This window comes from Pseudomonas sp. JUb42 (assembly GCF_024807945.1).
Classification (GTDB): Bacteria; Pseudomonadota; Gammaproteobacteria; order Pseudomonadales; family Pseudomonadaceae; genus Aquipseudomonas.
Map to the genome: position 1 here is coordinate 1 of NZ_JANUFD010000006.1, position 114,348 is coordinate 114,348.

Here is a 114,348-nt window from a genome sequence, read left to right on the forward strand (position 1 = left end):
AACTTTCTTCGAGACCTTTTGCGATGATCCGCATCGACGCCATCTGGCTCGCCACCGAACCTATGGACATGCGCGCCGGTACCGAGACGGCACTGGCCAGGGTGATCGCTGTGTTCGGTGCGGCGCAGCCGCACTGTGCTTATCTGTTCGCCAATCGCCGTGCCAATCGCATGAAAGTGCTGGTGCATGACGGCTTCGGAATATGGCTGGCGGCGCGCCGATTGAACCAAGGTAAATTTCACTGGCCTGGCATTCGTCGCGGCTCTGAAATGAAACTGGATACTGAGCAACTTCAGGCCTTCATACTTGGTCTGCCGTGGCAGCGCGTGGGCGCTGGCGAAGTTCGCTGATCATTTGCCGCTGTATAGGCAGGAAAAAATCTTCGGCCGCGCCGGTTTAGCGATGGCGCTCCACACTGGCTCAATGGGTTGGGCAAACCGGTGTACAGCTTCAGCCGCTGGTTGATGCCTTGCGAGAAGCCGTTCTGGCGCAGCAAGTTGTCCACGCCGATGAGATGCCGGTGCAGATGCTTGCGCCTGGACAGAAGAAAACGCACCGCGCTTATGTCCGGGCTTACTGCACCACACCGTTTTCGGCGCTCAAGGCTGTGGTCTATGACTTCAGTCCGAGCCGCGCCGGTGAGCATGCGCGTAACTTCCTCGGCTCGTGGAACGGCAAGCTGGTGTGCGATGACTTTGCTGGCTACAAAGCTGGTTTCGAAAAAGGCATGACCGAAATCGGCTGCATGGCTCACGCCCGCCGCAAGTTTTTCGATCTGCACGTGGCAAATAAAAGCGTGTTGGCTGAACAGGCGCTGCACTCAATTGGCGGGTTGTACGAAGTCGAGCGGCAAGCACGGGAGATGACTGACGAAGATCGCTGGCGAATACGACAAGAAAAAGCAGCACCATTGGCGAAAGCACTGCACGAGTGGATGTTGACCCAGCGCGATCTTGTGCCCAACGGATCAGCGACGGCCAAAGCCTTGGATTACAGCCTGAAACGGTGGGTAGCGCTGACGCGCTACCTGGAAGACGGGGCTGTACCCATAGATAACAACCCTGTCGAGAATCAGATTCGACCTTGGGCACTTGGACGTTCCAGCTGGTTATTTGCCGGGCGCTTCGCAGTGGGAAACGGGCTGCGGCAATCATGAGTGTGATCCAGTCAGCCCGCATGAATGGGCATGATCCGTATGCGTATCTCAAACATGTGCTGACGCGCCTGCCGACGCAACAGGCGAGCGAGATTGAGCTACTGCTGCCGCATCAGTGGGTATCGGGCTGAGTCATGTGAGGTAAGTGGAATACTCGTCCAGCGAATCCTAATGAGAGAAGAAAGCATGCATAACTACCAACTCCGGCTTAGTGGCATAGATGATCTGGCGGATTTATGCCGTATCTCGGCTCAAGCTCGTCTGCGTTACAAGGCCATTCCAAAACTCGCCCATATTGCTGAAACACCTGCACTGGCCCCAGCGAGATTTGAAGCCTGTCGTGTCGTAGTTGCGCTCGATAGCGAAAGCCAGAAAATAATGGGCTTTGCGGCAATGCGACCACTGGACGGGCTTTTGTATTTAGACAATATTTCCGTCGACCCAGATGCTTCAGGGAGTGGGATCGGAGCATAGCTTCTCACAGCAGTCATAGAGCATGCTGAAAGCCGTGGGGTTCAAGCAGTGAGCTTGACAACTTTTCATGAGCCTCCTTGGAATGGCCCCTGGTTCCGCAAACACGGCTTCCGTACGATGCCCAGTGAACACATAGCTGAGGGCTTGAAACAGGTCATGGATCGTCAATGGCTGACATTGGACGCCACAACTCGTGAAACATTGTGGCGTGTCCTATGATTGCTTGATCAACAAGAAAATTGGGCATTACCACCTAACCTAGGGTGTCTTTGCCATTCGCTTACACTGATCGGCCGCCCCGATTACCTCATCTCGCGCTGGTACAGGATACCGGTCTACACAAGGGTAGCAGCATGGCCATCAACATGTATTTTGAGCACGTTAAAGAAGCGAAAGTGTGATGTGAGGCATTGATGTCGGATGGGGTGGTGGGAGTCCTCGAAGTTGCGTAGGTACCTTCGAGGACTTGACTGGGACGTCGTTGTTGCCCAGTTGGAAGAGGTCGGCAACTGCTGCCGCATCGAAATCAATCATCGGGCAGGAAGACAGCCCCTTAGGGCTCGCTGTTCAGTAGCTGGAGCGTAGTCCTTAATCCCTTGTTGGATGGTTGAACCTCAAACTGCGGACCATAAGCTTTGCCTCCACCAAACAGCACCACATGCTGCAATTTCGCGCCGATGGTCAACAACGCATCCAAGGCATTTGCCAGCATGGCTACATTGGGCTCGATTGCTGCAGCATTGCTGCCTTTTTTGACATATGCGCAATAAACCACGTCAGTCAGGTCGGTGAGAGTGGCAAAGGCGTCAGTGATTGAAGCTTTGTTCAGCAGGTCGACACTGACGTGCTGTGGGCCAATCGACCGTCGAGCAAGTGCGTAGGCGCTGCTCTGCGGCTGGATGTGACCACAAATCTCGAAAACTTCTCTTCCGAAGGTTTATCGGAGGCAACGCGCTTGATCTGGGCTGGCATATTAATCATGGTGCGTGAACGAGCCTAACTGCTTTTTGAAAAGTCTCTTTGCTCTCTATTGTTGACATTAAGATCAACATGTCAAAATCCTACAGCATGTTTCGTCGCGTATAATCAGCTCGTACAAATTTTCATAACGTTTAACAGTCGCATTTTTTAATTCGAAAACTATTTGATTTACACAGGGCTGATCAAAAAAATGGAGAAATGCAGATAGCGCATTTGTTATGTGGATTTTCTCGAGCAATGAAATCACAGTGAAGTCACGATGTCCGAAAACATCGGATTTACGTCCTTGAGGAGGCTTGAGCTTTACTTGTATGGTAACAATGTTAAGAGTTATCTTCGTCGTACCATTAAGATTCACGGTATCACGCCCTGCATTACTCGATGATAAAAATAAGTCAGTTATGGTTTTAGGGATCCACTTATGATATCTCAGTCGAAAAAAACTCAGTTGGTTGGTGCTGAGCGCCTTGGCAGTATCGCAATAGTCACTGCTGCTGAAATGCCAAAACCAGATATGGAGATCCTGCAGGTCCATGCTGCGCTTTTGGGTGAAGGTTTTAAAGTCGATATTGTTCCATGGGACAGTTGCGTTGACTGGAGATCATTCGATCTGGTCTTTGTTAAAAGTACATGGGATTACTTTTCGCGATTGCCCGAATTTTTAGCATGGGTTGAAGAGACTCAAGCCATAACTAGTCTGCAGAATCCTAGTAACGTAATAGCATGGAATTGCGATAAGCGATATCTAATCGATCTTGAAAATGCCAAAATCCCAGTCATTCCGACATCCTATGTTACGCAGTATTCAAGCGATTTCTTAATTGAAGACCTTCTGAGCATTTATGGTTCCGAAGAGATTGTAATAAAGCCATCCGTCTCAATTGGGGCTTTTGGAGCCTTGCGTGCTGGTGCCTCTTCTACCGAGGCCTTTACTCACCTCAAGGATTTAATAGCGGTCGGGCACGCATTAGTACAGCCTTTTGTGGGATCGATCCTAGACGAAGGTGAGGTGTCACTACTGTACTTTAATGGTGTCTTTTCGCACGCTGTCCGCAAGCGACCTCAATTGGGTGACTATCGAGTTCAAGATCATCACGGGGGATCGGTGGAGCCTTACGATCCGGAAGTGGAAGAGTTTGATGTGGCTCAACTGGCTTTGAATATCGCTCCAGGCAAGACAATGATTGCGCGTGTAGATTTGGTATGGATTACAGGAAGGCCACATATTATTGAGCTCGAGCTTATCGAGCCTGGGCTTTTTCTGTCCTCTCATGAATCTGCGGGAGAAAATCTGACGCAGGCTATCAAGTCGTGCATGTTGCGGCTACGCGGCGCCTATTAACTTAATACATATACTAGAGGCTGTTATGCTTTCAATTTTTGATTTGGCAGGTAAAGTAGCTGTAATTACGGGTTCTACTCAGGGCATGGGCCTTTCGATTGCGCTTGCACTCGGCCAGGCTGGCGCAAGTGTGGTCATCTCTGGTAGAACGGAAGAAAGTTCAAAAAAGGGGCGGTCGATATTAGAGGCTCATGGTATTTCGGCTCGTGCTTTTCCTCTTGATGTTTCAGACAGTGCTAGCGTAGAGAACTTCGCGAGAGTTGCTCAGTCTGCCTTTGGAAAAGTCGATATACTTATTCTCAACGCTGCTGGCGAGGCACCGACGGGGTCGATCTTGTCTCATACAGGTGATCAGTTTGACAAAGTAATGACTGGCAATGTTAAGGCCAACTTCACTCTCGTTAACCATATGGCGCCTGCGATGGTTCAGCGTGGAGAGGGGTCGATTACCTTTATTTCAAGTCGTGCGGCAAAACGCGGATCGGCTATGCTCGGGCTTTACGCGATGTCCAAGGCTGCAATCGACCAGTATGTTAGAAATCTTGCACTTGAATTAGGTCCGTCTTCTATCAACGTTAACTCGATTTGCCCTGGACCAGTACGCACTGAGTTTTCTAAGGTGCTTTGGCAGGATCCCGTTAACGAAGCGAAAATGGCAGCTGCAACGCCAATGCGCCGTATTGGTGAAGCAGATGATGTCGCTGGGCTCGCGCTGCTACTGTCATCTGCTGCTGGTCATTTCATACATGGGCAGAACATTAGTGTAGATGGTGGGGTTACAGCTTGACCAATTGTTACTGATAGGTCGAAACCCATTAAGTTTGAATCGAGAACTACGCCCCATACATTGCGGCGTATTCTCGATTAGCGCAATCAGCTTCAGACTCTATTGGTAGGGCCGTCTGGACTCAGTCTGCATTCAGGCTGAGTTTCTCCAACAACGCTTGACCAACCGGCCATACGCCAAGGTTACTTTTTCCATTGATGTGACCAGCATTCCCAATGCGATGTAGCTCCGCGCCCCAGACCCGCGCTCTTTCCTCCGCGAAACTCATAGATGCATAGGGGTCGTTAGCGCTGGCAACCATCAGAGAGGGAAAACGCAAAGTGGCCTGCGGTAGCCTCGTGAATGAAGATGCCTGAGGAGGATAGGCATGAGCATTCGGGTCGGGCACAGCTACGAGAAAAGCACCCGAAACGGGCTGGTTCGTCGTCTCTTGCCAAATGGCGACGAGCAGACACCCCAGACTGTGAGCAATTAAGACAGGTGGCGTTTTCGCCGCCGCCACTGACTCATCCAGTGCCCGAAGCCAATCATCGAGCATAGGTTCATCCCAGCTCGACGGACGAAATCTGCTCACCGATGGCAATTTCTGTTCCCACATTGACTGCCAGTGCGTCGAATCTGAACCGCCAATGCCAGGGACCACAATGAACTCAGTCACATCACTCTCCCACCTTGATAGTCAGCTCCAGCGCATTCGCTATTGTTTAACTATATGCCATACACCGCCTCGACCATCACCCGTGACATCTCCCCGCTGGTGATCGTCTTTCCAGGTGTAAAGCGGCTTGCCGTCGTAAGACCATTGCATGCTTCCATCATGTCGCTTGATGGCTTCCCATTTCGTAGCGGCCTGGCCAGGAAGTGCAATAAACGGCGGCCAGTTGACTGCGCAGCTACCGTCGCAATTGGACATATTTGTAGCGTCCTTGTCAAAGCTATAAAGCGTCATTCCCTGTGGGTCGACGAGTATGCCATCTTTGAAATCGGCTGGATTTGCTGACAACGCCAAGCCTGACAAAGTCATGCCAGCCGTCATCAGCACGGAAGTGCATATGATTTTTAAGGTGCTCATCGGTGAGGTCCGTAGTAAAGAATGCATGTATAGCTACCCGGTATGGTGCTTGGAAACCTCTGGGCTATTTGCCCTGAGCGGCTTTTTCAATGACCGCAGCAACCGCTTTCGGCTGAGACGCAAACACGGCGTGGCTTGCCTTGACTTCTGTCACGGTCGCGCCTGAGCGTTTATACATAGATCTTTCGAGATCGGGATTGATCACCCGATCCTGGGTCGCAACAACTGCGAAGCTAGGCTTTGCCTTCCATGCAGGGGACTGGATGTCAGTCGTGAATGCCTTTACTGAAGCCGGTACCTGGGAGATCGACATGAATCGCGCTTGTTTTGCAGGCAAGTCGGCCGCGAAGTCCGATGCGAAAACTTTCGGATCCATAAAAAGATAACCGTCAGCTGAAGGCGCTACGCCCTTGGAGGCCCCGGGGTTACTGTTGATCAGCTTCAAGACGCTCTCACCTTGATCCGGTTGAAATGCGGCAATGTAAACCAGGCTTTGTACTTTGGGGTTGTTTCCCGCCTCGGTGATTACCGCCCCACCGTAACTATGTCCTACCAAAACAGCTGGGCCGTCCAGCCGATCAATAGCGCGATTGGTAGCGGCTACGTCGTCTTCTAGGGAGGTCTCGGGCTCTTGAACAATACTTACAGTGAAACCATCTTTTTGCAGGATTTCGGTAACAGATTTCCAACCTGAGCCATCGGCAAAAGCACCATGGACCAGCACTATATTTTTGGTTGGAACAGCTGCCGAAGCGTAAGCAGAGGTAGTCATAGCAAACGCAGCAGCGATGGCTACACGCAGAAGCACAGTGGTAGGTTTCATGTGTATTCCTGGGGAGAGAGGTTCATCGGTCAGCGGTGAACGGCCAAGTGCCGAACCGCTAACGAGATATTGATCGATTGTCAGATGTTGTCTGGGTTGCAGTAACGCGCCCCAGGTTTCGACTGCTGGAACTTTGTGGATAGCTCGCGTCGCGCGGCTTCGAAAAGTGTCCAGTCACCACCGTCTTGCAGAGGAGGGATGGTTATCAGCTCGCCCATGTCGTAACCGGCGAGCGCGGCATCGACAAGATCTTCTGCTTTCATGACCCAGCTCGCCGGCATATCGGAGTGAGAGAATCCAGCTGCATCCCAGAACTCAGTAGCCGTCGCACCAGGCAATACCGTTTGGATACGGACTCCTTTTCCCGCCAGCTCTTTATGTAGGGAATACGCCAACGCCAGAACGTAAGCTTTGGTCGCTCCATAGACCCCGTTCAGAACCTCTGGCGCGATACCGACTATGGAGCTGATATTGATGATTGCACCGTCCCCACGCGCCACAAAGCCTGGTACGGCCGCGTAGGTTAAGCGGGTCAGTGCGGTGACATTCAGGCTGATCATGTCTTCCATCTTGTCGATGTCTGCATCCAGCAGGGAGGCGACTGACCCAAAACCAGCGTTGTTTACCAACATAGTGATGCTTTGGTTGGTGCGAAGCAGTGTTTCCACTTTCCGAAGATCGGCTCTATCGTTGAGGTCCGCGCGTAGCACCGTCAGAGTGCGCCCGGTGATTTCTCCAATGCGCCCGGCAACTTTATTGAGGCGAGCTTCATCTCGTGCGATCAGGATGACGTCGTAGCCGCGTCGGGCCAAACGATCGACATACAACGCGCCTATGCCCGCAGATGCGCCAGTGACAACGGCCGTACCCATTGACTTCACTTCATTCATATTGCTCTCCGAAACGCTGCTGATTGGTCAGAACGATTATCGGAGAAAAACAAAAGTCTCAAATGCCGTAAAAAAAGGTTTTTAGGACATATTTCGCATCGGCCATGATGCAGGTGCTCGACCCATGCTGAATTAATGACCAGGAACCCATCCTCCCCTCAAAAGCATTGAGCGATACCTATGAGGCCCGAAGTTCACGTACCCCGCGCCCTAGTCGACGTCTCAGCAGGCTTCGCAAGGTCGCCCCATCTGCGTAGCCAACCTGAGTAGCGATGGCCTCAATGTCCAAAGCGCTTGTGCGAACCAGGTGCTGCGCCCGCTCGACCCGCAAATCCTGAAAGTAGGAAAGCGGCGACTTCCCAAGCACCGCCTCGATGCGACGTTGTAGTGTACGTTTGCTGGTGGACAATGCTTCCGATGCAGCCTGGAGTGAGAAACCTTCTGCGAGCCGCTCACGGGCCCAACGTTCGAAGCGCTCCACGAGCGGGTCGGCCCGAGCCAGATGGTCCGGAATCATATAGGGCGCCTGTGAGGGGCGTTCATCGATGATCATGTAGCGAGCTACCAATGCCGCGACTTCCGGGCTAATTTGATTCATCAACCAAAGGGCCAGATCGAGATGCCCCATTGCCGCTCCGGCCGTCACAAAACAACCCGACGGGACCAACATACGGGACTCATCCAAGCGGACTTTCGGGTAGCGTTGTCGAAAAAATGGGCCTAGCCACCACGTGGTGGTTGCCTCTTGGCCGTCCAGCAGGCCAGCCTCAGCCAGAAGAAAAGTACCAATGCATGCGGCGGCGATTCGTGTGCCTCCCTCATTCCATTTGCGCAACTGAATGAGGGCGTCTTGGACATCTCGCCGGGATAACGCGGGTAGCAGTTGGTCAGGCATTTTCGCACTTAGAGCGGGGAGGATAACCCAGTCGAATGCCTCAAGGTCGGCTGCTGCTGCGAGAGGTACGCGCATGCCCTGAGCGGTCAGAACTTTACGTCGAACCCCGATTATCGAAACCTCAAATGGCGAATACTGCTCCAAAAGAAGTCCACCTAACTCATTTGCGGTACTGAAGGCATCCAGCACGGCGGTGAGACCCGTGTCAAAAACGCCCTCCAACACAAGGACTGCTATTCTCATGGCGTAAATGATACCAAAGTTGTCATTTGCGGCAATGGCGCCGGACGAACCATGATCATAAGATTTGTTCTTCGATTTGGTCAACACAAGAGAAGAAATCATGTCATCGGAATTGGTGGTTTTGAGCTGGGTGCTCTTCCTCGGTATCGCGCATTTATTCGTCAGTATCTCTGCTGCTGCATTACAGCAAGGGTTGTCATACACGTTCGGTGCGCGAGATCGGCTGCGCAGTCTTTCTGGTAGAACCGCGCGTTTGCAGCGCTCATTGAGTAATTTTCTTGAAACTCTGCCCTTTTTTATTGGCGCGGTAGTTGTAGCTGGGGCAACGGGTCAACACGGAGGCCTGGTTCTTTTGGGTAGTCAGGTTTATCTTTTGGCTCGAATAGTTTACGTGCCGATTTATATGGCGGGTATTCCTGTACTCAGGACGCTTGCTTGGTTAGCTGGAACTATTGGAATCGTACTGGTATTGGTAGGTGCGAGCTAATTCAGGTTCAGAGCACGTTTTTTTGGTCCGTCTATCAAGAGTTGAGAACGGGTAACATGTCAGATAACTCGCAGTTTTTTGCCTTGGAGGAACACCTCTGCTTCGCTCTATATGGAGCAAGTATGGCTATAACCCGAGCCTACAAGCCCATTCTCAGCAGACTCGGAATTACTTATCCTCAATACTTGGTTCTCATGGTGCTGTGGGGGCGAAATAGTAATTCCCCGCAGGCAGCGGGAGCAATTTCCGAACAGCTTTCCCTTGACCCCGGCACTGTCTCGCCTCTCTTGAAACGGCTTGACCTAACGGGTCTCCTGACCCGCCAAAGAAACCCGCACGATGAACGACAGGTCCTCATCCAGCTTACTGATAAGGGAATCGCGTTGCGTGCGCAGGCGGCTTGTTTAAGTTCGGCATTATTAGCCGCTTCAGGCATGACAGCGAGCCGAGTGGGCGCGATCAATTTAGAGGTGAAAGCCTTTCGGGATGCGGTTTCGACCGGGGTTTACGAGCATGTTGAGCCGGACCCTAATTAGCTGTTCTATCAACATGATAATTAGATTATTTCGTCACTTTGCGATAGCCGTTGAATAGTCTGCGGTGACTTTCCGAAAGCTCGCAGGAATGACTGCCTCATCCGGTCTCTGTCACCAAAACCGGTTTCTCTCGCAATAATATCAATAGGGTGACGCGTCGTTTCCATCATCAGGCGAGCCGCCTCGACCCTCAAGCGCTCCACCGCTTTTGCAGGAGACTGCCCTGTTTCGGCACGAAATACTCTGCTGAACTGCCTAGCGCTGAGACGAGCCTCGTTGGCCAGTACCTCTATCGATAAATCGGACCCTAAATTATTCCTAGCATAGCTTAAAGCAGATTGAACGCGATCGGATTTGGCGTCGAACTCAAGCAATGCAGAGAATTGAGACTGCCCCCCTGCACGACGATGATAAAGTACAAGCTTCCTGGAAATCATTTTTGCCAGTTCGGAGCCAAAATCTTTTTCAACCAGCGCTAATGCAAGATCAATACCGGCGCTCATGCCTGCGGATGTCCATATTTGCCCGTCAATAACGAAAATACGATCCCCGTCAACATTAAGCGTTGGATATTCACGTCCTAAGTCGTCGGTGTATTGCCAGTGCGTTGTTGCTCGCTTGCCGTCAAGTAATCCGGCTGCCGCAAGAATGAAGGCCCCGGTACAAACTGCAGCAATCCGCCGACAGTGATTGGGCGCCGCGCTCAAGTAGGTCAGTAATTCGGGGGATGCTGGTGCCCGATGATTGTCTCCAATGAGAATTAGGGTGTCGAATGATCTACCAACAAAGGAAGTGGTATTTATTTCGGCACCAGCAGAAGACTTAATAGGCCCTCCGCCGACAGACACCATTTCGAAAGAGTATTTCTCATGGCCCGATAGAATATTTGCATACTCAAATACGGTCAACAGACCCAACCCTAAAGTCTGGAATTCTGGATATACAACCAATCCAACCGTGATCATAGATGATCCGTCCTAAAAACCTGCATTTACGACATTGAGGACATCTTCGCAGTTCATTACCCTCATGTCTATGGTGGTGCTTCGATCAGGCTTAGGCACGATTGTGGGCGGGTCTCTGGCGCTTTTACGGCCCTTTGGTCGGCTAGCCTTGCATTTTCAATTTAACGCTTAGTTGAGCGTTCCAACCTATGCGGAGCGAATAATGTCCAATGTTACTGTTTTAGGCTTAGGGGCCATGGGCTCGCGGATGGCAGCCAACCTAATCGCATCAGGTCATCTGGTCACCGTGTGGAATAAGTCTCCAGGGAAAGCGCGGTCACTGATTGATAAAGGCGCTTTGCTTGCGGCCACACCTCGCGACGCCGTGGTGCATGCAGACTTTGTGATCTCAGTCATCTCTGACGACGCGGCATCTCGCTCCGTCTGGCTGGATTCCGAAACTGGAGCGCTGGCAGGTGCTAAGCGCGCAGCGATACTGATTGAAAGCTCGACGCTGTCTGGAGCTTGGATCCGCGAGCTTGGGGAAATTATTTCCGATAAAGGCTTTAGCTTTTTGGACGCATGTGTGTCCGGTTCCAGACCTCAAGTCGAGTCTCATCAATTGGTCTACTTTGTGGGTGGTTCTGTTACTGATCTTCAAGCAGCCACTCCAGTCCTGACAGCGGCAGGGGGCGCACATATACACCATGTCGGAGAGGTTGGATCCGGCACTGCTGTCAAACTTGCTACCAACGTTCTTCTAGGCGTCCAAACTGCTGCGATGGCAGAAGCGTTGACCCTACTAAAACGCGTGAACGTGGATGCGTTACAAGCCCTTGAGGCAATTGGCTCAACTTTCGTATGCAGCCCGTTTGCTAAAGGAGTTGGTACGTTAATGGCGAAGCAGTCTTTCTCACCCTTATTCACCAGCAAGTTGGTAGCCAAAGATATGCGCTACGCTCTCGCTGCGGCTGAGGGCGACTTTATGCCATTGATCTCCGCTACCCATGAAGTCTTCCAAGCCGCCGTTGAGCGTGGTTGGGCCGAGGAAAATCTCAGTAGTGTCATCAAGCTTTACGAATGATTGATCTACTTCAGTAATCCAATAGAAAAACTAAAAGCTAGAGCTTACTATGACTCATACATCTACTAACACAGCTGTCAGCGAACAACATCTAGACGAAGGACGCCAACACTTTGAGGAGGTCTTCGGATACACATCTCAAGCCTTCGAACAGCGTTTTAATGAGCTTGCCCCTAATTATGGCCGAGACATAATCGCTTGGGAGTTCTCGGACGCTTATCGGCGGCCTGGGTTGGATCTGCGCACGAGAGAGCTGGCCATAATTGCCGCTTGCGCTGCCTTAGGTGCTATTGGCCATCCGACTATAAAGATGCACGTACCGGCCGCGTTGAGAGCAGGGGCAACTCGGGAAGAGATTTGCGAGGTGCTCGTACAAGTCGGTTTCGCTGCGGGTCTTCCTGCTTCTCTAGGAGCACTGGCTGTTGCCAGAGAGGCGATTCTTGATTTTATTGGTGCACAATCCTAAGCAATTACATATACATGTGGATCAATAGTTTCCTTCCATTCAGATGTTGCAACGATGAAAGGAAACTAATGGTGCGGCACTCCTCCTTCGAGGTGTTTGTTATTGAATAAGCAGGCCGAGTGGGCTCAAAGGTCCAATCGGCATCAGTTCGAAGGACAGCAGTTTGGCCTTTCCAAGTGGGAGTGCTTCCAAAATATCACTCGCTTCTTGCAGGGACTCGACTTCCATCAGAAATATCGGGCCTTTCATTTCGTCACGCAGCCAGAATTGTTCGATCTTGCCGTCCAGGTAAACCTGGAGCGTTGCCGGTACCTCGCGAGGCATGAAGCTCTGCTGCTGTTCAAGAGAGAGGGATTCGAGCGTGCCGATAGCCATGACTTTCATGAGTGTCTCCGTTGCTGATTGCGTCGCGAATTCGACGAAGACATTTATAGGCTTGTGCGGCGTTACGAGCCATTGTCACAAATGACATTTTTAGACCCATTTGCGCCAAGCTTGGGTGCATGCATCGCAAGCTCGCTTACCTACCTTCACTAACGCGGAGAATGAGATATGCCCACATACGTTTGTACCACGACTGCGGGTCGCTTGAATAAGGAGCAACGTGCGCAGGTGGTGAGTTTGATTACAGCGATTCATGCCGAAGAGGCTTTAGCGCCAAGGTACCTCGTGCAGGTTCTTTTTCAGGAGCTCAATGATGGCTGCCATTTTATCGCTGGGGAGCTCGCGCCCCCTGGGCAGATGTGGATTCGCGGAGACATCCGAAGCGGCAGAACCGCCGCCCAAAAGCATAAAATCTTGATGCGGCTGTTGCAGAGCGTTAGCAAGGTCATCAACGTAGCTGAAGAGGAGGTATGGGTATATCTGTCTGATATTCCGGCCTCCAATATCGCAGAATTTGGAAAAGTTCTTCCCGAACCAGGGGAAGAGGAGGCATGGGTGAATGCATTACCACAGCCTTTAAGGGATCGTCTCATTGCCTTAGGTAAGGCCAGATAAGGCGCAGATATTTTACTCTATGCTTCACTCCGTTATTGGGTATCGGAGTTGGTGCTTGTCTAGACATCACGCTACCGCCCGCATTACCCGAAGGGTAATGCGGTACCTCGTACCAAGTGATGAAAGGTGTTCAAATCAGCGTGATTAGCTGGCTTTTTTTGGCATGATGGAGCGTATTTTACTGGCTCCGTATTTCGCTATTTTGGACTTTAAAGAGCTACGCTTTTACCCATTGTTAACGGTAACTCATGCTCATCTCCGTAATGGACCAATAAACACGACCTCGCCGCATTAACATAGATCTTATTCAGCGCGTGCTGCTTTTAAGCTATCAAGTTAAATCAGCACTAGTGTACCGATTCCGCCACTCTTTTAGCTGTTAGGAAGTCTGATGCGCCTTAGAAATATTAATGTGGCCCCAAGGGCCGCTCTGTTTTTTTCGTTGATTATTGCGCTAGTTTGCCTTCTGGGTTTTGTCTCGGTGCTGCAAATGGACCATTTACGAGATGCAGAAAATGAGGTAGAGACGAATTGGATGCCGAGCGTCCGACAGACGGCGTTAATGAGCAACGAGGTGATTCAGCTAAGTCTAGAAATTCAGCGGAGCATCAACGGAAACGAAGACATCAAGAAGCTCATCGAAGACTTCCCGGCTCATCGAAATGCTTTCATGGAGGCGGTACGCAACTATGAGCCGCTTATTTCAGGTTATGAAGACCGCATGCTTTATTCGGCAGTTAAAGATTCTGCTGATGCTTATTCCCGCCAGTTGGATGTGCTCGAGGCGATAATGAGGCGTGCGGACTTGCCATCAATAGCTGACCTGAATATTAAGGGTATTAGGCCGATCACGGTGAAGATGAAAGAGCAGATCACAGCGCTAACTGACTTTAACAACGAAGGCGCCATACGCGTAGGCGAAACAGCAAGTAATCTCTACTCAGTTGGGCTGTGGCTTGTAGTAGGAATCATTACTGGCGTAGTCCTTCTGACGGTGGGGTTGGCAATCATTCTGACCAGAAGTATAACGATACCAATAGGCGAAGCGTTATCCGTTGCTGAGCGCATTGCTAATAGCGATCTTTCAAAGGAAGTAATGGTGAGCGGTTCAGATGAAGCCGGCAGACTGTTACAAGCGCTTGCGCAGATGCAACTAAACCTACGATACACGATCGTTCAGATTTCTGATTCTTCTACGCAATTGGCTTCGGCCGCTGAGGAGATGACTGCTGTCGCCGAGGAATCTAGCCGAGGTTTAATCTCTCAGAATGATGAGGTCAACCAAGCGGCTACCGCCGTGACCGAAATGAGTGCTGCGATCGATGAGGTTGCTCGTAACGCTGAGTCAGCATCTGAAGACTCACACCGTACAAAAGAGTTTACTGAGTTTGGTCTGGGACGGGTGGCCCAGACGCTGAAATCGATTCAAAAACTGACTGGAAATGTGGAATACACAAGTAATCAAATACAAGGCCTTTCAAGCCGGGCCATGGGTATCAGTAAAGCTGTCGAAGTCATTCGTGCGGTCGCGGAGCAGACGAATCTGCTCGCGTTGAACGCTGCAATTGAAGCCGCAAGAGCTGGTGAGCAGGGAAGGGGTTTTGCGGTGGTCGCTGACGAAGTTCGAGCTTTAGCTCATCGAACAAAGGAGTCGACTCAAGACATCGAGAGAATGATCTACGCCGTGCAGACTGACTCTGAACAAGCTGTTGAAGCGATGAGTACCAGCGGAGAGCTCGCTATCGAATCACTAGGTTTGGCTAAGGAGGCCAGTAGCTCACTGGATGAGATAGCCCGCGCTATAAGCCGTATAAATGAGCGCAACCTTTTGATAGCTACCGGTGCGGAAGAGCAAGCCCACGTTGCAAGGGAAGTGGATTTTAACCTGGTTAGCATAAGGGAGCTTGCAGCTCAGAGTTCGGCTGGAGCGAGTCAAACCGCTAGTGCATCCGGTGAAATGTCAATATTAGCCGTGAATTTAAACAAGCTAGTAAATCGCTTCGTGGTGTAGCAATGCATCAACGATGCTATTTCAATAGTTTTTTTGTCAATAACAGAGGTGTGGACCACACCAGCGACAGCTGCATCAGATCCGAAACGTGTGCTTTTGGCCGATGGCAATCTGTCCTGAACGGTCTGTATTGGCCGAGAGTCTCCTTGAGAGCCGGCTGGCTTCTAAAGAAAATCAGATCTCGACCTGGAAGGTGGCTATACCCGCCGACTCGACGAACCGCCCCACAGCGGTCAGGCTGGCCCAGGTGCGCAGTTCTTCACGGCGCGAGCGCACCGGCAACCAGCGACTTCCAGTCCCGCCCAGGCGCAGGGCCAGGGTCCATTTTTCTTCATTACGGCTGACCGGCACCTCCCGCACGGCACCGCCCTCGATCATGGCGCGTAGTGCTTCTTCCTGGATGCATTGGGGCATGTTAGTAGATCTTCCTGATGCGGTCGGTAAAGTCAGTGACCTGTGTCGACGACAGACAGTTGAAGTGGCCAAAGGTCTCCAGGTGCTGAATCAACGCCTCAGGACCGCCAGGTTGATCGGCGGCGATGCGTCGGCAGGTGTTCTGCAGGATGATCCGGGCCAGCTGCGGGTTGTCGATCTGCGACGCATCGAAGGCCAGGGCGATCGAGGCGGCCAGTTCGCCCAGGTCGGGGTCAGCCTGTTGCACCGCCCGCAGTGATGTCAGTTGGCGGGCGGTGATGGGAAGGGACACGCGGTCCTCCTATTCTCCTGATAGTCGGTGTTGCTCATACCACGAGCACCCTTAATGGTAGACCAGGCGTAGGGGGGCCGATTGAACATAAACGGCGTTATAGGTACATCGAATTCGGAATCCAGTTCGGGTTAATGGCCTACATTATGGTTCGGTTGACACACGTGTCATCTTTCGGCATATTTATTGGTACTACTCAGCCCCGTACGCAGCGATTCAGTTCACCGGCCGCTGGGGTGAAAAAACCGGCCCCTAGCCGGTTTTTTTGTTTCTAAGGACAGGAAATCTTGCGTACAGCGTGTTTTGTAGATGGCTACAACCTTTTTATGGCCTTCCCGCTGACACCCCGCCCACATGGCTAAATTTGCCATAGCTTTTAACCCAAACAAAGCAGGTTGACACAAGCGTCACCTTGCTTATGATTGTACTTAACGCATGAGAGCTTGTTTTCGTGCCTACCTTCCGAGACCCGCCTAGCGAAAGCTGCGGGTTTTCGTGTTTCTGCGGAAAGGATGTATCGCGTCATGGGCAAGAGCAAACCTGACTTGGTCATGCCTGCTCCGCCGCAAACCTGGCGTCCGACATGAACTGTTCCAGACGCTTGCGCAGCCAGCGCTCAGCCGGATCAGTATCCAACATGCTCAGCCAGACCATCGACAACTCCAGATCAGGCGTGATGAAGGGTAGGGGCTCGGCATGCAGTAGCCCCGCAGTTGCAAAGGCCAAGGCCAGTGGGTCGGGCAGGTTGCAGATCAGATTGGTGCCGGCCATCAGGGCGGGCAATGTGCTGTATTGCGGCACAGACAGCACCGCATGACGCTTGCGTCCTACGGCGTCGAGCCACTCATCGGCGAAGCTCGAGATATTGGCAACGTGGGATACCACTACATGCGGCCGCGAACAATATTCGTCCAGGGTGATAGGTTGCGAAGCGTCATCCGCGCGCACCACCATGGGTTTCATCGTGCGTAACAGCTTGCGTTTGGCATTGGCAGGCAGGTCTCGGGTCAGGCAGACGCCTGCGGTGATTTCGCCGGATACCAATAATTCGGAGACGTTCCAGTAGTTGACCTGCTTGACCACTATCACGATATGCGGCGCTTCCTCGCGCAGCGCTCTGAGCAGGGTTGGCAGCAGGCTGTACTCGACGTCATCAGACAGGCCGATGCGGAAAGTCATTGTGCTGCTGGCCGGGTCGAACTCCCGGGTCAGGCTCAAGGCCATGGACATTGCATCGAGCGCCGGCGAAAGGTGCCGGATAATTTCGTTGGCCCTGGCTGTGGGCTCCATGCGATGGCCGACACGAATGAACAAGGGGTCGTTGAACAGGCCGCGCAGCCTATTCAGTGCGGCACTGATCGTCGGCTGGCCCAGGAACAGTTTCTCCGCGGCACGGCTGACATTGCGCTCTTGCATAAGGGTTTCGAACACCACCATGAGGTTGATGTCGGCCTTGCGCAGTTCGTTGCGATTCATCTGAAGGTCCTTTGCGTCATGGAAACCACCAGTGCGACGACTGCTACGGTGATGACCATCCAGAAGTACTCCATGCTGGCGACCAAGGTCGACTGTTGTTGCAGGGATTGGGCGAGTGTCGCCATCGATATCTGACCGGCGTGGCTGGCACCTATCTGGGGTGTCAGGGCCTGGGCCAGATGGTGGGTCTGCTGCTGGTAGAGCGGATCGCCAGCGGCAAAATGGATATTCAGGTTGTTGTATTGGGTGGTGGTACGCCATTGCAGAAAAAGCGTGGCAAGGGTAGTGCCCATGGCCATGGCGATCTGGCCGAGCATGCTTTTGATTTGGTAGGCATGGGCGAACAGGGTGTCGTGATGAGTTACGTCGCGGAAGGTCTGCATGGCGGCGGTGGCCAGAACCAGCATCACGAAGCAGCCATTGAGGATCAGCGCAGGCAGGATGTTGGACCACATATTGGCGCTTGGCGTCAGTGAAGACAGCAACCAGCCAAAGCCACACAGCGCGATGAACCCTGCCACGAAGAATTTCTTCGGTGCAGGGAATTTCGGGATCAGTACTGCCATGACGATCCAGGTTATCAGCGCCCCCGCCAGGCCGAAGGCCTGGAAAGTGCCGATGGTGTCCCAGGAGTAGCCCAGTCCCGTCTGCAAAAAATACGGCAGGATGTAGTTGTTACTGCCCAGCAGGATATAGGTGAAGCAGAACAGCGCGACCCCCAACACATAGCGGGACTGCATCAAGTCCCTGACCATGAGGAAGGGCTGCTGCTTGCCATGCTCAGCGTGGAAAAAGGTATAGATGCCCAATGCTGCCAGTAGGGCAAAGACCACCAGGATGAAGGTCTCGTTGTAGAAGTCGTAATAGGAGCGCTGCAGAACGTAGAGCAAGAAGAAACTGCTGACGGCGAGCAACAGGATATTGATCGGGCTGGACGGGGTGCGATCATCATCCGGTACCGCTTCGGTCGGCAGGAAACGCATGCACAGCGCACCGGCGATGACGGCGATGGCGATCAATACCCAGAATATGGCGTGCCAGGTGTCTTCGACCACTACCAGCGACGAGATGAACGGCGCCGAGGCGGTGCCGGTGGCCAGCCCGGTGGCGAAGACCTTGACCCCGATGAACCTGCCGGGACCAGGCGGTAGCAGGTTGACCATCAGCCGTGCCGAGGTCATGAACGAGGCGCCGCCCAGGGCCATGACCACGCGACCGATGGTAAAACCCGTCAGGTCACTGCTGACGCCGCAGACCATCGCGCCCAGCACGTAGATGCTGACGGATCCCAGCATGTAGTTGCGCCAGCCCAGCCGCTCCGTCAGCCAGCGATGTTTGGAGATCACCACCACTGCGATGCAGGCATACAAGGCAGCGACCAGGGTGAACTCTTCAGGGCTGGCATCGATCTCACCGCGAATCGGCGCCGAGGCAAAGGCAATCATGCCCGCCTGCAAGTACTCAAGGGCGCAGAGCAAGGCAACGGTAATCAACAGAGCCGCATTTTTCCGGTACATGGCACGGCCCTTCAGAAGTTCATGCTGATGGGGTTGCGGCCGGTTCCTTCATTGGCGCCGATGACTTGCTCGACGACGGCGTTGGCATCCTTGAGTTCGTTCTCGAAGATATCGGTACGGTACGCAGCTTGTTGCGGGGTTTTGCTGTTGAGCACCGGTCCGCTTTTATCGGTGGTATCCACCGAAACGCGCATCGACAGGCCGAGGCGCAACGGGTTTTGGCGGATTTCCTGCGATTGCAACGCGATACGTACCGGTACCCGTTGAGTCACCTTGATCCAGTTGCCGGTGGCGTTCTGCGCGGGCATCAGAGAGAACGCGCTACCGGTGCCGGCATCGAGGCCGACAATCGTGCCGTGGAACGTCAGGTCGCGGCCATAGGCATCGGCGCGCAACCTGACGGCCTGGCCAATGCGCAGGTCCTCGATCTGGGATTCCTTGAAGTTGGCATTGACCCAGACCTGATCGATGGGCACAACCGACATCAGGGCAACGCCGGGGCTGATGCGCTGGCCAACCTGGACGCTGCGTTTGGTGATCAAGCCGGCGACTGGGGAGAAGATCTGTGTGCGGTGCAGGGCAATGAATGCATCGCGCAGATTGCTCGCGGCCACCAGTACATCTGGATGAGTGCGCAGCGTCGTGTTGTCGACCATGGCCAGGCGCACGGCCAGGGCATGCTGGCTGCCATCGAGCCCGGCGAGGGCGTTCTTCAACACCTCTTCGGCGTGGCTGATCTCTTCTCGGGACACGGCGCCGCTGGCAGCCAGTTGGCTGCGCCGACGCACGTCGTCCCGAGCCTTGCGCACATCGTTCTGGCGCTGATTGACCTCGGCTTCCAGCTGCTGCACCTGATAGTACTGGGTGCGGGCCAGGCGCACCGCTCGGGCCAGGTTGGATTTAGCCCGCTCATACTGGATTTGCGCATCCACGGCGTTAAGGGTTACCAGGGGCGTATTGGCGTCTACATGGTCAGTGTCATCGCCACCGATCACCGTCACTGTACCGCCGACCTGAGAGGTCACCTGGACGACGTTACCATCGACATAGGCATCGTCGGTGGACTCGGTCCCGATGCCCGACAGATACCAGCCCCCCAAGGCTACGACGAGCAATGCGATAGCCAGGGCCAGCAATATTTTCGGTTGTCGGGATTCTTTTGCGGGAGCAGTCGCTGCGGGAGAGGGGGTTTGTGTGGTCATGTCGTTCAGTTACCGGCGAGGGAAGGTGTGACGTTTTCGGGCGTGCCTGGCTGTGGGCGATAACCGCCGCCCAGGGCTCTGCTCAGGCTGGCCTGCAAGGACAAGGCCCTGGATTGCAGCTCTACCAGCTGGCGTTGCTGTACCAGGGTCGCGTTCTGAGTGGCCAGCACTTGCAGGTAAGTGGCCAGACCAGCGGCATAACGCTGGTTGACCAGGTTGGAGGCAGCCTGGGCTGTTGCCACTGCATCGTTCTGCTCGGCCAGGCGTTCCTTGAGCCACCGTAGGGAGGACAACTGGTCGGCGATGTCGTGAAGGGCATCAATGACGGTCTGGTTGTAGTTCTCGACCGCCAAGTCGTATGCAGCGTCTTGCGCATCGAGATTGCCGCGCAGACGGCCGCCTTCGAAAATCGGCAGGCTCAGCGCCGGGGAGATCCCCAGGATGCGACTGCTGTGATCGTTGAAGGTGTCGAACGCCAGGCTCTGCAGGCCAATAAAGGCAGTGAGGTTAACGTTCGGATAGAAGCGCGCCTTGGCCACTTCGATCTCGTGGCCGCTGGCCTCTACGCGCCAGCGCTGCGCCACGACGTCGGGGCGATGGCCGATCAGGTCGGCCGGTATGTTGGTTGGCAGGGCGATGACAGTGTCGGCCTGCAGATGTGGTCGGGTAATGCTGCGCCCACGGTCGGGGCCCTTGCCGATCAAGGACGCGAGTTTGTTCTGGTTTAGCTCGATACTTTCCTTGAGCGCGGCGATATTGGCCCGGCTCGCCGGCAGCGACGCCTGGGATTGCTTGATATCGATCTGAGTACCCAGCTCGGCGGTGAAACGCAACTGAGTGAGCTTTTCGATCTGCTCCTGCTGCGCCAGCAGTGCCTGGGCGACGTCGAGTTGTTCGTAGGTATTCTGCAGGGCGATGTAGGCCTGGACGATGGAGGCGCAGAGCATCAGCGCGGCAGCATGCTCGTCGACCTCCAATGCATGACGACGGCCGACGGCTGCTTCGACCGCCGAGCGATTTTTGCCCCAGAAGTCCAGTTCGTATCCGACATTCAACGTGGCCTGATCGATGTTCTGCCATGTGCCTTTTACCGGCGCAGGCGTGGTGCCATTAGCACTGAAACGCTCCCGGGTCGTGCTCATGGCCCCATCGAGATGAGGCAGCAACTGGGCGCCTTCAATGGCCTCCAGCGCGCTGGCTTGATGCACGCGGGCTGCGGCTGATCTCAGTGTCGGGCTGCCAGTCAGGGCTTCGTCGATGATCGTGTCGAGCTGCGGGTCTTTGAAGCCACTCCACCAGCGAGTATCCGGCCACTGGGCTGGTGACAGCGCCATACCGCTATTGGTAAGGGTCTCGCTGACGTCTGCCGCAGGTAAGACGCGTGACTGAGGTTTGAGGTCGCTGAACGAGCAGCCGGCAAGCAGCGCCAGGGAAATGCCCAGTGAAGCTAAATGACTGAAGCGAGGGTTGGGACTTTTCATCAGCGATGTTCTCTGACGCAATAAGGTGTAAATTAATAAACACTGCCAGTGTCGTTATGCTCGAAAAAAAACGCTGCACATCATCTGGCAGCGCTTAACGGCTTCTCAGTCCATGGACGATAATGGCAACAGACTTATCTATAACATCAAGGTCCTGCAGGTTCGCAGTGACCAGATGCAGCCAGGAGATACCCATCAGCATTGAAACCGCTACGTCGATCTGAGCGCTCTCACTGATTTCCCCCGAGCTGACTGCCCGGGCAAAGATTTTGCGCAGAGTGAGTTGGCGGCGGGGGAGAAACTCATCGCGGAATTCAGCGATGGCCACGGGATCGAGCTGAATCTCGGTAATAAGGCTGCGTAGGGTTTCGCCTGCACTGGATGAATGCCACCAGCTCCACAACGAGCGCATGTGTACTACCAGGTCTTTCTCAAGATCACCGGTATCCGGGGACGTCACGAAGGTCAGCGCGGTACGTTCGTAGACATCACGAAGCAGGGCGCCTTTGCTGCGCCACCAGCGGTAGATGGTGGGTTTACTGGACCCGGCGCGCTCGACCAGGGCATCCATGGTGAATGCCTTGTACCCACGCTCCTCTAGAATCGCGGCTGCAGCTTCGAGGATCGCCTCGGTACTTTGCGGGCTGCGCACGGCGCCGATGGATGAGCGACTGCGGGCCTTGGCGGGTTTTGGCGATTCTTTTGGCATGGTCATGAGGTTCGGTGCGAATTTCTGAGGCCGGGATTGCTTAATAGAAACTGACAGTGTTTATACGCCCGAATCGTTTCCGGGTCAACGTCGCAGCTGGTTTGGAGCCGGGCAACTGTTGGCCTTGGAATTACAATCCTGACCTCATGATATCGCAGCCTAAAAAGGCTTTGATCTTTAAGAAACAAAGGTACAAAAGCATTCGCCTGCACAAATGGCAGGCGAACGGGTACATCAGAAGACACCAGGTGCTTCGGCTATCAGTGTTCGGGTGTATTCAGAATATTACTTGGCTTGCACGCCATTGAGTTTGGCAACTTGCGCAGCCAATGCGTCCATTAATGCCGGAGACAGGCAGTCGTAGGGTTCCAGGCCGATTTCACGGATCCGCCCGCGGATAGCGTCCATTTCAGCTGGCGGGGTACCTGTTTCGATGATCGAGGAAACGAATGCCGCGAAGCCTGGGGCTGCCCAGCCGCTCTGTGGCGAGAGTTCAGTGTGAACGAAGTCCAGGCCAAAGAAGGCGTGATCCTTGTTCTCGATGCGGCCATACAAATGAGCGCCGCAGTCTTTACAGGCGTGGCGTTGAATGGTGGCGCTTGCATCAACGATGGCGAGTTTTTCGCCGTTGGCGATCACACTGACGTTGTCCCGTGGAACAACTGCGATTACCGCAAATTTAGCACCTTCGGGTTTCCAGCATTTGCTGCAGCCGCATGCGTGGTTATGCAGCGTCTGGGCACCGATAGCGACCTCTACTTTGTTTGTAGAGCACAGGCATTGCAACGATCCACCGGCAAAGTCTGCCGCAGAAGGTTTAATACCGTTATCCAGTGACGGGTGAAGTTTTACTTCGCTCACTTTGTATCTCCAGCTTTATGGGATGAATCGGACTGAACGCTGGGGCTTGCGCCCCAGAATCTGCATCAGTATTTGATGACGGTGCGGATCGACTTGCCTTCGTGCATCAGCTCGAAGGCCTCATTGATACGCTCTAGAGGCATGGTGTGAGTTACGAAGGGCGCCAGTTCGATCTCACCCTTCATGGCGTCTTCGACCATTTTCGGCAACTGGCTGCGTCCTTTGACACCGCCGAACGCCGAACCTTTCCAGGTGCGCCCGGTGACCAGTTGGAACGGGCGGGTCGAGATTTCCTGACCGGCGCCTGCGACGCCAATCACGATGGATTGACCCCAGCCACGGTGTGCGCACTCAAGCGCTGCGCGCATCACATGGACGTTACCGATGCACTCGAAGGAGTGGTCAACGCCCCAGCCGGTCATCTCGATGATCACCTGCTGAATCGGCTGCTCGTGGTCTTTCGGGTTCACGCAGTCAGTGGCACCAAATTGGCGGGCAAGCTCGAATTTGGCAGGGTTGGTGTCAATGGCAATGATGCGTCCGGCCTTGGCCTGGCGAGCGCCCTGGATGGCTGCGAGACCAATCCCACCCAGGCCAAATACGGCAACCGTATCACCGGGCTGAACCTTGGCGGTGTTGTGCACTGCACCAATGCCGGTGGTGACACCGCAGCCAAGCAGGCAGACGTGTTCATGGTTGGCATCAGGGTTGATCTTGGCCACCGAGACTTCGGCGACGACGGTGTACTCGCTGAAGGTTGAGCAGCCCATGTAGTGATACAGCGGCTGGCCGTTGTACGAAAAGCGGCTTGTGCCGTCGGGCATCACGCCCTTGCCCTGGGTCGCACGTACCGCGACGCACAGGTTGGTCTTGCCTGATTTACAGAACAGACATTCGCCGCATTCGGCGGTGTACAACGGGATGACGTGGTCGCCGGGCTTGAGGCTGGTCACGCCTTCGCCAACTTCCACTACCACGCCGGCGCCTTCATGGCCCAATACGACAGGAAAGAGGCCTTCCGGATCATCGCCTGACAGGGTGAATGCGTCGGTATGGCAAACCCCTGTATCGGTAATCTTGATCAGTACTTCGCCAGCGCGAGGCGGCTCGACATCGATCTCGACGATCTGGAGTGGTTTACCTGCCTCGAATGCGACTGCGGCACGAGATTTCATGTGATGTGTCTCCATTGAATCATTGAATGTGATCTAAGACCGCGACCGCATCGACATGGAGACAAGGTGCTACTTCAGGTACGTGCGCACCAGGGAAATCACCTCGTCAATCGACGATCGCTGAGCCTCGGTTGTTTCTACTAAACCTGTGAACTCCTCCCGCAGATGGCTCTCCAGAACCCCGGCCATAAGGCCGTTCACGGCGCCGCGCATGGCAGCGATCTGCTGCAGAACCGGGCCACATTCGGCGCCTTCCTCAAGCGCCGTCTCCAGTGCGTCCAACTGTCCTCTCACGCGGCGGACTCTTGCCAGAACGCGTTTTTTCTCTTCAGGGCTGTGTGGCATTGCAATGCTCCTCCAGTGCTTGGAGTGCGCAGTCTACCGTGATACTGGTAGGGGGTATACTCAGGTACTGGTGGGGAGTATATGCATATACTGGTAGGGAGTATATTTATTTCTCCGTGGCTTTGCGTCGCAGGTGGTATCTGCAGTGCAAGTTTCAGGCTTGGATTCAACGATCTGGAGTTGTTGCATTGGCTGAACAGGCTCTGGGAGGAGCTCTTACGGCTTTATAGAGGGGTGTTGGCCAGACGACTCCGCTGGTTGAAAGAAGCTTAGGCAGCAACAGTGGTTCTCAACAATGAGCGTTTCGTTTGAAGACTCGGCTCATTCTGTTTCTAATCGCTGGCGAAATGGTCCATCTGTTGCGGCCAAAACGCGTCGTCACGCTGATCATGCCTCGCGAATCCGGGGACTGCACCAAGTGGTTGTTACAAGGGACAGCATTTGATTGCCATGGCATAAAAGGGCGGTTGCAGCATTTTGAAATATATTGCAATAAGGCCACCCGCCGCTTGGGGCCAGGCACCAGATGCCACTCCAGCACGTTAGAGTCGTAATTCTGTGGCCAGCGATGCCTTGAATAGCAGAATGGTTTCTTCATTTCTTCGCAGGAAATGGACGGTGCCTGCCTTGTTCAGTTCTATCAGTCTGGCGCGCCTCAGCAATGCCAGGTGGCTGGACACGGTGGATGGCGACTTCTCGCATTGGCAGACGATCTGCCCAATGCAGACTCCCAGTTCCTGACCGTATTCCTGGTCAGGAAAATGCAGGTGAGGGGCCTTCAGCCATTCCAGAATTTTGCGCCTGAGTGGGTGGGCTACCGCCCGCATTGCAGCATTGAAATCGACGCTCGGCATGCTCGAGTCGTGAGTGAATGGCATGGGCTATGAACTCTGCGCGGATGAAAGGAGGGGAAGGAGATACGCAGGGCCTTGAGGAGCCCTGCGATGTGCAATGGCCTTATCGATCAAGGATTTCCGCGATGGATTCTGCGGCGATCTGGTACGAGCGGCAGCGTGCAACAGGATCATGGATGCGGGCGTCGATGATTACTTCATCCGCTTGCGTGGTTGCGATGAACTCCCGCAGCCAGCTGCCAACGTCATCCTTGTCGCCTACCACTGTGCATGCCATGGCTTCGGCCAGGTTGTATTGACCCTGCGGGGAAAGCTCTTGCATGAAACCCTCCTGCGGCTCGGGCAGCGGACCGGGTTCTCCCGAGTAAAGGTTGCTGACCCAATTGCGATGGGAGCTGGCGATATATTCAGCTTCGGCGCGGGTCGGTGCGGCAAATACATTGGCGCCGGCGATGACGTAGGGCTTTTGCAGCACTGGCGAGGGGCGAAAGTTAGCTCGGTAATGCTTGACGGCGTCCATCAGAAAGCGCGGGGCGAAGTGTGACGCAAATGCGTAGGGAAGCCCCAGCTTCGCCGCCAGATCTGCACTGTTGGGACTGGAACCAAGCAACCAGATCGGCAGGCTGTGATTGCCGGGGATCGCCCGAACGGGTTGCTTGCCATTGTCGGCCAGGTAATCGCTCAGTTGCTGGATGTCCCGTGAGAAGTCGCGTTCGGAGGCATCCCCGCGCAGCGCCCGAATGGCAGGCCCTGCCGAGCCGGGCGCGCGGCCGATCCCCAGGTCGATTCGACCAGGAAACATGGTGTCCAATGTGCCGAACTGTTCTGCGACGACCAGTGGCGAATGGTTAGGCATCATGACGCCGCCGGCGCCCACGCGCAGGCTGCTTGTCTCAGCCGCCAAGTGTTGAATCAGCAATGCTGTTGCCGACGAGGCGATACCCGGCAGATCGTGGTGTTCGGCGACCCAATAACGTTTGTAGCCATGTTTCTCTACATGGCTGGCCAGTAAAGCAGCGTCGGCCAGGGTATTGGCGAACGTCTTGCCTGCGCCGATCATCATGAGGTCGAGGACAGAGAGCGCTGTCATGAAGTATTCCTGTTTAAGATTTTGAAAGTAGAGGCAAGGCGCTATTTGAGGGGGAAATTGGCCCAGGCCGGGTGCCGCTCCAGCCGCCGGTCGATGTCACGTAGCGTCGTCAGGCAGCGCTCCAGCTTGAGATAGATATCCCCGCCGTAATCCCAGCCGAGGACGCCGATACTTCCGCTGTAACCGACTCTGTCGAGGGCTGCGATCAGCGCAAAGTTATCGATTTCGCCACGGTCAACAGGCTCCATGGTGGCCACGCCGCCCCAGCCCAACTGCGAAAGCGCGCTGCCGGACGTGACGACTTGCATCAGCCATGGTTTCATCGCATCGAGCCGTGCTTCGAGTTGTCCTTCCTGGCTGGCGTACCAGTGGTAAGCATTGAACGAGGCACCCAGCGCTGAGTGACTGAAGTGCTCGCACATCTGCACAACCTGGGTGGTGGTTTGCGTGACATGGTGCAAATGTGGGTACAGCGCGATCCTCAGGCCTCGGCGTTCGGCAATCGGCAGGAGTGATTCGATGACGCTGAGGATTGCCGGCGTGCCATTCACGGAGGTCTGGATTGCCAGCTCAATCAGTTCTACTCCCTCCACGGTCTCGATGATTCGCCGCACCAGCGCATCATTGCGCCCCTCATGGAGGACCAGATAGAGGCCTTCGACCTTCAATCCATGGGTATCCCTGACGCTTGGTAGCAGCGTCAGGTCGGTCAGTGGTGTGCCTCCCCATGCGGCGACGGTGATTCCGTCGTAGCCAAGTTCGGCGAGCATTTCGCACTGAGTCTGAAACGCGTAGACCCCCATCGACGAATAGAAGAAGGAGTCCAGCGCATGAATAGGATGTGCCATGTCTTGCCTTCCGCTTTTAATAGGGCAACTCATTGAGAACAGCCCATTGAGGGTGAGCCGCGAGTCGCTGCTCCATCGAGCGAAAGGCAGTCATTGAGCGGCGCAGATTGCCGTAGACATCCCCGCCCATGCTTTCCCAGCCCAGCACGCCGATACGACCGTCGAAGCCTCGCCTGTCCAGCGCCCCCAGCAGCACAAAATTATCCATTTCGCCTTCATCCAGCGGCTCGATCGTCGCCAGGCCACCCCAGCCTAGTGGGGAGCGTCTGGTGCCCGCGATGTTCACCTGCTTCAACCAAGGCCAAACAGCGTCCAGGCGCTGCTCAAGTTCGTTCTCCTGGTTGGCGTACCAGTGGTAGCCGTTGAATACGATGTTGAGCCGCGGATGGTTGAATTCCTCGCACAGCGCTACCGCTTCAGAGGTCGTCTGCATGCCATAGCGGGCATGTGGGTATAACGCGATATCGAGCCCGCGCCGCTCACAGATGGGCAGCAGGCGTTCGAGCATTCTTCTGTCCAGGTCCGTGACCTTTTCGCCGGAGTGAAGCGCCAGTTCGATAGTGGTACAGCCCTCGATCGACTCAAAGATATGGGTCACAAAGGATTCCAGGCCCTGGCGGTAGATGAGATAGATTGCCCCCACATCCAGTCCCCACTTGGGCTTGATGAGTGGGATCGACTTCAGGTCTTTGCTCCAGGCCGACATGGTAAGGCCCTGATATCCGTTCTCTAGCAACATTTCGCACTGGGCCGCCAGGGGGTAGGTGCCCATGACAGTCTGAAAAATGAAGTCCATGTGATGTAAAGAGCGCTTCATGCTGGGATCTCCGCAGAGGGTAATGCCAGGCTCGGAAAGTGCGGCAGTACGTACTCGCCCAATTCATCGATGACTTCCGAGGCATGTCGGCGTTGCGGTTTGAAGTGCAGGGCGACATGGCCGACGCCTTCATCCTGTTGGCGTTTCCAGAGGTTGATCAACGCCTTGCGCCCGGCGCGAAGAACCCGGCCTGGTTGCAGCGGGGCGTCCGGATCACGTTCAAGTTCAAACAGCGTGCCGTAGCCATAGGGCTTGTATCCGCTGCTACCGCAAGCAGTGCGCCAGCGAACGATGACCTGCGGGATCATCGCCGGATTAGCGGTATAAGAAAGAATGCCGTCGGTGTTAGCGGCAATCCATTCCAGGGATTGCCCGGCGTGGCCCACTACCAGCGTCGGCAGGCGTGCTCCGACAGGTTTTGGCACCAGATCGAGTCCGCCATCGAGCTGACCGTAAAAAACCGACGAATGCTTCGCCCAATGCTGCTCCGTGGCGGAACGAATGATCGCCAGCGCATCCTGGAATCTGGCGGCGCGATTATTGAAGTCGACGCCGAATGCAGGGTATTCGACGGGCCGGTCGCCAGTGGCCAGGCCGAGGATAAAGCGCCCGCCCAGCAACTGATCAATAGTCGCTGCCTGCTTGGCAACGATCAGCGGATCACGAAGAGGGAGCACGATCCCGGCCGTGCCGATAGTCACGTGCCTGGTCACGGCTGCGAGATAACCGGCATAGACCAATGGATCGAGAATTTGCCCCACATCCCCGAAGTTCGGGTCGTAGAACGGCACGTCGCGCAGCCAGATTGCGCTGAAACCGGCCTGATCGACCTTGAGTGCCATTTCCAGATGGTCCTCAAGGGTTGGCCCAGGGCTGATCGGATAGCTTTCCAGGGGAGCAATGAAACCGAAGGTCAAATGGCCTGGCCGGAACAAACGTGCGTAGCCTGGGTGGTTTTGCAACTCCGGCGAAAGAGCGGGAAGTGACGGCATAGAGGTCATGCGGCTGATTCTCGATGGGCTGGATGTTGTGAATCACACCCAGGCTTAACGGAAAGATCTTGATGCCGACGACTATAGGCTGGATCGATTAAATGAAAAATAAGATAGAATTCCGAACATTCCGGAATTTAAAGCTCAAATTGTCAGGGTGTATATGGATCATTTCGGCGCACTGGGTGCATTCGTTCGTGCAGCGGAAACTCGCAGTTTCACCGAGGCCGGGCGCAGGCTCGGAGTTTCATCGTCTGCGGTCGGCAAGGCGGTTGCACGTCTGGAACAGGAATTGGGTGTCAGATTGTTCCATCGCTCTACCCGGGCCATTACCCTCACGCATGAGGGAGAGTCCTTCCTGGAGCGATGCAATCGGATTTTCTCTGAGTTCGAGGTCGCCAAAAGTGAGCTGACCCAAGCCTCGGGCAAGCCCCAGGGCAAGCTCAGGCTGGGCTTGCCGCAGTTAGGCATGCGCCTGATGCCGCATCTGATCGCATTCCAGCAGGCCTACCCCGAGGTGGAGTTGGAACTTGAATTCAGCGACAGATTGGTCAACGTCATAGAGGAGGGCTTCGACGCAGTCATGCGCATCGGCGAAGTAGAGGATTCACGCCTGGTGATGCGTAAACTCAGTGGCTACAGCCACCGCCTGGTGGCTTCGCCGACCTATCTGGCTGAACGTGGCATTCCTTCTCGCCCGGCCGATTTGAGCGACCATGCTTGCCTGCGGTATCGATTCCCCACCAGTGGCAAGCTTGACCCCTGGCCGCTGGTGTCGCGGGGCCGACCACTGAGTGTCGAACTTCCGCATTCAGCCACCGCCAACGCCATTGAACCGTTGCTGGCCATGGCGGAGGCTGGGCGGGGTATTGCGTGTCTTCCGGACTTTTTTGTCGAGGATCTGATTGCCCAGGGGACGCTGGTACCGATACTTGAACGCTATACAAAAGACCATCGTACTTTTAGCATTCTCTGGCCTTCGAGCCGCCAGCCACTGCCCAAGATCAAGGCGTTCGTGGAGTTCATGACGGCTCGCCTGGCTTAACCTGTCACTCCTTCTGTGGATCGAACTGTTTGTCCTTGATCATCAGGGCTGGTATCAACCCGCAAACAAAATAGGCGACGCCCATGACCAGGAAGCCCATGCCGATCGAAATTTCCGTGGCCAGGAAGCCAATGGCTGCGGGAGCTACAGCCGCGCCAATGCGGCCGATATTGTAGGCCCCACCGACGGCGCTGCCGCGAAACCTGGATTCGAAGCTTTCGGTCATGTAGGTCGCGTTTACGCCGTAAGGAATGCCGTACAGGAAGCCGAATACGACGAGCATCCACAGAATCTGGTCAGGGCTGTGGAAGAACACGATGACCGGAAGAAACACCGCAGTGCCCAGGGCGCCGAATGAAAACACGACGCGTCGCCCCAGCCAGTCCGCCGCGACGCCGGCCAGTACTTTGCCAAGAATCATCGCCGCATAGGTGCCTACCAGATAGGCCGTCATGGACTTGAAGTTGAGTCCCATTTCCGTTTCCAGGTAGGAGGGCAGCCAGTTATTGACGCCGTAGTAGCCAAATTGCAGAAATCCCGCAGTCAGCGCCCAGAGCACAAACATATTCCTGGCCTTGGCATCGCCGAAGATCGCCTTGAACACGCCGCTGGATGGTTTGCTGCTGTCGTTGCCCGTTGCTACCTCACCCGCCGAAGCTCGATTGGCTTTTGCCGCGACCCAGGCTGGCGGTTCGGGTACCAGGCGCTGCATCAGGATCGCCAAGACCACCGGAATGATTGCGACGTAGAACAGATAGCGCCAGCCGTATTCTGGAAGCAGCCAGCCGGCAAGCAATGTCGCGACGATGTAGCCCACCGACCAACCCGCCTGCAGCGTGCCCAATACGGTCGTGCGGAACCGCGTAGGGACGTACTCGGCCATCAGCGTGTTGCAGGCCACATATAGCGCGCCCAGGCCAAGGGAGGCGACGAAGCGGGCAGCAGCAAATTGTACATAGCTTTGCGTCATCCCCAGCAGCGCAGTGCCGATGGAAAACAGGACTATTGTCCACACCACGGTTTTTACCCGGCCGAACTTGTCACAGGCCCAGCCGCCATAAATACCACCCAGGGCCATGCCGGCCAGTGTCACGCTACCCAGGCTTCCTGCCTGAAAGTTACTCAGCCCGAATTCCGCTTTAAGGCTGGTCAGACTGTAGGAAAGGAGCATGAGATCTGCCCCGTCTATCAGCAGACCGAGGAAGCAGAACAGGAATACGATGATCCAGGTCTTGCTGTGCACACGCGCAGCCGCGCGCGATTCGAATGCTGTGGTGTCCATTCGATTTCACCTTGTATTGTTATTGGGCGGTGTGCTCGTCCGTATAGGAGGAACACATCTTGTCAGGCGTATCCAGCAGTGTTTGTTTCAGGCTGGTTTTGACTTATGAAGCTTCGCGAATCATGTTCCGTGCGATGACGATCTGCTGGATTTGAGTGGTGCCTTCATAGATGCGAAACAACCGGACATCGCGGTAGAAACGTTCGATGGCGTACTCGCTCACATAACCGGCGCCGCCATGGATCTGCACGCAGCGATCGGCTACACGGCCACACATTTCCGTCGCGAACATTTTTGCGCAGGAGGCCTCAGTACTGACATTCAGGCCGTCGTCACGTTTACGCGCCGCGTCGATCACCATGCATTTCGATGCGTATATTTCCGCTTTACTGTCGGCCAACATTGCCTGGATCAGTTGAAACTCAGCGATGGGTTGGCCGAATTGCTTGCGCTCCATGGCGTACGTCAATGCGTCGGCGAGCATGCGCTCTGCCGCGCCAACACTCAGGGCGGCGATATGCAGGCGCCCCTTGTCGAGGACTTTCATCGCTGTCTTGAAACCGACGCCAGGTACACCACCGATCAACTGGCGCGCAGGAACCCGCACGCTGTCAAAAATGACGTCACAGGTGTGGGCGCCTTTCTGACCCATCTTGTGATCGCGCTTGCCAAGAACCACGCCAGGCGTATCGCGCTCGACGATAAAGGCGCTGATACCGCCGGAGCCCTTGATCTCGGGGTTGGTTCGGGCCATGACGGTATAGATCCCGGCGTGGGGGGCATTGGTAATAAAACGCTTGGTTCCGCTGATGACGTAGTCATCACCGTCACGCACAGCCACAGTCTTGAGCGAGGCTGCGTCGGAACCGGCGTCAGGCTCGGTCAGGCAAAAGGAACTCAGCAACTCGCCACTTGCCAGCCTTGGCAGGTAGTCAAGTTTTTGCTCATCAGTGCCATCCAGCAGGATCCCGATGGAGCCAATGCCATTGTTGGTACCGATGTAGGAACGGAAAGCAGGGGAAGTACGGCCCAACTCGAACGCAATGCAAACCTCCTCTTCCATGGTCACGCCCAACCCACCGAACTCCTCCGGGATGGTCAGGCCGAAAAGCCCCATTTCACGCATTTGCGTCACGATATCCGGCGCAATGGAGTCGGTTTCTTCGACCTCATGCTCTCGGGGAATCAGGGCTTCGTTGACAAACTGACGGATTGAATCCAGCAGGATCTGGAGGGTTTCGGTATCGCGGATCATGTGAACTCCTGGGCGCCTGAGTGCGCTCGGTGGATAGCTGTTGTTGTTATTGGCAAGCGGCGGGGCACAGCGAGGTCGCCCCGGCCATTGAGCGCAGGTTAAGGGGAACCCGCCAAAAAAATCAAATAAATAAAATCAAATACCGCACAGCGGAATTTGTATATTCAGGCCCTTTGATTCATTGGAGGTCCAATAACACGATAATTTGTTTACAGCTTCGACAGATGGGAGATATTATTTTTATAAATCAGTATTTAATTCCGCTCTGCGAAATAAAGACAAGAGGTAGCAGGCATGCATGCATCAGAAGAGTTGAGCGTCCAGTTGGAGCGCCCACAAGGCGGCGTTGCGCTGGTCCGCATTCATCGTCCGGAATTCAGGAACGCGCTCAACAGCGTTGTTCGTCAGCAACTTGCCGACCTGTTCACTGAGTTGGGTCGGGACTCCACCGTGCGGGCTATCGTACTGACGGGTGGGGACAGCTGCTTCGTCGCAGGAGCCGACATCCGCGAGTTCGCCTCTGCCGATCCCATCGAGATGTATCAACGACACACCGAGCTGCTGTGGGACGCTATTGGCAGTTGCCCAAAACCAGTGATTGCTGCCGTGAACGGATTCGCCCTCGGGGGTGGGTGCGAGCTCGCGATGCATTGCGACGTCATTGTGGCAGGCGAGTCGGCCTGTTTTGGCCAGCCCGAAGTCAAACTGGGGTTGATGCCGGGCGCTGGCGGGACCCAGCGTCTGGTGCGTGCCGTGGGTAAATTCCAGGCCATGCGCATCGCCTTGACCGGTTGCATGGTAAAGGCGCCTGAGGCACTGGCGATCGGTTTGATCAGCGAGTTGGTCAGCGATGATCAAACCATCGCCCGCGCCATGGAACTGGCGACTCAGATTGCCGCCTTGCCGCCTCTGGCGGTTGCGCAGATCAAGGAAGTGATGCTCGCCGGCGCGGACCTGCCCCTGCAAGGCGCCCTGGCACTGGAGCGCAAGGCCTTCCAGTTGCTGTTTGCCTCCAAGGACCAAAAGGAAGGCGCTGCGGCGTTTCTCGATAAACGCAAAGCCCAATTCAGCGGAGAGTGACCATGACCCAGACCATTCAAACCATGGCGATCGTGGGCACTGGCGTGATGGGTGTAGGGATTGCGCAGATTGCGCTTCAGGCCGGGCTGCGCGTGTCTCTCTTCGATGCCAGAGAGGGCGCCGGTGACACGGCAAGGTTGAAGTTGAGCGAAACCTTCGACAAGCTGGTTGCTAAAGGCAAGATCAGCACTGCCGACGCCTCTGATGCAATGTCGCGCGTGCATGTGGAGACATCACTCCAAGCGCTGGCTGACTGTGAACTGGTTGTCGAGGCGATCATCGAGAAGCTGGAGGCCAAGCAGAGTCTGCTCTGCGATCTGGAAAATATCGTCTCAGCGACCTGTGTTCTGGCAACCAACACTTCATCCCTCTCGGTGACCAGCATCGCCTGTGTCTGTCGGCATCCTGAGCGCGTGGCGGGCTTCCACTTCTTCAACCCCGTGCCGTTGATGAAGGTCGTCGAAGTGATCGACGGCCTGGCAACGGATTCAACAGTCGGCGATGCATTGCAGGCCCTCGCCACGCGCTTGGGGCACAGAGGCATTCGAGCCAAAGACACCCCCGGGTTCATCATCAACCATGCCGGTCGGGCCTATAGCACCGAAGCCCTGCAGATGCTCAAAGAAGGGATTGCTACTCCTCTGGATATCGACCGGATCCTGCGCGAAGGCATGGGTTTTCGCATGGGCCCGTTCGAGCTGTTTGATCTGACCGCTCTGGACGTTTCCCATCCGGTCATTGAGTCGATTTACAGTCAGTTCTATCAGGATCCTCGTTATCGTCCTTCATCCCATACCCAACGCATGCTTGAGGCCGGGTTTGTCGGACGTAAAGTGGGGCGCGGCTTTTACTCTTACCAGAACGGACAGACGCCTGACCCGGCTTCAGCGCAGAACGTGCCGGATGTACAGCTGATGCCGCCTGTCTGGATTGGAGCCGAGACCGACGCAGACAGGGCATCCCTCATCACCTTGCTGGATCGACTTGGGGCTCAGATCGAGACAGGGGATCGCCCATCGGCAAATGCCCTATGCCTGCTCGCTCCCTACGGCGTGGACGCCGCTCAAGCGTCGCTGGATTTCGATACCGATCCTTGCCGTACCTTGTGTATCGATCTGCTGCCTGACTTGGCTCGGCACCGGACCCTGATGCCGACCACGGCGACCTCACCGGCCATGCTTGCTGCGGGACATGCGTTGCTGGCCCGTGATGGCGTCGGGGTAACGGTCATTCAAGACAGTGTCGGGTTTGTCGCTCAGCGTGTCATGGCAATGGTCATCAATCTGGCCGGGGAGATTGTTCAACAGAAAATAACCTCTATCGATGATCTGGATGAGGGGGTGCGCCGTGGATTGGGTTATCCGCTGGGGCCGTTGGCCTGGGGGGATGAGTTGGGCGCCCGGCGCATCCTGCATATCCTCAAGCGTATGGCTGATCTCACCGCAGATCCTCGCTATCGCCCTGGGCTCTGGTTGCGCCGCCGGGCCGACCTTGGCCTGTCATTGCGAGTCGCGGAACCCGCGGTTGGCTGACGCCTGGCAGGCTCGGCGTGCAGGCTGAAAGCGGCTGAAACTCGAATTCAATAACAATTAGAAGGTAGGTGAAATGGGTGCTCTGAGCGGATATCGGGTGCTGGATCTTAGCCGGGTACTGGCTGGCCCCTGGTGTGGCCAAGTCCTGGCTGACCTGGGTGCCGAGGTCATAAAAATCGAACGGCCTCAGGTGGGTGATGACACCCGCGGTTGGGGGCCGCCCTGGATGAAGGACGAGGAGGGTGAACCGACCCAGGAATCCTCTTACTACCAGTCGACCAATCGAGGCAAACTCTCGGTGGCCCTTGATCTGGCTTCACCGGAGGGGCAGGAGCTGGTGCGTGCCCTGGCCACAGACTGCGATGTACTGATCGAAAACTACAAGGCCGGCTCCCTGGCCAAGTACGGCCTGGACTACCAGACCTTATCGCAGATCAATCCGCGCTTGGTCTATTGTTCGGTGACTGGGTTCGGTCAGACCGGCCCACGGGCCAGCGAACCTGGCTATGACTTCATCATCCAAGGCATTGGCGGATTGATGAGCATCACCGGTGAGCGCGATGACTTGCCGGGGGGCGGGGCGCAGAAGGTCGGTGTGGCTTTTTCGGACTTGATGACCGGGCTTTATTCCACCGTGGCTATCCAGGCGGCGTTGCTGAGTCGGCATCAGACGGGACTGGGGCAGCATATCGACATGGCGCTGCTCGATGTACAGGTCGCGACCCTGTGTAACCAAAGCCAGAACTACCTGGCGTCAGGCAAGCCGCCCGGGCGCTATGGCAATGCCCACGCCAACATCGTGCCGTATCAGGTATTCAAGGCCAATGACGGCGACTTCATCATTGCCTGTGGCAACGATAGCCAGTTCAGGGAGCTGTGCGATGCCATCGGCCTGGCTGACCTGCCGAAGGATCCGCGATTTGCGCGCAATACGGATCGGGTGAATAACCGCCAGGCGATCGTTGAGATCCTGTCCAGCCATTTTCTCACGGATGGCGCACAGAGCTGGGTCAGCAAGATTCATCCCCGTGGTGTTCCGGTTGGCGCCATCAACGATATCGCCACTGCTCTTGCCGAACCACAGGTCAAGGCTCGCGATATGGTCGTGACCATCCCCCATCCCAAGAAAGCTGATTTCGTCACCGTCGGCAGCCCCATCAAGCTGTCCCGCACGCCGGTCGAATATCTGCGTCCTGCGCCCATGCTCGGCGAGCATACGGATTGCGTGCTCCGTCAGCGACTTGGTTTGAGTGACGAACGCCTTGAGGAGCTCAAGGCCCGTGGCGTCATCGAACAGTCGGACTTCAGCGCGCCCTGAAGCGCTACTACTTTCAGTACCAAAAACCTGCCAGGAATACCTATGAAAATCCTCGTATCCATCAAGCGAGTGGTCGACTACAACGTCAAGGTTCGCGTCAAAGCGGACAACTCCGGCGTTGATCTGGCCAACGTCAAAATGTCGATGAACCCTTTCTGCGAAATCGCCGTGGAAGAGGCCGTCCGCCTGAAAGAGAAAGGCGTAGCGACCGAGATCGTCGTCGTTTCCGTCGGCCCGACCACTGCTCAGGAGCAACTGCGTACCGCACTGGCACTGGGCGCTGACCGTGCCATCCTCGTTGAGTCTGCTGACGAACTGAACTCCCTGGCCGTGGCCAAGCTGCTCAAGGCCGTGGTCGACAAAGAGCAGCCGCAACTGGTGATCCTTGGCAAACAAGCCATCGACAGTGACAATAACCAGACTGGTCAGATGCTGGCCGCCCTGAGTGGCTACCCGCAAGGCACTTTCGCGTCGAAAGTCGAAGTGGCCGGTGACAAGGTTGCCGTGACCCGCGAAATCGACGGCGGCCTGCAGACCGTTTCCCTGAGCCTGCCAGCGATCGTGACTACAGACCTGCGTCTGAACGAGCCACGCTACGCCTCGCTGCCGAACATCATGAAAGCCAAGAAGAAGCCTCTCGAAGTGCTGACCCCGGACGCCCTGGGTGTCTCCACGGCCTCCACCACCAAGACCCTGAAAGTCGAAGCGCCGGCTGCACGCAGCGCTGGCATCAAGGTCAAGTCGGTGGCTGAACTGGTCGAGAAACTGAAAAACGAAGCGAAGGTAATCTAAACATGACTATCTTGGTAATCGCCGAACACGACGGTAAGACCCTGGCCCCGGCCACTCTGAACACCGTAGCTGCTGCCGTTAAGATCGGTGGCGACATCAATGTACTGGTCGCAGGCGCCGGTGTGGCTGCTGTGGCTGACGCAGCGGCGAAAATCGCCGGTGTGGCCAAGGTGCTGCTGGCGGACAACGCTGCCTACGGCCATCAACTGCCGGAAAACGTTGCGCCGCTCGTTGCCGAGTTGGGCAAAGGCTACAGCCATATCCTGGCTGCCGCGACTTCCAACGGCAAAAACATCCTGCCGCGGGTTGCCGCGCAACTGGACGTTGACCAGATCTCCGAGATCATCTCGGTAGAAAGCGCCGACACCTTCAAGCGCCCGATCTATGCCGGTAACGCCATCGCCACCGTTCAGTCTTCGGCTGCGGTCAAGGTCATCACCGTACGTGCCACCGGTTTCGACCCGGTAGCCGCTGAAGGTGGTTCGGCTGCGGTTGAAGCGGTTGCGGCTGCTCACGACGCAGGCAAATCGTCCTTCGTTGGTGAAGAACTGGCCAAGTCCGATCGTCCGGAACTGACCGCTGCCAAGATCGTCGTTTCCGGCGGCCGCGGCATGCAGAACGGCGACAACTTCAAGCACCTGTACGCCCTGGCGGACAAGCTGGGTGCAGCGGTCGGCGCTTCCCGCGCTGCGGTCGATGCCGGTTTCGTACCGAACGACATGCAGGTCGGCCAGACCGGCAAGATCGTCGCGCCTCAGTTGTACATCGCCGTCGGTATCTCCGGCGCGATCCAGCACTTGGCCGGTATGAAGGACTCCAAGGTGATCGTTGCGATCAACAAGGACGAAGAAGCACCGATCTTCCAGGTGGCTGATTACGGCCTGGTGGCTGATCTGTTTGACGCTATTCCTGAGCTGGAGCGCTTGGTTTAAGCCTGTACCGCAGCCGCTTAGAAAAAATGAAAAACGCCGAAGTCTGGATAGCCAGGCTTCGGCGTTTTTTCAGTTGCTCACTCAAGCTTTGCTTGAAGGTTTCACGGCGAACATGCCATCACCTAACAAGGCTACCACCAGCGCAGTGACGCAAAGGTAGATAGGGTATTCCCAACCGCCATTGGCGTTGGTGAAGCTCCAGCCGTTGTGAAAGTGTACGGTCGAAGCGACGAACAGTTGAACCACCGCAAGGGCGGCGATCCAGCGTGAGTAGACGCCCAGGACCAGCAGCAAGCCGCCAAGGACTTCAAAAGCCATGACCGGGTAAGCGAGGAAACCGGGGAACCCGATCGACTCAAAAAAGCCGGCAGTGCCTGCGGGGGTGAACACAAACACTTTGGTCAGGCCATGAGCCAGGAACATGATACCCAGGGCCAGACGCATGATAAATGCTGCATAGGGAGCGGTACGTGTATCAATCATGGAGACGTTTCCTTTTTGTTCAGTTAGAAAGTGACAGCGTGTTGGTTAGCCAGCGCGAGAAGTCGGCCAGTTCTTCAGCGCCGATCTCGTGGGCCATGTCGTAGAAATGTGTTTCGTGAGCAACGCCAATCCGCTCCAGCCAGGCGTCCGCCTCTTTTGCCCAATCGACGGGGAGGACGTTGTCCTGCAGGCCGTGAGCAATAAACGCTGAAACTGACTTCAGGCGTTCCGGTACTGCGATCTGTGAGTCAATCTCACGCAGCATCCGGCCACTGAGCAGAGCAAACCCTTTGACCAGCTCAGGCTCGGTCACGCCGACGCTCGAACTCATGATGCCGCCCTGGCTGAAGCCAGCGATTACCGTCGGGAGCGGAGGAAGGGCCTCAATGAAACGCAACAGCAGTTGCCTGCTCGACTCGGCTTGCTCTTGATTGAACGAAGGGCCATTGCTGGTGAAGTTCACCTGATACCAAGCGAACCCCTGCGGGCCAACCTGCAACGGACCCCGCAGGAGCAACACTTCCAGCCCCTCAGGCAGCGAGGCGGCCAGCGGCGCCAGATTCGCTTCGTTCGAGCCAACGCCATGGAGTAGCAACAGGCGAGCTTTGGGGCTGGCGGTGCTGCCGGCTTTCCTGAAGAAAATACCCGACTGCGGTTCACGGACGGGTTCGAAAAAATTGTTCTGATTCGACATATTAGGCAACGCCTTGAATGGGTTGAGCGATTTCGCGTCCACGACTGTCAGCCGAGGTAAACAGGTAGCTGTCCATGGCCAGCACCCCATAGGTCACCCCGCCTTCCAACACGCGGGTTTCATAACCTTCCCCGGCTGCGCCCAAGGCAATGAACAACGGCAAGAAGTGCTCGTTGGTCGGATGGGCCCGCTCGGCGGATGGCGCGTAATTTTGATAATCGAGCAATTGCTCGGTGTTTCGCGTCTGCAGGGCGTTGGCCGTCCAGGCAGCGAAGCTTTTTACGTAATCGGCCCCGTGAATGGCGTTGCCGCGGAATTCGTAAAGGTTATGGGTAAGGCTGCCTGACGCGACGATGAGAATGTTCATCTCACGCAATGGCTTGAGCGCTTCACCGAGCTTCCACGCCTGGCGGGTATCCAGCGTCGAGGGCATCGACACCTGGACAACCGGGATGTCTGCCTCAGGCGCCAGGTACAGCAACGGCACCCAGGCGCCATGATCCAGGCCCCGAGCCGGGTCCAGGCGGGCCTTCCAGCCCGACGTCTGCAGCAGCCCCACGATATGTTCCGCCAGCGCCGGTGCGCCTGGAGCCGGGTATTGCAACTGGTAGAGCGCGTCGGGGAAGCCGCCGAAGTCATGAATGGTTTTAGGGGCGGTGCTCGCGGTAACGCTGACTTCGCCGCGGGTCATCCAGTGCGGAGACAGGATGACAATGGCGTCAGGTTTCGGCAGTTCGCGGCTGAGCTCGGCCAGCCGTTGACCAGCAAGACCGGGCTCGATTGCGAACAGCGGAGCACCATGGGACACGAATAGCAGTGGGAACGATGTGGTCATGGTGAATGCTCCAATGCAGTTACTTGTGCAGCCAGACGGGGGCGATGGAGGTCCCCATGCCAGCGCCATAACCAAGGTAGATATTCAGACCTGCCAGGGGTTCGAGATAGCGCGCATTTACCAGCCCGCCTGCGTCTACAGTGTTCCAGCCCAGGCTTTGCGCGAGTGCGATGGCGGTCTGTTTGGCGCGTTCATTGTCGGCGGCGACAAATACGCTGCCGCGTTGGTCATTGGCGAATTTCGGGCCGTCTGCGAGGACTTGGGCGAACAAGGTGTTGAAGGCCTTGACCACGTGGGCCTGGGGCACAGACTTGGCGATCTCTTCTGCGGCACTGGTGACATGGCCGATGGTCAGCGACATGTAGTCAGCGCTCAGAGGGTTGGTGATATCGATGACGACCTTACCGGTCAGATCACCCAGGCTCTGCAGTGCGGACGCTGCGTCGGCATACGCCGTGGCAACTACGACCACCTCGCTGTCACCCAGCGCTTGGGCTGGGGCGTAGGCGCTGACGTTTGCGTACTGATCGGCCAAGGCCTGGGCTTTGGTGATATCGCGGCCGGTGACGCGCACGCTGTGACCCGCTGCCGACAATTGTTTGGCAAAACCCGAACCCATGTTGCCGGTACCGATTACTGTGATTTTCATAGTTACCTCAAGTGTGTTGAGTTGCGTTGAATCGATTTGATGGGTTCATTCTATAGGTTGCGAATTTGAGATAAATAAGGCCTTATGGGACTAATAGTTCCTCTTGGTGAGACAGTCATGGATCGAGCACTTGAGATGCAGGTTTTCTGCACCGTGGTAGATAAGGGGAGCTTTATCGGCGCGGCAGACCCGCTGGGCATGTCGAAAGCAGCTATTTCGCGCTATGTGAGTGGCCTGGAAGACCGCTTGGGCGTGCGCCTGATGCACCGCACCACCCGGCGCCTGTCGTTGACCGATGAAGGGCGGCAGTTCTATCACCAGGCGCGGGAAGTGCTGGCGATGATGGACGCGGCAGAAGAATCGGTTTCTTCCGCCGCGCCAGAGCCCAGTGGCGTGCTGCGAATCAACGCTCCGGTGAGTTTTGGCGTGCTGCACCTTGCGCCTGTCTGGGCTGATTTCATGCAGGCCTATCCCAAGGTGGAGCTGGACATCAGCTTGAACGACCGCATCGTGGATCTTGTCGAGGAGGGTTTTGATGCCGCCGTGCGGATTGCGCGGCTAGAGAGCTCTTCCCTGGTGGGGAGGCGTCTGGCGAGTACCCGCATGTGCCTGTGTGCGGCACCGTCCTACCTGGCCCGGCACGAGCCGTTAAAGGCCCTTGAGGATCTGAGCGCGCATGGGGTGATTGCCTATACCAACTTTGCCAGCGGCAACGAATGGCAATTCAAAGGGCCGAATGGCAATGAAAGCGTCGTTACACGCTCGGTCTTGCGCTGCAACAACGGTGATACCTGCCGCAGCATTGCCTTGGCCGGGGGCGGGATATCACTGCAGCCAAGCTTCATGGTGGCTGAAGACCTTCGTCGCGGCGACCTGGTGGAAATCCTGCCGGAGTATCAGTCTGTGGAGTTGGGCATCTATGCGGTGTACCCGACCCGCAAGCACCTGGCGCCCAAGGTGCGGGTGTTGATCAACTTCCTGGTCGAGCGTTTTGCCGAGCCGCAATGGGAGCAATAAGGCTCATGGGGAAAAGAGCCGGCTGACCTGAGAGTGATGGAACATCAGCCGGCAAGGGGAAACACATCCCCAAAGGAGTCGCGGGGCTTTAAATGCTTTCCAGAAAGAGGCTCAGGTCAGCCGCAAACTTCTGCGGGTTCTTGAACGCGAGAAAATGATCGCCCTGTTCGCATTTGGAGTAGACGTGCAGTACCGACCCCTTGATGGCCGCGTTCATCCAGAGCTGACTCTGCTGCCAGTCGCTGTACTTCCCGGTAAAAATAGCGGTTGGTACGTCAATTTTTGCCTGGATCACGTCTCGCCAGTCATTGGTTGTGTGATCAAAAAGCACCTGCCCCGTGAACGTCATGTCGTCCTGAACCACTGCCTGGGCCAGGCTGATCACGTTATGGAAATAGGGAGAGTCCATTTCCATTGCGCGCTCTACGACCCTGCTCGCAGAGATCAGTGTGTTGGTGGGTGACATGTTGACGTACGACGCAATCATGCGCTCCGGCGAGGTCGTGAACGCGCCCGCGTCGAGCCGCTCCTGCTCCGACCAGTCGGCATGACAATAGATCGATGGCGCCTGGTCAATGATTGAGAGTGTACGAATCCCCTGGGTGCCAAACAGATCGATGAATGCCCACATCACCGACGCTCCCATCGACCAGCCGCAGTAATCCGCTTCAGCCAATCCAAGATGCGCGGCAAACTCTTTTACGTCCTGGGCATAGCGGGAAATACGGTTGCCGAACCTGACTCGCTGGGACAGCCCTTGATTGCGCACATCCAGGACGTAGACGCGGTAGCGCTTGCTCAAAATGTACAGCAGATGGAAGTACATGGCGCCATTGGCCGACCAGCCGGGAATGAAAATCAGCGGTCTGCCCGTACCGGCTTCCCAATAGCAAAGGTTGGTGTTGTCGCTGGTGGCGAAACTACTGATCTTCAGCTCCGGGAAATCCGAAATCTTGAAGGCCTGATCGATGATTTCATGGGGAAAGTAAAAATCCTCGCCGAGCAAGGACCAGAGCGTCTTGTCTTTCAGTGGGTAGTCCAAGTGAAGCGCCTGCAGTTCCAGAATTTATTTTGGCAACAATAAGACTTGAACCGTAATGAGATAAATATCCAAAATGGCGCAACATTCGAAACGGAATATTGCTAATGGATCGTCTGAGTAGCATGGCGGCGTTCGTTAAAGCTGTCGAAACCGGATCGTTCAGCGCTGCAGGTGAAGCCCTGCAGATGTCAGCGCAGCTGATTGGCAAACATGTCCAACATTTGGAACAGCGTCTGGGTGTGCGGCTGCTGAACAGAACGACGAGACGCCAGAGCCTCACCGACTTCGGCCGCACGTTTTACGAACGTGCCAAAAACATTCTGGCAGAGGTGGAGACGGCTGAAAATCTGGCGGCCGAGACCCAGGCCTCGCCGAGTGGGCGGCTGAGGGTCAATGCTCCAGTGAGTTTTGGCATGCAGTCGCTTGCACCCCGGCTTCCGGAGTTCATGCAGGCCAATCCGATGATCAGCGTTGAACTCACCCTGGCAAATCGCGCGGTGGATCTGATCGACGAGGGTTTCGACGTGGTCTTCAGGGTAGGCCAGTTGTCCGACAGCGGTTTGATTGCCCGACCTTTGGCCCCCTACAGGTTGATCCTCTGCGCCGCGCCGGCCTACCTCAAGGGCAAACCGTCTATCAGGACGCCATGGGATCTTCAGGAGCACGAGTGCCTGGGTTTTTCCCATACCGAGTTGCGCACCCATTGGACCTTCGACGGACCTGAGGGTCGTGTCATCGTTCCGGTCAGCGGCCGGTACATGGCCGATCACGGCGAGCCGCTGCTATGCGCCGCGCTGGCGGGGCTGGGCATCATGCTTCAGCCGTTGGAGTTGGTGACCAGATCGCTGCAGCAAGGGGCGTTGGTGCCGCTGCTGCCGGACTACCCGGTGCCCAGCCGGGCGCTGCATGTTTTGTACGCGCCTGATCGGCGGATTACGCCAAAATTGCGGACCTTTCTCGACTTCGCAACAACGACATTTGGAGCGGCAGCATGAAGCCCTGAGGCTTTTGAAACGTTCTGTTGTAGATCTCCATTCAATACTGGCATTTATCAGGAAAACCCGGTCCGTTACAGTGTTCGTTTGTGTCCGCATAGCCTGCGGCTTTTTGATTGGGGGCAACTGCTGCCGGCCAGTCTTGATGGAGAGATGATGAACATTCAGCTGAATACCAAGCGTGCCCTTGTCACCGCATCCACGGGAGGGATCGGTTTCGCGATTGCGAAGGGGCTCGCCGAGGCAGGAGCGGCGGTCATTATCAACGGTCGCAGCGAGGGCTCGGTCAGTGCCGCTATCGCACGATTGGTCGTGGCCGTTCCTGGCGCCAACGTCACTGGCGTAGCGGCAGACTTGAGCACGTCTGAAGGCGTGGCGATCGTACTCGGCGAAGTGAGCGGGGTGGATATCCTGGTCAACAACGCAGGCATCTACGGCCCACAAGACTTCTTCGAAACCAGTGATGAGGTATGGGATAACTACTGGCAGACCAACGTGATGTCGGGCGTTCGACTAAGCCGCGCGTTGCTTCCGTCTATGGTCGAAAAAGGCTGGGGCCGGGTCGTTTTCGTTGCATCCGAATCCGCACGTAACATTCCTGCGGACATGATTCACTATGGCGTGTCCAAAACCGCGCAACTGGCACTGGCCCGTGGCTTGGCCAAGCGAGTTGCTGGCAGCGGCGTGACCGTCAACAGTGTGCTGCCAGGACCGACCTTGTCAGACGGTGTTGCGGACATGATGCAGGACGAAGTCGCTCGCACTGGAAAATCCCTTGAGTCGGTCGCCAAGGACTTCATCCTGGAGCATCGTCCAAGCTCCATCATTCAGCGTGCGGCGACGGTCGAAGAAGTGGCAAACATGATCGTTTATGTCTGCTCTCAGCAGGCATCGGCAACCACCGGCGCGGCGTTGAGGGTGGACGGCGGCGTGGTGGATGACATCGTCTAAGACGGCTGACGATGGATGGAGCGGTACCACCGCTCCATTCACCGCATGATCTTGCGTTACTAAGCGTTCACGACCGCCGCAGCCCGGCGGCTGGCAACGAATATCACAGCTATGCATCCAACAAGCACGGCTGCCGACAACAGCATTGCGCTGGACATTCCGTGGGAGAAGGTTGCTGCATCAGACGTAGCGATCATGGAGCCGAAAACTGCGACACCAATTACGCCCCCCAATTGCCTGGCTGAAGCCATCAGCCCGGACGCCATGCCTGCGTCATGCTGCGTGACGGACGAGAGCATCGAGTTGGTAATGGACGGAACCGAACTGGCGCTGCCGATCCCGACGGTCATCAATGCCAGGTTCAGATACCACAAGGACGTTTGCTCGGTGACCTGCGCCAGCGCAACGAAACCGATGATCTGAATCGTGAAGCCGATAATGATGATGCGCGTGGCGCTGACCTTTCTGGCGATGCGTGAGGAGAGCATTGTCGAGAGTGTCAGTACTGCGGTCAGCGGTACGAAGGATAATCCTGTCTTGAACGCGTCGTAATGCAGGAAGGTCTGGAAATAGATACTGAAGACAAACACCGTACCGTAGAACGTCAGGTTAATGGCCGCGCCCGCCAGTGACATCGTTGCCAGGGTGATGTTCTTGGCCAGGCGCGCAGGCAGCATCGGATGGGCGACCCTCTGTTCGATCAGGATAAAGGCGATTGCACAGATCCCTGCAACGCTCATCATCGAAATGGTTTCAGTTACCCAGCCTTTGGCGCTGGACTCCGTCAGAGCGTAGGTCAGCGCAGCCAGGCACGCGGCAATGCTGATCTGCCCGAGGATGTCCACGCGCTTATCGAGACGTGGTGACGCTGGTGCGAAGCGCCATATGAGACCTATCGCCAATAGCCCCAACGGCACATTGAGCAGAAAGACACTTCGCCAGCCCAGGTACTCAATCATCAGCCCGCCGATGACAGGACCTGCTGCCAGGGCAACGCCTCCACAAGCACCCCACATGGCCACTGCGGTTCGGCGTTCGTTCGGATCATGGAACGCCAGTCGAATGAGCGTCAGGGACGTAGGTACCAGTAGGGCGGCCCCGCAGCCCTGGACGATCCGCATGCCGATGAGCATGGGCATGCTCTGGGCAAGCCCGCAGCCAATAGAGGCCAGGGTGAACAGAGCAAAGCCTGCGGCAAAGATGTTTTTCGCACCAAACTTGTCGCCCCACGCCCCACCCAGTATGAGCAGGGCGGAAAAGGCCAGGGCATAGCTGTTAATGACCCATTGCAGGCCGGTGAGATCCGTTGCAAAGGCGTCTTTGAGGGCCGCAAGGCCGACATTGACCACACTGACGTCGAGTTGTACGACCAGAAAGCCAAGGCAGGCGGCTATTTGAATGGCAATGAGGGAGGGGGCTTTGCTGGGCATTCGAGCTTCCCGGTAGTAGCGTCAACGCGCCTGGTCACGCCGGGGTAGGGACCTGGGCCGGACATCTCATAATCCGGGCAGGTCCCCTGTGTCTATGTTCGCGAATGCCTGTAAACCGACGGAAGAATCCAGGCAGCCGGGTTCATGACTTACACGAACTCAAGTACGTCCTGGACCGCCTTGCGAGGCTTTTGCGGCCAGTTGGTCGTACCTGGATAGCCGACGGTTACCAGCATCACCGGAATGTCGGTCGCTGGCAGGTTGAAGGCTTCAATGACCGCAGCTTGATCGAAGCCGATCATGGGCGTGGACACCAGGCCTTGGCCTTTTGCGGCGAGCATCAAGGTCATGGCGGCCAGGGAGCCGGAGCGAATGGCCTCGTCACGTTGCAGCTGAGGGTTTTCCTGGTACATGCCTTGCGCGGCGCCGACCCACATGTTGTAGATGGACTCATCGATGATACCGGCGTCCAGGGTCGGCTTCAGTGCCGCTGGCAGGGTTTCATGGGGATGCAATGTGCCGCAAACGATGAATGTGACGGCAGCGTCCACGACTTTCTGCTGGCCATAGGCCAAGGGCAGCAAGCGTGCTTTGGCTTGTTCGCTGCGCACGGCCAGAAACTTCCAGTTTTGCAGGTTGAAAGCGGAGGGTGCGTGGGTGGCCAGATCAATGAGATCGGTCATCTCCTGATCCGTCAATTTGCGCTCAGTGTCGTAGCTGTTGGCAGAAATTCTGGATTTAATAACTTCAGCGATACCTGACATCGTGGTCTCCGTGCAGGGTAAAAATATTGGGCACGAGCCAGCTTTGCGGTGTTCTGATCGCAGCTGTACGGCGTGCCGATTGAATCAGCGGCCGAAACCATCGAAGGGCGTCATGTACACAGCGCCGAAGGGGTCGAGACGTTTACGTATCTCGGCATCCGGGGTGCCGTACACGGTGAGGCCGGTGATCGTGCAGAGTTCGAGGAAGCGTTTGCCGAACGGTGCGAAGGTGGTGTCGACATGACTGACCACTGCATCGGCGTTGTAGCGCTCAAGAATATGCGCAGTGCTGTTGTCTTCATTGACGCTGTATTCGTATACCAGCGTACCTGGCTCTTCTTTTGTCGCTGTGACGATCTGCGCGATCAGTGCTTTGAATTCGGCGAATTCCGAAGGTTTGACCGCGAGGGTGAACAGGCAGGAAATGTAGGGATGCATGGGCAGCTCCTTCTCGACTGGGAGGTAGATGCATCGCTGAGTCAGCCGATGCATTTGACGCGGTTTCAGGTCAGGCCTTGTCGGGAGCTTCCCCGAACAGCTTGCCGGAACCCGCCCAATCAGAAGGCGCGATGTCTTCAAAAATGACATAGATGTATTCAGCAGGGGTGCCGGTGTTTTTCACGATGCTTTCGGTGATTTCTGCAGCCACGGTTGCTTTCTGACCGTGCTCTTTACCTTCGAACCAGCTGACTCGTACTACGGGCATGATGAAATCCTCTTGCGGCGTTTACATAAATGGGAGGGCGGTACATGAAGCAGCGCACCGATGAGTCCATGCTAATGTAGAAGGCGCTGGCGATAAACGAACTAAAACTATAATCTGGGTAGACATTAATTCTACTCAATGGCATTCCATATGATCCCCGCCGATTCATTCCAAGGTGTCATCACCTTTGTCATGGCGGCCCGCTCTACCAGTTTCACCGAGGCCGCCGAGCGCCTGGGCGTTTCCAAATCGGCAGTGGGTAAAGCCATTGCCCGGCTTGAAGAGCGCCTGGGAACGCAGCTTTTCCATCGCACGACACGGCGCATTTCCCTCACTGCAGACGGTGACGCCTATTTCGCGGCGTGCACTTCCGCGCTCGAAGAAATTGGCTCCGCAGAAAGTGGCTTGGGTCCTGGTGGTCGTGAGCCCTCCGGGCGCCTGCGGGTGGATATGCCGGTCGCGTTCGGTCGCCGAGTGGTGGCGCCACTGCTTTTCGAGATTGCCAATAAATATCCTGCGCTTCAGCTCAACGTGACGTTCTCCGATCATCTGGTCGATCCCATAGAGGAGGGCATCGACCTGCTGGTGCGCTTTGGAGAGATCAAGGACACCAGCGGTCTGGTGGCCCGTCGGCTGGCGCGACAACGCTGGGCGATTTGTGCGGCGCCAGACTACCTGGCCCGATTTGGTACGCCACATAGCCTTGAGGATCTGCAGAGCCATCACTGTGTGGTCGGCTACCGGCGAGGACAGCCCTTATCCTGGCGGGTCGGAAATGGTGCGCAAAGCGTGCGCTACACACCGCCTGTCAGCCATCAGATTGGTGATGGAGAGGCGATGATTCTGGCAACTGTGGCAGGGGTAGGGCTATGCCAGATGCCGCGCTGCCTGTTCCGCGACGATATTGAAGCGGGACGGCTGGTCGAGGTGCTCGCAGACTTTGAGCCCGAACCAGTGGAAGTGCATGCGGTGTGGCCGAAGGTGTCTCATCTGCGGCCAAAGGTCAGGTACGTGGTCGATGAGTTGGTCAAGGTCTGTGAGCACTGGCAATAACCGTGCAGATTCAGGGAATATCTGCACGGCCCCTCGGATTACTCAACTCAGGTGATCGTAGGATCCTTTGCCGGGCATATTGATGCCGTGCTGTTTCACCTTGCGGTACAGCGTGGCCCTTGAGATGCCCATTTCACGCGCTGCCAGTACGGGCTTCCAGCGGTTGCGTACCAGCGCATCGATGAGTACCTGACGCTCCGGAGGCCCCGACGGGAGTTCGAATAATTTGCTGGCTTCTGCGTTTTGCAACGCGTTGGGCAAGTCTTCAATGCGTAAAATACCATCGTGGCTGACGGCACTGGCATAGCGCAACGTGTGATGAAGCTGGCGTATGTTTCCGGGCCATGAGTAGGTGAGCAGTCTTTCCAACGCGTCCTCGCTGACCTGAAGCGAAACCTGCACCCGCTGCGACTCGTTTTCCAGAAAGCCGTTTATGAGGTTAAGTTTATCGCTGCGGTCACGCAGCGGTGGCAAGTCGAATCGGGCGCCACTGAGCCTGAAGTACAGGTCCTCACGAAACAGGCCTTCTTTGACCAGGGTTTCAATGTCCTTGTGCGATGCACAAATCACCTGGACGTCGATTTTCTCGGCCCGCGTCGCACCCAATGGTGCAACCTCGCCTTCGCTGAGCACTCGCAGCAATCGGGTCTGCAAACTGAGTGGCATGTCGCCGATCTCATCGAGAAACAAGGTGCCGCCATTAGCTTGCTTGATCAGGCCCTGTTTGCCTTTGCTGGACGCTCCTGTAAACGCACCTGGCGCATAGCCAAAGAGTTCGCTCTCGATCAGGGAATCAGGTATCGCTGCGCAGTTGACGGCGATAAAGGGTTGCTCGCTACGGGCGCTGGCACGATGAAGCGTCTGGGCGAAATGCTCTTTACCTGAGCCGGTTTCCCCATGAATCAGCACCGGCAAATCGCGATTCTTGACCAGTACTGCTTTTTGCAGCGCATTGCCCAACTGCGCATCAACCTCTGCCACTGGCCTGGCTGCTTGTACATAAGCCCTTTTAAGTGGTGAGTCGAGGCGTACGTATAGCTGATGGTCGGGGAGGAAATGATGGCTGTAGTCGGTGTTCGTGCGTAACGAATCCGCGTTGAAGGCTTCACGGAAGTGCTGAGGTATGTGGCCCAGCCGTTTGATGAGATAGCGCCTTCCCGCCGGGTTGATCGCCGTCAACACTCCATCATTATTCCAGGCGAACAGCAGTTCAGGCTGGCTGTCGACATAGCCCTGCATGGGATGGGCGCGCAGCCTCCAGCAGTCCTGGGTGTTATGCATGAAATAGGCGTTCTCGATGTCTCGGGCACTCTGGATCACCATATGCCGTATCAACTGCTGGCTTCTACGGTCATCCGGCGACTTCACGGCGGACACATCAAGCACTGCTATCAATTGTCCATCAGGGGCGAAGACCGGGGCAGCGGAGCAGGTGAGATCAATGAACGCGGCCCGAAAGTGATCGCGTTTATGCACGGTCACGGGGACCTGATGAAGGAGGACCTCGGAGACGCCGCAGGTGCCTTCCTGGCCTTCCGACCAGCAAGTTCCCAGGTCAACACCGGCGCGCCGATAGTCCCGGCGAATCAGGTCGTCGACCCGGTAATCGATGGTGCACCCCTGGATATCGGTGAGCATGACGCAATAGTCGGCATCACGTACCTTGGTATGCAGTCTGGATATCTCATCGGAAGCGATGCTCAGAAAACTCTCGACCCGTTGCCGATGCTCTTTGAGGTGATGGGCATCCATGATCCTCGGGCCGTGCAGCGCCCCAGGATCAAGATTGTAGTGTTCGATTGCACGTCGCCAGGATTCCAGAATCATCCCGGGCACGGGCAGGCTTGCCGAGTTTGAAGCAGTTCGAAGAACGCGGCTGACATGATCCTCATGGACTTTTGAATAGCCAGAGAGCATTAGGCCTCCGTGAAGCATTATCTAATTGTTGTGCAGCCATTAAAAACGCCATGAGGTGCTGACACAAGCCATTTCAATCCTGTGTCTCAGCGTGAGACATAACATCTCAAATTCTCGGGTGATGCAGCAGTTATCAGAGACATTATGTCTTGAATGAAACCGGGTCGAGAAAGTACCAGGCTACAACCTGAGCGCTCTATTTCGGCCCTTTCAGGGAATTATGCAAACTGTGGCATCGGCCTTGCTCTCGTTGTATCGACGACCTTTACGGTTGTACTTCAATAACAACAAAAGCGAGGCAACATATGAGCACTACCCACACGTTGGACTTTTCCCTGGCCGGCAAAGTGGCACTGGTCACAGGATCAGGGCGCGGGATCGGCCTGGGCATTGCGCTCAGCCTGGCCAAGGCAGGCGCTGACGTTGCATTGGCTGACTTCGACATTTCTATCGCTCAAGAAGCGGTCGCGAAAATTCGCGCCCTGGGTCGAAACGCTGCGGCATTTCAGGTAGATGTCAGCCAGCATGAAAGCGTCAATCGCATGATTGACCAAGTCGCCAAGCATTTTGGCGGCCTGGATATCGCCGTCAACAACGCCGGTGTGGTCAGTCTCGGCAAAGTCGAGGAACTCGCGGTCAGCGAGTGGGACAGAATCATGAACATCAATGCCAAAGGCGTGTTCCTGTGCTGCCAGGCAGAGTTGCGGATCATGCGTCAGCGCCAATTCGGTCGCATCATCAATATCGCGTCCATTGCCGGCAAAGTGGGCTTCCCCGATCTTTCCCACTACAGCGCTTCCAAATTTGCCGTCATTGGTTTCACCAACGCTTTCGCCAAGGAAGTCGCCCGTGAGGGGATCACGGTCAATGCGCTGTGCCCGGGTATCGTCGGCACGGGGATGTGGCGTGGTGACGAAGGACTGTCGGGTCGCTGGAGCCTGCCGGGTGAAACCGAGGCCCAGTCCTGGGAGCGCCATCAGTCCAGTCTATTGCCCCAAGGCGAGGCGCAGACGGTCGAGGATATGGGACAACTCGCTGTCTATCTGGCCTCGGCACCTCATATGACCGGGCAGGCTGTGGCCTGTGACGGAGGCTTCTCGCTTTAACCGAAATCAGTGCGCGCCACCTGCCATTCGTTAGTGGGTCGGTGGTGTTCATGGCTATTGAACCAAGCCCGCTTGCAATCAGAACAGCCATTGAATTGTTCAGTGGCCTGCGGGAGCGGTGTGCCCATTTCCACAGCATGAAACAGGTTTGTTAGACAAAAATAATCAGGAGTTCGACAAATGAACCAATCCGTAATTGCCAAGCGCTCGCTCGGTGGCGAGATTCACTATGACGCAATCATCATTGGCGCAGGTTTCGGGGGGCTTTACATGCTCAAGAAGCTGCGTGATGAACTTGGTCTCAATGTGCGTGCGTTCGACAAGGCCGGAGGCGTCGGAGGGACCTGGTACTGGAATCGATATCCAGGTGCGCTGTCTGACAGCGAGTCCCACGTGTATTGCTACTCGTGGGACAAAGAGTTGCTGCAGGACTGGACGTTCTCACAACGCTATGTGGCGCAGCCTGAAATCCTGCGCTACTTGAATCATGTGGTTGAGCGCCACGACCTCGGCAAAGATATTCAGCTCAATACCAGTATCGAATCAGCGATCTACGACGAAGAAGAAAAACGCTGGATGCTGAGTGACGATGATGGCCGCCACTACAGCGCTAAATACCTAGTCACCGCCCTGGGTTTACTGGCAGCGACCAACGTGCCGAAGTTCAAAGGCGCCGATCAGTTCAAGGGCCAGACTTATCACACGGCGAACTGGCCCGCTGACGCAGACCTCAAGGGCAAGCGCGTCGGCGTCATTGGCACGGGCTCGACAGGTTGCCAGGTCATTACCGCGATCGCGCCCATTGTGCAAAATCTTACGGTGTTTCAGCGCTCGCCCCAGTACACAGTCCCGGTGGGTAACGGCCCTCTCGCAGGCGAGACCGTAGATGAAATCAAGCGCAGTTATGACGAGATCTGGAAAGAGGTGAGGTCGTCGCGCCTCGCATTCGGTTTCCAGGAAAGCCAGATTCCCACGATGAGCGTCTCCGACACTGAGCGTAAAGCCATTTTTCAGCGCGCCTGGGATGCGGGCGGCGGCTTCCGTTTCATGTTTGAAACCTTCAATGATATTGCCGTGGACGAAGCGGCCAATGGCGCGGCCCAGGACTTCGTGCGCAGCAAGATCACCGAAATTGTGCAGGATCCGGAAACAGCGAGAAAGCTGTCCCCTCGTGAGTTCTATGCCAAACGCCCGCTGTGCGACAGCGGCTATTACGCCACCTTCAACCGCGACAACGTTGCCCTGGTCGACGTCAAGGCCAATCCGATCGTCGAGATGACCCCGGCCGGTGTCCGGACAGAAGATGGCGTGGAACACGTCCTCGACGTGCTGATTTTCGCCACCGGCTTTGATGCTGTGGATGGCAATTACAAGCGCATGAATATTCGTGGCCGTGGAGATATGGCCATCGGCGAGCACTGGCAAGATGGCCCGTCCAGCTACCTCTCGGTGGCGACGGCGAACTTCCCGAACATGTTCATGATCCTGGGGCCAAATGGCCCGTTCACCAATCTCCCGCCTACGATCGAAACCGAAGTCGAATGGGTCGCGGATCTGATCGGCTATATGGAGGACCACGAACTGGCTTGCGTAGAGGCCACTGCCCAGGCAGAACAGAAATGGGGTGACACCTGTGCCGAAATTGCCAACCAGACACTTTTCGCCAAGACGGACTCGTGGATTTTCGGTGCCAATATACCGGGCAAGAAAAACTCCGTTTATTTCTATATGGGTGGACTTGGCGCGTTTAGCGACACACTCAAGGACGTGCGCAATGCGGATTATAAAGGGTTCAAGTTTCAGGCGATGAGTGTTCGCCAAAAGCGCGTGCCGCATAAGCTGGCTTGATAGCTGAAGCCTTATCTATACGTTGGCAAAGTTTAGTGATTATTGGAGTGTCGTACTGCCCATGGCAACTTGGGTGGTAGGCGCCCGTTCGTTCACGGTATTTACCGCAAGGGCATATGTATGCAGCTCGAAAGTCAGGATTTGTTTCGTCAAAGTGCTTATATCGATGGTGACTGGATCGAAGCGGGCAATGGCGACGTCATCGAGGTATTCAACCCCGCAACCGGTGAAAAGATTGGTCATGTGCCGAAACTGGGTGCCGCAGAGACTCGGCGCGCTATTGCCGCCGCCGACCGTGCGCTCCCCGAATGGCGAGCGCTGGCCGCCAAGACCCGTGCCGCCAAGCTGCGCCGCTGGTACGAGCTGATCATTGAAAACCAGAAGGATCTAGCGGCAATCATGACCCTGGAGCAGGGCAAGCCATTGGCTGAGGCTCAAGGAGAAATCGTCTTCGGCGCGTCCTATATCGAATGGTACGCAGAAGAGGCCAAGCGGATTTACGGCGATGTAATTCCAGGAGTGCATGACAAGCGTCTGCTCGTCATCAAACAGCCTGTCGGCGTATGTGCAGCCATCACGCCCTGGAACTTCCCTTCGGCGATGATTACCCGCAAAGCCGGTCCGGCCCTTGCTGCCGGCTGCACCATGGTAATCAAGCCTGCTTCGCAAACGCCGTTCTCGGCGTTGGCCCTGGTGCGGCTGGCTGAGCTGGCCGGGATCCCGCCCGGCGTGCTCTCCGTTGTCACTGGCTCGGCTGCTGCGATTGCGGATGAAATGACCTCCAATCCGATCGTGCGCAAGCTGTCGTTCACCGGCTCGACCGAGATCGGACGCCAGATCATGAGCAAGTGCGCCCATGACATCAAAAAGATCTCCCTGGAGCTCGGCGGCAATGCACCCTTCATCGTTTTTGAAGACGCTGATCTGGATGCTGCGGTAGAAGGGGCCATCGCCTCGAAGTTTCGCAATGCCGGGCAAACCTGTGTGTGTGCCAATCGTCTGTATGTGCACACCGCGGTCTACGATGCGTTTGTCGACAAACTCGATGCTGCCGTGGCGCAGTTGAAGATGGGCGATGGCTTCGACACGGGGACGCTGATCGGCCCGATGATCGACGAGAAGGCCGTGTTCAAGGTCAGGGAGCACATCGAAGACGCCGTGGCCAAAGGGGCGCACGTAGTGCGCGGTGGCAAGCGCCATTCGTTGGGCGGCAATTTCTTCGAGCCAACCATTCTGGTCAACGTTCCTGATAGCGCGAGAGTGTCCAAGGAAGAAACCTTCGGCCCTCTGGCGCCGGTTTTCCGCTTCTCGGATGACGCGGAAGTCATTCGTAAAGCAAACGACACCGAGTTCGGCCTCGCTGCTTATTTCTATACCGCAAATGTCTCCCGCATGTTCCATGTTGCCGAAGCACTGGAGTACGGCATCGTTGGAATGAACACCGGGATTATCAGCTCCGAAGCGGCGCCCTTTGGTGGGGTCAAGGCGTCGGGAGTGGGTCGAGAAGGCTCCAAGTACGGCATCGAGGATTACCTGGAGATCAAATATCTCTGCCTCGCTGTGTGAGTCGACTTGCAGCGGTTGCTTATCTGACTTTTAGAGCCTGTTGAAAGTGCGGTGGGGATGATCCCTCCGCCTGCGTGAGTGCGCGTCGTTTGACTATAAAAATAAGGAATGATCGACATGAAATGCCATTGGTCTATGCCGTTAAGCTTACTTGCATTAGGTATGAGCCTTGCACAAGCGGATGAGTTGCTGAGTCCGCAGTCACGTTGGGGGTTGGGAGATTGGGGTGGTGTTCGCAAAGAGCTGTCAAACAAAGGCTATGACTTTCAACTCGACTATGTCGGGGAGGCCGCGAGCAATATTGCCGGTGGTTATAACCATGACCGAACCGCTCGTTACACCAGCCAGTGGGCCATCGGTACGCATCTGGATTTGCAGAAAATCCTCGGGTTGGCAAATGCCGAGTTTAAATTCACGGTAACTGAGCGCGATGGCAATAATCTTTCAAACGATCGCCTCGCGGACCCGCGAACCGGGCAACTGAGCTCCGTTCAAGAGGTGTGGGGCAGGGGGCAGACCTGGCGCTTGACCCAGCTGTGGTATCGGCAGAAGTTCATGGATGGGGCCTTGGATCTTAAAGCAGGTCGCTTTGGCGAAAACGAGGACTTCAACAGCTTTCCTTGTGACTTTCAGAGCCTGGCATTTTGCAGCGCGCCGGTCGGCAACTATGCCGGCGATATCTGGTACAGCTGGCCTGTCAGTCAATGGGCGGGCAGAGTGCGTTACAACTTCAATGCCCAGTGGTATGCGCAAATCGGGGTGTTCGAACAGAATCCTTCGTTGCTGGAGCGCAACAACGGATTCAAACTCAATGCCAGCGGAACAAAAGGCGCGTTGATACCGGTAGAGGTGGTTTGGCAGCCCAATCTCGGTGCGCAGCGCTTACCGGGTGAGTACCGACTTGGTTACTACTACAGCACCGCCTCTGCCGATGATGTCTACGAGGATGCCTTCGGTCAGTCCCAGGCACAGACCGGGCTTGCCTTCAAAACGCATGGCAGCAAGCACGGCTGGTGGTTCAATGCCCAGCAGCAAATTACCTCGCACGATGGTGAAGTTTCTCGTGGCCTCAGCGTTTTTGCCAACGCGACAATGCATGATCAGCGCACCAGCCTTATAGATAGCTATCAGTCGGTAGGACTGGTGTACAAGGGGCCATTCGACCAGCGTCCGCAGGACGATATCGGCTTGGGCCTGGCGCGAATTCATGTGAATGACGATGTCAGCAAATATCAACGCGAGACTAACGCCGGCAACGGCATTACAGACTTCGATAATTCACTCTATCTGCCGGTACAACACACTGAATACAGCGCCGAGCTGTACTACGGCTATCACCTGACGAACTGGATCACGGTGCGCCCCAATGTCCAATACGTGCGCGATCCTGGTGGGGTGAGTCAGGTGGATGATGCCTGGGTTGCCGGTTTGAAGTTCCAGGCCAGCTTCTGACTGCATAGACTGAGGACAAATCGTGCGCGGATGGCTATGTCATGCATCCGCGTTGGTCCGTTATTCCCATGGTCATTCAGTCATCAGTCACTGAACAGATCGAACATCAACTGTCGAAACCATTTGTTGGCGGGGTCACGGTTATAGCGTGCGTGCCAGAAAAGGTTAATGGCGATTTCCGGCAACGGTATCGGCGCAGGCAGGATGGTTAACCCGAAGGGCTCTGTACAACTGGCGGCAAAGCGTTCCGGTACCGTGGCCAGAAGATCGGTGTTTTGCAATATATGGCCCACCGCAACGAAGTGAGGCACTTCCAGCCGAATGTCCCGATTCAGCCCGCCACGCTGCATATGCGCCTCTATTTCACCATGCCCCGTATGGGCTGCGGCGATGCGTACATGTCCGAAATCGCAGAATCGATCCTCACTCATCGGTTCGCGTGTCAGGGGGTGATCTTTTCGGCAAAGGCAAACGTAGCGATGGTGAAACAGGCGCCGTTGATAGAAGCCTGCTTGCAGATCAGGATGCAAGCCTATAGCCAGATCCACCTCCCCATTGGCCAACTCCTCAGCGAGCCCTGAGTGGCTGCGTACGGTCACCAGAGATATGCCTGGTGCGCGCTGCAGCAGCGCGTTGATCAACTGCGGCATGAAATAGATCTCACCAATGTCCGTCATCGCCACGACGAAACGTCTCTTGGCGTTTTCAGGGTCGAATTCGTCACTTCGATTCAATGCACCGACCAAGGTACCTATGGCATGAGATACCGGTTCTGCAAGTTGTTCGGCGTAAGGCGTTGGCTCCATACCCTGGCTCGTTCGCACGAACAGATCGTCCTTGAGTGTCGTACGCAGTCGCTTCAACGCATTGCTCACCGCAGGCTGGGTCAGATCCAGTTTTTCTGCGGCCTGAGAGACGCTGCGATCGATCAGCAACTGATGAAAAATGACCAACAGATTCAAGTCGATCTCACGCAAATGCATGGCTTTTTCTCATCATGACCAAAGGAACCAGTATTCAGGTTGGTGATAGCGTCTATGGACTTTACGCCATTTATCAATAGTGAGGGGGTGTTCATTATCGGGGCACATAAAAACAACACGAGGTTTTGCCCCCATGAACAGCCTGAACGCTGGGTTGCAAATCGGTATCGTCGGTGGAGGTATCGCCGGAGTCGCGCTGGCCCTGGATCTTTGTCGGCACGATCACCTGGAGGTACTGCTGTTTGAGTCCGCTCCGGCTTTTGGCGAGGTCGGTGCAGGGGTGTCATTCGGTGCCAACGCGGTGCGCGCCATCGAAGGGTTGGGGATCGGTATCCCTTACCGTGAAATTGCCGATCGCACCCAGGCACCCTGGCAAGATATCTGGTTCGAATGGCGTCGTGGCAAAGACGCTAGCTACCTCGGATCGAGCATTGCAGAAGGTGTCGGCCAGTCTTCAGTTCACCGCGCTGACTTTCTCGATGTCCTGGCCAGGCAACTGCCGGATGGCGTCGCACAGTTCGATAAGCGCGCAGTCAGTGTCGAGCAGTCAGATAAGCGGGCGAGGGTGACGTTCGCCGATGGCACCCAGCATGAGTGTGATCTGCTGATCGCTGCCGATGGCATCAAGTCATCCATCCGCGACCACGTGCTGCAAGGGCTGGGTGTGCCGCCTGCCGCACCGCGTTTCAGTGGAACCAGCGCCTACCGCGGCATGATCGACCGCCAGCAGTTACGCGCGGCCTACCGTGCTCAGGGGATCGATGAGCACTTGGTCAACGTACCGCAGATGTACCTCGGGCTCGATGCCCACATCCTCACTTTCCCGGTCAAGCAGGGCAAGCTCATTAACGTCGTGGCGTTCATCTCGGATCGCGGCCAGGCCAACCCCGAGTGGCCGGCAGATAAACCCTGGGTCAAGCCAGCGACGCAGGCAGAAATGCTCGAAGCATTCACCGATTGGGGCGACGCCGTAAGGGTTCTTCTTGAGTGCATCCCGGCGCCGACGTTGTGGGCGCTGCATGAGCTGGCTGAATTGCCCGGGTATGTCCATGGCCGCGTTGCCCTGATCGGCGACGCCGCCCACGCAATGCTTCCTCATCAGGGCGCCGGTGCGGGGCAGGGCCTTGAAGATGCCTGGTTGCTCGCACGACTGCTTGGCGATCCCCGGGCGTGCCAATCCAGCGCGCGGGCGGTGATTGAAACCTATGACGCCATTCGCAGGCCGCGTGCCTGTCGCGTGCAGCGTACGTCGTGGGAGGCCGGCGAGTTGTATGAGCTGCGTGACCCTCAGGTCGGTTCTGATGAAGCACGGCTGTCGAGCACGCTGGCAAGCCGTTTTGACTGGCTCTGGAACCATGATTTGCAGGCTGATCTGGATACCGCGCATCAGCAGCTCGGTTGGACGGATGGCACCTGCAGAAAGGTCAGCTGAACAAAGTGCCGAATTTATCCTGAATATCTGAAGTTCGTTTGAAGAGGAGACAAACATGTCCCAAAGCGACGTTAAATCCATCGATGTAACGGTAGCGGTTTTGCGCGAGTCAGGCGCCGAGCTGAAAATTGAAAAGGCCCTGCTGACGGCGCCGAGGCCCACTGAAGTCCGCGTGCGGGTCGTCGCATCCGGTGTCTGTCATACCGATATGGTGGTGCGCGATCAGTTGTTCCCTACGCCGCTGCCAATGGTCCTCGGCCATGAGGGTTCGGGCGTTGTCGAGGCCGTAGGCTACGCAGTAACGACGGTCGCTCCGGGGGATCATGTAGTCATGACCTATATGTCGTGTGGCCTGTGCCTGCCTTGCGAGACCGGCCATCCGGCGCACTGCTCTCATATGCATCCGCTGAACTTCGGCGGTGGCCGCATTGATGGCAGCACTTCGACCTGCAGCTGTGTGGATGACTCTCCCATTCACGACCACTTTTTTGGTCAGTCATCGTTTTCCACTTACGCGATCGCCAACGAGCGCAATGTGGTGAAGGTTTCCAAGGAGGCACCGCTTGAGCTGCTGGGGCCTTTGGGTTGCGGCATACAGACGGGCGCCGGTTCGGTATTGAAAGCCTTGAAGGTTGAAGCAGGATCCAGCTTCGCCGCGTTTGGCGCCGGGGCTGTGGGCCTGGCGGCGGTGATGGCGGCGAAGGTCGCCGGAGCCACGACCATCATTGCGGTGGATGTGACGCCCAGTCGCCTTGAGCTGGCGCTGGAGCTGGGAGCTACCCATGTGATCAATAGCCGTGAGGAGGACCCGGTCAAGCGCATCCAGGCGATCACCGGTGGTGGTGTCAACTACAGCCTCGAATGTTCGGGGCGCGCCGAGGTTCTGCGGCAAGCCATTGACTCCGTCACCACCCTGGGCACCTGCGGCATCGTTGGAGCGACTCGAATGGGTACCGAGGTCGCCTTCAACATCAACGATGTAATGATTCCCGGCAAGCGGATCATGGGCATCGTCCAGGGCGACGTGGTCGCCAATGCGTTTATCCCGACGCTCGTCGACCTTTATCTGCAGGGCCGCTTTCCTTTCGACAAATTGTGCCGTTTCTACGCCTTCGACCAGGTCAATGAAGCCATGGCAGACAGCGAACGCGGCGTGACGATCAAACCGATCCTGCGGATGCCGGTTTCGGCAGAGCAGGCGTGATACCTATTTCGATCAAATCAAGGTGCAACAGATGAATGTTCAACTGGTAATTGACAACATCAAACAAGATGCTGTCGGCGGCAAGACCTATAACCGCATCGATCCGCTCAGCTCACGCGTCATTGCAGTTGGCGCGGCCTGTTCCGTGGAAGACGCGGTGCGTGCCGCCGAGTCGTCTCAGCAGGCCTTCAAATCCTGGTCCAGGGTTGGCCCGACAGAGCGTCGTCGTCTTTTATCGGCAGCGGCAGACGTGCTGATGAGCAAGATGGAGCAGTTCTGCAGCGTTATGGCCGAGGAGATCGGCGCGTCGCAACTCTGGGCCCAGTTCAACGTCGGGGCCTCGGCCAACCTGCTGCGTGAAGCCGCAGCGCTGACCACTCAGATCAAGGGTGAAACGATCCCGACCGACAAGCCCAAAACATTGTCGATGACACTGCGACAACCGATCGGCACGGTGTTGAGCATCGTGCCCTGGAACGGGCCGGTCATACTTGGTACCCGCGCGCTCGCCTATCCTCTGGCGTGTGGCAATACGGTCATTTTCAAAGGTTCCGAGAATAGCCCGCGCACCCATCAACTTCTCGCCGAAGTCTTTCATGAGGCCGGTTTTCCACCTGGTGTGCTCAACTTCATTATCTCGGCGCCAGAGGATGCCGCTGCCGTTACCGATGCGTTGATTGCCCACGACACTGTTCGCCGGGTCAATTTCACCGGTTCTACCAAGGTCGGGCGGATGATCGCGCAGACCAGTGCCAAACACTTGAAGCGCTGCCTGCTGGAGTTGGGTGGCAAGGCGCCATTTGTGGTGCTGGACGATGCGGATATTGACGGCGCGGTCAATGCAGCGGTCTTCGGTGCTTTCCTCTATCAGGGGCAGATTTGCATGTCCACCGAACGCTTCGTCGTCGATGAAGCCGTGGCGGATGAGTTTGTGGCGAAGTTTGCCAAACGGGTGAGTGGCCTGGAAACGGGAGATCCGTCGGCATCACCGTCGTGCGTCATCGGGCCGATGATTTCCCAGGGATCGCTGCAGCGCATCAACCAAATGCTCGACGATGCCGTCGGCAAAGGCGCACAGATCGTGGCCGGCGGGATGGGCAGCAGCGCGCTGATGAGCGCCACGCTGGTCGACAAGGTGACGTCGTCTATGGAGATCTACGACGAAGAGACGTTCGGACCCGTAACGACCGTGGTTCGTGTCAATGGGGCGGAGCACGCGCTAAAGGTTGCCAATGACACCGCTTACGGTTTGTCTTCCGCGATTTTCAGTCGTGATGTCAGCCGCGCCCTTGAGCTGGCCGGGCGACTGGATGCCGGTTGCGTGCACATCAATGGCGCAACGGTGCAGAACGAACCGCAAGCGCCTTACGGCGGTATGAAAAACAGCGGTTATGGCCGGTTCGATGGCAGTGCCGTGATCGATGAATTCACTGAAGTGAAATGGGTCACCGTAGAGCCATCTGATCAGCCGTATCCGTTCTAAGGCATCAGATTGGAGAGCTACCGACGAAGCGTGCGGGCATGATCGTCGGTAGCCCCTTGATCTCTTTTGCATTTACCCGCTACAGCGTACTTCCTCTGACGACGATGTCATATCCGACATCGATTACCTTGCGTTCCTCCGAGGCACCATTACATCTGGCCATGATCAGTTGGGCAGCCTGCTGACCGATGAGATCGCCAGGGGTATGTACTGTCGTCAGCCCCGGGGACAGCTCTGCGGCAATTTCGTAGTCCCCGTATCCGACAACTGAGAGTCGCTCTGGAACATTCCATCCTCTTCGCATGCATTCGAACATTACGCCTGCTGCAAGCACGTCGGTGAAGCAGAACACGCCTTCGAGCTGAGGTTCGATTTCAAGAAGTTTCTCCAGAGCGAGCTTGCCGCCCCCAAAGCCAGACCAGCCGGGTACTGTAGCCACCAGGTCTGTACGTAGTCCGGCGTTCGACAACGCCTGGAGAAAGCCGTCAAGGCGTTCCTGAAATCGCTTTTCACCCTGGGTTTCGTAACCGGCGACGCCAATTCTGGTCAGCCCTTTGTCGACAAGGATCTGCGTAGCTTCGCGTGCGGCATCCTGGGTCGAGAAGCCGACCCCGATATCAATGAACGGGCCGGACAGATTCCATGTCTCGACGATCGGAATATCGCATTGCTGCAAGAGTTCGCGAGTCTGCTGGTCGCGATCAACCCCGGTCAGGACTATGCCATCCACACGTCGACCGATCAGTGCTCGTACCGCCTCGTACTCGCGCGCGACCGATTCCACTACGGTGACGATCAGATGGTATCCGTGTTTTTCCAGTTCATGCTCAAGGCCCATGATCATGCCGGCAAAGTTGGAGTTTCGGATTGAAGGGGTAATGGCGGCAATAATCTTGGTACGGCCGGAAGACAAATTCACTGCCAGCAGGTTGGGTACATAGTTCAGGGCCTGCGCGACCTCTAGTACCCGCTGCCTGGTGGTGGCTATGACTTTCTCCGGATATTTGAACGTGTTGGAGACTGTCATCGGGGACACACCCGCTTCCCGGGCAACATCCCTGATGCCAATAGTCGGAGCTTTGGCCCGGGTAGGTTTTTTGATCATATGCCTCACTCAGTACCGTTACGCTGAAGGTTTTATTATGTTCCCGAGGCTGTCGATGCCGAGTAGCACCTAGCGGATCCGGGGTCTTGATTTGTGAGATTTTACCGGTACAAAACTAATAATCAATGAGTGGTAAAGAAAAGACCTGGTCTTGGGGCAGCGCAGCGGGATGAGTGGATCAGGTATTGAAATTGCAGCCTGTCATCCATTGATTGCAGCAGCATGCCGATGCGGTTGTCGCTGAATTGCCGACATGCGCCGGGATATTGTGTCGAATCGTGAGAGCCCTCGGGCGAAAAAAATGCAGTTGACGAACAAAATTTTTAAGCTATTGTACCGGTACAACTCGCCTGATTGCTGGAGAAATGTCCTGCCGTGTCAGTGCGACGTTGTGCGTTTGAAGGCTGATTTAATCAGCTTGGGGTGGCGCTTGTGTTTGATGTCCGCAGCAAGGGGAGAGCGAGTGTCGCGATGCGAGCTTGTGCACTCAGTTATGGCTCACTGCACCGCGCCGCACCTGTTCAGACCGGCTTCGTAGTCGGTGTAAAACAATCGGTAATTGTACCGGTACAATTGATTTTTGATGGAGAAGAAAGGAATGACATTTTCGATAGCGGCTCGTGACCCAGCTACTGGCATGTTCGGCATTGCAATCGCTACCTCTGCCGTTGCAGTCGGTAATCGCTGCCCCTGGGTCAAAGCTGGTGTTGGCGCGGTAACCACGCAGCATCGCACCGACACAAGGTCCGGCCCGGTAGGCATCGATTTGCTGACCCTGGGGCTGTCAGCCCAGGAGGTGGTCAACGTTCTGGCCGCCAGCAATGACTTTCCTCAAGAGCGTCAATTTGCTGCTGTTGACCGCGAAGGCAGGACGGCGTTTTACAACGGCCCGGAAATCGAATGCATCAACTCGGGCTTTAGCGGTTATCAGTGTGTATCCACCGGCAACTTCATCGCTAATACAGAAGTGCCCTATCACATGGTGAAAGCCTACGAGGCTAATCTGGATATGCCTTTTGCAGAACGTCTGCTCAGCGCTGTAGATGCCGGCCTGGCCGCTGGCGGTGAAACCAAACCTATCATGTCGGCCGCCCTGCTTATCACCGATCGTAACTCCTGGCCTTTGGTTGATCTACGCATCGACTGGAAAGAAAACCCGCTTGATGAGCTTCGTGCGTTGTGGAATTTCTACATGCCGCACCAAGAGCGCTTCATTAAACAAGTATTGACTCCCGCCGCACTTACATTGCTCAGTGACTCTCCTATGAATGTCTGATCTGCTGTAATTCTTCGTTTGCCAAAGTAAAGCCAGTATCGCCAAAGAAAGTGGGCGTGTGAAAGCTCGCCCGCTGTTCCCTCATCCCCCGAAGAAGGTAATTGATTATGCGATTTACTACTCTCGCGTCGGTGCTTGCCACTGGCATGGTAGCCTTTATGCCAATCGCCCATGCGCAGGAAACTTTGGTCATCAATTCATGGGGTGGCACCTATGAAAAACTTCAAAAAGAGTTAGTCTTCGAACCTTTCGAAAAAGCCAACAATGTAAAAATTCAAGTAGCCACTGTTTATTCAGCCGACATGCTGGCGCAACTTCGCGCACAAAAGAACAGCCCTCAATACGATGTTGTGCAGTTCTCGGGCGGGCAAGAGGTTGTCGCTGCAAAGGAAGGCTTGTTAGCCCCGATTCACCTGCAGGACTTGCCAAACGCCAAAAACCTTTATCCATTTGCCGTTAAAGGCCTGGAGCGAGGCGAGGGGCCTGTTGATCTGGTCACCACCATTGGGCTTCTGTACAACGAAAAAACGGCACCCAAGGTGCCGACCTCTTGGAAAGATCTCTGGGACAAGTCCTACGGCGATCACCTGGTGCTGACTGACCTTTCCAATTCCTACGGCCTGCTCTCATTGTTGATGATGAATAAGGTATGGGGTGGAACGCTGGAAAACACAAAACCGGGACTGGATAAAGCCGGGGAACTGCTGAGTCGCTCGGTGATTATCAATTCATCTCCTGAAGTGCAACAGAACTTCGCACAAAACGATGCGTGGCTCGCACCGTTCTCGCAAGATTATGCCTATGTGATTCGCAAAAGTGGTCAGCCGGTAAAGTTTGTCGTTCCTGAAGAGGGCGCCCCTGCAGTGTTCTTCACCGCGAACCTTGTTGCCGGGCGGCCAAACCAGGCACTCGCCAAAAAGCTGATCGACTACCTGCTGTCTCCCGAGGTGCAAGCCGCGTTCGCCCGAGAAATGCGTTACTCGCCTACCAACAATAAAGCAGTACTCGACGCAGACGTCTCCAAAGAAGTCGTTTATGGAGAGGCGGTCAATTCGCTGGTTCGTTTTGATCCTGCAACGGTGGATGCCATTCGCAACCCGCTGATTGAAAGCTGGAAGAAATTGATCGCACGCTGATCGTGTCAAATTAAAGGGGGATACTGATGAACTTGCTCCGCCACGATCTGAGCATTGCCGCACCTGGAATGGTATTGATTGTTATCGGGTTTCTAATTCCTGTGACGGGAATATTATTGCTCGGTATATGCGATAACGATGATCATTTAACCACCCTGTATATCGCAAGGTTCTTTGCGGACCCATTTTATCTGGGGATCGCCTGGCGAACAGTAAAGCTGTCATTTGTTATAACAGCGATTTGTATCGCCGCCGGTTTTCCTCTTGCCTACATCATGGCTCGCAGTACGGCGAAGCTGAGACTGTGGCTACTGATCAGCATTACCTTGCCGCTGATGACCAGCGTAGTCGTGCGCACCTTCAGTTGGATGGTTGTTCTTGGACGTGGCGGGCTGGTTCCGGAATTGATGCATATGCTCGGGCTGGTAAACCGCAATTACAGCTTGATGCAAACGGAAGCAGCGATCGTCATCGGCATGGTGCAGGTTCTGTTTCCGTTCATGGTGTTATCGATCCTCGGCGTTGTCGTAAAAATTGATCTCCGCCTGGAAGAGGCCGCGCGGGTAATGGGCTGCAGCTATATGCAGACGTTACGCAAAGTGGTTTTGCCCCTGGCCATGCCAGGCGTTATTGCCGGGTCGTTGTTGGTGTTCACCCTATCTGCCAGCTATTTCATCACGCCCAGTCTGCTAGGCGGTGCGCGGCTCCCCGTGCTGGCGAGCTCTATTTATGAAGCGGCAAGCAAAACACTCGAATGGAATTTCGCGGCAGCGCAATCGATCGTTCTGTTGTTGGGGGTGTTGGTGCTGCTCATCCCTTACGCTCGTCTGGCGAGGAAAACCAATGGTTAGGGGTGTGCCGTTGTCGGCCAAATACATCGCAATACTCTACATCGTCGCGGTATTACTTTTTGTGCTTGGTCCTTTGGTCATAGTCGCAGGCGTGTCGTTTACCGGTGGAGACTACATCACGTTTCCGCCTCAAGGCCTGAGTCTGCGCTGGTACGAAACCGTGGTGGCGTCGCCCATTTATCTGGACGCCGCCCTGACGAGCTTGAAACTCGCGGTGCTTGTAACCGTAGCCGCCACCGTACTCGGGACAGCCATAGCGATAGTGTTACATCGCGGCAACATTCCCGGGACGGGCGTAGTTGCTGCGTTATTCATGGCGCCTCTGGTATTGCCCACCATCATCTTTGCCCTTGGCCTGCTGATTTTCTGGAGCGCCCATATCGGGCGAACTTCGCTGACCACCCTGTGGTTGGGGCACACCATTGTCGCGATTCCTTACGTGATCCGCACGACGCTCGCGGTACTGGCGACGTCTGATAAATACCTGGAAGAGGCTGGGCGCACCCTCGGCGCAGGTCCCTGGAAAACCGTGTTTTACGTGATTCTGCCGCAGGCCGCTTCAGGCATTGCCGCAGGGGCGTTCTTCGCTTTCAACATCTCATTTGATGAGGCAATCCTCTCACTTTTCCTTCGGTCCCCAGACATCATGACGCTTCCAATTCAAATTTATACCCAGCTTGAGTTCAGCCCCGATCCTTCTATTGCAGCCGCCTCGACTCTGATGATTGCGCTGACGATTTTGCTCATTGCGGTGATTGATCGACTGCTTGGTATTCAACGAGTGGCGGGGTAATAAAATGGCAGCTGTGATTCTCGATAATGTATCCAAATCCTTTAACAGCGTAGAGGTCATAAAGGGAATTTCCTTGTCGATTGAGAAAGGGGAGTTCGTCAGCCTGCTTGGCCCAAGTGGGTGTGGCAAGACCACTCTGTTGCGCATGATTGCGGGGCTTGAATCGGCCTCATCCGGGTCTATTCATATAGGCGGCAAAGACTCAACTGCGTTGCCACCTGAGCAGCGCGATATTGCCATGGTGTTTCAATCCTACGCGCTATTCCCCCACCTGACAGTGCTGGATAACGTGCTGTTCCCGTTGCGTATGCGCAAGCTTGGGAGCGCCAGTGAGCAGTTGGATCGTGCTCATTCAGTGCTGCAACTCGTGCAGTTGTCACACTTGGCCAAACGCCGCCCCAAGGAGCTTTCCGGTGGGCAGCAGCAGCGAGTGGCCATCGCCCGGGCGGTGGTGTCTGCCCCGCAAGTACTACTGTTGGACGAACCCCTCTCGAATCTGGATGCGCGCTTGCGCGAAAGCATGCAAGAGGAATTGATTCAGCTTCACCGTGCAACGGGTCTGACAACTGTATTCGTCACCCATGACCAGGAGGAAGCGCTGAGTCTCTCCGATAGGGTCATCCTGCTTAATAGCGGCAAGATTGAGCAAGCCGGGCCACCGGCTGAGTTGTACTCACAGCCCGGAACCCGATTCACCGCTTCATTCATGGGTTCAACGAACCTATTGGATGTTCGGCTTGAAGGCAGAAGTAGTGGTACGCGCGCGTACTTGGGAGGAGGGCAGTCTCTGCTATTGGATGAAACATTACTGTCGGCGGATCAGGCCACCGTGATGTGCCGTCAGGAGGACATCCAGTTACACCCGTTTACGGCAAACAGCCCATTGGCAGGCTCTGTTGTAACGCGAATTTTTCTAGGTGCTCGCGTGCGTTACATCGTCGACATAGATGGGCAAAACATTCGATGCCTTGCACCAGCAGATCAGCTTTTTGCAGTTGGCGACAAGGTCGCCGTATCAATCCCGAACGACAAGGCTCGGGTGCTCGTGGATTAACTTCACTCTCGAAAAAAGGAAACTGACATGATTGGTCGCGTTTGGCGTGGATGGGCTAAAGCTGAAACTGCAGATGCTTATGAGCAACTGCTTACACAGCATACTCTGCCGACTCTGCACAGAATAGAAGGATACAAAGGTTCTTATTTCATGAGACGCACGCTCGACACTGCAGAAGTGGAGTTCGTCGAGATCACTTTCTGGGACTCGATGGAAACCATTATTGCGTTCGCCGGGGAGGACTGTACAAAAGCTGTGGTGCCGTTAGACACTCAGGCATTCTTGACTCGGTTCGATGATCGCTCTGCCCATTTCGAAGCTACTTGGTGCCCCTGATCCCTATTAATGGGTCGGCGCCTAGAGAGCTTAAGGCCTTGATGCCGGAAAGATCTTCTCCATGCGCCAGTCATGTGACGTTGCTTGTTTTCGCAGTGCGGAATATATTTCCGCATTGTGATTTTTGAGCACGGCAAATGAAAAAAAAAGCAAAGCACCCGGATAACCAGCCCGGAGATCTTCCTATCCTCACAACACCTGTCGATTTGAACGTGTTGATGGACGACGAGGACAAGGATCGTAATTTCATCACTGCCCTGGCCAGGGGTATCGAAGTATTGCGCTGCTTCGGCCCTGGTTCAAATGTGCTCGGCAATCAGGAGCTGGCTGCCCGGACGGGGCTGCCCAAGCCGACCATCTCGCGGCTGACATATACCCTGAGCAAACTTGGCTGCTTGAAGGCCGTCCCACACTCATCCAAATATCAGCTCGACGTGGGTGTATTGGCCCTTGGCTATGGTCTGTTGTCCAATCTCTCCATTCGAGCGGTTGCCCATCCCCTGATGGAAGGGCTGGCCAATTACGCCGGTGCCGCCGTGGCAATGGCTGCACGGGATCGTATGCAAATGGTCTATCTGGATGTCGTACAGGGTGAGGCGAACCTGACGATGCGTCGCCAGATCGGTACTTACCTGCCGTTGCATTTGAGTTCAGTGGGGAGGGCGTGCCTGGCGGCAATGCCGGACAGCGAGCGCGACTTTATCCTGGACCATATCCGCGAGCGTAATACCTCGGACTGGCTCGGCATACGTCGTGGTCTTGAGCAATCATTCAAGGATTATGCGGACTACGGCTACTGCCTTTCGATCGGTGACTGGACCAAGGACGTGAACTCTGTTGCGGTGCCTCTGGTTCACAGTGAGTACGGCATCCTGGCGTTCAACTGCGGCGGCCCCAGTTTCATTCTCCCCAGGGAGAAGCTTGAGGAGGACATCGGGCCGCGGCTCAAGCACATGGTCAATAATATCGAGAGCGTCACTCGCTAAGACGCGAGCGGCGCTTTCGCAACAGGGCAATCGATCCGGATTGCTCGCGGTGGGCCCGGCCTGCTCAGTATCCCTACTGGCAGGCCTATACCCTGGTTCAGTGCTTGGTCACTTGGCCAAGGTCGTCGCCAGATGTGTTTTTCATGTCGCTGCTGCGCACATCCGACACCTCTTTGGCCGTCACCGCGCCGCCCTGGTTACCCCAGCTCGTACGAATGAAGCTCACCACGGCGGCGACTTGCTGATCGTTCAAGCGCCAGCTGAAGGCCGGCATCGTGAAGTTCGACGGAGCGGTCTGGGTTGCCGGTACGGTGGCGCCAGCCAAGACAACATGGATCAGCGATGTCGGGTCGGTCGTTTGCAGTACCGGGTTACCGGCGAGCGCAGGGAAGACCTTCGCATAGCCATGGCCATCGGTGCGGTGACACGCGGCACAGTTGTCTATGTAGACAGAAGCGCCCGTCTTGCTGTCATCGCCTTTCCACAGGGCTTCTGCAACCTGCTTATCGTAGACATGAGGTTTGTCGTTGGGATCACTGGGGGCAAGTGTCTTGAGATAGCGGGCGATGGCTACCAGATCCGCGTCGCTCATGTACTGCATGCTGTGCTCCACGACATCACTCATACCACCGAACACTGCGCTACGGTCGCTGCGGCCGGTCTTGAGGAACTGTACAAGATCCGCCTCGCTCCAACTGCCCAGGCCATCCTTGTGGTCGCCTCTGAGATTCTTGGCGATCCAGCCTTCCAGTGGCGCACTGCCCGACAGGAATTGACTCCCTTCAGCCGGATTCAGAGCTTTCTCTTGCATCGTTATGGCGCGAGGCGTGTGGCAAGCGCCACAGTGGCCCAGCCCCTCGACGAGGTAGGCGCCGCGATTGACCACTGCGTCGTTATTGACCGGCGCTTCCCAGGCTTTCACCTGCGGAGCAAACAGACCTCGCCAGATGGACAGCGGCCAGCGCATGCTGAGTGGCCACGGAATATCAGTGGGTTTGTTCGGTTCAGCTTCAGGCGCAACGCCCTTCATGAAATACGCATAGAGCGCACGCATGTCGTCGTCACTGACCCGTGCATAAGATGGGTAGGGCATGGCGGGGTACAAGGTGCTGCCGTCTTTGCCGACGCCATGACGCACGGCCTGGTCGAAGTCTTCGAAGCTGTACTTGCCGATACCGTTGACATCCGGCGTGATGTTGGTGGAGTACACGGTTCCGATAGGCGTCTCCATCGGTAGTCCTCCTGCAAAAGGTTTACCGCCCTTGGCCGTATGGCAGGCGACGCAGTCACCGGCCCGCGCCAGGTACTCGCCTTTTTTTAACAGCGCGTCATCGGCGTCGGCAGCCAATACCGACAGGCTGGTACCGAACAAGAGTGTGGCGATCAACAGGGTCTTCATGCTCATCGCTCCTTATGCCTGAACCAGTGGGCCAGGGTTTTTCAGGTACTGCTCGCGAATTGCCCGGGCAGACCAATACGTGAGTGCGGCTACCAAGCCTGTGGGGTTGTATCCCAATCCCTGTGGGAACGCCGAGGCGCCCGGAACAAAGACGTTGTGCACGTCCCAGGATTGCAGGTAGCGATTCAAGGCGCTGGTTTTAGGATCGGTGCCCATGATGGCGCCGCCATTGAGGTGGGTGGTCTGGTAGTTGGCGGTGTTGAAATGCTCTTTGACCTTCTTACCCATAACCGCAATGGCTTTGGGGTCCATGGCCTGGGCCACCTTGGTGAGCTTGTCGACCATGAACTGGTTCATCTTGATGTCGTTCTCCTGCCAGTCGAACGTCATGCGCAGCAAAGGCTGGCCATACGCGTCGCGGTAGGTCGGATCAAGATCCAGGTAGTTGCCACGGTAGGATTGATGCGCGCCATGGGCGTCCATTGATAGTTGGTGGGTATAGTAATCAATGGTCGCCTTTTTCCAGGCACTGCCCCAGGCCGGGGTGCCAGGAGGGTTGGCCACCCCGGCGATCGGTCGGCTGCCAGCCTGGTTCACCCACATCGGTGAACCGCCGACAAAACCGTGGGGGCCATGGTCGAAATTATCCGCGTTGAAATCGTCAATGGCGATGCCATTGCCGCCCGCGCCGATGAAGTTGTTGGTGTAGGTATCCTTGTCGAAGAACGCCTTGACCGTCCCCATATTCTGGTACGCAAAGTTGCGACCGATCACGCCTTCGTTGGTGATCGGATCGTAGGGTTTGCCAATGCCGGAGAGCAACATCAGACGGACGTTGTTGAACTGGAACGCGGCGATGATCACCAGCTCGGCAGGCTGCTCGATCTCCCGGCCCTGGGCATCGATATAGGTCACGCCCGTGGCTTTGCGCTTACTGTCGTCCAGATTGACGCGCAGCACGTGAGCGTTGGTGCGCAACTCGAAATTTGGCACAGGGCGCAACGCCGGCAGGATATTCACGTTGGGCGATGCTTTCGAATACATGTAGCAGACGTAGCCGCTGCAGAACCCGCAGAAGTTACATGGGCCCATCTGTGCGCCATAGGGGTTGGTGTATGGCCCCGAGGTGTTTGCTGACGGCAGGTTGTACGGCTTATAACCCAGCTCGGTCGTTGCCTTTTGGAACAGCTGCGCCGACACGACGTTTTTTTGCGAGGGCAGGGGGAACGGATTGGAGCGATCGGGAGCATAGGGGTTGCCGCCTTTGCCCTCGCCGACGACCTGGCCGTTGACTGTCCATGCCTGACCGGAGGTGCCGAACACCTTTTCGGCGAAATCAAAATAAGGTTCAAGCTCTTCGTAGCTGACGCCGAAGTCCTGGATGGTCATGCCTTCTGGGATGAATTTCTTGCCGTAGCGCTCTTCGTAATGGCTGCGCATCCGCAGTTCGATAGGGTCGACGCGAAAGTGCACCCCCGACCAATGCAGGCCAGCGCCGCCTACGCCTTTGCCGGGCAGGAACGCGCCTAGTTGGCGGTTGGGCAGTGCGACGTCATTCACGCTGTGGCGGATGGTGACGGTCTCTTTCGACACGTCGACAAACAGCTTCTTGCGCACGCTGTAGGTCAGCTCATCGATCACCTGGGGGTAATTGCCATCCGGATAGGTATCTTGCATGGGGCCGCGCTCAAGGGCGACCACGTGCAGACCTGCCTCGGTCAACTCCTTGGCCATGATCGCGCCAGCCCAACCGAAACCGACAATGACGGCATCTACTTTTTTCATTTGATTGGCCACGACTCAAGCCCTCTCGCCACGAATGGATACAGGAGGGATGGGGTATGGCTCGTTGCGCTCTACCCAGTCCATGAAGTCCGCACGGGCGCCGGGAAACCCGATCTGCTTCCAGCCGACCAGCTCTTTGTTGCCACCGTGTATCGGGTCACAGAAGAAGCCTTCACGTGTGTTCTGTAGGAGCAGGCTGAAGAAAGCCTTGGCAGGGACATCATCGAAATGGAGCTCGCCAGCCTCGATTTTCCCTAGAATGCTGTCTCGGGTAGCGCTATCTTGCGCAGCGAAATTTTTTTTCGTCTGTTTCATGCACCAGGTGTCGACTGCTTCAATCCCCAGGCGATAGATCTGCTGCGGGTTCAATTGCAACTGGTAGCCCATTTCTGCTGGCGCATCGGTGACGAAAGGGCCTTGCATGTACCACTGAGCACCCGTGGCATAAGGTGTGTTCATCTGCCGGTCAATGTACTCGGCAGCGCCTGCTTCGAGCGCACCAGGTCCATGGTCGTCAGCGGGGATAAGCCTGGAGACGGCGGCCTGTACGAAGACCCATTCCTCGGCGGTGAAGAAGGTTGGGTGGTAGTCGCTGGCCTTGGGCGTCGCGGGTACCTGTGGCTCTGGCCGAGGAGTCGATTCAGGTGCTGCCATCAATTGCTGGGTGGTCACGCCAAGACCGGTGCCCGCAAGGGTTACAACCGGGATCAAGGTCAGGCCTTTACGTAAAAAATCCCGGCGTGTGCCGTCAGGAGCATTTTGGTTATCGTCCATAGAATCCTCATAGGTAACGGTCGATCTAATATTTTTCGCATTCATTTGGCTGCTGTGGTGATCCTGCGGTGCTCCGGCACTAAAAGGATCAGCAACGGATCTGCTGCGGCTGTTAAACGGTCTTGGTGGGGCACGCTTTGGGCATTGACGGCTCAGGCTTGGTCGGGGGTATGCTGAGAGGATCAATAGAAACTGGCAGTATTTATAACCAGAATAGTTTCGTTGGTCAATCAACGCGTCGCGAGCCCTTGGGCGCCGTCGACACGTCCGAGCCAGGCCGACAGTCGATGGCGCGTGCGATATCAAAATATAAGGTAAATATCAAACCTTGGATCAGGGCTGTTCGACACTGCAGGTAATTAAGTCAGAGTACCCGTCTAGCGCGCCGTGCTGTTTTGTCTCCTGATTATTTGAATTATCAATAGCCGGTATCGTCAGGGGTCATGATCATCGTTCAGTGTAGCTGTTAAGGTTTGCCACTACCTCGTGGTGAGGTCTCGGAAAGCATAATGCCACCTACCTGTCATAGCCGTTTTACTTTGTTTGTCATTCGTTAATTTCTTTTGCGCTCTGCTTGTCTCGGTGCTTCAAGCCCTGTGAGGATGTTGGACATGTTCAGCAATATTTTGGTGTCGGTAATAGGCTCCGCTCAATGTGAAAGGGTGTTGAACCTTGCGGTAAATATCTGCAAGCCTTCAAGCATCATAAATATAGTGTGCGTACTAGACTCCAGTCATTCTGATTGTGGTGACTTTGAATGTGGAGAGGATACAACGGTGACCGATCTACAGTCGGCAAATTCGCTGATTTCAAATTTTTGCACCTGGGTGACTTGCAAGGGCTTTCAGAGCGTAGGAAAGGTTCTCAACGGTGACATTGTCAGTGAGTTGAGCAAGCACGCCACATCTCTGGGAAGCGAGATCATTGTGATGGGACATCAACATATGACGCTGCTGGAGAGGTGGTTTGGTGTATCCCTGACAGCCGATATGCTGGAGGCCGCACCATGCCCTGTCTTGGTAGAGGTCAGGTAGAGTGTGGCATTAATCCGTCGCGTTACTGCAGTGTAAATTTTTACGCGGTATCTGGAGGTTTGTGTGAGTGCGCATTTTATTGACACCTTTGATGTCGTGGAGAATGTGAACAAGGCGCTATATGAATGGATTACGCATACTGTTGCAGATCAAAATCTCACGGCTCTGGAGTTTCGGATCATCGACTGTCTTGTGAGTGGTAAAGCAAGCAACGCCAGCCAGTGCAGTCGACATCTGCGTATTACTCAATCCAAGGTTTCTGTGACAATCGATAAGTTAGAGCGCCTGGGGTATGTCCAGCGTAAACGCGATCAACCAGACAGACGATTTATCGCTTTACAGTTATCAGACGAAGGACTCAGAGCGTATAGCATTGCATTGTCTGCTTTGCATGCTCAATGGGGCGAGGTACTTGCTAATCTGGGCACCGACATTGCTCAGATGGGGCATTTGCTTAAGGATAGTTATTTACACTTATCGAAAATATTGTAGGTTGTTCCGTACATGAGAGCATTTCAGTTCCTTGATGGAAGAATTTGTTAGTAATCTTGCGCGCGAATATCATAACTCTTTAGGGACCGGCATTCCGCGCGAATCACCGAACGTTACAATGATTCATAAAACCACCTTCCGCGCCGCCCGGTTTTCATGAGCCTCAGCAGTTGCAGGCGCGCGGTTAACAGGCTCCAAATGTGTTCCTATGGTGCGATTCATCAAATCGCACCAGCCTATGCTGATCACCAACAAACGAAGTATTCTTCCGTGTTCGTTAGCTTCGCCCCTGCATTGGGAGACGCTTTACGGAATAGGCTCGTTTCTCATCTTCGGAGTTGTAATACACATTTTGAGTGGTGCTCAGACTGTTATGTCGCAAGTCGGTTTGCAAATCTTTCATGTCACGATAGGGCGCATCAAACGTTGCAGACGTATGTCTTAACCAGTGTAAAGAAGCTGAACGCAGCCTACCAACGTCTTCTTCAGACCAACCCTCTGCTTGCATACGATCTAACGCACGATCAAAGATTTCCTGCAGCAACAGTCTTATGTGCCTATCTGACAGACCCGCACGCCCCCTTCGAGTAGCAATTAACGGCGTCTTATCTCTGAAGCCGGGCAGGGAAGACAGTCCCTGGTGCGCACGCCAGCGCTTCAGATATTTTTCGACATAATCGTCTCGGACACTTATTTTTCCAGCCTTGTTACCTTTCCCAATCACGTGATACCACCAGTTACCTGCATTATCTTGACGCAAATCGCCCATAGTAGGCTTCCAGTTCTCCCGGCCCGCCAGGTCAGAAACCCTAAGATACATCGCAAAAATTGTTGCAACAATAAACAGCGTGCGCTCGTACTTGGCATCCTTCGAGGCTAATAACTCCGCGGTTTCGAGCACAAAATCCCACTGCAACGAAGTTAAGATTCGCGAATCCTGATGCTCCGTCGTTCTCTGCTTATATTGGTTTTTCTGCTTCACCGCTTTGAATGGGTTATGCTCGCAGAAGCCCTCGTCAATCGCGTATTGAAAGAAGCTGCCGCAGACTGCGAATATCTGGGCTATAGAACCTTGGGCCAATCGATAAGCGCCTTGAAGAGGAGGGCGGTTTTGTTCCTCTGCACGCTTGCGCTCATCCTTTGGAATGGTTTGGCTGAACGGCCTCCATTCACTATTGAGCGTGTAAGTATCGGTGGCGATTTTCTTCCGGCCACCAATCCGGTTGAATCTGGACTTAACTACCGGTCCTATCCACGCGGGATCAGGGGTTAGACAAAACTCCATAAAAGACTCAGCATGCGAGCGTCTAAGGTCGAGCAAGGGTGATTTGGATTTGATTAAAGCCCAAAGGAGCAATCGCTCGACGTGCGTACGATAGGAGTTGAAAGTCGCTTCATTGCCTGAATAGGACTTGAGGAAGCTACGCACAGCGCGATAGCTTTCGATTGCTTGCAACTCTGAAGGAAAACGCTCTAGGTAATTCCTGATTGCCGGCAGCTCCAGGTTGAGCGCACTAAAATTTAGCTCGCTGAATCGACCGTAAGTTTCAAAAAGTGGGTGTGGGCTAGTAGGAATGGGCACTAGATGCTGCTCGAAATGATATGGCACAAATGAAGATCATCATCCACCGGATCGCTGTGCTATGCAATATCCGGGTCTGACAGTTATCGGATATTGCATGGCTTCGCTGAGTATAAAGAACCTATGGCACGTTTCATCAGCTCAGCAACACCTGAGTCATTTGGGAAGCGTACCTGCCTACGTATAAACTGTCGTTAGTACGCCCGCTTCAAGCGGCACATTTGCTAGCTCGATCGCTCGCCCTAATGCTCGTGCATCGAGAGGATGCATCCCTAATAGCAGCGAAATAGCTATCTCTTGGCCCAGTACGCTAAGCGTACTGTATTTTCGTATCCTCAATTTTTCCTGGTTTTGACGCTTAACCAAGCTAGGTAACCATTAGGAGGGGGTCTGTACATCTGGAACGCATCCGTTCTGTCCGCTGAATCACTGCCTTTCTCGCAAGCTGGCCCCCTGGGAGCGCATTCCGGTTTTCAAATGTCCCTCAATGGCGTTCACTTTTAAAATGTGTGAATCAAGTGATCCTGATTCCAGCTGAAACACTTGCGAAAAACCCCATCTTGAGAGTTTTGGGGAAAACGAACAGCTGGTGACTCTTCGAGAATTACTAAACCAACCAATGACGACAGGCATGCATATCATGCGAGAAAAACCTGACAACCTAATGAATTGAAAGAGATTCCGTTTTTTAAACGTAGAAAGTCCGGTTTTTAAATGGTTCTCACAATTGAAAACTGGCTGCGACGACCCACGCGTAAGAATCAGAAGGTACGCATAATGTATATTATGTTAAATCATGTAAATCTGCTTTCCCTCCTGGCACATTGTCACCTGTTCCTGAAAACCGGGATTTGCCTTGAATTACCAGAATCAACCCAAATCAAGGCCTTGCATTCCCTTCCTTCGCACCTTTCGAGCTTTCAGGGGTTCCAGCGTCCAAATCCTGCAGACCTGAATACCAGAATCCCAATCTCTCCAGCCCGCCAGTTCTGTCACTGCGTTCACGCCAACAACAACCACTCTAGTAGACCGCCGAACGTTCGCCACACGCGCATATCCAGTCTACGCTTCTCGTCATGGAACGGCTGACCGCTTGGCACTTCAACCTGCCAGGATGATTCGCAAACGCCAAGGCTCAGACTCGCACGCGCCGCAGTCACCGTCCTTGGCACCCGCGTTGGCGCCAATAAGGACGCTGACAACTTGAGTCCAGACAAGCGCCGCCCGAACAACACCAAGCGCCTCCAAATGCGATCAGGACGGGTTTTACATGGCTGACCCACAACCGCCATATCCTCTGTTCCCACCTTTAAGCCTGCTCAATGACCAGGCACGATCTGCGCTTCCAATCAATTTGGAGGTGCTGCAACGCTTGGAGGCAACACCCGAGCACCTGCATGCCTTGGCAACATGGCGAACCGGGGTAGATTTCCTCGTGCGAGAGTCGGCAAAGCCCGGATTCGAAGAGCGTCACTACAAAAAGCTATGCCCCATACTCGAGTCCATGATGCATTGGAGTTGGACAATCCGCGACAAGCCACTGCATGACTGGAACAGCGCCGATGCCAAGTCGTTCATGACTTTCATCATGCGTCCCCCGATTACTTGGGTAACCACCCCTGGGTGCAGTCGTTATTCCAAGAAAACTAAGCAAAACTTTGCGAACAAGTCGATCGACCCCACATGGCGTCCAATCATCCGCCCGACGCTCACAGGCAATGACCCTGGGCTGAGCTCGAAGCATCACCGCAACTGGTACATGACGCATGGGCGCGAGTACTTCGACTTCCTAGCGCGTCCCGCGAATTCCGCAGCCCCAGCCGCAACCACCGCAGCATATACCGCTGATACAAATACCGCCGCCACGTGCCAGCAACAGGATAAATCCAAAAATCCATTCCAGGACATGGCGCCCAAAGACTACGAATTCCGCGTCGAGAAACCTCAGGCTGTGTTCTCGCCGACCCAGCTCAGTGATTTTCTGGATATTGCTGAATCGCTTGCAAGCTACAACGAGAAATGGGAGCCGCTCTTATTCCTCACAGCCCTGGCAGTCTTCTCGGAGATTCCCATGCGGGCTGTCGCAGCAACGCAGACCATCAAGCCCACCTTTTCCTATTTCAAACCGCAGGCACCGGATTCTCTCGACGCGATTCAGGCCCGTCCTAAAACCGATTTTGCCAAGAATTACTCCAAGTCCCACCGCGTGTCCCCCAAAGGCCCGGGTGTGTTCGAGAGCCCGCTTTACTTACGCCGGAGTTTCGCACTGGATTCCCGATTTGAGGGCTATTTTCAACGCTATGCTCACTTTAGGCATATAAAAGAACCCGCAGTGAGCTCTCAGAGCTTCCTCTTTCCGCAAGAGAATGGTCTGGATGCTTATGGGTACGGTAGCCTCATCGAGATTTTCAGCGAGTTTTGTGCAAGCATTTTGTCAACGCTCAGGTCTAGGCCCAAAGCAACACTCGCCAACTGGAAAGGCTCGGACAAGCTCGATCCTGAGGCGTCGCTGACATTCAATGAGCTGCGAGCATCAGCCAAGCGCGCGTGCATGATTCCCGAGTCAACCGCCTCAGGTACCGCAGATGAGGATCCGAGTGTTTGGCCAGATATTGGTATCCGCCAAGCCTTGTCCCGCCGAATTGTTTTCAATTTCGCTGACTGATGAAAGCTTGATCCGCCCTCCTCCTTTGGCCTGTTTTATCTTTAGGACGCTGCTGCCACCGGACAACGAGAAGCATAGATAACTGGTCAAGGGCGTGGCTCTACGAGCTCGGCTGTCGTAAATCGAGCCTCCCGCGAAGCGGTAGTCTCGACCCTGCGAGCTTCCATCCTCACGCCTGCGCGCTCCGCTTGCCAGAGTTTGCTAGGAAGTGGGCATAGCACCGATCGCACTACGAAGGCTGGGCTCTAAACCAACCCCCTCGAGGGCGGTACGAACAGCGCGCACACTGCATTGAGCTTGCGCAACTGTGCCCCAGCTAGGCTCCTCGAACGGCCGCTATAAGCAGAATGTCGGCGGCGACGTTCCTAACGGGAGAAACGGTGTAGCCGCCACACGGATGACTGCACGCCAGGTAGATCAGCGCAACCCATACCCCATCTGCTTCAGCTCCTCAAGGTGGCCTTCACGCTCCATCAATACAGAGACCTGATCATGGAATTTTACCGAAACCTCCGGAAGTATTTTGCCCGTGGCGTCCTTTTACTACCCATCAGCCTTTCGGGGTGTGTTTCTCAGCACGACTTCACGGGAATCTCAGTCGCAGAACCGTCTCAGCAAATTGGTCAATCACGTCAGTTAAGCACTTTAGACGGTCGCCTCCTCAACGTTGTGCCTTACTATGAAAAAGACGGGCACATCGCGACATCGGGGTATATCGCAGACATGCTGGGTCTGGAGGGGAAAAGGATTGGAAGCTTGTCTTGCTACAGTCAGGCGCCTGATGATCTGGCACTTCGTTACTCAGCCCCTGCCGTTGGCATCTGGGGTTTGCCGGTTTACGCCGGTTATAGGCACGAAATAGTGAATAGCCTGCATTCACTGCATGGCGGCAATGCTCAGGCCGTTGCCATTCGAAGAAAAAAGCTTGAGGCACTCGTGCATCAATCGTTCACCTCTGGGCAGCCTGATTGGCAGACTGGGTTTCTAATTCACGCTCTGGGTGATAGCTATGCTCATGTCTACTCGAAAAATGGGCAGCTTCACGCTTACGGCGAGTTCGTAGGCCATGCTTTCGAAAATACTCGATGGGGTGAGAGGCCCGATTCAATATTCGTTAACGGCCACGCAGAAATCTATCTGAGCTACGTCTCTGCTCTGTTTCGAGCGCTCAGCCCAGCAGGAGGCGCGGGTCAGGAGAGAACGGATCTGCTTGAAGCGTTCAACTTGAGGATTCGTACGCAAGCTGCTCGAGGAGAGAGCGCGGACAAAACCGCCATCTTTGCTATGCCAAGCCGACCTGACAGTTACGTCGACATAGAGCACAGCGATGCGAACTGCAAGACAGCCTACAACGAGCTAAACGACAAGGACGTTCGAGTCTTCCTGAGGGCCCTCACAGCGACGCTCGACTCACAAGGTGGTTGATCGCCCTAATCGCGCGAGCGTCGCACTGTGGAAGCTGATTGGGACAGCCGGACACATGTCGAGCGCGAAGGCAGATATTTTCAGTATGTTGCAGCGACGCTTGCTCCATAGGCATCATGAAATAAAACAACAACTATAAAGGCAGTACCCATGAGCTTCCCAACCGCAACAGTTTTCGCCTTCACTCCACCGCAGTCTCAAGACTTGGATTCTGCGCCATACGGTAAGAAACTGGACAGCCAAGGAGAATCCATCTTCCAGGCGATCGGGATCTCCTATTCGATCCTGGACAGGATGATTGCCCACGATGCCAGCTGTGCGAATGCAGCGACGGAATTCTTCGTGACAGTGCTGATGAAAGACGGCTGGTCATGGGACACGTCACGTCAATTGGTGATGGAGACTGATTGGACGCATCGGATGTATCGAGCCTGGAGCGTTTAAAATGCCCAGAACCGCGAGGACACAGTGGCGCTCGATTATGAGGTGTACCAGAACTATTGGCCTAACCTGGACTTTTGCGATGGTGGGTATGAGGCAAAGATGCAGCGTTGGATCTCTGGTTCTTTGACGGCCTGACGCGGCAAGGAATCAATCCCTGGAAGGTGAGTTGAACAGCCCGACCGTATACTTCCGGTGTGCAGAAGCCCAGGTCGACAGAAAGCAGGGAATTAGGCTGCGCGCGCCTTCGGCGGGTATCCCGATCACCTTGCTTGACCTACTCGAACAGTCTCAGCGGGGCTAGCGTTAATCTGCACCAGGCCCGTACAAGGCGACAGGTCAGTCTGGCGCTCCTATCGCACCCCGACGCTGAGCATCCCTACTTTGCTCAGTCGAGGCATACTGGACACCGAGTGACAGGACGATGGCGCTAAGGGGCCGTATCCGTCCGGCCAAGTCACCTACCCAGCCCCGCAAAGCCAAGACATGGTGTGCACTTAAATTTAAGTGGGCACCAGTTCTAGCCTTTTAAGCGGGTATTTCATGCAGCCAACACGCCGTTCCTATTCCAAACCCTTCAAGGCCCAGGTCATTCAAGAGTGTGCCCAGCCCGGCGCTTCGATTGCCAGCATCGCCCTCAGCCATAGCCTCAACGCAAACCTCGTCCACAAATGGATTCGGATGCACGCGCAGAAAAGCATGGCGCTGCAACCGGCATTTATTCCTTTACCCATGCAGTTGGGCGGAGCAAGTTCGCAAGCTACATCGTCGAATATCTGCGTCGAGATCCAGCACCCGCGCGGCACCGTCAAAGTGGACTGGCCTACTGAAAGTGCTGCTGCCTGCGCGACCTTTCTTCGAGAGCTGCTGCGATGATCCGCATCGACTTCATCTGGCTCGCTACCGAGCCGATGGACATGCGAGCGGGCACCGAAACCGCGTTAGCCCGGGTGATCGCGGTGTTCGGTGCGGCGAAGCCGCACTGTGCTTATCTATTTGCCAACCGCCGCACTACTCGCATGAAAGTTCTGGTGCATGACGGCTTCGGTATCTGGCTGGCTGCACGTCGGTTGAACCAGGGCAAGTTCCATTGGCCAAGCATTCGTCACGGCTCTGATATGCAGTTGGACACCGAGCAGCTCCAAGCCCTGGTATTGGGCCTGCCATGGCAACGTGCGGGTTCCGGCGGCGCGATCACACTGATTTAACGCCTGCCATTAGCCTATCGGTCTATCGCCGCGAACTGTCTGCTCTGGCAAAATCCGCAGCATGACTTCTTCGCCCAATCTCGACCAAATGTCCCCCGACCAACTGCGTGCCTTGGCGGCGCAGTTGCTCTCGCAAGTCGAGACCATGGGCAAGACGGTCGAGACCATGGGTAAGAAGATCAACCGCGATCAAACGGTGATCGAGAAGCTGACCCACGAGATCGCACAACTCAAGCGCTTGAAGTTTGCCAAGCGTAGCGAGCAAATGAATCCTGAGCAGGCCAGCCTGCTCGATGACCTGATCGATACCGATATCGCGGCGATTGAAGCAGAGCTTCAGGCGTTGCAAACAGTGCCCGCGACGACCGAGAAAAAGCAAAAGCCCAAGCGCACTGCATTGCCGACAGAGTTTCCACGTACATTAATCCATCACGAACCGGACAATACTCACTGCCAATGCGGCTGCGCACTCAAACGCATCGGTGAAGACGTCAGCGAGAAGCTGGACTACACGCCTGGCGTATTCACTGTCGAGCGCCATGTTCGCGGAAAATGGGTCTGTGATGACTGCGAAACGATGATCCAGGCGCCGGTTCCGGCTCAGGTCAATCGACAAGGGCATCCCGACTGCCGGGTTACTTGCCCACGTCATGATCGCGAAGTTTGCCGACCATCTTCCACTTTACCGCCAGGAGTCGATTTTCGGTCGAGCCGGCTTGGCGATTCCACGTTCAACATTGGCTCAATGGGTTGGCATGACTGGCGTGCAGTTACAGCTTCTGGTCGACGCGCTGCGCGACCTGGTGCTTGGGCAGCATGTCGTCCACGCCGATGAAACACCGGTTCAGATGCTCGCGCCAAGCTCGAAGAAAACTCACCGTTCTTATGTTTGGGCCTACGCAACCAGCCAGTTCTCGGACTTGGCAGCGGTGGTTTACGACTTCAGCCCCAGCCGTGCCGGTGAGCATGCTCGCAACTTCCTGAAAGGCTGGAAGGGCAAGCTGGTCTGTGATGATTTTGGCGGCTACAAGGCCAGTTTCGAACTTGGCGTGACAGAGATCGGCTGCATGGCCCATGCGCGGCGCAAGTTCTTCGAGCTGCACGCCACCAACAAGAGCAAGCTCGCCGAGCAAGCACTGCGCTATATCCAGTTGCTGTACGAAATCGAGATTGAAGTGCGCGACCTGGAGCCTGATTTACGGCGTCGAATACGGCAAGAAAAAGCCGTACCTGTGATGGATATGCAGCATGCCTGGATGATCGCCCAGCGCGATCTAGTGCCCGAAGGTTCGGCTATCAGCAGAGCGTTGGATTACAGCCTGAAACGCTGGACAGCGCTATCGTGTTACGTCGATGACGGGGCCGTACCTATTGATAATAATTGGTGCGAGAACCAGATCCGGCCATGGGCTCTTGGACGCAAGAACTGGCTCTTTGCAGGGTCGCTACGCAGCGGAAAACGGGCGGCGGCGATCATGAGTTTGATCCAGTCTGCGCGGCTGAATGTGCATGATCCTTATGTTTATCTGAAGGATGTTCTCACGCGCCTGCCGACGCAGCGGGCGAGTGAGATTTCAGAGTTGCTACCGCATAGATGGACGCGAGGGTATTCAACCAATCCAACTCGCTACGCGGCAAGCTCGACGTAGCTCGACTCCCCACCTCCAGTTGCCCCCGACAACCAACCCCATACGAAGCTCAAAGTAGTACGTCCTGCGTGGTCAACACCTACCGTGCCACGAGACCAGCCGGCAAGAATCTCACCGTCCGTAGTTAAGCAATGATAAAGAAGCTCAATGGTATCGGCGCCTGTCACACGTCCGACTTGATTACCCATGCGGATGCGGCCGCCTTGGTAAGTACCCCAAATGGCATCATCCTCGACATGGTAATGAAATACGGTACCTGCGCCGGATAGCCCGTGGGTGTTGCCCGCTACCGTGAATCGGCGGTTGTTCAAACGCTCGCTGATTTGAGAACAGGGGATTTCCATGAATGTCGTGTCCTTTAGTCGAGATATTCCATTCCATCTTTCGCCTGATCTTAAGCTATTTTGTCGCGACTGATGAAGGTGCTGCTTCGGCTAGCTCTGGAGCTGCAAACGACTAGATAAAACGCAAGATGGATTCACTGTCCGCTTACAAGGGGCCGACATTCGATTATATCCGGCCATCACCGATGGGTCATGCACCGCCAGCGTATCGCACATCCGCTCTACCCTAATCGTTGGATTCAAAAGCACAGCCTGGTGATAACACTCGATGGCCTCGTGGGCCTGACCAAGCGCTTCGGGATGCCGATCGATGCGGCGTTGGCTATGAAGCGCGAGATGATGAGTAAGAGCTACACGACCAGAATTCACCAACTGATGCGGTTCCAAGCACATGAGCCAACCGCCCTCCTTCCTCTAGAGGGACTTTGAAGGCCCGTTTAGCTCAAGGCTTTAGTCCACCGCCCACACGGCTAGCTTCCACTTGAGCTCGGTTGGCCTCTATGGCTTTCAACGCTGCCGTCCCCCCTCTCTTGGTGAGGTCAATACCGATAACCTTGATGTCCTCTACGTTGGGGAATTTCGGAGCAATAGTCAGCCAGTACTCTTGCAGTGCTGTGACCAGACCCTCAAACCGTTGTCGGCCCTTGTTAGGTGTCACCCAGGTGGCCTGGGCACCATTGCTCACAAGCAAAAAAATGCCGCAGCTTGAGCTGATGTCGCGCAGATAGTCCCCACAAAGCTGGTTCTCGAACCGCTCGAAGTGCTCTGTACCACTCCAGTTTTGCGACAGCTTCAGCTCAACAGGTACCGGTGCATAAACCTGACTGTTTTCGAACCGATAATCAGGGCGTTTGTCGTCGGCCAGCTGTTCCTCCTGCGGGATAACGTAGCGTCCTGCCGCGCGCGCCCGCAACCAGTCACCTATGAATTTGCGGATAGACGTTTCCTGGCTAATAGGCAGCAAAAGCTCCGCAATGCTCGAGTCGCTATCCTCTAAATCGTGCTTCAGGTCGAGCAGACGATCTATCGCCAGATTCCAAAGTTCACGATGGGTGGACGGAGTGCTTTCCAGCGACTCGTGGAATTCGATGACCTTGGCTGGCTCCCAAGGTAGCGTCTGCGAATCAGCGGTAGCCTTTTGCTGAGCAAAGTATGCTGTCCATGGGCGTAAACGCTCGGCGGGATGTGAGCGAGCGATTTCCTCCAGGGCGAGAAACGCTTCCTTTCCCGGCGTCTCGCGAATGAACGCGAGAAGTCCATCACGCGCGCTTTGGGCGTCGTCCCTTAAGCCTGGTGAGTACACCCCTTTGCCTGCGCGGTCGATATCATCTTCGAGTCGTACATGAGTGTGAGTCAACAGGTACAGAGACTTTGTATGCTGTACCGTTTTATAGTTCTGCCGGCTCCGGCTCACGCTGTGGCTTCCCACAATGGACGTCAGGCAGCGCATGGCAAACTCCGCCTGTTCTTCATCAGATGGCAGCGAGTTGATGCGCGCCGTTAGCGCTGGAATGGCTATCCCCGGCTCCGTTCCAACCCACACGGCATACCAGCTAGGTGCCATGTCCAGGTTGTGTTCTTCTACGGCACGTTTAGCTGCGAGACCGGCCAAGGTCTGATCATCTACCGAGGAATCCTGGACGACGCCCAATGCACACTGCAGTGCTGCAAGCGTTTTGATGGGTTTCTGCATCCGAGTTACAAGCGGGCCTGCCACTAGCGTACGTATCAACTCATCACCCGAGCGGGCTTTTCGCAGAATGTTGTTCGCGCTCGAATTCGTATCCTCCGCAGACAACTCAAACTCGACTTCGCGTAAGATAATTTCTTGAAATGGCAACGGATGAACGTTGGCAAGCTTGATAAGCCAGTCCGGGAATCCATTTAGCTCAAGCAGACCGTACCGGAATGCGAGTTGTGCCTCGACACTAGACATTTGTAGGAAACTAGCAGGCTCTTCTTGAGCCTCAATGGCGAGACCGATCAGTCCAAATATCACCTGATACGGCGTTGAATTTGGGGGAGCCCCCTCGGAAGGCATAATCGGTTGATATCCCCGCCAGAACCCCACAGCACCTTCACGAAATGTTTGCGCCACGGTCGTGCCAAATTCGGGAATAAGTGCCTGCCAGTCCCCGTTGCTCCAAGTGTTCGTAGACATAGAGGCTTCGCGCATCCGATCCATCAGATATCCCTGGTTATGGTTCATGACGCCGGCCTGAGGACTGTTAATCAGCGCCCCATTCGCCGCAAACCAGTCTCGCGCAGCTTGCCTGTTATCTTCCTCCTCAATTTTTCGCTGGGCTGCCTCGTGCTTCCACTGAGCGTGTTTTAATTCCCATTCTTCCACTTGTCGCTCCGGTGGATGCAGCAACAATTCAAGCTTCTCGCGGAGTTCGACATTGGTCTCCGTTGCCTGTTGGAGGCGATCCGCCCAAGGAGCTGGGGCGCCATGCGCCACATAGATGTCGAACGCCATGCTGAGTGCCATCTGGCGGTCGTTAGGTTCAGTCAAACTGAAGATCTGGTCACAGGCGACGTCAAAGTTTTCCCTATTCAGCGACCAAAACGGCTGGAAGCCAATCAGCTGCCAAACGTTTACAACCGGTTCGACATGCACCCGCCCATTCCGAGCCAAGGCAACGTCGAACCAGAAAAGCCGGTAATCGAGTTCAGGCCACGTGGGCACGAGCTTTCTCAACTCTTCGCCAATCTCACGACCGGATCGCTCGTCGTGACTATGCACCTGGGCGAGTATGCTCAGAACCGCGAGAACTGACTCGTCGAACGCAGACGGCTCGCATACCTGAAGCAGACGGAGAACCGCTATACCTGCGATCTCTGCAAGCCAGCCGTACCGTATGGAAATAGTGCCGAAACCCTGCGACTCAACGGGAGGCGTGTTCAACAGTGCATTGATACCGCGAATGAAGCTGGGAAGACTTTCCAGTGGCGATTCGGCTGCCAATGATGCGAGCTTGGTAGTTAGATTGTCCCTTCCACTGTAACGCTCTTTATCCTCGGATCGCTCAAGCGCTTTCAGCAGCCATGGAAGCCAGATATCGTCCAGCGGTAAGTCATCAAGCACCTCAGCTAAGCAATCCCGGCTCACCAGCGAATCTCCTGCCAACAGCCCTGCGCGGATGTCGGCGAGATCCTGCATCGTACCGAGGTCGATCACGGCACGTATCGCCGCCACCCGGGTGTGTTTATGCACAGAGTTGAGGGCAAAATGCTTGGTCTCTGGAAGCGCACCGATCACCTCGCCCTGCCAGACCATTCTCAACAGGAACCAAGCGATGTCATCGTTGGCACCGTAGTCTGCGAGCAGTTCTTTAATGTCATTAGTGAGATCGTGGTGCGCAAACCGCTGCACGGCCGAATAGTCGGTCACCGTCCAGCTATGGGCCGGCTCGGCCAAGTGCTCGCACGCTTTGCGCAGCACTCTACGGCGCGTGCTCAGGGGTAGTTTTCCTGGATCGCCCCCCTCAAAAAATATTTCTGGCGCGAGATTCTCCAGACGTGTACAGATCCGCGTGTCTAATAATGCCAGCCATGGGAGAACGGGCCGCATGGACGGATTGATGACCTCCAGCCCGTATTGCGTTCGGAAGAACAAGTTTTCAATCTTGACCCGCGAGGCTGCACTACGGATCAGCGCGTGGAGCCATTCGGCTGTTAGGTATTCGCGGACAGTTCGATGGTGAAAACGAACCGTTCCGTAGATGCCAGGCTCGAAGATTGGCCGGCTCAGCAATGCCGCTGATTCTGTGTCGTTCCAACCCGTGAGGACGGCGCGAATTGGAATTCCAGATTTATTGGCGTCACCATCTGGAACGCGGATTGCTGAAGTCTGCCCCAAGGTACTGGCTGCTGCTATCAGACGAACACCCTCCCTGAGTCTATCGGGGGCAATGGGCTTTTGTTCCGCCCGATCTTGGTCTCGCTCTTCGAGGCGGCGATCAATGCTGCTTTGCATCAGCTCCAGGCGGGAGCCTATTTGGTTGTGCTCAAGCCAGAAGTCGACGAGTTCCAGGAAGTCCAGAGGGCGTGTGGTCAGCGACCATGCGTCCTTGCGCTCTACTGCTGCGCGAAATGCTTTGATGTCTTGGACGCCAACAGCTGTGAGGAAGCGATCAACCTGCTCCCCATGAATGTCATCTAGCGTCACTAGGAGGAACGCCGTATCCGGTTGCTCCTGGCTTGGTACCGTCTGCGCAACGTTTCCAGAGCCGTCATCAGTTGTGGAAATTTCTTGCCGAGCGGCTGTTTCGAATGCAAAAGCCGTCTCGCAAAGCGCTAGATCCGTTCTTGCGCGCCATGCTGTACTTCGTCCGGTGATGAGCACGTGCATTTGGGATGCAATGTTGCGGGTCAGGCGACCAAGCTTTTTAACCGCCCGCTCAAAATCTTTCGGATCATTCAGCCGAGCCTCGTCGACCGAATCCATGAGCAGCCAGCCCTCAGATCTTGACTCGATCCAGGTCTCGAACTCTTCATGCGTCCCCACCTCAAAAGCGTCCTCAAAGTCCGGGATCACGTTCTCAATGCGAAGAAAGAATGCAAATTTGCCCTGGCTGCGGAGCTCAGATGCGACATTTCGGATTTCAGCACTTTTTCCTGAACCGGCCTCAGACAACAGAATCACTCGATTGTGGATGAGGAGGTCAGGCCAGGAGAGCTTACCTTGGCCGCCATGGCGGCCACCTAGGTCGGTGTCATCAGTGGCATCAGAAGCGAGTAGGATTTTGGAGAATGTACGATCGAGCTGAATGAAGGCGTCCGAATGCCCGTTCATATGTAAGTCCTAAACAGTTCAGGGGCAGTCCCGGCCGGGCCCGCAGAGGCCCCATCATGCTACCTGAAATATCGAGTTCTTCTAAGATGCCGCCGCAATCAAGGTGCCCAAAGCGTTCAGGCGACAATCCCATGCTCTAAACGCCTGATGAACTCAGTCACCGTGTCGGTCTCGAGCCTGGTTGTGACCATGTCGGCAGGAGCTTTGCCATCAAAGGCCTTGACTGGGTGAGACATCCAGCGCATTGCCGCATCAATATCGCCGCCATACAGGCTCTCTGCTGCTTCGAGCACTTCCAGGTAACGCTCGTGTTGATCAGGGGACAAAGTGCTCATGAGAAAGTGCGCTCCGCTTTAGCTATGCCTCACGCCGGCCATGTGGCTGGGTCGAGCTGAGATTATCGTCGATTGCTTGGCAAGCGTCTGCTGCCATTTGGGAAGCACCGGCGGTGGACTGCTTCAGAGCGGCAGCGCTCGGGCTTGCACGCTTCAGCGCAAACTGTCCCCGCATCCAATGGCCTGCAGTGTCGAGATCTCGCATCATGCCCCTATATTCTTCGTGAGTGTGAAGCGCGGGCAGTCTGTCTGGCGTCACGGCGACCTTGTATGGCTGATCAATCGGCGTCGGATTGATCCTACGGCGACCATGTCTTCCTCAGACCTGACCCCAAAATGGCATTGCGGTTGGCTTCAGCGCAATTCACGATGCGTGACTCCGGCTGTCACCCATCGGTCGGAAGCCGTGAGACGGTGATAGCAACCATGACATAGAAGCTGAGGAAAGGCCGTTTTTGATTACGGCTGTTCGGGAGGGCAGTGGATGAGCCATTGGCTGGCTCTAAAACTGAAAGTTTCAGAGCACAGACAGGCCAACAAGGTGCATCGGTGCGGTCTGGGGGACGCCCGGAATCAACCGGTGCTGTTCAGGTAATCGGCCAAACGCTTGTTCAAGCGCTCACGCTCTTTCCCAGTGGCACATGACGCGATCGCTGCTTCCATTTCGGGCACCAGAGACGCACCAGGCGTGCTGACCAAAATATCGAAGCGATGCTCATGGAACTCGTAGAGGTACTTCGATTGGTTAGGTGCCAGATTACTGAATGCTCGATCAATCCACTCCAGAGCAGCGTTGAAATTTTCCAATTGGTATTCGGCGAGCGCCATGAGTCGTTGGGCAAAGGGGCCGGTAGCCAGATCGTGACGCAGCGTTAGCATAGCTTTGGCTTCGCCAGGCTTTCGCATCAGAAGCAGCAGTTCAGCATGGCGTTGGCTGTGGAAGCTCTGAGGCGGGAGTGACTCGAACAGGCGCAGCGATTCTGTCCTTTTTGATTCCGCAGATGCGGCAGCGATGCGTGATACCTCAAACAGAATATCGGCCCAGGCAAATCTGTCCTGCGGTAGGGGCAGATCATCGATCACGTGGGCAGGCATCGCTGTCACCAGCCTGCTTAGGAATTCCGGGGCTTCCCGGGAGAGGAATCTGGATACAGAAGACATCGTCTGAAGAGCTTGGGAGATGCCCAGCTCTGCAGCTTCAACGAGCATCGTTGTGATGAGAGACTCAAGCGGCATGATCAAGTCAGACCGGCGCAACCAGGTAGCCAACTCAACCGCTGCAAAAAATACTGAATGTGAGACCAGTTCACTGGCTCCTGCAGCAGTCAAAATCTTCTTGGCGATATCGGCCGCGCGCTCCTGATCAGCAACATCACCTCTTTTGAGAAGGCGCATGATCTGGATTTCAGTTTCCGGCAGAGGATGAGGCCCAGCCCTCACTACATCGAAAATGGCCAGTGCTTCAGTAACGCGGTTCAGCCGAACCAGCGCTTTTGCCTTGTGATGCTGGATTTCGGATTGTTGCTTGAGGGTCAGCCCTTTCGCCATGGCCAGCCTGTCAAAGACCTCGAACCGCTGATCAAGCATCTGCTGCGCATGGCTCAGCGAAGTGTTCTTATCTTGAAGATAGAGCTTCTCGACAGTTTCGATCAAGGCCATCGTGGCTATGGGTGACGGTTGCTTGGCGCCGTTACTGAGTAGTTCTGCATCTACCAACGGATCACCCAATAGTTCTGGTCGCACCTTCGAAGGTGCCCATACAGAGAGCATGGTGTAGATGAAAGCAGGTCGGCAGTCGCCTCCCTCAACCAGTCGCTCGATCTTGGCGCTGAGGCTGAGTGCTGCTGACCAAAACGCAAGATCGGTGCGAAGTGCCGCCGCACTCATGTAGTCGTCGAACTTATTGGTGATCAGGTCTCGATTGGACTGTGTCCACCACTGTTGACCTGAGAGGCTTGCATACACAATATCGTGCAGCCTCAGAAGCCCCGGTCGGCTCGGAGCAGTGAGGCCATACTTACGTAATGTCCTCACCAGCGCGGGAGATGAAAGTGCCATCACAAGCTTGGCGTCCACTTGTGAAGCGCCTGCCCACTCAAAGATCGCAAGCCCCTGTTCAGAGGCACTCCGTAGCCGACCTAGAAGCCGTTCTGCCAAGGCAAGACCATCGGATTCGAGCGCGCCAGGCATTTGGCAGTCCTGCTCGATCTCGTCCCAGGTCGTACCTTCGCGAACCGCTGCGTTGAGCAGGCTGATGGTAAGAGGATGTCCTCCTACTGACTGCCATATCTTGTCCCATGTCCGTGAGGGACATCCTGTCACGTCGCGGCTAAACAATTGGTGCGCATTGGATTTGGACATCAGCGGTATTTCGTGTGCATCGGCTGTAACCGCCCTGCGTGTCAACAGCACGCGGGAATCGGGGCCGCACAATGGTGAAAGGGATTTTGGATCAAGCGCATCGTTTGCATCATCTATGATCACCAAGCATGGACGGCTTTTGAGTAGGCCAGCCACGTTGCGCGCTTCTCCCATTCGTGTGATTGACACAGCATGGAGATCCTCAACCTTTTTGATATCGCCTCCCGAAAGCCAAAGCACGGTCTGGTATTGGTGCCTGTTACGGTGAGCATAAGCGGCGGCGGCATCGGATTTACCACTGCCTCCCAAGCCAGCTAAAACCACACACTTGCACGCAACAAAGAGGCCATCTAGCAAGCCGTCAACCTCTGGCCAGAGCCTGCGCGGCCTCTTCTTCGGAGAGCCTCGCTAGAGACGGAAGGTAATGACTTAGCTTGAGTACGGCCTCCTCATTGTCCAGGGCGTGATCGATGATCACAGCGGCGATCTCGCCCGCACCAAGTACCTTGAGGGAGCGGCCGGCCATCTCAGGCCAGCCCAGCACACTGATTTCAAAAGACTGCGAGATTTGAGGTGCTTTGTTGGCGCCAGCGAGCAAGTAGATTTCTCTAGCATGTGGTGCTTTGCTCAATGCATGGCGCACGTCCGACTGAGCTTTGACCATGGGCGGCGAGAAGTACTTTTCGAGCGCGGAGTACTCAGCAGCTTGTAAGCCATCTGGTGATACTCCATCAACCACGCCTGCAACGGGGAAGCCTCTGGGATTGATTCCTTGAGTGTTGACCGGCACATTCAATGCCAATGTCAGCACTAGCCCCCCGAAAGCCTCGAAGGATTGGCCTATCGCGCCAATTTCACTGGCTAGCCTGCTGACATAATGAGCGCGCTTGTAGGGATCCATCTTACCCATCTTCCTCAAAAATCACCCAGAGCGGGCGTGCAGAGCACTGACACAACACTTCAGCGCGAGTCATCACGGTTGGCGAGGTCAGCCTAGAGCGTTCCAGCCTCCAATGATGAGATGCTATCCGGCCCATCAAAAGAACACTAGGCGTGATCACCCTAGCGCCACCTCTAGCTGTTTTCGAGTCGCAGTGAGTTTTTCCATCATGATCAGCATCAGCAGACGATAGTCTGGCGAGGCGCGACCAATTTCCCGAAGAACCTGATTGCCTTGCTGTGTGCGAACAGCGGCTTCAAAAGGCAGACTCAACCGTCCTGCGCCTCGCTCTCTATCCTACTGTCACGCCACCGGAAGCAAATTCTGTCATCCTCGTCCATTACCCAGAGCCCAGACCAAATAGCTAGCCAGAATTGGGCCCTTACAAAGGTTGGCAGGGCCATGAGCCGTCCCAGCGCCTGCAATACAGGGCGAATACTCAATTTCCGTTCTGAGGAAGCGCAGGGTGTGTAAACGCGGTACGCAGGTAGGCCAAACCTGAATCGCCAATAAAGCGCGATCTCGCTCTTGGCAAATTTGATCGCATTGCAATTCCAGCGATTTCCCCAGCGAAGTCTCCACTCATCGCTCAGGAGCCAGCTCTGGGTCATGCAAGACGTTACGGAGTCCTGGGCAGGTAATTCAGCACCAGTTGATCGCTGGATGACACACTGCCGCAGCTGGATCTCCTCTACCGAAAATGCAATGCCATACTCCTCACCGCCCACGAATGCCTGGACGGGGACATTCGTGAGGTTCCAGACGATTGGGCGAGTGTCCACATCGCATACCGATACTTTCTCCTGATATCGAATGCCTGCCCCAATTGCTTCGAAATACAAGTCAACTTTCGCAAGGCTTTCTCCAGTTGCGCGCAGCGCCAAACGCGAGATCCGTGGCTCTGGATCTGTAGGCAGTGCAAGGCGCACCGAATACTCCAAGTGCTTGCCCAAGGGATCCCATCGCGCCCCTAGCCGGTGGCGAATAGCCCATTTTTCATGTGACGCAGCATAGGTTTTGTACAGCAAGGCTTTGGTAACTCGCTGCCAAATCCACTCTGCAGCCTTGACGACGAGGTTGAACGGAACTGGGATATCCAAGCTTATCTCCTGGTTTCACTGCTTACGGTCGATGTCGTGTGCAGTCGATCGTCGGGGCGTGCTGCTGCAGTCACCGCATCGGCATGACAGCTGATACGGTGCGCACGAATTTCCGCGCATAGATCGGCAATGGTGGGTATCGGATCAACTAACTGGTGCGCATCAAGCTACAGGCCTAAGTCGATAGCAAAGTGCTGATCGCGCATTTCTTCTGAAGCCTGGCCATCATCGAGAAGACGGCGACGCAAGCTATGAACCAGATGTAATCGCAGGGATTGGCGAATTTCAATGCCAGGGTTGAGCACGTGAAAGCGGCTAGCCCGGCCTCGAATCAACGCTCTGTGCAGCGCCTCCAGTCCCTCGATACCGAGGTCTTGCGTATAAAGGCGCGATGGCGACTCAAGCCCCGGGGCTCTTTTGTAGCTCGAAAGGGCTGAGTCCAGTATGTGTTCCAGATCAGCACCATAGTGCTCAGTAGCCCGCGCCCACACAGCCATTTCCAAGCATGTATCCAACTACTGCCCTTCCCTAACCGTCACCCGCGAGATTTCGCCTGAAAGGAAGTCGCGGTAAATACTTATACCGGCGATCGCTGAAGCGAGCACCTGGAGGGTTTAGATGTTTATTGAGTTTGACCTCAACCGCAACGATTTTGATGCTTTGATGCGGCATTGCCAAACGTACAGGCCGGAAACCGGGGATGCCCGTGAAGATCAACGCTTGTTCGATGCGCTTGAAGCGCTGTTGGAAGCCATGCGGGGGTCAGATCAGTCCCCTGACAGCTGAAGCTAAGAGCCCTGCCCTCCGAGATCCATGGCGTGCACTTGATGCGCAGATGTCTATGTGGGCGCCAGCTGGGATATCGAGACGTGGAGGGATTATGTACGCTGGGCAGATATCAGATCTGCCGAGAAATCGTGTGTCTTCAAAATGAGCCTGCAGGGAGGCAATTTGGCCAAGCTCGACTTTAATTTCAGTGTTCAAATGTGGGCCCTCAGCGAGTCCATCTCTGTCCTGCGAATGCTCGCAGAGCAGGCAGAAAAAAATGTAGCGCTTGCACTCAAGGAAGCCGACGATTCGATAAAGGAGCATGAGCACGAAGAAGAAACGTACGATCAGTACGGTGAAAGCTAAATGCGGCAACGGACGTTCTACTCATGCGGCTCTTCTATCGGTTATGACCATGAAGAAGTGCTATCGACGCACAAGTTTGTGATCACCCAACTCACGCGACGCTCAGCATTTCTTACGATGTTTGGGTTGTTCGAACACCGTATGAGTCAATGCCTAGAGTTTATGCTTGAACTCACTGGGTTTGAGGGGGAGCTCAAGGGTATGGGGCCACTAGAAAAGGCCCACTCTATGCTCAAAAAAGTCATTGGTGGCAAAGACATCACAGACCTGGATCATCTGACTGTTATCAGGAACGTAATGGCTCACAGCGACGGCACTGCTAAGGGCTACAGGGAGATAAGCACGCGCATTGGTAAAAAGAGCCCTTCGGAAAAAAGGGTATTGTCAGCTATTCGAAGAACTGAGGGGGTGTCGGTCAACTTTATTGACGACGTCCTGATGGACGAACGTTTTTTGGAGTATGCCGTCGCCGATTTTAAAAGGTACGTTGCAGAAATGGAGGCGGCGGTGCAGCGATATCATGCAGAATATGGGAGTGAATCAAGTAAATCCGGCGCTAGGGGTTGCTGAGAAGGATAAAAGAGCATTGGTTTGTCAGAAGGTTCATTTAGTACTTCTCGAACCTGTCGAGTGCACCAGAAGAATGAATGATGCCATCGATCGCAGGGCGCGCCTCGACCTCAGTCTGAGGTCTTCATGGTCACGCCCCGATCCGACTTACGCTACGAATGATCTGATGCGAAACGCGAGAAGCGCTACTGCTACTACACTTGCACATTGAGACCAAAAAGGCTCGAGCCAGGCGTAGGTATCCTCGTCAAGCCAAACGCTGAACGCAGGCATGAGTGCGATCCAGGAGAGCCCCAGGCACACTGGCCAGCTGTAGCTGAGGCCGACGCCCAGTAGCCCTTGGCCGAGGCAGTATCCTAAGAACCAGGCCAGACCCACCCTCCCCACGACAGCGCCGGTCGTGGCGATGTCTGGATGTACCTGGGCAGCCAAGGTGACCACGGCACAGAAACACAAAACCACGGCCAAAAAGATCAAGATCCCGGCAGACGAGCTGCTGCTGTAACTTCCACGCATTGTTGTACCTCACTGATGAACGGTGATGTATCAATGCCCTTAAGCTGTTTTGATTTCAACTCAACTTCGTGCACTTTCTCAATGGTGTCCTGAAACCGGTTGATGTCGGTGCCTTGCAGGGCAGCCGCCCTACCCTCTGTCTCTAGCCCCCTGCCCGGCACTGGCCGTCTGAAGGCGTGTCATGGATCGGGCGCCGGTTCAGTGCGGCGGTCAGACCTGCGCGCCGACATGCAGTCGGTTAAATGCTCGTTAAAACGCTGACGACTGCGCTTTTCCGTTACAGTCGGAGCAGTTTTGCTGCGCCGCGTGCGTACGGATACCAAGATGCGGGGGAACAGCTCGCCTCCTTATTTCAATCGCTTTGCTCCGGCCGAGCACCAGCTCGTTGGTGATCTGCCTGGAAGACCTCATCACCAGTCGAGTTGGCTGACATTGAATCCAAAGGCCCAGTTATCTTCCTCATAGAACGTCGCCTCTATGTAGAAACGTATGAGTGGCTTGGATTTAAGGAATGAGGGACAATTAACGCCCTATTCAGGGAGAACGCGCGTGCATTCACAGCCACTCACACCGAGAGAGGTGTATCAGGTTCTGCGTGATATTGCGCTGGGACAGCAAGTGATGCAGCGTTTGGGTAATCTGGGCTGGACTCAAACGCAGACCGGGCTCATGACGGTCGAGGCCAATGGCTGGGTTCTGACCTTCTCCAACGACAGTAACAAGCTGGACTACTGCAATAGCTGCTACAGCCCGGATGGTCGCGAATACACCTTCGACTCCTCTCAGCGTTTCGGTACCGATCCTCTGGAGTTGCTCAGCACCTGGGAGCACGGTCAGCTCCAGAGGCTGCTGTCGTCACTGTAAGTCTGCGACGATCAACCCTGCTGAGGCTCTGAGCCCGCCTGCCCATGAGCGCTGGAATTGCCACAGGGGCCAGTAACTCGATAGCCTGAAGACAACCGACCGCCCGAGCACCGTGCCATGTCCAACCACCAGCCTCAGAATATTCAGCTCAGTCTCAGCCAGTACCGTTATCTCTATTTGACCTTGAAGCGACCTGCGATGACCTGACGCCGGGCGAGCCCTCGCGAGGGCTGGTTGTTATCCCAGAAGAGATGGAAACCATCGAGCTCGGAGTGGTCGTGATTGATCAACGAGAGCGGCGCGTTGTGGACAGTTTCTAGAGCTTTGTTCGTCCTCGCCTACATCCCCGACTCACACCTTCTCGGCCAACGAGCGGTTTGGATTAATCCGTCAGTCTTGGGCAATTCAGGAACATTTCCCATAAGGTGATGCATTCGCAGGCAAGCTCTCGAACGTCGAATGACTTGCCATTGCTCTCGACGCGGTAGCTGCATTGGAGTACCTCTCCACCGCCATCGCCTATAAACCACGTGGAGTAAAGTTTCTGTGGTTGTGAGATGGTTGGCTGGTGGCCGGAGCGCGGTGTGCGCATGAGCTTGCAGTGCTTGGAACCGTTTGCGAGATCTGTACAAATTCTGAGGGGCTCGTTCAGGTCGATGAACGCGTCGATCTCCCGAGCTCGCAAGACTGCCCCTGCTTGGTGGAGTGCCCAGTCCCTGACGTGATAACAGTGGATGAAAAACGATAGGACATCATCGAAGTATTCTTCCTCATCATGTGCCATCGATGAAAATACCCCTGCATACAGCCTCTCGATCCTTTTGAGGTAACGTTTGGCTCGGTTCAGTTGCTCCATGCATCCATCCTCAATTCACCGCCCACCTGGCTAACCTGTACGGGCTTTAAGGCTCGGGTCGGCCCTGTCCCCGAATCAGGCCAAGAAGCCGACGAGAATTCGACTCCAGAACATGCATGGCGTCCGCAGGAGTGACGTCCCATGCCTTTCCCAAAAACTGCGCGGTCTGACCTGCACTCCACGGCATGACACTGGCACCATCTACCTGCGCAAATGGCCCATCGCTTTCAGGGACGACCTGATCGCGCGGGAGTTTCTTGGCCAAGGCCTGCCCCGCTGCCGAATTGAAGGCTGCTGGGCCAATACTGAACCAGCAGTCCTGTGCTATTGCCGCGTTGAGCTCCGTGGTGGTTCCAGTGAACCAGTGCAGCACTGCAGTACCGTAGCCCGGATGATCGTGCAACACGGCCAGCACATCCTTAACGGCCTGACGCGAATGGATGCTCAGCACTCGACCGCCGAGGGCTGCGCACTGCGCAACGACGGCAATAAACACGCTGCGCTGTACGTCGTAACTCGCCTGAAAGCGCTTTGAGCCATCCAGGCCGACCTCGCCCACTGCCTTCACCTGTCTGATCTGCTCAAGCAGCATGTCGAGCTCAGCGTGACGGGCGCCAACGATCTCCGGGTGCAGTCCGGGAGTGATCAGCACCTTGTCGCTTCCACCCAGCACTCTGGACGTCGCGGTGAACGCACGGGGGCTGGTGGTGACAAGCCACGTGAACTCGTTCCTCTCCTGTGCCTGCGCATAAACGTCACGGGCATTGGGGTATAGGTCGAGGTGGCAGTGGAAGTCCATCAAAGTACGCCATCTCCAGTTAACAAGGCTTCAAGTTCTTGAATGCCATGCGTGAGCACTGAGCGATACTGTGGGCGCTCATCTACTGGAGCAAACGCGAGCGAGGCGCCCAGAAATCTGTCGATACCCTTAGACCGGGTCGTCAAGACAGCCTGTGCCACAGCCATTGGATCATCAGGGCCGCTGGACTTATCGCTCCCGACCAGGCTGGAATACACATACTGGGTGGCATCATTCCCTCCCGTCCATGCTCTGAACGCAGCGCGACGAATCATACAAGGTACGCAGCGTCCGCAGTGCGTGCGGTTATAGGTGCGGAAACGCCCACAGCTGGTCGTCTGCCACGCCAACTGCTGCAGGCGCACCGGATCAAGGCAGTCGTTCATCATTTCGCCCTTGGTCTTGAACCGATAGGGTAATTCCAGCTGCACATTCACTCCAATACCGTCCAGCACCTGCTGGAGCTTGGCTATGAACAGTGGGTGCGTCGTGCGAGTGCTCAAGCTCGATACGCGCCCTGGGACAAGCGGCGGATTCACGCAGATGAACCCGTTCTCAGGAATGAACAACGTGGGGCGAGGGTCGGCCAGCCGCGAGGTCGCCAGCACCGCGAACGCATAGAACGCCAAGGATCGGGCACGCGTTGAAGGTTCTTTGGGGCCCTTGAAGCTGATGCCGTGACTCCACTGATAGTGAGCTCCGTCGCCGCCTAGCAGTTGGGCGTAATCTCGCTGGCGCTGCGAGTCCTCATGCGCCAGTTGCGAGACAAACAAGGGACGCCGCCCTTGAGCTACCAGATCGAGCCCTCCGATCAGGCTATCAAGGCCTCCCGACAGCAACGACACGCAGTCCTGAGGTTTGGCAACGAACTTTCCTTCAGGTGGCGGCATGCCCGCGCCGGTGAAGATCAGCGTCCAGTAATCCCCGGTCAAAACTTTGAGCAGCTGTTCCAACTCGGCTCTGTAAGGCTCCCATCGCAGTGGTTCATGCAAGCCGACGCTGAGCTCAATCGTACGCGTCCAACCATCAGCGCTGGTCTTGCGCATCCCACACAGATCGGTTGCGCACACCGCCAGGCAAAACTGAACGAAATCCCAGGTGGCCGGGCTAGGCCGGAAGCCTTTGCGCTTGAGAGATCCATGCCAGCCCTTGGCAATGGTGCCAACACCCTCTCTCCGGGCGGACTTGAAGTACGAAAAGGCGCGTTCGCCCGGTTGAAGTTCAGCGGGCAGCTGCTCAGCTCTGGCACAAATTACCTTGATCATTCTGCAAAGATCTCCAATGCGTTCTGGAGGACGGTTTGCGCCAGGGTCTGGCAATCCAATCGTTGGCCTGCTAACCCTTCCATGATCCGCTCTACCTCACCGTGTACCCATTCCTGAACATCGTTTCGAAGCTCTTGCACCTGAAGGGGCGAATACTTCAGTTTTTCGTAGGTTTGGCCTAGTTGCTCATCGAGTCGGTTGCACACAGCGTTCCCGATTGTGAAACCGATGACTGAGTTGATTTGCTCATCGGTCAGGATGAAGACATCGACGTCTGGGTCTTTCTGGTACAGCAAGGCCATCGCGTCCGACCCTGCGTTGCGCATCGATTCATCATCGATGCTCCCGGTGTCAGGCATGACTTCCTTGATGAGTTCCAGCACCAGGTCTTCTGCCGAAAGATTCTGGCCACGCACGCGCTGCAGCCAGTCGATCGCTTGCTGGGTGCTGCCATCTCGGACGGCTTCGAGGAACTCACCCAAACGGCCGGCGCCCTGAGCAACCCCGCGCATTGTTCGCGCAGCTCGAGCCGAACCGCCCATTCCCTTATTGATCATGCTGCTGGCGGCACCACGGAGCGCGTCTCTGCCACCACCCGAGAGGTACTTACCCAGCTTGGCGCGAGCCGGCATGAACCGGCGATCAGGCGCTACATCACACTCCTGACCAGTCTCGGCATTATCGTCTTGCCCACCAGGCATGTCGTCGGTGCCTTCGGTTTCCGGTGCGTCGTCGCCGGGCCCTGCTCCCGCTGCACCGCCCTCCCCTTGATCCAGCCACTCTGGATCGAAGGGTGAGCCTGCTTTACCACCACTGCTCGAAGTTGAGGTACCCATCAGCTTGCATTCCTTAGCGCCAGATCGATTGCTTTCTTCGTATTGCCCGCTATTTCCGAATGTTCCTTCCAGGACTTGAGAACATCTGTGGCCCAGGACTGGTTGGCGAGAGAGGGGATGATCCCCGGCCCTACCGATTTCGCTGGCGCTTGGGCCAGTAGGACAGCGGCGCGTTTACCCAGGGATGTGTGCACCTTGCAGGGTTCAATTAGCATGACCATCTCGGTCTTATTCTTCCAAGAGCGGGAGGTGACGGTGCCCTGCCAAGCCTTCACCATGGCGAGCTCAGCCTGCGTGGTATCCAAGGCTCGGATGGCCTGGGTCAGTGGATCGTTACCGCTGGACGCTTTCTTCAACATGTCCCGAAGCTGTCGCGAAGCGGGTGTCATGTTGTCATCGCCAAAGTCTCTAGTAGCCGAGTCGCGACTGAGGTGAAGCAATGGGCGCAAGTCCCTAGCTCCCAGCGCAGGGGCTAGCTGCAGCCACTCCCTCACAAAAAACTCATCCGGGAAGTTATCGGGCAGCCCTGCTCCGCTGGCGGCAAGAGATTCAGCCTCGAGAAGAATGGATACCTCGCCGTCATTGTCGGAAGTCACCAGTGAGGACAGCGTCTTGGCGAGGTCTTCGTTGCAGCGTTCAAGCAGGTGCCATTTGGCTAGCGCAGGGACATCCAATTTGATCCCTTGAGGTGCGGCGAGTGACTGACGCAAGAACACGGTGTTCAGGAACCCCTTCATCAGTCGTGGGTTGGCACTGATTGCGGTGGAGTTGAACATGAGTGGCGCAAGCCCCTCGGCGAGCTGCATAAGCTCCTGAAGCCTCAGGTCACCATCGACCAGCTCAAATAGGAATTGGGAGGTGATGGTCTCGCCCTGCCAACTTTGACTCAGCCTTTTGGGGATGAGCCGCTTGGCATTCTCAAACTTGTCTTGCGCGAACGCTCCAGCTCTGGCCTCGCGTTCCAGCAAGAGCAGTACCAGATAGGCCTTGGCCTCATTCACGCCAAGACGAGGTACGTGCAGAGGTACTTGAATGAGCTTATCGAAGTAGTTAGTCGCGATGTCGTCGTTGATATCGGTTCCTTCAAAGTGCTTCTTGACCGCACCGCGAATGAAGTCATTGTCAGCAGCGATCACGAATGCCGTACGCTTGAGGAACAGCAGAAGGCGGATAGACTCTAGCGTCGAGATGGCCGTTTCAGGTAGGCACCTGTCGAGGTCATCGACAAATACCACCAAGGTCACCCCGAGCTCACCGAGCAATTGCTCCAGCGCATCGCGGAATGCCTGGATCTCGTTCGGAAGAGACATGGGGTTGGCCGGGTTCAAGATACCGAGCGATTTGAGACCAAAGTAATCTGCAGCCCCTTCGTCATCACTGCCCTCGGCGTCGCCACTTTTTGCGCCAGCCGCCTGGTCTTCTCCAGCATCCCCTGTTGAAGATTTGAACCAGCCCATGGCTTTGACGACTGCCTTGCCCACCGAGCCTATGGGCAGCCCGGTCTTGATGGTGAGCGCTGCCTCAGTACTGACCTGTACCAGCTTGAGCAAGTTGATCCTGCGCATCAGGTCGACAGCTTTGTTCCATAGTGTCTGATCACCTTTGGCTAGTTTGAGCACCTCATCGCCAACGATCTGCAGTAACGCACTGCGAGCGCTCTCAAAATCTTGATAAAGCCAAGGGTTGAACGTGATGACAACGTAGCGAGTGTTCTGGGTGGTGGCTGCAGGATCTGATTGGGTGGCTGTGGGCGGTGTCGCTGCACCAGTAGGCAGGTCGGCCAGGCGTGAAGCAATCATCTTCACCAAGGAGGATTTACCCGCGCCCCAGCCACCTGACACGCCGATCGAGATGGGCTCGCCGGCACTTTGTTTTAGAAGACTCGCGCACGCATCTGCGACTACCCCAAAATTTAGGTAGTCCGTCGTGGTTTCGTTATCGTGCCACATGAGCTAAATCCATTTTCTGAGGCGATCGAACCGTCGGCTACGCGGATCCATCGCGATAAGGGGCAAGGCCCGGATTGTAGGCAAGTAGATAGCTATGTGCCACCCACTTGCGACATCCAGTAAAGTCTTCCAATGAAAAAGCGAGTTGATGGGTACCCACTTAACGTCTTTGTGCACTGGAATGTGGTTGCTCGTATTGAAACCTCTTCCCTGGCTAAGAGAGCGGAGCTCGAAAAGCATCGAGAGCACAAATGTACTCCTGCGTGCGCACATCTTGTGACGCCGATAGAATCCAACGGATGACGTTGGCCGGAAATTTCATTTCATGAAGGATTGATGTCACTTAAATCATTCACGGGTGCATTGCGGGGGGCAGTACGAAGCACCCGCAATCTCGGTCAGCGTGGGTTTGGTGACGTAACGAGTCGCGCCTAACTGTCCAAGCTCAAGACCGTGAAATCAAGCATTACGCTGGACAAGCTTGATCAGCTGAGCCTGCGCCTTGGACTAAGCCCAATCACCCTCCTCACACTGACGCTGAGCGAGAGCACCGGTCAGCCGGCGCAAGAGATGGTCGTCAAGTTAAGTTCAGAGTTGGAAGACATTCACCAAAGTGGTGGGCTGTCCGAGTTACGTTTCCCTGCGTGAGAGTGCCCGTTAGCTAGGCCCAACTCATTGCCTGCTCGCAAACCGCGCAGGCCCCAGAGTTCCCCCATCTCGATCCTGCGAGCTGAGTTAGCGTTCATGGATTGATACCCCACACGCATGATCTGATGCAGAGTTAACCAGGAGGCGAGGATGCAACATTGTCGAGCAGTATTCTGAGTTTGGGCAGATCCGGGCTTGGAGCACCATTCTCATGAAGAGGTGCTCGCGGACTGAGCACGACTGGATGTACAAGTCAGGCTTTCCCGCACCAGCGATACGCAGTCGTTCATTCGGATTTATGAGCGCTCTGGCTTGGCGCGGATTGACGAGGCTGCTGCCTGGAGAGATGGTTACCCTCATACGCGGCTGACCGAATGGAGGCTTGCCATTGGCCATCGGCTTGAATGCGGCTTGCGCGACACATGAGCGCCGCCGGAGTTTTACCATTTGCCATTATTCCAGCCAGTTGCTGATGGGCTTGCTTCAGCGCGATGGCTTCGGCGGGTTTGAGATTAGACGTATAGAGATTCATGCTCACTTCCTCGGCGTCTTTGAGGGCCTAATACCTGGGCTTGGAGGTGTAGAAGCGGCTGCGCCATCGATCTTGCTTCTTTCATTTGCAATGGAGAGATCACACCGCAGTTGTTGATTCTCGGCTTGAGCAGACGTAAGCAGCAGCCTTACCTCTAATTCGCGCTCGCTACTTTTGGCTGCGGCCTCATTGAGAGCCTTTGCGTCCTGCCTAAGTGCAGCTAACTGCTCCTGAAGCTGCTCGGTTACGCCAGCGGACTTCGCTTCGGCCATCTTCAAACCTTGGATCTCGGCGGTCAGAGCCTCAATGCGGGCCTCATGGGCATGTAGTGTCTTGGTCTGCTGACGGGACTCTCCCAGTAACCGCTCGTTATCGCGATTCAGGCGTGTCAGGTCGTCCTGTTTCAGGGCCAAGGTTTCCTGAAGCTTGCGCTGCTCTACCTGTGCCTCGCGAAGCTGCGATTCGTGCCGACGCTGATCCTGATCGCGCTGTTCCTTCACAGACTCCCGGTAATGCTCCAGCGCGCCACGCGCGTGAACATGCTTCTCTTCGAGGGACTGGATCTGTTTATCCCTATCAGCGACCAAGGCTTCCAGATCACTACAGCGCTGGCTGATCCCCGCGTTGCGCGTCAGCTCGGCTTGGAGCGAAGACCGCGTGGTTTGAAGGTCAGCGGTTTGGGTTTCAATCGCTGATTGCTGCGTGTCCAGCTGCCGGCGCGCTGCGGTCAGCTCGGACTGTAAATTAGCGATCTGCCCCTCAAGTCCTACCCGTTGCAAATCAAAGGCTGATCGAGCCTGCTCGATCGACTCACCACCCTCCTCCATAAGCCGATCCAAAAGGTTTCCAACCATCGCTGAAAGCTCTTCGCTCAGGCGCTCCCGAGAGGATGGCGGGCGCGGATCGACGGATTCGATCTCTTTGAGATATCGGGCGATGGTTGTCTTCGACCCGGTATTCCCCAGTTCCACGCGCACGGCATCAATGCTTGGGTACGCTCCCTTCGCGAGTAGAGATTGCCTCGCTTTTTGCACCACCGCTTTGTTTATGCCGCCACGGGCCATGGAGTCTCCTACGATTTCATTCTGTGTTACATGTCATGTAATTACGTGACACATTATCATTAGAATGATAAATAAAAAATTCATTCTGTATAAAGCCATAATAGAAGTTTATGGCTTCTTTACCCTTAAAAGGTCTTTAGCCTGCCGGGGTAAGTGTGGAATGCTGGGATCACGCAGTTTTTTGAAGGCGAAAGGTGATGGACAAGGCTGATCGGTACCTCAAGGCAGGCACCCGGGAAAACACTCGCAAGAGCTACCGGGCTGCGATCGAGCATTTCGAAGTGACGTGGGGCGGCTACCTGCCCACCACCGGCGACGGTATCGTTCGCTACCTGGCCGAGTACGCCGACAAGCATGCAATCAGCACGCTCAAGCAACGGTTGGCCGCGCTGGCTCAGTGGCACATCACACAGGGATTCCCCGACCCAACCAAGACGCCCAATGTGCGCCAGATGATCAAGGGCATCCGTGTCGTGCATCCCGCGCAGGTCAAGCAAGCCGCTCCTCTTTTACTTAGACATCTCGAACAGGCTGTGAAATGGCTTGAAGCGGAAGCCGCTGCCGCGCTCGATCGCGGTGACTACAAGACTCTGCTGCGCCACCGACGCTCGATTGCAATGGTGCTGATCGGATTCTGGCGGGGATTTCGCGGGGACGAGCTTGCCAGGCTCACGGTAGAGAACACACAAGCCTATAGTGGTGAAGGCATCACGTTCTTCCTACCTCACACCAAGAGTGATCGCCTGCACGAGGGGACAACTTTTCAGACGCCGGCACTGACAATGCTCTGTCCGGTCGAGGCCTATATCAACTGGATTACCGTTGCAGGCCTCGCGAAGGGCCCAGTCTTTCGCCGGCTGGATCGCTGGGGAAATCTTGCGGACAAGGGCATCCAACCTCATAGCCTGATTCCCATGCTCCGCCGCATCTTCAAGGAAGCCGGACTACCTGAGGAGCTCTATAGCACCCACTCGATGCGACGAGGATTTGCGACTTGGGCATCGGCCAACGGCTGGGACATCAAGGGGTTGATGAGCTATGTGGGGTGGAAGGATATGAAGTCGGCGCTTCGTTACGTGGACGCGGGCATGTCATTTGGTGGGTTGGCCGCGCGGGCAGGCCCCGCCTTGCACGCTCCTAGGTAACCGATGAAGTCTTTGAGGGTGCTAATCTCGAGTATCAGTACTTCGAGCGATATCTTGTCGAAGACGTGAACAAAATCTTTACCCAGATATAGCGGCCCAGTGTTGACCGGAAGCGCTGCATAGGCATTGCGATCCAAGCCGCTCTGTATCATGTGCGAGCCAACGCTGCCCGAGAAATGCTTCGTACAGGCTTCTGCACTCCCCCGTGTACAACCACAAGTGAACACGCACCCTTGATATGTCTGGAGTCTGCACAGGCAGTGGTCGGGTGCATTCTGAGTCCAAAAACACCCTGTGAGGACACCGCATCAACTAGGTCTTCGAACCATATCAAAGCAGGTGGTTTGGAGAAAAATAACGCCAGCTATCGATTTACATCAATGCTCCGAGCGCACGTAAGCCAAAGGTTGCGTGGCACAATAATATCAGTGATCCTTCAGCCCAGGCGCCTTCGAAAAGACACAACTTTCTAGCGCTGAACCTATGGGATTATCCCGCTAATGCCACTCACCTTGCCATTGAGGCGGGACACGGACAAGGCGCACGTTTGCGCTTGGGGAGTCAGAATCGATATGGCGACATGTACCGCACCCAGTAAGGGCCACCGCTCCGCAAGCGCGGCAGCCAATTGTCCTGCGTGTAGAAACCGCTATGGCGGCTATGGAGCACGCTCGTATTCCTCCCCCTCGTACTCTTCACCGTCTTCATCGTCCTCTTCATCTGGTAGCGGTGGGGGGCGGACGTCACGTGCACTGCCTAGTGGGGTTCCGGAAATCTATCGTCGTCCGCTTTCTGAGGTGCCAAGCCTCGTCCGCAGCGAGGTTCCAGCTCCGGCGCAGTCGAACGGGCAAACCTACGACGTGTTCATATCTCACGCATCTGAGGACAAGGACGAATTTGTCAGGCCGCTGGCCAATGCGTTAATTGCAGTTGGGCTCAAGGTATGGTTCGACGAAATGACCCTTCGTATCGGGGACAGCTTGCGCCAGAAAATTGATAAGGGCCTGGTTATTAGCCGTGTTGGACTAGTAGTACTGTCCCCCTCGTTTGTCAAGAAGGGATGGACGAACTACGAACTGGACGGGATCGTTACCCGCTCGGTGTCAGGCGAACAGATCTTGCTGCCGATTTGGCACAACATCACCAAGCAGCAGGTGATGGATTTCAGTTCTTCGATCGCGGACAAGGTGGCGCGCAGTACAGCGGTGCACACCATTGATGAGATCGCTGCAGAGATCGCAGATTTGCTGAAGTCCAAAGATGCCCAAGCATCCTAACGCCAACGCATGCGCAGATCAGACTTGGAGATGATCGGGCATGCACGTTCGGTGCTGCCTGAAGCTGTCACATCTCTGCAGGCTAGGGACAGGGCCCGAGGAGTTGGCCACCGCTTGTCGCAACAATCGAGGCCCCTTTCTACAGGCCATGGTTACAAGGCGTTGGTCAGCCCCACGCCACAGGCGTGTCAATTCCGGAAAAATCCACCCTGCCCGCTCGTTGATATGCGAATACGGCTACTGGACGTAGCAATACTGTCCTCCTCCGTGATCCATGCTCGTCACTCTCGATCTAGGGCTGTCCCAAGCATAACGCCGGTGACGGTTTCGTCGCGCAAGGACGTTAAGCGCTAGGTACGGCATCTCCTCTCAGCCCAACCCTGGTCAGAAGTCAGAAGACGCGTTACGGGTCTGATCAGCCCGGTGAGCCGAGTCCCGTCAGCATCTAGGACGTCCACCTGTAGAAGATTCAACGGCCTTGTAAACCACTTGTCTTACCTGTTAACCACGTCGGTTTACAGATCAAAAAATAGGTTTACAGGCTCGACCTTCCCGACTCAAGCGGAGCCAAAAATCGACGTGGTCAATTGGCATGCGAGTCATTTGAGCCATCGTCAATTTGAGCATTAATGCTAGGTCAGCTGCCTTCGCCAAGCATACGTCACATGACGGGTTTGAGAGAGGCCCCCAGTACACTTCGATGCCCCGCTTCGCGCCTCGCAACACTATGCGCTTACCCACTGAAATTTGGCATTTTTTGGTGTCAAAAAATCGACCACGAAGAAAAACAATTTTCGCAACAAATATGAGTTGTAGGTGGTTCGAAAACTCTGCTAAAAACTGTCCCTGCTGGGTGTTACCACCCAGGTGCTCTTTAAACATGACTCAATATTCGGGCTTGCGGTTGTTGACCAGGAAACTGGTCGCCTTGGTGTTCTCCTTGGCTTTCTTCGTCGCGCAGGTTGTCGCTGCCCATCGCTCCTCAGTGCTTAGCGCCTAGAGTAATCCCCAAGGTTATCCGAGGGTTTGTCTTTATCCGTTGATGCGTTGTGGCGAAATGCGATGCGGCGGTAATGCGGCGGACGGCTTATCAAGGGACTTGATAAGCAGAACTGTGGTTTGTAGTGGCATCTTCAGCGTTCCTTTCGGCCCGGAATGCTTAGCGGCGGGGCAATTTCGCCTGTCGTTAGGAACATCAGTCATGGTTAATTTAAAGAACCTGGCGCGCCGCAAGGCTCGTCAGTCAATGCACAACAGTGAAGATGCCCGTGTCGTCGAGGTAGCTGCACCCCAACCTAAAGCAGGTCGGATTGCGTGGGTAAAAGCAAAGGCAGTGACGCTGCTGAAGTGGATCGCACGTATTCGTCTATGCATCTGGTTATGGGAAAAGGCTGTTGAGGGTTGGGATTTTGTCGAGACGGTAGTAATTCCATTTCTAGAGAACCTCCCATGACACAACAAACCACATCATTCGAATTCAGACGGGCCGGTTCTTCAGAGCCGGCCTATCATCGGAAGCTTGGACATGGATGCTCCGCTCTATCCACACTCCCCCATACACAGCATCAATGCATTGGCACGTGCTCTAGGAGAACCTGCTGAGAGACTTCTTGCGCTCGCTCAGCGTGCCTCCCGCTTGTATCGCTACGTGCCCCAAACAAAGAAAGACGGCATAACTCCCCGACACACTTATGATGCCCATGAGCCGCTGAAGACCATCCAGCGTAAGATCGTAGATCGGATGCTCCGCAAGGTTGTCTACCCACGGTATCTGCATGGCGGTATTAGAGATCGGAAGCTCCCTCGCAGCATCTACTCAAATGCTCGGGTTCATACCGGCGCCAAAAAGGTAATCCTTCAGGACATCTCCGATTTTTTCCCGTCGATCACCACCGAGCACATCCAGCGTTTATTTGTAGGCCTGTTTCGCTTCTCCGCAGACGTAGCTTCCTTGCTTGCGAATCTAGTCACCCGAGAGGGACAAGTGCCACAAGGGGCAAGTACAAGTAGTTACTTGGCGAATCTGGTTTTCTGGGATATTGAGCCGGCACTAGTCACTCGCTTCGAGGCTCAAGGGCTGGCCTACTCGCGCTTCGCGGATGACATCACTGTCTCCAGCAGGAGTCCTATCCCGGCAGCTGTTACCACCCAAGTCATTGCATCTGTCACGTGGATGCTCAGTCAGAAAGGTTGCTTGCAGAAGCGAAGCAAGTTGCACGTCCGAAAACGCGGGCAGGCTTTACTCTCAGGCGAAAGCGCAGAGGCAGTGACGGTTACTGGCCTGGTCGTGGACAAGCCAATTCCGGGGCTTCCTAAGAAAGCACGCCTGGCTATACGCGCCGCTGTGAAGCAACTGGAGGATCGAGTCAAAGGCGATCTGCGCCAGCTTAGAGCAGAGGATGAAAAAGAAGCGCGCCGGTTGATGGGACGCATCGGCAGATTGATCGCTTGCGGGCATCCAGAGGGGCAACGCCTGAAGGCTCGGGTTCGAGTACTACTGACGCGGGCACCACTTCTCGAGAGCTATGCAGCTGATGCCGAGCATCAGCCTCGGTTACCGGCCTCCAAATTACCCTCCTCGTATCCCGATACTCCCACAATTTCAGATCAGTAATCGAAGCCGGGAACCGTCAGGCCAAGTCACCTACCGAACTCCAGCATAAAGGACGATGGTGTCCGCATATTTCTAAGCGGACGTGATCGCCCCATCCCCAGGATTTCCATGCGCGAACGGAGCTCTGATCCCACACTATTCGAAGCCCAGGTCGTCCAGTATGCCAGAGCGCGTCTCAGTTCAAGCCAGCCTTGCCCGGTTGATTATCACCCGTCGGTCTACGTTCCAAGCTGCGCTAAAACCGACTTCCCAAGCTCATGGGGTGTCACCTTTGATACTTCTCTCCCGGAGGATGCCCACAATCGATTGGGGCTTTTTAATGAGACACAGAAGGTCACGCAGAGCATTGCGTCTACAACCAGCTCATTGCGGCCAGGCGGTTCGAGATCCCCAGCATAGAGGGATATAACTTCCCGGCGCCGATACGTGCAATGACCTACCACTTCAAATGTCCATGGATTGTTCAAGTACCAGGCTCGCGAACTGGTTGAGGTCTCGGATCTGTCGGTGGGGTTTGCGCTCTAAATGGAATCCCATGATTCCCGCAGCCCGTGGGCCGTCGCGATCACACCTTTGAGAATCGCCAATCATCAGCACCCGCCCTACTCCACCGGTAAGGCAATGGCTAGGCTGCACCCCCATTTGATTACAAACGGATTGGTAGAGGACAGGATCTGGCTTCACGCATCCCAGCTGATAACTGAAGGCATATCCGTCCAAATTTGGGAAAAAGCTTTTCACGATCGGGCCATATGGATAGGCAAGGTTTGAGCAAATCCCGATTCGGAACCCAGCTTTTCGTAGCAACCCTATGGCTTCGACGGCATCGGGAAAAGGCTGAATCGACGACAACTCCGTTTCCAGTACGAGACTCAACTCATCGAGCTTTGACGGAGTAAGTGCAATGCCCAGCTGCGACGCCGCCGCGTCCAGCGGCTGGTTCGTTGTCATCGCGAAATGCATCGTGTCCGAGGTCAGGGCGAGCCCCTGTCGACGCCCTTCACGCATCAGTTCTCGATAAGGATTCGTCCGCTGACCAATCCGCACAAGGGTACCGAAAGCGTCGAAGATGATTCCACTAATCACAACGGTTTGCTCATCTGGAACAGCACAGCTGCAATCATCACGGCCCCCCCTTTCCAAACTCATAAGGCGCGAACCACTGCCGACAGCGACATCGTTTTTCTACGACCATGATTGATCAAAACGTAGACCTTATTCTGCGTCTCGAAAAACATGCCGTCGCTGAAATCAACCAACGGTGACGAGCGTTGCCATTGGGCGATGCTGCTTTTGGTGGTGTTATTGAAGATGACACTGAGCATCAGCAGCATCACCGGCTTCTTTCCCTCCAAGGCCAACTCCTGAACAACCAATTCCGGCGCATCTAGGTCAAGCCAGACCCACTCATTGACGACGCAAAAGCTTCTGTCCGGGAACCTCGCCTGCGTCATTCGGATTGCTTCTTGAAGATCAATTACCACCCCAGGCATTACAGCGCTTGGGCCAATGATCTGTTCAATATCGTGGTATGACATGGGAACTCCTTGCACATCCATTGCCTTACCTCACGAGCCTGGTTCGTCAGGCATCACGGTCGCGCAACAGCGTCTCGGGTCATCGACAACACCACGGTCTGTTCAACCCCGTCGACCTCCTCAATCATGAAGATAAGAAAGCTCACGATGACGTATCGGTCGCCGGCAGTGGTGACTACTATGGAATAGCCATGCCGCTCTTCTAATGCTGCCGCGTCATCGGTGACGATCGTGTCACCGTTTTCAAATCGTTTTCGGGAGTCGAAGAAAATTGCTGCTTTGAAACCCAAACCGCAGGGACGGGCGTCTAGCAAATACCCGTGAACTTGGCCCTCGAAACTGAGCTTTGTGGCCTGGATCAATGAAGCTGGAAAATGCACTGAAAAAACCTCTACTCGCCCGCTTCAAGCTATTCAAAGCGTGACCACAAACTGGTTGTTGAAATCGACCTCTTCCCCTGGATAACCTCTTGGATTGGACACAAATCTGATTCCGTTGATCGTCTCATCGACAGCCACGTGAGTATGTCCAAAGATCCAGAGGTCAATTTTCATATCCAGGAATTCCTGCCAGTTGTTGCCGTAACTTGCCCTCAGATGCGGATGCTTTCCGTAGTCCGGCACAAAGTGCATCAATGGCGGGAAGTGAGTCACCACAACCGTTTTTCCCTCGAACGGTCGCGCGAGCTCGCGGTGCAGCCACATACGAGACTCTTGCGCGACCTTGCGAGTCTGGTGGGGCACGAGCTTTCGATACTGCGGCTCTACGCGAATGACTTTGTAGTCGTTCATGAGCGCCCGAGCCTCAAGCATCGCCAATGGCGCATTCCCGGTACCTTCAAAATCAGCCCATCCGGTACAACCCAAGAAGCGGACACCGTCTATCACAAGCGTGCGCTGCTCCAGGAATTGAACATGGGCAGCCTGAGGGTTATTCAACTGATTGAGCGTTTTATTCCAACTCGATTTGTAAAATTCATGGTTCCCGGCTACGAGAAGTGTCTCTTTTGAAAAGTGGTCGCAAGCCCAACTGGAACTTCGGCCTTTGATGTTGATGTCCCCTGCCAAGATCGCAACGTCATACAGGGCGGGGTCGGGCAGCTCGATGGGCTGGAACTCGACATGGAGATCCGACATTACGAGAAGTCGCATGAGTCAGGCCCCGCCTTGATGGCATGTAACTGCACGCCCTAGCCCACATAGCTGGTCTAAGCACATGCCTACAATGAGCATGATCCTCATGAAAAAAGAAACAGGCATCTCACCCTCAATTTTCAGTGGAGATTAACGATGGACATGACCCCTGAAGATTGGATCTCTTTCTCTGACCAGGGCCCATCAAAATGTAAAGGGTCTTGCTCATTTCAAACCCATAGCTGTCGGTGAACGACCTTTGGAAAGCTGACCGAATCCAGCTCTCCAATCTGCCACCTGTTCGCACTATGGGCAAAGACGCTGGACGCGTAGAGCACGCATGGTTGCACCCGTCGCCAGCAACAGATTCGCGGTACTCGTTGGTCACCTCTATCTCGATCAGCATCCACTCCCTAACGATGCAGTACGGCTTCGCGACTTGTTGTCCTATTGCATGTTCACCAAACCTCAACAATTAGGTAATAGCTAAATCTCATGCTCCCGCGATCTACAAGCTCAGCTGTGAAGGGGGGGCGAAACCCAAGCGTCATAGCGCCATAGCTTTCGATTTATTGCTGAATTGACTCGCCCGAAGCCATCCACAGCACAGCGCTGAATCAGTCACACACATCCACCGACTGCACGGTTTACGGGTAAATTGATCCTGGTGCGGGAGGCATTCCCCCGCCGCCGCAAAGCGCCAATTCCAAGATCCGTTGGACAGAAGAGCCAAGAAAATGGGACGGGCCAACACCACCGTGAAACAGCCGCACCCCACCAGTCCGGCAATGATTACTATATACGGTAGAAACGGACTATGCAACGTGGCTTTATCCTCCCCTTTGAGGATCGCCCATGACCCTGAAGCTTGCGTTTGCAGCTGTGCTGCGAGTTCTTCGCAATCGGAAAGGGCTCTCACAGGAGGGGTTGTCCGAGGCAGGCACTCGTACCTACTTCGCAAAACTCGAAAAAGGGGAGTCTGGTATCACGCTGGACAAGCTCGACCTGCTCAGCAAGGCACTCGGCACCAGCCCTCTGACTCTGCTTGCGCTCACGCTAGCCATCCGTGAAAACGAGCCTCTTGAATCCATCCTGAGCCGGCTCACCGCCGAGCTTTCAGAGCATCAGCAAGCCGGTTTGTTGGAAGTGCTCAAAGCGCAACTCAAGGATGACGCTCTGGTAGTGCGTAAGCCCGGCAAGCCAGTCGACGAAACCAGACTGGATCAAGTGCGCCTTCTCAAGATCGAGGGTTTGACGCAGAAGCAGATCGCCGAAAAATTGGGGCTGCCCAAGCAGACAGTGCACGACTTGTGGCATCGAGAATCCGATGCATAGGGCGCTTGGTCATACAAACCAAGAGGGAATTTTCTAGAGCATGGATAGCAGAGTATGAGATGGAGCAGGTATCGGATTGGCTGGCGGGCAATTATCACAGCGGTAGTCTTTCTATTCGCGCTGCTCCAAGGTTTTTCGACGATCGTTGGGCCTTGGGCAGCTTACTTCTTCGCCCCTAGGTCATCCGATAGCCTGAACCCAAAACTGCTGGGCATGTGGCATGAGAAATTCCAATACCCCGAACCCAATGGAGTCGCCAGCTTCGAAGGCACTATCGAATATTTTCGCAACAAAA

At 55.4% G+C, this 114,348-nt stretch carries 110 protein-coding genes and 3 pseudogenes (1 of these 113 only partly in view); 54 read left to right on the top strand and 59 right to left on the bottom strand.

Going from position 1 to position 114,348, the window contains the following annotated elements; all coding sequences use genetic code 11:
- Positions 1–68: 68 nt before the first annotated feature.
- The 5 genes and pseudogenes from tnpB (M2401_RS13025) (at position 69) to M2401_RS13045 (ending at position 4,740) form a co-directional block, all read left to right on the top strand.
- The gene (gene tnpB, locus M2401_RS13025) at positions 69–350 is read left to right on the top strand and encodes an IS66 family insertion sequence element accessory protein TnpB (RefSeq protein WP_259103953.1); all 282 of its coding nucleotides are present in this window, start codon (positions 69–71) and stop codon (positions 348–350) included.
- Positions 334–1,287: pseudogene (gene tnpC, locus M2401_RS13030) on the top strand (IS66 family transposase); the annotation flags it as partial. The gene tnpB (M2401_RS13025) and the pseudogene tnpC (M2401_RS13030), both read left to right, overlap by 17 nt.
- 55 nt (positions 1,288–1,342) lie before the next feature.
- Positions 1,343–1,849 (top strand): annotated as a pseudogene (locus M2401_RS13035) (GNAT family N-acetyltransferase).
- Positions 1,850–3,032: 1,183 nt separating this feature from the next.
- On the top strand, positions 3,033–3,953 hold the full coding sequence (locus M2401_RS13040) for a RimK family alpha-L-glutamate ligase (RefSeq protein ID WP_259103309.1): 921 nt from the start codon (positions 3,033–3,035) through the stop codon (positions 3,951–3,953).
- A 25-nt stretch (positions 3,954–3,978) separates the two neighbouring features.
- On the top strand, positions 3,979–4,740 hold the full coding sequence (locus M2401_RS13045) for an SDR family NAD(P)-dependent oxidoreductase (RefSeq protein ID WP_259103312.1): 762 nt from the start codon (positions 3,979–3,981) through the stop codon (positions 4,738–4,740).
- 121 nt (positions 4,741–4,861) lie between these two features.
- On the opposite strand, the gene M2401_RS13050 is transcribed toward M2401_RS13045, so the two are convergent.
- The 5 genes from M2401_RS13050 to M2401_RS13070 form a co-directional block, all read right to left on the bottom strand.
- Positions 4,862–5,398, bottom strand: a complete 537-nt coding sequence (locus M2401_RS13050) for an alpha/beta hydrolase (protein ID WP_259103313.1) — start codon at positions 5,396–5,398, stop codon at positions 4,862–4,864.
- A gap of 39 nt (positions 5,399–5,437) precedes the next feature.
- Complete coding sequence (locus M2401_RS13055) at positions 5,438–5,812, bottom strand: hypothetical protein (RefSeq protein ID WP_259103315.1); 375 nt, start codon at positions 5,810–5,812, stop codon at positions 5,438–5,440.
- Between the two features lie 64 nt (positions 5,813–5,876).
- On the bottom strand, positions 5,877–6,635 hold the full coding sequence (locus M2401_RS13060) for an alpha/beta fold hydrolase (RefSeq protein WP_259103317.1): 759 nt from the start codon (positions 6,633–6,635) through the stop codon (positions 5,877–5,879).
- A gap of 80 nt (positions 6,636–6,715) precedes the next feature.
- Positions 6,716–7,525, bottom strand: coding sequence for an SDR family oxidoreductase (locus M2401_RS13065; protein ID WP_259103319.1), 810 nt, complete (start codon positions 7,523–7,525; stop codon positions 6,716–6,718).
- Between the two features lie 178 nt (positions 7,526–7,703).
- Positions 7,704–8,765, bottom strand: a complete 1,062-nt coding sequence (locus M2401_RS13070; RefSeq protein ID WP_259103321.1) for a GlxA family transcriptional regulator — start codon at positions 8,763–8,765, stop codon at positions 7,704–7,706.
- Between M2401_RS13070 and M2401_RS13075 the strand changes: the two genes are divergently transcribed.
- Both M2401_RS13075 and M2401_RS13080 read left to right on the top strand, forming a co-directional pair.
- Positions 8,764–9,150: an MAPEG family protein gene (locus M2401_RS13075; RefSeq protein ID WP_259103323.1), complete on the top strand. Its 387-nt coding sequence runs from the start codon at positions 8,764–8,766 to the stop codon at positions 9,148–9,150. The genes M2401_RS13070 and M2401_RS13075 overlap by 2 nt on opposite strands.
- A gap of 56 nt (positions 9,151–9,206) precedes the next feature.
- A complete protein-coding gene (locus M2401_RS13080; protein ID WP_259103325.1) occupies positions 9,207–9,686 on the top strand; it encodes a MarR family winged helix-turn-helix transcriptional regulator in 480 nt (159 codons plus the stop codon).
- A 20-nt stretch (positions 9,687–9,706) separates the two neighbouring features.
- Here M2401_RS13080 and M2401_RS13085 read toward each other — a convergent pair whose 3' ends face one another.
- Complete coding sequence (locus M2401_RS13085; protein ID WP_259103326.1) at positions 9,707–10,651, bottom strand: GlxA family transcriptional regulator; 945 nt, start codon at positions 10,649–10,651, stop codon at positions 9,707–9,709.
- A gap of 202 nt (positions 10,652–10,853) precedes the next feature.
- On the opposite strand from M2401_RS13085, the gene M2401_RS13090 reads away from it, so the two are divergent.
- Positions 10,854–11,714, top strand: coding sequence for an NAD(P)-dependent oxidoreductase (locus tag M2401_RS13090; RefSeq protein ID WP_259103328.1), 861 nt, complete (start codon positions 10,854–10,856; stop codon positions 11,712–11,714).
- 49 nt (positions 11,715–11,763) lie between these two features.
- Positions 11,764–12,180 carry a carboxymuconolactone decarboxylase family protein gene (locus tag M2401_RS13095; RefSeq protein WP_259103329.1) on the top strand — a complete coding sequence of 139 codons (417 nt, stop codon included), beginning with the start codon at positions 11,764–11,766 and terminating at the stop codon, positions 12,178–12,180.
- A 99-nt stretch (positions 12,181–12,279) separates the two neighbouring features.
- Here M2401_RS13095 and M2401_RS13100 read toward each other — a convergent pair whose 3' ends face one another.
- On the bottom strand, positions 12,280–12,564 hold the full coding sequence (locus M2401_RS13100; RefSeq protein WP_259103331.1) for a hypothetical protein: 285 nt from the start codon (positions 12,562–12,564) through the stop codon (positions 12,280–12,282).
- Between the two features lie 168 nt (positions 12,565–12,732).
- Between M2401_RS13100 and M2401_RS13105 the strand changes: the two genes are divergently transcribed.
- Together M2401_RS13105 and M2401_RS13110 are read left to right on the top strand one after the other, a co-directional pair.
- Positions 12,733–13,179, top strand: coding sequence for a tautomerase family protein (locus tag M2401_RS13105; RefSeq protein WP_259103333.1), 447 nt, complete (start codon positions 12,733–12,735; stop codon positions 13,177–13,179).
- A 391-nt stretch (positions 13,180–13,570) separates the two neighbouring features.
- Positions 13,571–15,190: a methyl-accepting chemotaxis protein gene (locus M2401_RS13110; protein ID WP_259103340.1), complete on the top strand. Its 1,620-nt coding sequence runs from the start codon at positions 13,571–13,573 to the stop codon at positions 15,188–15,190.
- A 174-nt stretch (positions 15,191–15,364) separates the two neighbouring features.
- On the opposite strand, the gene M2401_RS13115 is transcribed toward M2401_RS13110, so the two are convergent.
- The 15 genes from M2401_RS13115 to M2401_RS13185 form a co-directional block, all read right to left on the bottom strand.
- The gene (locus M2401_RS13115) at positions 15,365–15,604 is read right to left on the bottom strand and encodes a hypothetical protein (RefSeq protein ID WP_259103342.1); all 240 of its coding nucleotides are present in this window, start codon (positions 15,602–15,604) and stop codon (positions 15,365–15,367) included.
- A 1-nt stretch (position 15,605) separates the two neighbouring features.
- A complete protein-coding gene (locus M2401_RS13120) occupies positions 15,606–15,896 on the bottom strand; it encodes a hypothetical protein (RefSeq protein ID WP_259103351.1) in 291 nt (96 codons plus the stop codon).
- Positions 15,897–16,445: 549 nt separating this feature from the next.
- On the bottom strand, positions 16,446–17,372 hold the full coding sequence (locus M2401_RS13125; RefSeq protein WP_259103352.1) for a LysR substrate-binding domain-containing protein: 927 nt from the start codon (positions 17,370–17,372) through the stop codon (positions 16,446–16,448).
- Positions 17,369–18,889, bottom strand: coding sequence for an MFS transporter (locus M2401_RS13130; RefSeq protein ID WP_259103353.1), 1,521 nt, complete (start codon positions 18,887–18,889; stop codon positions 17,369–17,371). Before M2401_RS13130 ends, M2401_RS13125 begins: the two co-directional genes overlap by 4 nt.
- Before the next feature lie 11 nt (positions 18,890–18,900).
- On the bottom strand, positions 18,901–20,091 hold the full coding sequence (locus tag M2401_RS13135) for an efflux RND transporter periplasmic adaptor subunit (protein WP_259103354.1): 1,191 nt from the start codon (positions 20,089–20,091) through the stop codon (positions 18,901–18,903).
- Positions 20,092–20,096: 5 nt separating this feature from the next.
- Positions 20,097–21,572, bottom strand: a complete 1,476-nt coding sequence (locus M2401_RS13140; protein WP_259103357.1) for an efflux transporter outer membrane subunit — start codon at positions 21,570–21,572, stop codon at positions 20,097–20,099.
- Between the two features lie 94 nt (positions 21,573–21,666).
- Positions 21,667–22,287, bottom strand: a complete 621-nt coding sequence (locus M2401_RS13145) for a TetR/AcrR family transcriptional regulator (RefSeq protein ID WP_259103359.1) — start codon at positions 22,285–22,287, stop codon at positions 21,667–21,669.
- Between the two features lie 279 nt (positions 22,288–22,566).
- Positions 22,567–23,142 (bottom strand): S-(hydroxymethyl)glutathione synthase, encoded by a 576-nt coding sequence (gfa, locus tag M2401_RS13150; RefSeq protein WP_259103360.1) that lies wholly within the window; start codon positions 23,140–23,142, stop codon positions 22,567–22,569.
- A gap of 65 nt (positions 23,143–23,207) precedes the next feature.
- Positions 23,208–24,317, bottom strand: coding sequence for an S-(hydroxymethyl)glutathione dehydrogenase/class III alcohol dehydrogenase (locus M2401_RS13155; protein WP_259103364.1), 1,110 nt, complete (start codon positions 24,315–24,317; stop codon positions 23,208–23,210).
- 69 nt (positions 24,318–24,386) lie between these two features.
- Complete coding sequence (frmR, locus tag M2401_RS13160; RefSeq protein ID WP_259103378.1) at positions 24,387–24,662, bottom strand: formaldehyde-responsive transcriptional repressor FrmR; 276 nt, start codon at positions 24,660–24,662, stop codon at positions 24,387–24,389.
- Between the two features lie 542 nt (positions 24,663–25,204).
- Positions 25,205–25,516 (bottom strand): helix-turn-helix transcriptional regulator, encoded by a 312-nt coding sequence (locus M2401_RS13165; protein ID WP_259103379.1) that lies wholly within the window; start codon positions 25,514–25,516, stop codon positions 25,205–25,207.
- 103 nt (positions 25,517–25,619) lie between these two features.
- A complete protein-coding gene (locus M2401_RS13170) occupies positions 25,620–26,606 on the bottom strand; it encodes an LLM class flavin-dependent oxidoreductase (RefSeq protein ID WP_259103380.1) in 987 nt (328 codons plus the stop codon).
- Between the two features lie 41 nt (positions 26,607–26,647).
- Entirely contained in the window at positions 26,648–27,454 is an 807-nt protein-coding gene (locus M2401_RS13175) for a sugar phosphate isomerase/epimerase (RefSeq protein WP_259103381.1), read from the bottom strand.
- A 16-nt stretch (positions 27,455–27,470) separates the two neighbouring features.
- The gene (locus tag M2401_RS13180) at positions 27,471–28,271 is read right to left on the bottom strand and encodes a sugar phosphate isomerase/epimerase (protein ID WP_259103382.1); all 801 of its coding nucleotides are present in this window, start codon (positions 28,269–28,271) and stop codon (positions 27,471–27,473) included.
- The gene (locus M2401_RS13185; protein WP_259103383.1) at positions 28,268–29,272 is read right to left on the bottom strand and encodes an LLM class oxidoreductase; all 1,005 of its coding nucleotides are present in this window, start codon (positions 29,270–29,272) and stop codon (positions 28,268–28,270) included. Before M2401_RS13185 ends, M2401_RS13180 begins: the two co-directional genes overlap by 4 nt.
- Before the next feature lie 154 nt (positions 29,273–29,426).
- On the opposite strand from M2401_RS13185, the gene M2401_RS13190 reads away from it, so the two are divergent.
- On the top strand, positions 29,427–30,308 hold the full coding sequence (locus tag M2401_RS13190) for a LysR family transcriptional regulator (RefSeq protein ID WP_259103384.1): 882 nt from the start codon (positions 29,427–29,429) through the stop codon (positions 30,306–30,308).
- A 4-nt stretch (positions 30,309–30,312) separates the two neighbouring features.
- Here the strand turns inward: M2401_RS13190 and M2401_RS13195 are convergent, their stop codons facing one another.
- Both M2401_RS13195 and M2401_RS13200 read right to left on the bottom strand, forming a co-directional pair.
- Positions 30,313–31,590, bottom strand: a complete 1,278-nt coding sequence (locus M2401_RS13195; RefSeq protein WP_259103385.1) for an MFS transporter — start codon at positions 31,588–31,590, stop codon at positions 30,313–30,315.
- A gap of 103 nt (positions 31,591–31,693) precedes the next feature.
- Positions 31,694–32,845: an acyl-CoA dehydrogenase family protein gene (locus tag M2401_RS13200; protein ID WP_259103388.1), complete on the bottom strand. Its 1,152-nt coding sequence runs from the start codon at positions 32,843–32,845 to the stop codon at positions 31,694–31,696.
- Between the two features lie 294 nt (positions 32,846–33,139).
- Here M2401_RS13200 and M2401_RS13205 point away from each other — a divergent pair, with 294 nt between their 5' ends.
- The 5 genes from M2401_RS13205 to M2401_RS13225 all read left to right on the top strand — a co-directional run bounded on the left by M2401_RS13205 (position 33,140) and on the right by M2401_RS13225 (position 38,499).
- Positions 33,140–33,925, top strand: coding sequence for an enoyl-CoA hydratase (locus tag M2401_RS13205; protein ID WP_259103390.1), 786 nt, complete (start codon positions 33,140–33,142; stop codon positions 33,923–33,925).
- A gap of 2 nt (positions 33,926–33,927) precedes the next feature.
- Positions 33,928–35,457: a 3-hydroxyacyl-CoA dehydrogenase gene (locus M2401_RS13210; protein ID WP_259103392.1), complete on the top strand. Its 1,530-nt coding sequence runs from the start codon at positions 33,928–33,930 to the stop codon at positions 35,455–35,457.
- A 73-nt stretch (positions 35,458–35,530) separates the two neighbouring features.
- On the top strand, positions 35,531–36,775 hold the full coding sequence (locus M2401_RS13215) for a CaiB/BaiF CoA-transferase family protein (protein ID WP_259103393.1): 1,245 nt from the start codon (positions 35,531–35,533) through the stop codon (positions 36,773–36,775).
- Between the two features lie 42 nt (positions 36,776–36,817).
- The gene (locus M2401_RS13220; protein WP_259103395.1) at positions 36,818–37,567 is read left to right on the top strand and encodes an electron transfer flavoprotein subunit beta/FixA family protein; all 750 of its coding nucleotides are present in this window, start codon (positions 36,818–36,820) and stop codon (positions 37,565–37,567) included.
- A gap of 2 nt (positions 37,568–37,569) precedes the next feature.
- Positions 37,570–38,499 (top strand): electron transfer flavoprotein subunit alpha/FixB family protein, encoded by a 930-nt coding sequence (locus tag M2401_RS13225; protein ID WP_259103396.1) that lies wholly within the window; start codon positions 37,570–37,572, stop codon positions 38,497–38,499.
- An 81-nt stretch (positions 38,500–38,580) separates the two neighbouring features.
- Here the strand turns inward: M2401_RS13225 and M2401_RS13230 are convergent, their stop codons facing one another.
- Genes M2401_RS13230 through M2401_RS13245 form a run of 4 tightly spaced genes read right to left on the bottom strand, consistent with a single transcriptional unit; the run spans position 38,581 to position 41,160 of the window.
- A complete protein-coding gene (locus M2401_RS13230; RefSeq protein WP_259103397.1) occupies positions 38,581–38,982 on the bottom strand; it encodes a DoxX family protein in 402 nt (133 codons plus the stop codon).
- Between the two features lie 19 nt (positions 38,983–39,001).
- Positions 39,002–39,676: an alpha/beta hydrolase gene (locus M2401_RS13235; RefSeq protein ID WP_259103400.1), complete on the bottom strand. Its 675-nt coding sequence runs from the start codon at positions 39,674–39,676 to the stop codon at positions 39,002–39,004.
- A gap of 1 nt (position 39,677) precedes the next feature.
- On the bottom strand, positions 39,678–40,511 hold the full coding sequence (locus M2401_RS13240; RefSeq protein WP_259103401.1) for a class III extradiol ring-cleavage dioxygenase: 834 nt from the start codon (positions 40,509–40,511) through the stop codon (positions 39,678–39,680).
- Positions 40,512–40,530: 19 nt separating this feature from the next.
- A complete protein-coding gene (locus M2401_RS13245; protein WP_259103402.1) occupies positions 40,531–41,160 on the bottom strand; it encodes an NADPH-dependent F420 reductase in 630 nt (209 codons plus the stop codon).
- Between the two features lie 117 nt (positions 41,161–41,277).
- On the opposite strand from M2401_RS13245, the gene M2401_RS13250 reads away from it, so the two are divergent.
- Positions 41,278–42,177: a LysR family transcriptional regulator gene (locus M2401_RS13250; protein ID WP_259103403.1), complete on the top strand. Its 900-nt coding sequence runs from the start codon at positions 41,278–41,280 to the stop codon at positions 42,175–42,177.
- Between the two features lie 88 nt (positions 42,178–42,265).
- On the opposite strand, the gene M2401_RS13255 is transcribed toward M2401_RS13250, so the two are convergent.
- Positions 42,266–43,219, bottom strand: coding sequence for an alpha/beta fold hydrolase (locus M2401_RS13255; RefSeq protein ID WP_259103404.1), 954 nt, complete (start codon positions 43,217–43,219; stop codon positions 42,266–42,268).
- A gap of 104 nt (positions 43,220–43,323) precedes the next feature.
- On the opposite strand from M2401_RS13255, the gene M2401_RS13260 reads away from it, so the two are divergent.
- A complete protein-coding gene (locus tag M2401_RS13260; RefSeq protein WP_259103405.1) occupies positions 43,324–44,214 on the top strand; it encodes a LysR family transcriptional regulator in 891 nt (296 codons plus the stop codon).
- A 156-nt stretch (positions 44,215–44,370) separates the two neighbouring features.
- The gene (locus M2401_RS13265) at positions 44,371–45,165 is read left to right on the top strand and encodes an SDR family NAD(P)-dependent oxidoreductase (protein ID WP_259103406.1); all 795 of its coding nucleotides are present in this window, start codon (positions 44,371–44,373) and stop codon (positions 45,163–45,165) included.
- Between the two features lie 59 nt (positions 45,166–45,224).
- On the opposite strand, the gene M2401_RS13270 is transcribed toward M2401_RS13265, so the two are convergent.
- The 4 genes from M2401_RS13270 to M2401_RS13285 form a co-directional block, all read right to left on the bottom strand.
- A complete protein-coding gene (locus M2401_RS13270) occupies positions 45,225–46,595 on the bottom strand; it encodes an MFS transporter (protein ID WP_259103407.1) in 1,371 nt (456 codons plus the stop codon).
- Positions 46,596–46,744: 149 nt separating this feature from the next.
- Entirely contained in the window at positions 46,745–47,359 is a 615-nt protein-coding gene (locus M2401_RS13275) for a nitroreductase family protein (RefSeq protein ID WP_259103408.1), read from the bottom strand.
- Positions 47,360–47,443: 84 nt separating this feature from the next.
- Entirely contained in the window at positions 47,444–47,797 is a 354-nt protein-coding gene (locus M2401_RS13280; protein ID WP_259103410.1) for a putative quinol monooxygenase, read from the bottom strand.
- A 70-nt stretch (positions 47,798–47,867) separates the two neighbouring features.
- Positions 47,868–48,065 carry a 4-oxalocrotonate tautomerase family protein gene (locus tag M2401_RS13285; RefSeq protein ID WP_259103411.1) on the bottom strand — a complete coding sequence of 66 codons (198 nt, stop codon included), beginning with the start codon at positions 48,063–48,065 and terminating at the stop codon, positions 47,868–47,870.
- A gap of 150 nt (positions 48,066–48,215) precedes the next feature.
- On the opposite strand from M2401_RS13285, the gene M2401_RS13290 reads away from it, so the two are divergent.
- Complete coding sequence (locus M2401_RS13290) at positions 48,216–49,118, top strand: LysR family transcriptional regulator (RefSeq protein WP_259103412.1); 903 nt, start codon at positions 48,216–48,218, stop codon at positions 49,116–49,118.
- A gap of 42 nt (positions 49,119–49,160) precedes the next feature.
- Here the strand turns inward: M2401_RS13290 and M2401_RS13295 are convergent, their stop codons facing one another.
- On the bottom strand, positions 49,161–51,035 hold the full coding sequence (locus tag M2401_RS13295; protein WP_259103414.1) for a sigma-54-dependent Fis family transcriptional regulator: 1,875 nt from the start codon (positions 51,033–51,035) through the stop codon (positions 49,161–49,163).
- 305 nt (positions 51,036–51,340) lie between these two features.
- Between M2401_RS13295 and M2401_RS13300 the strand changes: the two genes are divergently transcribed.
- The 4 genes from M2401_RS13300 (at position 51,341) to M2401_RS13315 (ending at position 57,007) form a co-directional block, all read left to right on the top strand.
- On the top strand, positions 51,341–52,141 hold the full coding sequence (locus M2401_RS13300) for an SDR family NAD(P)-dependent oxidoreductase (RefSeq protein WP_259103415.1): 801 nt from the start codon (positions 51,341–51,343) through the stop codon (positions 52,139–52,141).
- Positions 52,142–52,321: 180 nt separating this feature from the next.
- Positions 52,322–53,989 carry an NAD(P)/FAD-dependent oxidoreductase gene (locus M2401_RS13305; protein WP_259103417.1) on the top strand — a complete coding sequence of 556 codons (1,668 nt, stop codon included), beginning with the start codon at positions 52,322–52,324 and terminating at the stop codon, positions 53,987–53,989.
- A gap of 120 nt (positions 53,990–54,109) precedes the next feature.
- Entirely contained in the window at positions 54,110–55,555 is a 1,446-nt protein-coding gene (gene gabD, locus M2401_RS13310) for an NADP-dependent succinate-semialdehyde dehydrogenase (protein ID WP_259103418.1), read from the top strand.
- A 117-nt stretch (positions 55,556–55,672) separates the two neighbouring features.
- Entirely contained in the window at positions 55,673–57,007 is a 1,335-nt protein-coding gene (locus M2401_RS13315; protein ID WP_409033924.1) for a carbohydrate porin, read from the top strand.
- 83 nt (positions 57,008–57,090) lie between these two features.
- Here M2401_RS13315 and M2401_RS13320 read toward each other — a convergent pair whose 3' ends face one another.
- On the bottom strand, positions 57,091–57,990 hold the full coding sequence (locus M2401_RS13320; RefSeq protein ID WP_259103420.1) for a LysR family transcriptional regulator: 900 nt from the start codon (positions 57,988–57,990) through the stop codon (positions 57,091–57,093).
- Positions 57,991–58,123: 133 nt separating this feature from the next.
- Here M2401_RS13320 and salA point away from each other — a divergent pair, with 133 nt between their 5' ends.
- Genes salA through M2401_RS13335 form a run of 3 tightly spaced genes read left to right on the top strand, consistent with a single transcriptional unit; the run spans position 58,124 to position 62,109 of the window.
- Positions 58,124–59,422 (top strand): salicylate 1-monooxygenase, encoded by a 1,299-nt coding sequence (gene salA, locus M2401_RS13325; RefSeq protein WP_259103423.1) that lies wholly within the window; start codon positions 58,124–58,126, stop codon positions 59,420–59,422.
- Between the two features lie 55 nt (positions 59,423–59,477).
- Positions 59,478–60,626, top strand: a complete 1,149-nt coding sequence (locus M2401_RS13330; protein WP_259103424.1) for an NAD(P)-dependent alcohol dehydrogenase — start codon at positions 59,478–59,480, stop codon at positions 60,624–60,626.
- 31 nt (positions 60,627–60,657) lie between these two features.
- Positions 60,658–62,109, top strand: a complete 1,452-nt coding sequence (locus tag M2401_RS13335) for an aldehyde dehydrogenase (protein WP_259103425.1) — start codon at positions 60,658–60,660, stop codon at positions 62,107–62,109.
- A 79-nt stretch (positions 62,110–62,188) separates the two neighbouring features.
- Here the strand turns inward: M2401_RS13335 and M2401_RS13340 are convergent, their stop codons facing one another.
- Positions 62,189–63,214 carry a LacI family DNA-binding transcriptional regulator gene (locus M2401_RS13340; protein WP_259103426.1) on the bottom strand — a complete coding sequence of 342 codons (1,026 nt, stop codon included), beginning with the start codon at positions 63,212–63,214 and terminating at the stop codon, positions 62,189–62,191.
- Positions 63,215–63,812: 598 nt separating this feature from the next.
- Here M2401_RS13340 and M2401_RS13345 point away from each other — a divergent pair.
- The 7 genes from M2401_RS13345 (at position 63,813) to M2401_RS13375 (ending at position 69,646) form a co-directional block, all read left to right on the top strand.
- Positions 63,813–64,490, top strand: a complete 678-nt coding sequence (locus M2401_RS13345; protein ID WP_259103427.1) for a DUF1028 domain-containing protein — start codon at positions 63,813–63,815, stop codon at positions 64,488–64,490.
- A gap of 107 nt (positions 64,491–64,597) precedes the next feature.
- A complete protein-coding gene (locus M2401_RS13350) occupies positions 64,598–65,626 on the top strand; it encodes an ABC transporter substrate-binding protein (RefSeq protein WP_259103428.1) in 1,029 nt (342 codons plus the stop codon).
- A gap of 26 nt (positions 65,627–65,652) precedes the next feature.
- Positions 65,653–66,477 (top strand): ABC transporter permease, encoded by an 825-nt coding sequence (locus M2401_RS13355; protein WP_259103433.1) that lies wholly within the window; start codon positions 65,653–65,655, stop codon positions 66,475–66,477.
- 4 nt (positions 66,478–66,481) lie between these two features.
- Positions 66,482–67,270 carry an ABC transporter permease gene (locus tag M2401_RS13360; protein ID WP_259103435.1) on the top strand — a complete coding sequence of 263 codons (789 nt, stop codon included), beginning with the start codon at positions 66,482–66,484 and terminating at the stop codon, positions 67,268–67,270.
- Positions 67,245–68,324, top strand: a complete 1,080-nt coding sequence (locus M2401_RS13365; protein WP_259103437.1) for an ABC transporter ATP-binding protein — start codon at positions 67,245–67,247, stop codon at positions 68,322–68,324. Before M2401_RS13360 ends, M2401_RS13365 begins: the two co-directional genes overlap by 26 nt.
- Positions 68,325–68,351: 27 nt before the next feature.
- The gene (locus M2401_RS13370) at positions 68,352–68,660 is read left to right on the top strand and encodes an antibiotic biosynthesis monooxygenase (protein ID WP_259103439.1); all 309 of its coding nucleotides are present in this window, start codon (positions 68,352–68,354) and stop codon (positions 68,658–68,660) included.
- A gap of 218 nt (positions 68,661–68,878) precedes the next feature.
- Entirely contained in the window at positions 68,879–69,646 is a 768-nt protein-coding gene (locus M2401_RS13375; protein WP_259103957.1) for an IclR family transcriptional regulator, read from the top strand.
- 97 nt (positions 69,647–69,743) lie between these two features.
- On the opposite strand, the gene M2401_RS13380 is transcribed toward M2401_RS13375, so the two are convergent.
- From M2401_RS13380 to M2401_RS13390, 3 genes are read right to left on the bottom strand one after another with little or no spacing between them, the layout of a single operon-like run.
- Complete coding sequence (locus M2401_RS13380; protein ID WP_259103440.1) at positions 69,744–71,045, bottom strand: cytochrome c; 1,302 nt, start codon at positions 71,043–71,045, stop codon at positions 69,744–69,746.
- 12 nt (positions 71,046–71,057) lie between these two features.
- Positions 71,058–72,830 (bottom strand): GMC family oxidoreductase, encoded by a 1,773-nt coding sequence (locus M2401_RS13385; RefSeq protein WP_409033925.1) that lies wholly within the window; start codon positions 72,828–72,830, stop codon positions 71,058–71,060.
- A 15-nt stretch (positions 72,831–72,845) separates the two neighbouring features.
- Positions 72,846–73,604, bottom strand: coding sequence for a gluconate 2-dehydrogenase subunit 3 family protein (locus M2401_RS13390; RefSeq protein ID WP_259103443.1), 759 nt, complete (start codon positions 73,602–73,604; stop codon positions 72,846–72,848).
- A 611-nt stretch (positions 73,605–74,215) separates the two neighbouring features.
- Between M2401_RS13390 and M2401_RS13395 the strand changes: the two genes are divergently transcribed.
- Positions 74,216–74,638, top strand: a complete 423-nt coding sequence (locus M2401_RS13395; RefSeq protein WP_259103445.1) for a universal stress protein — start codon at positions 74,216–74,218, stop codon at positions 74,636–74,638.
- 63 nt (positions 74,639–74,701) lie between these two features.
- Positions 74,702–75,130, top strand: a complete 429-nt coding sequence (locus M2401_RS13400; protein WP_259103447.1) for a MarR family winged helix-turn-helix transcriptional regulator — start codon at positions 74,702–74,704, stop codon at positions 75,128–75,130.
- A 277-nt stretch (positions 75,131–75,407) separates the two neighbouring features.
- Here M2401_RS13400 and M2401_RS13405 read toward each other — a convergent pair whose 3' ends face one another.
- On the bottom strand, positions 75,408–76,706 hold the full coding sequence (locus tag M2401_RS13405) for a site-specific integrase (protein ID WP_259103958.1): 1,299 nt from the start codon (positions 76,704–76,706) through the stop codon (positions 75,408–75,410).
- A gap of 1,276 nt (positions 76,707–77,982) precedes the next feature.
- Between M2401_RS13405 and M2401_RS13410 the strand changes: the two genes are divergently transcribed.
- The 6 genes and pseudogenes from M2401_RS13410 (at position 77,983) to tnpC (M2401_RS13435) (ending at position 84,100) form a co-directional block, all read left to right on the top strand.
- Complete coding sequence (locus tag M2401_RS13410) at positions 77,983–79,377, top strand: hypothetical protein (protein ID WP_259103448.1); 1,395 nt, start codon at positions 77,983–77,985, stop codon at positions 79,375–79,377.
- Positions 79,378–79,869: 492 nt separating this feature from the next.
- Positions 79,870–80,802, top strand: coding sequence for a hypothetical protein (locus M2401_RS13415; RefSeq protein WP_259103450.1), 933 nt, complete (start codon positions 79,870–79,872; stop codon positions 80,800–80,802).
- Between the two features lie 150 nt (positions 80,803–80,952).
- Positions 80,953–81,246, top strand: coding sequence for a hypothetical protein (locus M2401_RS13420; protein ID WP_259103452.1), 294 nt, complete (start codon positions 80,953–80,955; stop codon positions 81,244–81,246).
- A 540-nt stretch (positions 81,247–81,786) separates the two neighbouring features.
- On the top strand, positions 81,787–82,119 hold the full coding sequence (gene tnpA, locus M2401_RS13425; RefSeq protein ID WP_235668515.1) for an IS66-like element accessory protein TnpA: 333 nt from the start codon (positions 81,787–81,789) through the stop codon (positions 82,117–82,119).
- Positions 82,116–82,451: an IS66 family insertion sequence element accessory protein TnpB gene (tnpB, locus tag M2401_RS13430; RefSeq protein WP_259103455.1), complete on the top strand. Its 336-nt coding sequence runs from the start codon at positions 82,116–82,118 to the stop codon at positions 82,449–82,451. The genes tnpA and tnpB (M2401_RS13430) overlap by 4 nt, the downstream gene beginning before the upstream one ends.
- A 61-nt stretch (positions 82,452–82,512) precedes the next feature.
- A pseudogene (tnpC, locus tag M2401_RS13435) lies at positions 82,513–84,100 on the top strand (IS66 family transposase).
- On the opposite strand, the gene M2401_RS13440 reads toward tnpC (M2401_RS13435), so the two are convergent.
- Positions 84,079–84,444, bottom strand: a complete 366-nt coding sequence (locus M2401_RS13440) for a hypothetical protein (protein WP_122366496.1) — start codon at positions 84,442–84,444, stop codon at positions 84,079–84,081. The pseudogene tnpC (M2401_RS13435) and the gene M2401_RS13440 overlap by 22 nt on opposite strands.
- A gap of 192 nt (positions 84,445–84,636) precedes the next feature.
- Between M2401_RS13440 and M2401_RS13445 the strand changes: the two genes are divergently transcribed.
- Positions 84,637–84,873, top strand: a complete 237-nt coding sequence (locus tag M2401_RS13445; protein WP_259103458.1) for a DUF4113 domain-containing protein — start codon at positions 84,637–84,639, stop codon at positions 84,871–84,873.
- Between the two features lie 13 nt (positions 84,874–84,886).
- On the opposite strand, the gene M2401_RS13450 is transcribed toward M2401_RS13445, so the two are convergent.
- The 6 genes from M2401_RS13450 to M2401_RS13475 form a co-directional block, all read right to left on the bottom strand.
- Entirely contained in the window at positions 84,887–89,242 is a 4,356-nt protein-coding gene (locus M2401_RS13450) for an NACHT domain-containing NTPase (protein WP_259103460.1), read from the bottom strand.
- 116 nt (positions 89,243–89,358) lie between these two features.
- Positions 89,359–89,577 (bottom strand): MbcA/ParS/Xre antitoxin family protein, encoded by a 219-nt coding sequence (locus M2401_RS13455; RefSeq protein ID WP_259103461.1) that lies wholly within the window; start codon positions 89,575–89,577, stop codon positions 89,359–89,361.
- A gap of 573 nt (positions 89,578–90,150) precedes the next feature.
- On the bottom strand, positions 90,151–92,295 hold the full coding sequence (locus M2401_RS13460; RefSeq protein WP_259103463.1) for a hypothetical protein: 2,145 nt from the start codon (positions 92,293–92,295) through the stop codon (positions 90,151–90,153).
- Between the two features lie 4 nt (positions 92,296–92,299).
- Positions 92,300–92,839 (bottom strand): hypothetical protein, encoded by a 540-nt coding sequence (locus tag M2401_RS13465; RefSeq protein ID WP_259103470.1) that lies wholly within the window; start codon positions 92,837–92,839, stop codon positions 92,300–92,302.
- A gap of 156 nt (positions 92,840–92,995) precedes the next feature.
- A complete protein-coding gene (locus tag M2401_RS13470; RefSeq protein ID WP_192131656.1) occupies positions 92,996–93,151 on the bottom strand; it encodes a hypothetical protein in 156 nt (51 codons plus the stop codon).
- On the bottom strand, positions 93,148–93,978 hold the full coding sequence (locus M2401_RS13475) for a hypothetical protein (protein ID WP_192131654.1): 831 nt from the start codon (positions 93,976–93,978) through the stop codon (positions 93,148–93,150). The genes M2401_RS13470 and M2401_RS13475 overlap by 4 nt, the downstream gene beginning before the upstream one ends.
- Before the next feature lie 618 nt (positions 93,979–94,596).
- Between M2401_RS13475 and M2401_RS13480 the strand changes: the two genes are divergently transcribed.
- The 4 genes from M2401_RS13480 (at position 94,597) to M2401_RS13495 (ending at position 97,062) form a co-directional block, all read left to right on the top strand.
- Positions 94,597–94,764, top strand: a complete 168-nt coding sequence (locus tag M2401_RS13480; RefSeq protein ID WP_192131651.1) for a hypothetical protein — start codon at positions 94,597–94,599, stop codon at positions 94,762–94,764.
- Positions 94,765–94,929: 165 nt separating this feature from the next.
- Positions 94,930–95,112 carry a hypothetical protein gene (locus tag M2401_RS13485; RefSeq protein WP_259103471.1) on the top strand — a complete coding sequence of 61 codons (183 nt, stop codon included), beginning with the start codon at positions 94,930–94,932 and terminating at the stop codon, positions 95,110–95,112.
- Between the two features lie 162 nt (positions 95,113–95,274).
- The gene (locus tag M2401_RS13490) at positions 95,275–95,682 is read left to right on the top strand and encodes a hypothetical protein (RefSeq protein ID WP_259103472.1); all 408 of its coding nucleotides are present in this window, start codon (positions 95,275–95,277) and stop codon (positions 95,680–95,682) included.
- Positions 95,683–96,747: 1,065 nt separating this feature from the next.
- Complete coding sequence (locus M2401_RS13495; protein WP_192131645.1) at positions 96,748–97,062, top strand: hypothetical protein; 315 nt, start codon at positions 96,748–96,750, stop codon at positions 97,060–97,062.
- 382 nt (positions 97,063–97,444) lie between these two features.
- On the opposite strand, the gene M2401_RS13500 is transcribed toward M2401_RS13495, so the two are convergent.
- The 7 genes from M2401_RS13500 to M2401_RS13530 form a co-directional block, all read right to left on the bottom strand.
- Complete coding sequence (locus M2401_RS13500; RefSeq protein WP_192131643.1) at positions 97,445–97,918, bottom strand: hypothetical protein; 474 nt, start codon at positions 97,916–97,918, stop codon at positions 97,445–97,447.
- A gap of 46 nt (positions 97,919–97,964) precedes the next feature.
- Entirely contained in the window at positions 97,965–98,717 is a 753-nt protein-coding gene (gene qatD, locus M2401_RS13505; RefSeq protein ID WP_192131641.1) for a Qat anti-phage system TatD family nuclease QatD, read from the bottom strand.
- Entirely contained in the window at positions 98,717–99,982 is a 1,266-nt protein-coding gene (gene qatC, locus M2401_RS13510) for a Qat anti-phage system QueC-like protein QatC (RefSeq protein ID WP_203418033.1), read from the bottom strand. The genes qatD and qatC overlap by 1 nt, the downstream gene beginning before the upstream one ends.
- A complete protein-coding gene (locus tag M2401_RS13515; protein WP_259103475.1) occupies positions 99,979–100,818 on the bottom strand; it encodes a hypothetical protein in 840 nt (279 codons plus the stop codon). Before M2401_RS13515 ends, qatC begins: the two co-directional genes overlap by 4 nt.
- On the bottom strand, positions 100,818–102,767 hold the full coding sequence (locus tag M2401_RS13520) for a P-loop NTPase fold protein (protein ID WP_259103477.1): 1,950 nt from the start codon (positions 102,765–102,767) through the stop codon (positions 100,818–100,820). The genes M2401_RS13515 and M2401_RS13520 overlap by 1 nt, the downstream gene beginning before the upstream one ends.
- A 934-nt stretch (positions 102,768–103,701) precedes the next feature.
- Positions 103,702–103,947 (bottom strand): hypothetical protein, encoded by a 246-nt coding sequence (locus M2401_RS13525; protein WP_192131633.1) that lies wholly within the window; start codon positions 103,945–103,947, stop codon positions 103,702–103,704.
- A gap of 2 nt (positions 103,948–103,949) precedes the next feature.
- On the bottom strand, positions 103,950–105,011 hold the full coding sequence (locus M2401_RS13530; RefSeq protein WP_259103479.1) for a DNA-binding protein: 1,062 nt from the start codon (positions 105,009–105,011) through the stop codon (positions 103,950–103,952).
- A gap of 197 nt (positions 105,012–105,208) precedes the next feature.
- Between M2401_RS13530 and M2401_RS13535 the strand changes: the two genes are divergently transcribed.
- The 4 genes from M2401_RS13535 to M2401_RS13550 all read left to right on the top strand — a co-directional run bounded on the left by M2401_RS13535 (position 105,209) and on the right by M2401_RS13550 (position 110,047).
- Positions 105,209–106,156 (top strand): tyrosine-type recombinase/integrase, encoded by a 948-nt coding sequence (locus tag M2401_RS13535; protein WP_259103482.1) that lies wholly within the window; start codon positions 105,209–105,211, stop codon positions 106,154–106,156.
- Between the two features lie 797 nt (positions 106,157–106,953).
- On the top strand, positions 106,954–107,433 hold the full coding sequence (locus M2401_RS13540) for a toll/interleukin-1 receptor domain-containing protein (protein ID WP_259103483.1): 480 nt from the start codon (positions 106,954–106,956) through the stop codon (positions 107,431–107,433).
- 1,201 nt (positions 107,434–108,634) lie between these two features.
- The gene (locus tag M2401_RS13545; protein ID WP_192131627.1) at positions 108,635–108,886 is read left to right on the top strand and encodes a hypothetical protein; all 252 of its coding nucleotides are present in this window, start codon (positions 108,635–108,637) and stop codon (positions 108,884–108,886) included.
- A 72-nt stretch (positions 108,887–108,958) separates the two neighbouring features.
- Positions 108,959–110,047 (top strand): reverse transcriptase family protein, encoded by a 1,089-nt coding sequence (locus M2401_RS13550; protein ID WP_259103485.1) that lies wholly within the window; start codon positions 108,959–108,961, stop codon positions 110,045–110,047.
- Positions 110,048–110,491: 444 nt separating this feature from the next.
- On the opposite strand, the gene M2401_RS13555 is transcribed toward M2401_RS13550, so the two are convergent.
- From M2401_RS13555 to M2401_RS34505, 5 genes are all read right to left on the bottom strand, one after another.
- Positions 110,492–111,196: an HAD family hydrolase gene (locus M2401_RS13555; protein ID WP_310504121.1), complete on the bottom strand. Its 705-nt coding sequence runs from the start codon at positions 111,194–111,196 to the stop codon at positions 110,492–110,494.
- The gene (locus M2401_RS13560) at positions 111,193–111,585 is read right to left on the bottom strand and encodes a DUF6957 family protein (protein ID WP_192131623.1); all 393 of its coding nucleotides are present in this window, start codon (positions 111,583–111,585) and stop codon (positions 111,193–111,195) included. The genes M2401_RS13555 and M2401_RS13560 overlap by 4 nt, the downstream gene beginning before the upstream one ends.
- Positions 111,586–111,638: 53 nt before the next feature.
- The gene (locus M2401_RS13565; protein ID WP_192131621.1) at positions 111,639–111,965 is read right to left on the bottom strand and encodes a hypothetical protein; all 327 of its coding nucleotides are present in this window, start codon (positions 111,963–111,965) and stop codon (positions 111,639–111,641) included.
- Positions 111,966–111,998: 33 nt separating this feature from the next.
- Positions 111,999–112,736 carry a metallophosphoesterase gene (locus M2401_RS13570; protein WP_259103487.1) on the bottom strand — a complete coding sequence of 246 codons (738 nt, stop codon included), beginning with the start codon at positions 112,734–112,736 and terminating at the stop codon, positions 111,999–112,001.
- Positions 112,737–112,851: 115 nt separating this feature from the next.
- Positions 112,852–113,193 carry a DUF6957 family protein gene (locus M2401_RS34505; protein WP_409033926.1) on the bottom strand — a complete coding sequence of 114 codons (342 nt, stop codon included), beginning with the start codon at positions 113,191–113,193 and terminating at the stop codon, positions 112,852–112,854.
- 380 nt (positions 113,194–113,573) lie between these two features.
- On the opposite strand from M2401_RS34505, the gene M2401_RS13575 reads away from it, so the two are divergent.
- The gene (locus tag M2401_RS13575) at positions 113,574–114,053 is read left to right on the top strand and encodes a helix-turn-helix transcriptional regulator (RefSeq protein ID WP_192131620.1); all 480 of its coding nucleotides are present in this window, start codon (positions 113,574–113,576) and stop codon (positions 114,051–114,053) included.
- A gap of 54 nt (positions 114,054–114,107) precedes the next feature.
- Positions 114,108–114,348, top strand: the 5' portion of a protein-coding gene (locus M2401_RS13580; protein WP_192131618.1) for a hypothetical protein. It continues 362 nt past the right edge of the window; the window shows 241 of its 603 coding nt (coding positions 1–241); it begins with the start codon at positions 114,108–114,110; the stop codon falls past the right edge of the window.

Excerpts from the sequence above, each read along its gene's own strand:
- tnpB (WP_259103953.1), top strand. The coding sequence starts at position 69 with ATGCGCGCCGGTACCGAGACGGCACTGGCCAGGGTGATCGCTGTGTTC.
- M2401_RS13040 (WP_259103309.1), top strand. The coding sequence starts at position 3,033 with ATGATATCTCAGTCGAAAAAAACTCAGTTGGTTGGTGCTGAGCGCCTT.
- M2401_RS13045 (WP_259103312.1), top strand. The coding sequence starts at position 3,979 with ATGCTTTCAATTTTTGATTTGGCAGGTAAAGTAGCTGTAATTACGGGT.
- M2401_RS13055 (WP_259103315.1), bottom strand. The coding sequence starts at position 5,812 with ATGAGCACCTTAAAAATCATATGCACTTCCGTGCTGATGACGGCTGGC.
- M2401_RS13060 (WP_259103317.1), bottom strand. The coding sequence starts at position 6,635 with ATGAAACCTACCACTGTGCTTCTGCGTGTAGCCATCGCTGCTGCGTTT.
- M2401_RS13065 (WP_259103319.1), bottom strand. The coding sequence starts at position 7,525 with ATGAATGAAGTGAAGTCAATGGGTACGGCCGTTGTCACTGGCGCATCT.
- M2401_RS13075 (WP_259103323.1), top strand. The coding sequence starts at position 8,764 with ATGTCATCGGAATTGGTGGTTTTGAGCTGGGTGCTCTTCCTCGGTATC.
- M2401_RS13070 (WP_259103321.1), bottom strand. The coding sequence starts at position 8,765 with ATGATTTCTTCTCTTGTGTTGACCAAATCGAAGAACAAATCTTATGAT.
- M2401_RS13080 (WP_259103325.1), top strand. The coding sequence starts at position 9,207 with ATGTCAGATAACTCGCAGTTTTTTGCCTTGGAGGAACACCTCTGCTTC.
- M2401_RS13085 (WP_259103326.1), bottom strand. The coding sequence starts at position 10,651 with ATGATCACGGTTGGATTGGTTGTATATCCAGAATTCCAGACTTTAGGG.
- M2401_RS13090 (WP_259103328.1), top strand. The coding sequence starts at position 10,854 with ATGTCCAATGTTACTGTTTTAGGCTTAGGGGCCATGGGCTCGCGGATG.
- M2401_RS13095 (WP_259103329.1), top strand. The coding sequence starts at position 11,764 with ATGACTCATACATCTACTAACACAGCTGTCAGCGAACAACATCTAGAC.
- M2401_RS13100 (WP_259103331.1), bottom strand. The coding sequence starts at position 12,564 with ATGAAAGTCATGGCTATCGGCACGCTCGAATCCCTCTCTCTTGAACAG.
- M2401_RS13105 (WP_259103333.1), top strand. The coding sequence starts at position 12,733 with ATGCCCACATACGTTTGTACCACGACTGCGGGTCGCTTGAATAAGGAG.
- M2401_RS13110 (WP_259103340.1), top strand. The coding sequence starts at position 13,571 with ATGCGCCTTAGAAATATTAATGTGGCCCCAAGGGCCGCTCTGTTTTTT.
- M2401_RS13115 (WP_259103342.1), bottom strand. The coding sequence starts at position 15,604 with ATGCCCCAATGCATCCAGGAAGAAGCACTACGCGCCATGATCGAGGGC.
- M2401_RS13125 (WP_259103352.1), bottom strand. The coding sequence starts at position 17,372 with ATGAATCGCAACGAACTGCGCAAGGCCGACATCAACCTCATGGTGGTG.
- M2401_RS13130 (WP_259103353.1), bottom strand. The coding sequence starts at position 18,889 with ATGTACCGGAAAAATGCGGCTCTGTTGATTACCGTTGCCTTGCTCTGC.
- M2401_RS13135 (WP_259103354.1), bottom strand. The coding sequence starts at position 20,091 with ATGACCACACAAACCCCCTCTCCCGCAGCGACTGCTCCCGCAAAAGAA.
- M2401_RS13140 (WP_259103357.1), bottom strand. The coding sequence starts at position 21,572 with ATGAAAAGTCCCAACCCTCGCTTCAGTCATTTAGCTTCACTGGGCATT.
- M2401_RS13145 (WP_259103359.1), bottom strand. The coding sequence starts at position 22,287 with ATGACCATGCCAAAAGAATCGCCAAAACCCGCCAAGGCCCGCAGTCGC.
- M2401_RS13155 (WP_259103364.1), bottom strand. The coding sequence starts at position 24,317 with ATGAAATCTCGTGCCGCAGTCGCATTCGAGGCAGGTAAACCACTCCAG.
- frmR (WP_259103378.1), bottom strand. The coding sequence starts at position 24,662 with ATGCCACACAGCCCTGAAGAGAAAAAACGCGTTCTGGCAAGAGTCCGC.
- M2401_RS13165 (WP_259103379.1), bottom strand. The coding sequence starts at position 25,516 with ATGCCGAGCGTCGATTTCAATGCTGCAATGCGGGCGGTAGCCCACCCA.
- M2401_RS13170 (WP_259103380.1), bottom strand. The coding sequence starts at position 26,606 with ATGACAGCGCTCTCTGTCCTCGACCTCATGATGATCGGCGCAGGCAAG.
- M2401_RS13175 (WP_259103381.1), bottom strand. The coding sequence starts at position 27,454 with ATGGCACATCCTATTCATGCGCTGGACTCCTTCTTCTATTCGTCGATG.
- M2401_RS13180 (WP_259103382.1), bottom strand. The coding sequence starts at position 28,271 with ATGAAGCGCTCTTTACATCACATGGACTTCATTTTTCAGACTGTCATG.
- M2401_RS13185 (WP_259103383.1), bottom strand. The coding sequence starts at position 29,272 with ATGACCTCTATGCCGTCACTTCCCGCTCTTTCGCCGGAGTTGCAAAAC.
- M2401_RS13190 (WP_259103384.1), top strand. The coding sequence starts at position 29,427 with ATGGATCATTTCGGCGCACTGGGTGCATTCGTTCGTGCAGCGGAAACT.
- M2401_RS13195 (WP_259103385.1), bottom strand. The coding sequence starts at position 31,590 with ATGGACACCACAGCATTCGAATCGCGCGCGGCTGCGCGTGTGCACAGC.
- M2401_RS13200 (WP_259103388.1), bottom strand. The coding sequence starts at position 32,845 with ATGATCCGCGATACCGAAACCCTCCAGATCCTGCTGGATTCAATCCGT.
- M2401_RS13205 (WP_259103390.1), top strand. The coding sequence starts at position 33,140 with ATGCATGCATCAGAAGAGTTGAGCGTCCAGTTGGAGCGCCCACAAGGC.
- M2401_RS13210 (WP_259103392.1), top strand. The coding sequence starts at position 33,928 with ATGACCCAGACCATTCAAACCATGGCGATCGTGGGCACTGGCGTGATG.
- M2401_RS13215 (WP_259103393.1), top strand. The coding sequence starts at position 35,531 with ATGGGTGCTCTGAGCGGATATCGGGTGCTGGATCTTAGCCGGGTACTG.
- M2401_RS13220 (WP_259103395.1), top strand. The coding sequence starts at position 36,818 with ATGAAAATCCTCGTATCCATCAAGCGAGTGGTCGACTACAACGTCAAG.
- M2401_RS13225 (WP_259103396.1), top strand. The coding sequence starts at position 37,570 with ATGACTATCTTGGTAATCGCCGAACACGACGGTAAGACCCTGGCCCCG.
- M2401_RS13230 (WP_259103397.1), bottom strand. The coding sequence starts at position 38,982 with ATGATTGATACACGTACCGCTCCCTATGCAGCATTTATCATGCGTCTG.
- M2401_RS13235 (WP_259103400.1), bottom strand. The coding sequence starts at position 39,676 with ATGTCGAATCAGAACAATTTTTTCGAACCCGTCCGTGAACCGCAGTCG.
- M2401_RS13240 (WP_259103401.1), bottom strand. The coding sequence starts at position 40,511 with ATGACCACATCGTTCCCACTGCTATTCGTGTCCCATGGTGCTCCGCTG.
- M2401_RS13245 (WP_259103402.1), bottom strand. The coding sequence starts at position 41,160 with ATGAAAATCACAGTAATCGGTACCGGCAACATGGGTTCGGGTTTTGCC.
- M2401_RS13250 (WP_259103403.1), top strand. The coding sequence starts at position 41,278 with ATGGATCGAGCACTTGAGATGCAGGTTTTCTGCACCGTGGTAGATAAG.
- M2401_RS13260 (WP_259103405.1), top strand. The coding sequence starts at position 43,324 with ATGGATCGTCTGAGTAGCATGGCGGCGTTCGTTAAAGCTGTCGAAACC.
- M2401_RS13265 (WP_259103406.1), top strand. The coding sequence starts at position 44,371 with ATGAACATTCAGCTGAATACCAAGCGTGCCCTTGTCACCGCATCCACG.
- M2401_RS13270 (WP_259103407.1), bottom strand. The coding sequence starts at position 46,595 with ATGCCCAGCAAAGCCCCCTCCCTCATTGCCATTCAAATAGCCGCCTGC.
- M2401_RS13275 (WP_259103408.1), bottom strand. The coding sequence starts at position 47,359 with ATGTCAGGTATCGCTGAAGTTATTAAATCCAGAATTTCTGCCAACAGC.
- M2401_RS13280 (WP_259103410.1), bottom strand. The coding sequence starts at position 47,797 with ATGCATCCCTACATTTCCTGCCTGTTCACCCTCGCGGTCAAACCTTCG.
- M2401_RS13285 (WP_259103411.1), bottom strand. The coding sequence starts at position 48,065 with ATGCCCGTAGTACGAGTCAGCTGGTTCGAAGGTAAAGAGCACGGTCAG.
- M2401_RS13290 (WP_259103412.1), top strand. The coding sequence starts at position 48,216 with ATGATCCCCGCCGATTCATTCCAAGGTGTCATCACCTTTGTCATGGCG.
- M2401_RS13295 (WP_259103414.1), bottom strand. The coding sequence starts at position 51,035 with ATGCTCTCTGGCTATTCAAAAGTCCATGAGGATCATGTCAGCCGCGTT.
- M2401_RS13300 (WP_259103415.1), top strand. The coding sequence starts at position 51,341 with ATGAGCACTACCCACACGTTGGACTTTTCCCTGGCCGGCAAAGTGGCA.
- M2401_RS13305 (WP_259103417.1), top strand. The coding sequence starts at position 52,322 with ATGAACCAATCCGTAATTGCCAAGCGCTCGCTCGGTGGCGAGATTCAC.
- gabD (WP_259103418.1), top strand. The coding sequence starts at position 54,110 with ATGCAGCTCGAAAGTCAGGATTTGTTTCGTCAAAGTGCTTATATCGAT.
- M2401_RS13315 (WP_409033924.1), top strand. The coding sequence starts at position 55,673 with ATGAAATGCCATTGGTCTATGCCGTTAAGCTTACTTGCATTAGGTATG.
- M2401_RS13320 (WP_259103420.1), bottom strand. The coding sequence starts at position 57,990 with ATGCATTTGCGTGAGATCGACTTGAATCTGTTGGTCATTTTTCATCAG.
- salA (WP_259103423.1), top strand. The coding sequence starts at position 58,124 with ATGAACAGCCTGAACGCTGGGTTGCAAATCGGTATCGTCGGTGGAGGT.
- M2401_RS13330 (WP_259103424.1), top strand. The coding sequence starts at position 59,478 with ATGTCCCAAAGCGACGTTAAATCCATCGATGTAACGGTAGCGGTTTTG.
- M2401_RS13335 (WP_259103425.1), top strand. The coding sequence starts at position 60,658 with ATGAATGTTCAACTGGTAATTGACAACATCAAACAAGATGCTGTCGGC.
- M2401_RS13340 (WP_259103426.1), bottom strand. The coding sequence starts at position 63,214 with ATGATCAAAAAACCTACCCGGGCCAAAGCTCCGACTATTGGCATCAGG.
- M2401_RS13345 (WP_259103427.1), top strand. The coding sequence starts at position 63,813 with ATGACATTTTCGATAGCGGCTCGTGACCCAGCTACTGGCATGTTCGGC.
- M2401_RS13350 (WP_259103428.1), top strand. The coding sequence starts at position 64,598 with ATGCGATTTACTACTCTCGCGTCGGTGCTTGCCACTGGCATGGTAGCC.
- M2401_RS13355 (WP_259103433.1), top strand. The coding sequence starts at position 65,653 with ATGAACTTGCTCCGCCACGATCTGAGCATTGCCGCACCTGGAATGGTA.
- M2401_RS13370 (WP_259103439.1), top strand. The coding sequence starts at position 68,352 with ATGATTGGTCGCGTTTGGCGTGGATGGGCTAAAGCTGAAACTGCAGAT.
- M2401_RS13375 (WP_259103957.1), top strand. The coding sequence starts at position 68,879 with ATGGACGACGAGGACAAGGATCGTAATTTCATCACTGCCCTGGCCAGG.
- M2401_RS13380 (WP_259103440.1), bottom strand. The coding sequence starts at position 71,045 with ATGAAGACCCTGTTGATCGCCACACTCTTGTTCGGTACCAGCCTGTCG.
- M2401_RS13385 (WP_409033925.1), bottom strand. The coding sequence starts at position 72,830 with ATGAAAAAAGTAGATGCCGTCATTGTCGGTTTCGGTTGGGCTGGCGCG.
- M2401_RS13390 (WP_259103443.1), bottom strand. The coding sequence starts at position 73,604 with ATGGACGATAACCAAAATGCTCCTGACGGCACACGCCGGGATTTTTTA.
- M2401_RS13395 (WP_259103445.1), top strand. The coding sequence starts at position 74,216 with ATGTTCAGCAATATTTTGGTGTCGGTAATAGGCTCCGCTCAATGTGAA.
- M2401_RS13410 (WP_259103448.1), top strand. The coding sequence starts at position 77,983 with ATGGCTGACCCACAACCGCCATATCCTCTGTTCCCACCTTTAAGCCTG.
- M2401_RS13415 (WP_259103450.1), top strand. The coding sequence starts at position 79,870 with ATGGAATTTTACCGAAACCTCCGGAAGTATTTTGCCCGTGGCGTCCTT.
- M2401_RS13420 (WP_259103452.1), top strand. The coding sequence starts at position 80,953 with ATGAGCTTCCCAACCGCAACAGTTTTCGCCTTCACTCCACCGCAGTCT.
- tnpA (WP_235668515.1), top strand. The coding sequence starts at position 81,787 with ATGCAGCCAACACGCCGTTCCTATTCCAAACCCTTCAAGGCCCAGGTC.
- tnpB (WP_259103455.1), top strand. The coding sequence starts at position 82,116 with ATGATCCGCATCGACTTCATCTGGCTCGCTACCGAGCCGATGGACATG.
- M2401_RS13440 (WP_122366496.1), bottom strand. The coding sequence starts at position 84,444 with ATGGAAATCCCCTGTTCTCAAATCAGCGAGCGTTTGAACAACCGCCGA.
- M2401_RS13445 (WP_259103458.1), top strand. The coding sequence starts at position 84,637 with ATGCACCGCCAGCGTATCGCACATCCGCTCTACCCTAATCGTTGGATT.
- M2401_RS13450 (WP_259103460.1), bottom strand. The coding sequence starts at position 89,242 with ATGAACGGGCATTCGGACGCCTTCATTCAGCTCGATCGTACATTCTCC.
- M2401_RS13455 (WP_259103461.1), bottom strand. The coding sequence starts at position 89,577 with ATGAGCACTTTGTCCCCTGATCAACACGAGCGTTACCTGGAAGTGCTC.
- M2401_RS13465 (WP_259103470.1), bottom strand. The coding sequence starts at position 92,839 with ATGGATCCCTACAAGCGCGCTCATTATGTCAGCAGGCTAGCCAGTGAA.
- M2401_RS13480 (WP_192131651.1), top strand. The coding sequence starts at position 94,597 with ATGTTTATTGAGTTTGACCTCAACCGCAACGATTTTGATGCTTTGATG.
- M2401_RS13490 (WP_259103472.1), top strand. The coding sequence starts at position 95,275 with ATGCTTGAACTCACTGGGTTTGAGGGGGAGCTCAAGGGTATGGGGCCA.
- M2401_RS13500 (WP_192131643.1), bottom strand. The coding sequence starts at position 97,918 with ATGGAGCAACTGAACCGAGCCAAACGTTACCTCAAAAGGATCGAGAGG.
- qatD (WP_192131641.1), bottom strand. The coding sequence starts at position 98,717 with ATGGACTTCCACTGCCACCTCGACCTATACCCCAATGCCCGTGACGTT.
- qatC (WP_203418033.1), bottom strand. The coding sequence starts at position 99,982 with ATGATCAAGGTAATTTGTGCCAGAGCTGAGCAGCTGCCCGCTGAACTT.
- M2401_RS13515 (WP_259103475.1), bottom strand. The coding sequence starts at position 100,818 with ATGGGTACCTCAACTTCGAGCAGTGGTGGTAAAGCAGGCTCACCCTTC.
- M2401_RS13520 (WP_259103477.1), bottom strand. The coding sequence starts at position 102,767 with ATGTGGCACGATAACGAAACCACGACGGACTACCTAAATTTTGGGGTA.
- M2401_RS13525 (WP_192131633.1), bottom strand. The coding sequence starts at position 103,947 with ATGAATCTCTATACGTCTAATCTCAAACCCGCCGAAGCCATCGCGCTG.
- M2401_RS13530 (WP_259103479.1), bottom strand. The coding sequence starts at position 105,011 with ATGGCCCGTGGCGGCATAAACAAAGCGGTGGTGCAAAAAGCGAGGCAA.
- M2401_RS13535 (WP_259103482.1), top strand. The coding sequence starts at position 105,209 with ATGGACAAGGCTGATCGGTACCTCAAGGCAGGCACCCGGGAAAACACT.
- M2401_RS13545 (WP_192131627.1), top strand. The coding sequence starts at position 108,635 with ATGGTTAATTTAAAGAACCTGGCGCGCCGCAAGGCTCGTCAGTCAATG.
- M2401_RS13550 (WP_259103485.1), top strand. The coding sequence starts at position 108,959 with ATGGATGCTCCGCTCTATCCACACTCCCCCATACACAGCATCAATGCA.
- M2401_RS13555 (WP_310504121.1), bottom strand. The coding sequence starts at position 111,196 with ATGAGTTTGGAAAGGGGGGGCCGTGATGATTGCAGCTGTGCTGTTCCA.
- M2401_RS13560 (WP_192131623.1), bottom strand. The coding sequence starts at position 111,585 with ATGTCATACCACGATATTGAACAGATCATTGGCCCAAGCGCTGTAATG.
- M2401_RS13570 (WP_259103487.1), bottom strand. The coding sequence starts at position 112,736 with ATGCGACTTCTCGTAATGTCGGATCTCCATGTCGAGTTCCAGCCCATC.
- M2401_RS13575 (WP_192131620.1), top strand. The coding sequence starts at position 113,574 with ATGACCCTGAAGCTTGCGTTTGCAGCTGTGCTGCGAGTTCTTCGCAAT.